The organism is Natrialba sp. SSL1, assembly GCF_001861355.1.
Classification (GTDB): Archaea; Halobacteriota; Halobacteria; order Halobacteriales; family Natrialbaceae; genus Natrialba.
In genome coordinates, this window is sequence record NZ_MASN01000017.1 from 1 (window position 1) to 110,529 (window position 110,529).

At 63.3% G+C, this 110,529-nt stretch carries 111 protein-coding genes and 1 tRNA gene; 58 read left to right on the forward strand and 54 right to left on the reverse strand.

Annotated features, from left to right (window positions below; all coding sequences use genetic code 11):
• Positions 1-956, forward strand: a 956-nt coding sequence (locus BBD46_RS03545) for an aldehyde dehydrogenase family protein (RefSeq protein ID WP_139173487.1), incomplete at its 5' end; no start/stop codon positions are given.
• Between the two features lie 499 nt (positions 957-1,455).
• On the opposite strand, the gene BBD46_RS03550 is transcribed toward BBD46_RS03545, so the two are convergent.
• From BBD46_RS03550 to BBD46_RS03575, 6 genes are all read right to left on the reverse strand, one after another.
• Positions 1,456-1,890: an SRPBCC family protein gene (locus tag BBD46_RS03550; RefSeq protein ID WP_071400389.1), complete on the reverse strand. Its 435-nt coding sequence runs from the start codon at positions 1,888-1,890 to the stop codon at positions 1,456-1,458.
• Positions 1,891-2,062: 172 nt separating this feature from the next.
• A complete protein-coding gene (locus BBD46_RS03555) occupies positions 2,063-2,299 on the reverse strand; it encodes a DUF7123 family protein (protein ID WP_004215543.1) in 237 nt (78 codons plus the stop codon).
• 134 nt (positions 2,300-2,433) lie between these two features.
• Positions 2,434-2,613 (reverse strand): DUF7525 family protein, encoded by a 180-nt coding sequence (locus BBD46_RS03560; protein WP_071400390.1) that lies wholly within the window; start codon positions 2,611-2,613, stop codon positions 2,434-2,436.
• A 107-nt stretch (positions 2,614-2,720) separates the two neighbouring features.
• Complete coding sequence (locus tag BBD46_RS03565) at positions 2,721-3,752, reverse strand: phosphate uptake regulator PhoU (protein ID WP_006654336.1); 1,032 nt, start codon at positions 3,750-3,752, stop codon at positions 2,721-2,723.
• A gap of 120 nt (positions 3,753-3,872) precedes the next feature.
• Complete coding sequence (locus BBD46_RS03570; protein ID WP_071400391.1) at positions 3,873-5,069, reverse strand: ATP-NAD kinase family protein; 1,197 nt, start codon at positions 5,067-5,069, stop codon at positions 3,873-3,875.
• A gap of 370 nt (positions 5,070-5,439) precedes the next feature.
• Complete coding sequence (locus BBD46_RS03575) at positions 5,440-6,126, reverse strand: competence/damage-inducible protein A (RefSeq protein WP_071400392.1); 687 nt, start codon at positions 6,124-6,126, stop codon at positions 5,440-5,442.
• A gap of 140 nt (positions 6,127-6,266) precedes the next feature.
• Here BBD46_RS03575 and BBD46_RS03580 point away from each other — a divergent pair, with 140 nt between their 5' ends.
• The 7 genes from BBD46_RS03580 to BBD46_RS03605 all read left to right on the forward strand — a co-directional run bounded on the left by BBD46_RS03580 (position 6,267) and on the right by BBD46_RS03605 (position 11,262).
• Positions 6,267-6,620: a winged helix-turn-helix domain-containing protein gene (locus tag BBD46_RS03580; protein WP_071400393.1), complete on the forward strand. Its 354-nt coding sequence runs from the start codon at positions 6,267-6,269 to the stop codon at positions 6,618-6,620.
• A gap of 133 nt (positions 6,621-6,753) precedes the next feature.
• On the forward strand, positions 6,754-7,233 hold the full coding sequence (locus BBD46_RS03585; RefSeq protein WP_071400394.1) for a 6-pyruvoyl trahydropterin synthase family protein: 480 nt from the start codon (positions 6,754-6,756) through the stop codon (positions 7,231-7,233).
• Positions 7,234-7,238: 5 nt separating this feature from the next.
• A complete protein-coding gene (locus BBD46_RS03590) occupies positions 7,239-8,081 on the forward strand; it encodes a 7-carboxy-7-deazaguanine synthase QueE (RefSeq protein WP_071400395.1) in 843 nt (280 codons plus the stop codon).
• Positions 8,082-8,103: 22 nt separating this feature from the next.
• Complete coding sequence (gene queC, locus BBD46_RS03595; RefSeq protein WP_071400396.1) at positions 8,104-8,859, forward strand: 7-cyano-7-deazaguanine synthase QueC; 756 nt, start codon at positions 8,104-8,106, stop codon at positions 8,857-8,859.
• Positions 8,860-8,919: 60 nt separating this feature from the next.
• Positions 8,920-9,480: a hypothetical protein gene (locus BBD46_RS03600; protein ID WP_071400397.1), complete on the forward strand. Its 561-nt coding sequence runs from the start codon at positions 8,920-8,922 to the stop codon at positions 9,478-9,480.
• Between the two features lie 106 nt (positions 9,481-9,586).
• Positions 9,587-9,739 (forward strand): twin-arginine translocation signal domain-containing protein, encoded by a 153-nt coding sequence (locus tag BBD46_RS22080; RefSeq protein WP_139173489.1) that lies wholly within the window; start codon positions 9,587-9,589, stop codon positions 9,737-9,739.
• Between the two features lie 14 nt (positions 9,740-9,753).
• Positions 9,754-11,262 (forward strand): glycosyl hydrolase family 28-related protein, encoded by a 1,509-nt coding sequence (locus tag BBD46_RS03605; RefSeq protein ID WP_071400398.1) that lies wholly within the window; start codon positions 9,754-9,756, stop codon positions 11,260-11,262.
• A gap of 31 nt (positions 11,263-11,293) precedes the next feature.
• Here BBD46_RS03605 and BBD46_RS03610 read toward each other — a convergent pair whose 3' ends face one another.
• The 3 genes from BBD46_RS03610 to BBD46_RS03620 form a co-directional block, all read right to left on the reverse strand.
• Positions 11,294-11,752 carry a hypothetical protein gene (locus BBD46_RS03610; RefSeq protein ID WP_071400399.1) on the reverse strand — a complete coding sequence of 153 codons (459 nt, stop codon included), beginning with the start codon at positions 11,750-11,752 and terminating at the stop codon, positions 11,294-11,296.
• Between the two features lie 65 nt (positions 11,753-11,817).
• Positions 11,818-13,101: an iron-containing alcohol dehydrogenase family protein gene (locus BBD46_RS03615; RefSeq protein WP_171908147.1), complete on the reverse strand. Its 1,284-nt coding sequence runs from the start codon at positions 13,099-13,101 to the stop codon at positions 11,818-11,820.
• The gene (locus tag BBD46_RS03620) at positions 13,094-14,095 is read right to left on the reverse strand and encodes a ring-cleaving dioxygenase (RefSeq protein WP_071400400.1); all 1,002 of its coding nucleotides are present in this window, start codon (positions 14,093-14,095) and stop codon (positions 13,094-13,096) included. The genes BBD46_RS03615 and BBD46_RS03620 overlap by 8 nt, the downstream gene beginning before the upstream one ends.
• 145 nt (positions 14,096-14,240) lie before the next feature.
• Here BBD46_RS03620 and BBD46_RS03625 point away from each other — a divergent pair, with 145 nt between their 5' ends.
• On the forward strand, positions 14,241-14,489 hold the full coding sequence (locus BBD46_RS03625) for a hypothetical protein (RefSeq protein WP_071400401.1): 249 nt from the start codon (positions 14,241-14,243) through the stop codon (positions 14,487-14,489).
• Positions 14,486-15,328 (forward strand): 3-keto-5-aminohexanoate cleavage protein, encoded by an 843-nt coding sequence (locus BBD46_RS03630; RefSeq protein WP_071400402.1) that lies wholly within the window; start codon positions 14,486-14,488, stop codon positions 15,326-15,328. Before BBD46_RS03625 ends, BBD46_RS03630 begins: the two co-directional genes overlap by 4 nt.
• Before the next feature lie 10 nt (positions 15,329-15,338).
• Here the strand turns inward: BBD46_RS03630 and BBD46_RS03635 are convergent, their stop codons facing one another.
• Positions 15,339-16,103 carry a molybdenum cofactor guanylyltransferase gene (locus BBD46_RS03635; protein WP_171908148.1) on the reverse strand — a complete coding sequence of 255 codons (765 nt, stop codon included), beginning with the start codon at positions 16,101-16,103 and terminating at the stop codon, positions 15,339-15,341.
• Between the two features lie 140 nt (positions 16,104-16,243).
• On the opposite strand from BBD46_RS03635, the gene BBD46_RS03640 reads away from it, so the two are divergent.
• On the forward strand, positions 16,244-16,675 hold the full coding sequence (locus BBD46_RS03640; protein WP_071400403.1) for a methylated-DNA--[protein]-cysteine S-methyltransferase: 432 nt from the start codon (positions 16,244-16,246) through the stop codon (positions 16,673-16,675).
• Positions 16,676-16,684: 9 nt separating this feature from the next.
• Here the strand turns inward: BBD46_RS03640 and BBD46_RS03645 are convergent, their stop codons facing one another.
• The 4 genes from BBD46_RS03645 to BBD46_RS03660 all read right to left on the reverse strand — a co-directional run bounded on the left by BBD46_RS03645 (position 16,685) and on the right by BBD46_RS03660 (position 20,128).
• Positions 16,685-17,113 carry a VOC family protein gene (locus BBD46_RS03645; protein WP_071400404.1) on the reverse strand — a complete coding sequence of 143 codons (429 nt, stop codon included), beginning with the start codon at positions 17,111-17,113 and terminating at the stop codon, positions 16,685-16,687.
• 8 nt (positions 17,114-17,121) lie between these two features.
• Positions 17,122-18,126: an ABC transporter substrate-binding protein gene (locus tag BBD46_RS03650; protein WP_071400405.1), complete on the reverse strand. Its 1,005-nt coding sequence runs from the start codon at positions 18,124-18,126 to the stop codon at positions 17,122-17,124.
• Entirely contained in the window at positions 18,123-19,157 is a 1,035-nt protein-coding gene (locus tag BBD46_RS03655; protein WP_171908152.1) for an ABC transporter substrate-binding protein, read from the reverse strand. Before BBD46_RS03655 ends, BBD46_RS03650 begins: the two co-directional genes overlap by 4 nt.
• 62 nt (positions 19,158-19,219) lie before the next feature.
• Positions 19,220-20,128, reverse strand: a complete 909-nt coding sequence (locus BBD46_RS03660) for an ABC transporter substrate-binding protein (protein ID WP_071400407.1) — start codon at positions 20,126-20,128, stop codon at positions 19,220-19,222.
• A 142-nt stretch (positions 20,129-20,270) separates the two neighbouring features.
• Between BBD46_RS03660 and BBD46_RS03665 the strand changes: the two genes are divergently transcribed.
• The gene (locus BBD46_RS03665) at positions 20,271-20,612 is read left to right on the forward strand and encodes a cupin domain-containing protein (protein WP_071400408.1); all 342 of its coding nucleotides are present in this window, start codon (positions 20,271-20,273) and stop codon (positions 20,610-20,612) included.
• A 51-nt stretch (positions 20,613-20,663) separates the two neighbouring features.
• Here the strand turns inward: BBD46_RS03665 and BBD46_RS03670 are convergent, their stop codons facing one another.
• From BBD46_RS03670 to BBD46_RS03685, 4 genes are all read right to left on the reverse strand, one after another.
• Entirely contained in the window at positions 20,664-21,572 is a 909-nt protein-coding gene (locus BBD46_RS03670) for a DMT family transporter (RefSeq protein WP_071400409.1), read from the reverse strand.
• 168 nt (positions 21,573-21,740) lie between these two features.
• A complete protein-coding gene (locus tag BBD46_RS03675; RefSeq protein ID WP_071400410.1) occupies positions 21,741-22,358 on the reverse strand; it encodes a nitrous oxide reductase accessory protein NosL in 618 nt (205 codons plus the stop codon).
• Positions 22,359-22,446: 88 nt separating this feature from the next.
• The gene (locus BBD46_RS03680) at positions 22,447-22,977 is read right to left on the reverse strand and encodes an SRPBCC family protein (RefSeq protein ID WP_071400411.1); all 531 of its coding nucleotides are present in this window, start codon (positions 22,975-22,977) and stop codon (positions 22,447-22,449) included.
• A gap of 169 nt (positions 22,978-23,146) precedes the next feature.
• Positions 23,147-24,151, reverse strand: coding sequence for a phosphate uptake regulator PhoU (locus BBD46_RS03685; RefSeq protein WP_071400412.1), 1,005 nt, complete (start codon positions 24,149-24,151; stop codon positions 23,147-23,149).
• 209 nt (positions 24,152-24,360) lie between these two features.
• Between BBD46_RS03685 and BBD46_RS03690 the strand changes: the two genes are divergently transcribed.
• The 8 genes from BBD46_RS03690 to BBD46_RS03725 all read left to right on the forward strand — a co-directional run bounded on the left by BBD46_RS03690 (position 24,361) and on the right by BBD46_RS03725 (position 31,325).
• A complete protein-coding gene (locus tag BBD46_RS03690) occupies positions 24,361-24,714 on the forward strand; it encodes a hypothetical protein (RefSeq protein ID WP_071400413.1) in 354 nt (117 codons plus the stop codon).
• Positions 24,715-24,930: 216 nt separating this feature from the next.
• A complete protein-coding gene (locus tag BBD46_RS03695; RefSeq protein ID WP_071400414.1) occupies positions 24,931-25,959 on the forward strand; it encodes a PstS family phosphate ABC transporter substrate-binding protein in 1,029 nt (342 codons plus the stop codon).
• A gap of 35 nt (positions 25,960-25,994) precedes the next feature.
• The gene (gene pstC / locus BBD46_RS03700; protein WP_071400415.1) at positions 25,995-27,071 is read left to right on the forward strand and encodes a phosphate ABC transporter permease subunit PstC; all 1,077 of its coding nucleotides are present in this window, start codon (positions 25,995-25,997) and stop codon (positions 27,069-27,071) included.
• A complete protein-coding gene (gene pstA, locus BBD46_RS03705) occupies positions 27,068-27,988 on the forward strand; it encodes a phosphate ABC transporter permease PstA (protein ID WP_071400416.1) in 921 nt (306 codons plus the stop codon). The genes pstC and pstA overlap by 4 nt, the downstream gene beginning before the upstream one ends.
• Positions 27,981-28,868 carry a phosphate ABC transporter ATP-binding protein PstB gene (gene pstB / locus BBD46_RS03710; RefSeq protein WP_071400417.1) on the forward strand — a complete coding sequence of 296 codons (888 nt, stop codon included), beginning with the start codon at positions 27,981-27,983 and terminating at the stop codon, positions 28,866-28,868. Before pstA ends, pstB begins: the two co-directional genes overlap by 8 nt.
• Positions 28,869-28,870: 2 nt before the next feature.
• A complete protein-coding gene (gene phoU, locus BBD46_RS03715) occupies positions 28,871-29,530 on the forward strand; it encodes a phosphate signaling complex protein PhoU (protein WP_071400418.1) in 660 nt (219 codons plus the stop codon).
• Positions 29,530-30,540, forward strand: a complete 1,011-nt coding sequence (locus BBD46_RS03720; protein WP_071400419.1) for a PhoU domain-containing protein — start codon at positions 29,530-29,532, stop codon at positions 30,538-30,540. Before phoU ends, BBD46_RS03720 begins: the two co-directional genes overlap by 1 nt.
• Before the next feature lie 353 nt (positions 30,541-30,893).
• Positions 30,894-31,325, forward strand: coding sequence for a DUF7511 domain-containing protein (locus tag BBD46_RS03725; RefSeq protein WP_071400420.1), 432 nt, complete (start codon positions 30,894-30,896; stop codon positions 31,323-31,325).
• A gap of 183 nt (positions 31,326-31,508) precedes the next feature.
• Here BBD46_RS03725 and lrpA1 read toward each other — a convergent pair whose 3' ends face one another.
• Positions 31,509-31,937 (reverse strand): HTH-type transcriptional regulator LrpA1, encoded by a 429-nt coding sequence (gene lrpA1, locus BBD46_RS03730; protein ID WP_071400421.1) that lies wholly within the window; start codon positions 31,935-31,937, stop codon positions 31,509-31,511.
• A gap of 141 nt (positions 31,938-32,078) precedes the next feature.
• Here lrpA1 and BBD46_RS03735 point away from each other — a divergent pair, with 141 nt between their 5' ends.
• Together BBD46_RS03735 and BBD46_RS03740 are read left to right on the forward strand one after the other, a co-directional pair.
• Entirely contained in the window at positions 32,079-32,396 is a 318-nt protein-coding gene (locus BBD46_RS03735; protein ID WP_071400422.1) for a hypothetical protein, read from the forward strand.
• 55 nt (positions 32,397-32,451) lie between these two features.
• Positions 32,452-33,708 (forward strand): LolA family protein, encoded by a 1,257-nt coding sequence (locus tag BBD46_RS03740; RefSeq protein ID WP_071400423.1) that lies wholly within the window; start codon positions 32,452-32,454, stop codon positions 33,706-33,708.
• Positions 33,709-33,901: 193 nt separating this feature from the next.
• On the opposite strand, the gene BBD46_RS03745 is transcribed toward BBD46_RS03740, so the two are convergent.
• The 3 genes from BBD46_RS03745 to BBD46_RS03755 form a co-directional block, all read right to left on the reverse strand.
• Positions 33,902-34,837, reverse strand: a complete 936-nt coding sequence (locus BBD46_RS03745; protein WP_071400424.1) for a thiamine pyrophosphate-dependent enzyme — start codon at positions 34,835-34,837, stop codon at positions 33,902-33,904.
• Between the two features lie 3 nt (positions 34,838-34,840).
• Positions 34,841-36,745, reverse strand: a complete 1,905-nt coding sequence (locus tag BBD46_RS03750; RefSeq protein ID WP_071400425.1) for a 2-oxoacid:acceptor oxidoreductase subunit alpha — start codon at positions 36,743-36,745, stop codon at positions 34,841-34,843.
• 188 nt (positions 36,746-36,933) lie between these two features.
• Positions 36,934-37,176, reverse strand: a complete 243-nt coding sequence (locus BBD46_RS03755; RefSeq protein ID WP_071400426.1) for a hypothetical protein — start codon at positions 37,174-37,176, stop codon at positions 36,934-36,936.
• 112 nt (positions 37,177-37,288) lie between these two features.
• Between BBD46_RS03755 and BBD46_RS03760 the strand changes: the two genes are divergently transcribed.
• Positions 37,289-37,729: a VOC family protein gene (locus BBD46_RS03760; RefSeq protein ID WP_071400427.1), complete on the forward strand. Its 441-nt coding sequence runs from the start codon at positions 37,289-37,291 to the stop codon at positions 37,727-37,729.
• Positions 37,730-37,806: 77 nt separating this feature from the next.
• Here the strand turns inward: BBD46_RS03760 and BBD46_RS03765 are convergent, their stop codons facing one another.
• The 5 genes from BBD46_RS03765 to aroA form a co-directional block, all read right to left on the reverse strand.
• Positions 37,807-38,589, reverse strand: coding sequence for a PHP domain-containing protein (locus BBD46_RS03765; RefSeq protein ID WP_071400428.1), 783 nt, complete (start codon positions 38,587-38,589; stop codon positions 37,807-37,809).
• A 111-nt stretch (positions 38,590-38,700) separates the two neighbouring features.
• A complete protein-coding gene (gene aroC, locus BBD46_RS03770; RefSeq protein WP_071400429.1) occupies positions 38,701-39,852 on the reverse strand; it encodes a chorismate synthase in 1,152 nt (383 codons plus the stop codon).
• A 114-nt stretch (positions 39,853-39,966) separates the two neighbouring features.
• Positions 39,967-41,397 (reverse strand): alkaline phosphatase family protein, encoded by a 1,431-nt coding sequence (locus tag BBD46_RS03775; protein ID WP_071400430.1) that lies wholly within the window; start codon positions 41,395-41,397, stop codon positions 39,967-39,969.
• Positions 41,398-41,554: 157 nt separating this feature from the next.
• Entirely contained in the window at positions 41,555-42,388 is an 834-nt protein-coding gene (locus BBD46_RS03780) for a bile acid:sodium symporter family protein (protein ID WP_071400431.1), read from the reverse strand.
• 56 nt (positions 42,389-42,444) lie between these two features.
• Entirely contained in the window at positions 42,445-43,740 is a 1,296-nt protein-coding gene (aroA, locus tag BBD46_RS03785; protein WP_071400432.1) for a 3-phosphoshikimate 1-carboxyvinyltransferase, read from the reverse strand.
• A 124-nt stretch (positions 43,741-43,864) separates the two neighbouring features.
• Here aroA and BBD46_RS03790 point away from each other — a divergent pair, with 124 nt between their 5' ends.
• The gene (locus BBD46_RS03790) at positions 43,865-44,512 is read left to right on the forward strand and encodes an SAM-dependent methyltransferase (protein ID WP_071400433.1); all 648 of its coding nucleotides are present in this window, start codon (positions 43,865-43,867) and stop codon (positions 44,510-44,512) included.
• 58 nt (positions 44,513-44,570) lie between these two features.
• On the opposite strand, the gene BBD46_RS03795 is transcribed toward BBD46_RS03790, so the two are convergent.
• The gene (locus tag BBD46_RS03795; RefSeq protein WP_071400434.1) at positions 44,571-45,740 is read right to left on the reverse strand and encodes a LolA family protein; all 1,170 of its coding nucleotides are present in this window, start codon (positions 45,738-45,740) and stop codon (positions 44,571-44,573) included.
• 137 nt (positions 45,741-45,877) lie between these two features.
• Between BBD46_RS03795 and BBD46_RS03800 the strand changes: the two genes are divergently transcribed.
• The 6 genes from BBD46_RS03800 (at position 45,878) to BBD46_RS03825 (ending at position 51,751) form a co-directional block, all read left to right on the forward strand.
• Positions 45,878-47,068, forward strand: a complete 1,191-nt coding sequence (locus BBD46_RS03800; RefSeq protein ID WP_071400435.1) for a M24 family metallopeptidase — start codon at positions 45,878-45,880, stop codon at positions 47,066-47,068.
• A gap of 143 nt (positions 47,069-47,211) precedes the next feature.
• A complete protein-coding gene (locus BBD46_RS03805) occupies positions 47,212-48,111 on the forward strand; it encodes a prephenate dehydrogenase/arogenate dehydrogenase family protein (RefSeq protein WP_071400436.1) in 900 nt (299 codons plus the stop codon).
• Positions 48,108-49,703 carry a small ribosomal subunit Rsm22 family protein gene (locus tag BBD46_RS03810; RefSeq protein WP_071400437.1) on the forward strand — a complete coding sequence of 532 codons (1,596 nt, stop codon included), beginning with the start codon at positions 48,108-48,110 and terminating at the stop codon, positions 49,701-49,703. The genes BBD46_RS03805 and BBD46_RS03810 overlap by 4 nt, the downstream gene beginning before the upstream one ends.
• Positions 49,704-49,803: 100 nt before the next feature.
• The gene (gene surE, locus BBD46_RS03815; RefSeq protein ID WP_071400438.1) at positions 49,804-50,628 is read left to right on the forward strand and encodes a 5'/3'-nucleotidase SurE; all 825 of its coding nucleotides are present in this window, start codon (positions 49,804-49,806) and stop codon (positions 50,626-50,628) included.
• A 261-nt stretch (positions 50,629-50,889) separates the two neighbouring features.
• On the forward strand, positions 50,890-51,294 hold the full coding sequence (locus tag BBD46_RS03820; protein ID WP_071400439.1) for a helix-turn-helix transcriptional regulator: 405 nt from the start codon (positions 50,890-50,892) through the stop codon (positions 51,292-51,294).
• A gap of 310 nt (positions 51,295-51,604) precedes the next feature.
• Positions 51,605-51,751 carry a DUF1328 family protein gene (locus tag BBD46_RS03825; protein WP_004215463.1) on the forward strand — a complete coding sequence of 49 codons (147 nt, stop codon included), beginning with the start codon at positions 51,605-51,607 and terminating at the stop codon, positions 51,749-51,751.
• A gap of 318 nt (positions 51,752-52,069) precedes the next feature.
• On the opposite strand, the gene BBD46_RS03830 is transcribed toward BBD46_RS03825, so the two are convergent.
• Both BBD46_RS03830 and BBD46_RS03835 read right to left on the reverse strand, forming a co-directional pair.
• Positions 52,070-52,984: a ribonucleoside-diphosphate reductase gene (locus BBD46_RS03830; RefSeq protein WP_071400440.1), complete on the reverse strand. Its 915-nt coding sequence runs from the start codon at positions 52,982-52,984 to the stop codon at positions 52,070-52,072.
• 204 nt (positions 52,985-53,188) lie between these two features.
• The gene (locus BBD46_RS03835; RefSeq protein WP_071400441.1) at positions 53,189-53,839 is read right to left on the reverse strand and encodes a helix-turn-helix domain-containing protein; all 651 of its coding nucleotides are present in this window, start codon (positions 53,837-53,839) and stop codon (positions 53,189-53,191) included.
• A 421-nt stretch (positions 53,840-54,260) separates the two neighbouring features.
• Here BBD46_RS03835 and BBD46_RS03840 point away from each other — a divergent pair, with 421 nt between their 5' ends.
• From BBD46_RS03840 to BBD46_RS03850, 3 genes are read left to right on the forward strand one after another with little or no spacing between them, the layout of a single operon-like run.
• Positions 54,261-56,798, forward strand: a complete 2,538-nt coding sequence (locus BBD46_RS03840; RefSeq protein ID WP_071400442.1) for a hypothetical protein — start codon at positions 54,261-54,263, stop codon at positions 56,796-56,798.
• A complete protein-coding gene (locus BBD46_RS03845) occupies positions 56,795-57,805 on the forward strand; it encodes a hypothetical protein (protein ID WP_071400443.1) in 1,011 nt (336 codons plus the stop codon). The genes BBD46_RS03840 and BBD46_RS03845 overlap by 4 nt, the downstream gene beginning before the upstream one ends.
• Positions 57,798-61,364, forward strand: a complete 3,567-nt coding sequence (locus tag BBD46_RS03850; protein ID WP_253184501.1) for an ATP-dependent helicase — start codon at positions 57,798-57,800, stop codon at positions 61,362-61,364. Before BBD46_RS03845 ends, BBD46_RS03850 begins: the two co-directional genes overlap by 8 nt.
• Before the next feature lie 83 nt (positions 61,365-61,447).
• Here the strand turns inward: BBD46_RS03850 and BBD46_RS03855 are convergent, their stop codons facing one another.
• Positions 61,448-62,404, reverse strand: a complete 957-nt coding sequence (locus BBD46_RS03855) for a hypothetical protein (RefSeq protein WP_071400444.1) — start codon at positions 62,402-62,404, stop codon at positions 61,448-61,450.
• Between the two features lie 162 nt (positions 62,405-62,566).
• Positions 62,567-62,638: transfer RNA gene (locus BBD46_RS03860), tRNA-Ala, on the reverse strand.
• Between the two features lie 363 nt (positions 62,639-63,001).
• Here BBD46_RS03860 and BBD46_RS03865 point away from each other — a divergent pair.
• From BBD46_RS03865 to BBD46_RS03880, 4 genes are all read left to right on the forward strand, one after another.
• Positions 63,002-63,472: a 30S ribosomal protein S15 gene (locus BBD46_RS03865; protein ID WP_006654282.1), complete on the forward strand. Its 471-nt coding sequence runs from the start codon at positions 63,002-63,004 to the stop codon at positions 63,470-63,472.
• Positions 63,473-63,579: 107 nt separating this feature from the next.
• Positions 63,580-64,986 (forward strand): exonuclease, encoded by a 1,407-nt coding sequence (locus BBD46_RS03870; protein WP_071400445.1) that lies wholly within the window; start codon positions 63,580-63,582, stop codon positions 64,984-64,986.
• Between the two features lie 2 nt (positions 64,987-64,988).
• Positions 64,989-65,429, forward strand: a complete 441-nt coding sequence (locus BBD46_RS03875) for a KEOPS complex subunit Pcc1 (RefSeq protein WP_071400446.1) — start codon at positions 64,989-64,991, stop codon at positions 65,427-65,429.
• Positions 65,422-66,063 carry a 30S ribosomal protein S3ae gene (locus BBD46_RS03880; RefSeq protein WP_071400447.1) on the forward strand — a complete coding sequence of 214 codons (642 nt, stop codon included), beginning with the start codon at positions 65,422-65,424 and terminating at the stop codon, positions 66,061-66,063. Before BBD46_RS03875 ends, BBD46_RS03880 begins: the two co-directional genes overlap by 8 nt.
• 103 nt (positions 66,064-66,166) lie before the next feature.
• Here the strand turns inward: BBD46_RS03880 and truD are convergent, their stop codons facing one another.
• Entirely contained in the window at positions 66,167-67,603 is a 1,437-nt protein-coding gene (gene truD / locus BBD46_RS03885) for a tRNA pseudouridine(13) synthase TruD (protein WP_071400448.1), read from the reverse strand.
• 190 nt (positions 67,604-67,793) lie between these two features.
• On the opposite strand from truD, the gene BBD46_RS03890 reads away from it, so the two are divergent.
• Complete coding sequence (locus tag BBD46_RS03890; protein WP_071400449.1) at positions 67,794-68,012, forward strand: hypothetical protein; 219 nt, start codon at positions 67,794-67,796, stop codon at positions 68,010-68,012.
• A gap of 159 nt (positions 68,013-68,171) precedes the next feature.
• On the forward strand, positions 68,172-68,591 hold the full coding sequence (locus BBD46_RS03895; protein ID WP_071400506.1) for a DUF7344 domain-containing protein: 420 nt from the start codon (positions 68,172-68,174) through the stop codon (positions 68,589-68,591).
• A 133-nt stretch (positions 68,592-68,724) separates the two neighbouring features.
• On the opposite strand, the gene pth2 is transcribed toward BBD46_RS03895, so the two are convergent.
• Positions 68,725-69,063, reverse strand: coding sequence for a peptidyl-tRNA hydrolase Pth2 (pth2, locus tag BBD46_RS03900; protein ID WP_004215447.1), 339 nt, complete (start codon positions 69,061-69,063; stop codon positions 68,725-68,727).
• A 150-nt stretch (positions 69,064-69,213) separates the two neighbouring features.
• Here pth2 and BBD46_RS03905 point away from each other — a divergent pair, with 150 nt between their 5' ends.
• A complete protein-coding gene (locus BBD46_RS03905) occupies positions 69,214-69,834 on the forward strand; it encodes a DsbA family protein (protein WP_071400450.1) in 621 nt (206 codons plus the stop codon).
• Positions 69,835-70,042: 208 nt separating this feature from the next.
• The gene (gene dcd / locus BBD46_RS03910; protein WP_004215445.1) at positions 70,043-70,645 is read left to right on the forward strand and encodes a dCTP deaminase; all 603 of its coding nucleotides are present in this window, start codon (positions 70,043-70,045) and stop codon (positions 70,643-70,645) included.
• 158 nt (positions 70,646-70,803) lie between these two features.
• On the opposite strand, the gene BBD46_RS03915 is transcribed toward dcd, so the two are convergent.
• Positions 70,804-71,175, reverse strand: a complete 372-nt coding sequence (locus BBD46_RS03915) for a hypothetical protein (protein WP_071400451.1) — start codon at positions 71,173-71,175, stop codon at positions 70,804-70,806.
• A gap of 206 nt (positions 71,176-71,381) precedes the next feature.
• On the opposite strand from BBD46_RS03915, the gene BBD46_RS03920 reads away from it, so the two are divergent.
• Both BBD46_RS03920 and BBD46_RS03925 read left to right on the forward strand, forming a co-directional pair.
• On the forward strand, positions 71,382-72,281 hold the full coding sequence (locus BBD46_RS03920; protein WP_071400507.1) for a thiamine-phosphate synthase family protein: 900 nt from the start codon (positions 71,382-71,384) through the stop codon (positions 72,279-72,281).
• 83 nt (positions 72,282-72,364) lie between these two features.
• Positions 72,365-73,261, forward strand: coding sequence for a class I SAM-dependent methyltransferase (locus BBD46_RS03925; protein WP_071400452.1), 897 nt, complete (start codon positions 72,365-72,367; stop codon positions 73,259-73,261).
• A gap of 59 nt (positions 73,262-73,320) precedes the next feature.
• Here BBD46_RS03925 and BBD46_RS03930 read toward each other — a convergent pair whose 3' ends face one another.
• Together BBD46_RS03930 and BBD46_RS03935 are read right to left on the reverse strand one after the other, a co-directional pair.
• Entirely contained in the window at positions 73,321-73,731 is a 411-nt protein-coding gene (locus BBD46_RS03930) for an acyl-CoA thioesterase (RefSeq protein WP_071400453.1), read from the reverse strand.
• A gap of 88 nt (positions 73,732-73,819) precedes the next feature.
• Positions 73,820-74,605 carry a DUF7001 family protein gene (locus BBD46_RS03935; RefSeq protein ID WP_071400454.1) on the reverse strand — a complete coding sequence of 262 codons (786 nt, stop codon included), beginning with the start codon at positions 74,603-74,605 and terminating at the stop codon, positions 73,820-73,822.
• Between the two features lie 97 nt (positions 74,606-74,702).
• On the opposite strand from BBD46_RS03935, the gene BBD46_RS03940 reads away from it, so the two are divergent.
• A complete protein-coding gene (locus BBD46_RS03940) occupies positions 74,703-75,014 on the forward strand; it encodes a hypothetical protein (RefSeq protein ID WP_071400455.1) in 312 nt (103 codons plus the stop codon).
• Positions 75,015-75,040: 26 nt separating this feature from the next.
• Here the strand turns inward: BBD46_RS03940 and BBD46_RS03945 are convergent, their stop codons facing one another.
• Together BBD46_RS03945 and BBD46_RS03950 are read right to left on the reverse strand one after the other, a co-directional pair.
• Positions 75,041-75,931, reverse strand: coding sequence for an NAD-dependent epimerase/dehydratase family protein (locus BBD46_RS03945; protein ID WP_071400456.1), 891 nt, complete (start codon positions 75,929-75,931; stop codon positions 75,041-75,043).
• A 266-nt stretch (positions 75,932-76,197) separates the two neighbouring features.
• Entirely contained in the window at positions 76,198-77,127 is a 930-nt protein-coding gene (locus BBD46_RS03950; RefSeq protein WP_071400457.1) for a sulfide-dependent adenosine diphosphate thiazole synthase, read from the reverse strand.
• A 273-nt stretch (positions 77,128-77,400) separates the two neighbouring features.
• Here BBD46_RS03950 and BBD46_RS03955 point away from each other — a divergent pair, with 273 nt between their 5' ends.
• Positions 77,401-78,846 (forward strand): citrate/2-methylcitrate synthase, encoded by a 1,446-nt coding sequence (locus tag BBD46_RS03955; RefSeq protein WP_071400458.1) that lies wholly within the window; start codon positions 77,401-77,403, stop codon positions 78,844-78,846.
• A gap of 239 nt (positions 78,847-79,085) precedes the next feature.
• Complete coding sequence (locus tag BBD46_RS03960; protein ID WP_071400459.1) at positions 79,086-80,219, forward strand: citrate/2-methylcitrate synthase; 1,134 nt, start codon at positions 79,086-79,088, stop codon at positions 80,217-80,219.
• A gap of 367 nt (positions 80,220-80,586) precedes the next feature.
• On the opposite strand, the gene BBD46_RS03965 is transcribed toward BBD46_RS03960, so the two are convergent.
• Positions 80,587-81,024, reverse strand: a complete 438-nt coding sequence (locus BBD46_RS03965) for a cupredoxin domain-containing protein (protein ID WP_071400460.1) — start codon at positions 81,022-81,024, stop codon at positions 80,587-80,589.
• Positions 81,025-81,213: 189 nt separating this feature from the next.
• Between BBD46_RS03965 and BBD46_RS03970 the strand changes: the two genes are divergently transcribed.
• The 3 genes from BBD46_RS03970 (at position 81,214) to BBD46_RS03980 (ending at position 85,396) form a co-directional block, all read left to right on the forward strand.
• Positions 81,214-81,945, forward strand: coding sequence for a protein sorting system archaetidylserine synthase (locus BBD46_RS03970; protein ID WP_071400461.1), 732 nt, complete (start codon positions 81,214-81,216; stop codon positions 81,943-81,945).
• Between the two features lie 75 nt (positions 81,946-82,020).
• Positions 82,021-83,403 (forward strand): HEAT repeat domain-containing protein, encoded by a 1,383-nt coding sequence (locus BBD46_RS03975; protein ID WP_071400462.1) that lies wholly within the window; start codon positions 82,021-82,023, stop codon positions 83,401-83,403.
• Positions 83,404-83,578: 175 nt separating this feature from the next.
• On the forward strand, positions 83,579-85,396 hold the full coding sequence (locus tag BBD46_RS03980; RefSeq protein ID WP_071400463.1) for a phospholipase D-like domain-containing protein: 1,818 nt from the start codon (positions 83,579-83,581) through the stop codon (positions 85,394-85,396).
• A 76-nt stretch (positions 85,397-85,472) separates the two neighbouring features.
• On the opposite strand, the gene BBD46_RS03985 is transcribed toward BBD46_RS03980, so the two are convergent.
• From BBD46_RS03985 to BBD46_RS04010, 6 genes are all read right to left on the reverse strand, one after another.
• A complete protein-coding gene (locus BBD46_RS03985; RefSeq protein ID WP_071400464.1) occupies positions 85,473-85,916 on the reverse strand; it encodes a metal-dependent transcriptional regulator in 444 nt (147 codons plus the stop codon).
• Positions 85,917-85,986: 70 nt separating this feature from the next.
• Entirely contained in the window at positions 85,987-86,481 is a 495-nt protein-coding gene (locus BBD46_RS03990) for a hypothetical protein (protein ID WP_004215426.1), read from the reverse strand.
• Between the two features lie 175 nt (positions 86,482-86,656).
• Positions 86,657-87,883 carry a Fe-S cluster assembly protein SufD gene (sufD, locus tag BBD46_RS03995; protein ID WP_071400465.1) on the reverse strand — a complete coding sequence of 409 codons (1,227 nt, stop codon included), beginning with the start codon at positions 87,881-87,883 and terminating at the stop codon, positions 86,657-86,659.
• 1 nt (position 87,884) lies between these two features.
• Positions 87,885-89,315, reverse strand: a complete 1,431-nt coding sequence (sufB, locus tag BBD46_RS04000; RefSeq protein WP_071400466.1) for a Fe-S cluster assembly protein SufB — start codon at positions 89,313-89,315, stop codon at positions 87,885-87,887.
• Positions 89,316-89,376: 61 nt separating this feature from the next.
• Positions 89,377-90,285 carry an ABC transporter ATP-binding protein gene (locus tag BBD46_RS04005; RefSeq protein ID WP_071400467.1) on the reverse strand — a complete coding sequence of 303 codons (909 nt, stop codon included), beginning with the start codon at positions 90,283-90,285 and terminating at the stop codon, positions 89,377-89,379.
• Positions 90,286-90,530: 245 nt separating this feature from the next.
• On the reverse strand, positions 90,531-93,254 hold the full coding sequence (locus tag BBD46_RS04010; RefSeq protein WP_071400468.1) for a DNA-directed DNA polymerase: 2,724 nt from the start codon (positions 93,252-93,254) through the stop codon (positions 90,531-90,533).
• A 168-nt stretch (positions 93,255-93,422) separates the two neighbouring features.
• On the opposite strand from BBD46_RS04010, the gene BBD46_RS22530 reads away from it, so the two are divergent.
• The 3 genes from BBD46_RS22530 (at position 93,423) to BBD46_RS04020 (ending at position 95,235) form a co-directional block, all read left to right on the forward strand.
• A complete protein-coding gene (locus tag BBD46_RS22530; protein WP_171908149.1) occupies positions 93,423-93,584 on the forward strand; it encodes a DUF7331 family protein in 162 nt (53 codons plus the stop codon).
• A 196-nt stretch (positions 93,585-93,780) separates the two neighbouring features.
• Complete coding sequence (locus BBD46_RS04015) at positions 93,781-94,581, forward strand: DUF7322 domain-containing protein (RefSeq protein WP_071400469.1); 801 nt, start codon at positions 93,781-93,783, stop codon at positions 94,579-94,581.
• A 63-nt stretch (positions 94,582-94,644) separates the two neighbouring features.
• Positions 94,645-95,235 carry a DUF7346 family protein gene (locus BBD46_RS04020; protein ID WP_071400470.1) on the forward strand — a complete coding sequence of 197 codons (591 nt, stop codon included), beginning with the start codon at positions 94,645-94,647 and terminating at the stop codon, positions 95,233-95,235.
• A gap of 100 nt (positions 95,236-95,335) precedes the next feature.
• Here the strand turns inward: BBD46_RS04020 and rad50 are convergent, their stop codons facing one another.
• From rad50 to BBD46_RS04035, 3 genes are all read right to left on the reverse strand, one after another.
• The gene (rad50, locus tag BBD46_RS04025; RefSeq protein ID WP_071400471.1) at positions 95,336-98,068 is read right to left on the reverse strand and encodes a DNA double-strand break repair ATPase Rad50; all 2,733 of its coding nucleotides are present in this window, start codon (positions 98,066-98,068) and stop codon (positions 95,336-95,338) included.
• Positions 98,065-99,486, reverse strand: coding sequence for a DNA double-strand break repair protein Mre11 (gene mre11, locus BBD46_RS04030; RefSeq protein WP_071400472.1), 1,422 nt, complete (start codon positions 99,484-99,486; stop codon positions 98,065-98,067). Before mre11 ends, rad50 begins: the two co-directional genes overlap by 4 nt.
• 195 nt (positions 99,487-99,681) lie before the next feature.
• Positions 99,682-99,954, reverse strand: coding sequence for a MarR family transcriptional regulator (locus BBD46_RS04035; protein ID WP_006654249.1), 273 nt, complete (start codon positions 99,952-99,954; stop codon positions 99,682-99,684).
• Between the two features lie 250 nt (positions 99,955-100,204).
• Between BBD46_RS04035 and pan1 the strand changes: the two genes are divergently transcribed.
• Both pan1 and BBD46_RS04045 read left to right on the forward strand, forming a co-directional pair.
• Complete coding sequence (gene pan1 / locus BBD46_RS04040; RefSeq protein ID WP_071400473.1) at positions 100,205-101,422, forward strand: proteasome-activating nucleotidase Pan1; 1,218 nt, start codon at positions 100,205-100,207, stop codon at positions 101,420-101,422.
• Between the two features lie 218 nt (positions 101,423-101,640).
• Positions 101,641-102,885, forward strand: a complete 1,245-nt coding sequence (locus BBD46_RS04045) for an RNA-guided endonuclease InsQ/TnpB family protein (protein WP_071400474.1) — start codon at positions 101,641-101,643, stop codon at positions 102,883-102,885.
• A gap of 278 nt (positions 102,886-103,163) precedes the next feature.
• On the opposite strand, the gene BBD46_RS22535 is transcribed toward BBD46_RS04045, so the two are convergent.
• The gene (locus tag BBD46_RS22535) at positions 103,164-103,301 is read right to left on the reverse strand and encodes a hypothetical protein (RefSeq protein WP_171908150.1); all 138 of its coding nucleotides are present in this window, start codon (positions 103,299-103,301) and stop codon (positions 103,164-103,166) included.
• 199 nt (positions 103,302-103,500) lie between these two features.
• Here BBD46_RS22535 and BBD46_RS04050 point away from each other — a divergent pair, with 199 nt between their 5' ends.
• The 3 genes from BBD46_RS04050 (at position 103,501) to BBD46_RS04060 (ending at position 107,343) form a co-directional block, all read left to right on the forward strand.
• A complete protein-coding gene (locus BBD46_RS04050) occupies positions 103,501-104,055 on the forward strand; it encodes a GMP synthase subunit A (protein ID WP_071400475.1) in 555 nt (184 codons plus the stop codon).
• 320 nt (positions 104,056-104,375) lie between these two features.
• Entirely contained in the window at positions 104,376-104,894 is a 519-nt protein-coding gene (locus BBD46_RS04055) for an LUD domain-containing protein (protein WP_071400476.1), read from the forward strand.
• A 1-nt stretch (position 104,895) separates the two neighbouring features.
• Positions 104,896-107,343, forward strand: a complete 2,448-nt coding sequence (locus tag BBD46_RS04060; protein ID WP_071400477.1) for an LUD domain-containing protein — start codon at positions 104,896-104,898, stop codon at positions 107,341-107,343.
• 128 nt (positions 107,344-107,471) lie between these two features.
• Here the strand turns inward: BBD46_RS04060 and BBD46_RS04065 are convergent, their stop codons facing one another.
• Positions 107,472-107,750 (reverse strand): DUF3194 domain-containing protein, encoded by a 279-nt coding sequence (locus BBD46_RS04065; RefSeq protein ID WP_071400478.1) that lies wholly within the window; start codon positions 107,748-107,750, stop codon positions 107,472-107,474.
• 6 nt (positions 107,751-107,756) lie between these two features.
• Positions 107,757-108,158 (reverse strand): prefoldin subunit beta, encoded by a 402-nt coding sequence (locus BBD46_RS04070; RefSeq protein ID WP_071400479.1) that lies wholly within the window; start codon positions 108,156-108,158, stop codon positions 107,757-107,759.
• 112 nt (positions 108,159-108,270) lie between these two features.
• Between BBD46_RS04070 and BBD46_RS04075 the strand changes: the two genes are divergently transcribed.
• Entirely contained in the window at positions 108,271-109,422 is a 1,152-nt protein-coding gene (locus BBD46_RS04075) for an iron transporter (protein WP_071400480.1), read from the forward strand.
• 41 nt (positions 109,423-109,463) lie between these two features.
• Here the strand turns inward: BBD46_RS04075 and BBD46_RS04080 are convergent, their stop codons facing one another.
• The gene (locus BBD46_RS04080) at positions 109,464-109,946 is read right to left on the reverse strand and encodes a DUF2243 domain-containing protein (protein WP_071400481.1); all 483 of its coding nucleotides are present in this window, start codon (positions 109,944-109,946) and stop codon (positions 109,464-109,466) included.
• 165 nt (positions 109,947-110,111) lie between these two features.
• Positions 110,112-110,387, reverse strand: a complete 276-nt coding sequence (locus tag BBD46_RS04085; protein ID WP_071400482.1) for a KEOPS complex subunit Pcc1 — start codon at positions 110,385-110,387, stop codon at positions 110,112-110,114.
• Between the last annotated feature and the right edge of the window lie 142 nt (positions 110,388-110,529).

Here is a 110,529-nt window from a genome sequence, read left to right on the forward strand (position 1 = left end):
TGTTCGAGGACGCCGGTATTCCGGACGGCGTCTTCAACATGGTCCAGGGCTTCGGTGACGCCGGCGCGGCCATTACAGACGACGAGCGCGTCAACACCGTTCTCTTCACCGGCTCCGCAGAAGTCGGCCAGGAGATCGCCAGCAAAGTCGGCGGCGAGCCCGGCAAACTCGCGGCCTGCGAGATGGGCGGCAAGAACGGTATCATCGTCACCGAGGAAGCCGACCTCGACATCGCCGTTCACTCGGCAATTATGTCGAGCTTCAAGACGACCGGCCAGCGCTGTGTCTCGAGTGAACGCCTGATCGTCCATACGGACGTCTACGACGAGTTCAAGGAGCGCTACGTCGACATCGCGAAGGACGTTGCCGTCGGCGATCCGCTGCAGGAAGACACCTTCATGGGCCCGGCGATCGAGCCCGAGCACGTCGAGAAGATCGAGAAGCACAACGAGTTGGCAGAGCAAGAGGGCGCAGACGTCCTCGTCGATCGCTTCGAACTCGAGGACGACGAAATTCCCGAGGGCCACGAGGACGGCAACTGGGTCGGTCCGTTCGTCTACGAAATCGAGTACGATACCGATCTGCGCTGTCTGAAAGAGGAGTGCTTCGGTCCGCATGTCGCCCTCTTGGAGTACGACGGCGACATCGAGGACGCAGTCGAGATCCACAACGACACGCCGTACGGCCTCGCCGGTGCGATCATCTCCGAAGACTACCGCCAGATCAACTACTTCCGCGACCGCGCGGAGATCGGCCTGGCGTACGCGAACCTGCCGTGTATCGGCGCAGAGGTCCAACTGCCATTCGGTGGCGTCAAGAAGTCTGGTAACGGCTACCCATCGGCTCGTGAAGCCATCGAGGCCGTTACCGAGCGAACTGCGTGGACGATGAACAACTCGAAGGAAATCGAGATGGCACAGGGCCTTTCAGCCGACATCGTCACCCGAGACGACTAAACGGATCCGGTCGGTTCGACACGGTCGACTCATCTTTTCGGTCCGGAACTGACCCGACTCGAGTACCATCGTCGTCAGCGGCGAGCGGACGACCGCTCTGGTGTGGTGACAGGCTGGACTGATCGGAGAACGGACTGGGACTGGGAGCGTGGAAGGCAAAGGGGTGAGGGGCGAAGGGGCGAAAGGAAGGATGCGGACGAGGGGGAAGGGTCGAGGAGACGGGAGTGGAGTGCTCGTCCCGGGAACGAGCAGTCCTGTGGTCGGGCCGGAGACGCGCTTGCCGGCGATGACGTGAAAAGCGCCAGTACCGGCATCCGCTGTTTGGCTCGCTAGCACAAAAAGTCAGCGGTCAGCCGCTCGGAATGATGTCTGACTCTCTCTACCACAGGCCTGGAATCGAGGCACGACGCTACGCCGTCCACGCAAAGGGGGACTCGAGTCCCCAATCCGTTTCAGAACTGTCGTCCAGCAGTTCGGTCGCAGACCCGCCGCTCCCTGCTCACTGGGTCGTCTGCAGGTCACGCTCGAGTTCGTACCGGAGGTTCTCAAGTTCGTCGTCGAGGTTGCGTTTGAAGAACTGTTCGACGCCGGGCAGTTTGCCGTCGACGGTGAAGTGATTCTCGAGACGAGAGCCGGTCTCGGTTTCGACGATTTCGTGCTCGCCGGTGACGTGTAGAACGGACGAGTCACCGACGAACTTGACGTACTCGGGGGGATTTCGGGTGACGTCTTCGGTTTCGACGCGAACGGTGCGACGGACAAGTGGAATCGGGAGTTCGACGTGCCAGGTGACGTGTCGCCCGGCGCTGTCGGTTACGGTGTACTCGTCGACGACGCTGATCGACTGAGCGCGATTCGCCGGGTCGGCGATAAAGTCCCAGACGCGCTCGGGGGGTGCCGAGAGTTCGAACGACCGATCGACCCGTACAGTCATGCCACTATCTGCGTGCGTTGTGGGTAAAAAGACCGTGGGCGGGCGCTGTCGGGGGGTGTGTCCCAAGGTACCAAGCACGGTTCCAGAACTGCGAGCGTGGTGTGGGCCGTCGCGTGCCTCGATACAGTGGCCACCACGGAGCTACCACCGGATCGGTCGAGTAGCGTCCAGATCAGGCCGTCGAGGAGCGAACCGTTACTTTCCACGTGGTCGACCGGGCCCGTCCCCACTTCTCGATATCGACGTCGTCGGATTTCTCCGCGAGGTGGGGCAGGCGTGCGCCGACCTGTTTCGACGAAAGTCCGATCGCATCAGCGATGTTTTTCGCCCGGAAGTACCGTTCGCCACGGGCAGCGCTCTCGCGTAGATACGAGATGATCCGCTGTTCTTCGTCGGAGTAATCGGTCATCGTCCGTACGTCCTCTAGGTGGTCGTCGCTCTTAACTCTTGACGGCCGAATCGGCGATTGAGTCCGCTACCGTCCCAGAACAGCACCATCGATCAGGATAAATTAGTGGGTCGATTCGTCCCGACGACTGTCGATCAATCCCAGTAGAGGTGGATTGCGACAACCGCGAGCGAGCTAAAGAGGACGGCACCGGCAAAGCCCCAGGCCGCTTCGATGTCAGTGACCATCAACAGTGCGCCAAGCACCGCAACCGCGCTGAGTGCGAGCGCCAGTCCAACGCCCTTGTCCGTCGTCGACTCCGTGTGCGTAGCCATGCTCGACAGGTTGTCGATGGGGTCTCTTAATTGCACTTATTCCGGCCAGCGAGAACGAGTGACACGGTCCGGAGACACACCCGCTCGGCGCTTCTCGTTCGGTGGGTTCAATTAATGGTCGTATGCTCGGACTCCTCGTTCAGCGCGAGATTCGCTGCAATCTCGGCGTTTCGCATCGCGTACTGGGCCGTCTGCTGGAGGCTGACGAGCACCTCACGGACGCGCAGCAGTTCCTCGTTCGGCATCTCCGGCAACTCGTCGAGGATCTCCTGTTCGCGGTCTGCGATCTCGTGGAACAGCGCTCGAACCTCGTTCGATTTGTCGTAATCGCGTTCGACCGCCGACTCGACGGCAAGCGAGGTGATCTCGTCGACCAGTTCGTTCAGTTCGCGGATATCCCGCATCACCGAGCCGTCGACGTCGAGCGTGTGGCCGTTCGTCTCGATGACGATCTCCGCGATGTCCTCGCCGTTGTCCGCCGTCAGTTCGAGGTTCTTCGCGATGGAGCGGTAGCCGATCAACGGAAAGCCGCTGTTGAGGTCGACCGCACGCGCGAGATTGGGGTTCTGGTACGCTGTAAAGATCAGCCGCAAGAGAAGGACGAAGATCTTGTTCGCCTGTCGCTCTCGGTTGAGCGCCCGCTGGGCGAGATCCGGGTTGCCGTGGGCCAGCGCCTTGATCCCCTCACCGCGCATCGTCTGTCCGGTCCGTTCCAGCCGTTCGAGGAGATTGTCGAGCGTGAAGTCGTCCGGATCGACCGAACACCGAATCGAGATACTCTCCGGCGTCTCCTCGATCACACCGAGTCCCATCAGCTGGGTTTCGGCCTGGTAAACCGCGTTGATGTGAGCCGACTCGAGTGCACCTTCCTCGCGCTCGATGCGGATCACGCGCCGACCGAGAACGTACTGTGCGACGATGGCGCGCTCTACGGCCCCAGCGTCGAGGTTGTCCGCGTGGATGATCGCTTCGGTCTCTTCGGAACTTGCGGACTCGGGCATCACCGTCAGCGTGCCCTTCCCGCTGGTCCGCAGCGACACCTCGTCGCCCTTTTCGACGCCGTGTTCGGAGGCCCACTCGGCGGGGAGCGTCATCGCCAGCGTGGACGGCCCGAGCCGTTGTACTTTCCGCGTTTCCATGCACAGTCCGTAGGACCGAGCCGACCTTAATATTGACTATACACCCATTATGTGTGACAGCCGTCGTTATATGAGTCTGATTTTGGCCCGCTTTGTCGCTCGTCCTTAAACACACCCTCCTCAAACAACCTTCACAAGCCGAGTGGTGAACCGTCCCGTCCGCACGCGCTGCCAGCCCCGCAGTTCCTCGTTGATCGCCTCGTCGTCCGTATCGACGCGTAGAGCAGGAACTTCGGCCAGTTTCTCCTCGTCGGCGACGACGACGATCTCGTCGACCCGCTCGAGTACGGCCGGGGAGATCTGGTGGTTGCCGCGACCGAAGATGACCCCCTGGCCGCCGATCGGCGAGACGACGACGGTGACGGGTGACTCGAGTACGTCGAGGATGTCGGCTTCGGCGGCGTCGGTTGCGAGGAGTTTACCGTCGGTGTCTCCGCCATCGTCGACCTCGCTGTCCACACTCCCTGCCTGCCAGACGTCCACCCCCAGCGGCGACGGTTCGATTCCGAGTTCGGACTCGATTGCCCCGACCGTGCCACCCGGCCCGAAGACGTACGTCCGCCCCGGTTCGACTTCGCGCGCGAATCCCGCTGCCAGCGCGTCGACGGAACCACTCGAGAGTTGCTTGCTCGACTGGATGTCGGGCGCGACGGGGACCGGGACGACGGCCTTCAGTTCCGAGCGCACCTCGCCTGCGCGGTAGGCGTCCTCGTCGATGTCGTTGACCTCCCGGGACTCGACGCGCTCGAACTCGGCCGCGATCCGGCCGGCATCCCGTGGCGTGACCGCGAAGACGGAGGAATAGATCTTGACGCCGGCGGGTACGCCGAGCATCGGTGTTTGTTCCCGTTCCTGCGCCTGCTTTTGCTCCTGCTCCTCGAGTACCCCCGCCACATCGACGGCCGTCCCATCCCCACCGACGAACAGGACGAGATCCACACCGGACTCGAGGAGCGCGCGGACGGCGCGTCGCGTATCGGTCGCGGTAGTCTCGGCGTCGGCTGGGTCGACGGTTGGGTCGGGTGGCGTGCCGGCCGACTCCCCACCGTGTTCAGGCTCGTCACTGGGGTCGTAGACGACTCGTGGCTCGAGACCAGCATCGCGCGCGGCGAACTCGCCCATGATCCCGGCTGCGGTGTAGACCGGGGTGTCCGGTACGTGTCGGGAGAAGGCAGTGAGTGCCTCTCTCGCCCGCTCGGGAGCGCGTGGCTCGGCACCGCGCTCGCGAGCCTCGGTGAGTTTGCCGTCGGTACCTTTGAGTCCGACCCGTCCGCCCATTCCCGCGATGGGGTTGACGACGACGCCGAGTGCGTCCATACGCGGGCTACGGCGGGTTGCTCAAAAAGCCGTCCGATCGTCCGAGGTACCCTGCAAGCAGCCGCTGGTCCGTCACCTCGACCGCTTCGACAGCGATCGTAGCAACCGGCAAAACCGGCGTCGCTGCGTCGTTTCTCAAAAATTAAGAGGGATCGGGATAGAACGCCGTCTATGAACGAACTGACCTACGTCCTCGATGCCGAACCAGCGATGCCGATGAGCGGCTGGGTTGCCCTGATTCTGAGCCTCCTGATCACCGTCGGCTGGATGGTCTACTTCTACAGATAGCTGGCCGCGGCCGACGCAGGCCCGGTTGCACTCACCCGTCTGCGCTCATCCGTTCCAGTACTGCTGCTCGGGAGTTCGCGGCTTACTCTCGGCTTTCGACCCGCTCGCGGAGCCACGCGGCCGCCTCCTGCGCAACTGTCTCATCAGTACTCTCGATCGCAACCCGAACCGACTCGCCCGGATAACTCCCTACGGACACGTCAAAGGCCGCCCGAACCGCCTCGATTCGATCGAGTAACGCGCTCTCCGGTTCGTCCGCCACGACAACCTCGCGATAGGTCGGTGTGCCCGAAAACTCGTCGGCCACCGTCTCGAACATCGCCTTCATCTCCGCGGGCACCCCGGGGAGAACGTAGACGGACTCGAGTACCGCGCCCGGTGCGACGCCGACCTCGTTGTGCAGGGCGCGCGCCCCAGCGGGGAGGTCGGTGGTTCCGTCGGTGAGGTCGTCGCGAGAGTAGCCCGCGTCCGCGAGCCAGGTACGGGCCTGTTCGTGGTCGGTGAGGTCGCGCCCGAGCGCCGCCGCGACGCCGGCCATCGTCACGTCGTCGTGCGTCGGACCGAGGCCGCCCGTGACGATGACCGCGTCGTAGGCCGCTCGGTACTCGTTAACGACGCGGGCGATGTCCGCGATGCGGTCGGGGAGCGTCGTCACGCGCTCGACGGTGACGCCGCGCTCGCCGAGCTGCGTACAGAGCCAGGTAGCGTTCGAGTTGACCGTTCGTCCGGCGAGCAATTCGTCACCGACTGTGACGACCGCGACGTTCATGTCGGGGCGTTAGAGCCGCTGACTCAAATGTATCCCGAGAGCTGTCTCGAAATCGCCATATCGACTCACCGACCAGTCAGTTTTTCGGTCACTCCGGATAACCACAAGATTCAATTCTGATAATTAGCAATGGTGGGACAATGTCTCGTCGGACGGAACGAACGGAAGGCAATTCGACTGCGGTTCTGTCGGCACTCGGGAGCAAGTACAGTGCCGAAATTCTCTGCGCGGCGGGGACCCCGAAGTCGGCACAGGCGTTGAGCGACGATATCGAAATTCCGATTGCGACCTGTTATCGGCGTATCGAGGAACTCGTCGATGCGGGCTTGCTCACCTGCGAGGGTCGACAGCTCTCGGAGGAGGGGCGGCGAACGAACATCTATCGGCGGACGGTCGACGAACTCGAGGTCGACTTTTCCGACGAGCAGCCGTCGTTCTCCCAGAAGCGACGGACTGAGGCGAAAAACAGGTTGCAGGACAAGCTCGGGAACTGACGCTTCTCCGCGGTCGTTTTCCCCGGACCGAGTGGCGACGCTCCGTGTTCTCCCGTTCGACGACGCAGCCGATATCGTGGCGGCCGGACCGTCGTTCGACCAGACTTAAGTATTCTCTCGAGAATACTGGTGTGTGACTGAACGCGCATCGAACCGCGACCGCGACGGGACGGCTGTCGGGACACACGACATCGTCGGCCGCACGCGAACCCTCCACGTCGGTCGTGATCGTCCAATTAGAATCAGTACAGGCCATCGCATTCTGCACCACGATGGCAAATGTGCACGACCCCACGGCCACAACTACGAGGTGTCGGTGACCGTCGAGGGGACCCTCACCGAGGAGGGGTGGGTCGCGGACAAAGGAGATATTACTGCAGTAATAGACGAGTGGGACCACAAGTTCCTGCTCCAGGCGGGCGACCCCCTCGTCGAGGCCTTCAAAACCGCCGGCGACGAAGACGGACTCGTCGTCCTCGACCACCCGCCGACCGCCGAGGTGATGAGCGTCCTTCTCGAGGAGAAGTTGCTCACCGAACTCGGCGAGAACGTCACCGACGTCGCCGTTCGGGTGAACGAAACGCACGAACTCTGTGGCGGGAGCCACCTCTGATCGCGATGCCGGTCTCTAACGCAGTCGATAGAGAGACGCCCGCTGACACGGACGCCGAGTCGGCGGGCGACGGCCTCCCCATCAACGAACTGTTCTACTCGCTGCAGGGCGAGGGCGTCCTCGCTGGCGTCCCGTCGGTCTTCGCCCGCACCAGCGGTTGTAACCTCCGCTGCTGGTTCTGTGACTCCTATCACACCTCCTGGGAGCCCACGCACGCCTGGATGGAACTCGACGCGATTCTCGACGAAATCGAGTCCCACGACGCGGACCATGTCGTCCTCACCGGCGGAGAGCCGTTGCTGCACGAGGACAGCGTCACGCTTCTCGAGGCACTCGACGAACGCGGCTACCACACGACCGTCGAGACGAACGGGACGATCCACCGCGACGCGCCGATCGACCTCGCCTCGATCAGCCCGAAACTCGCGAGCAGTACGCCGACGCCGGAGCGCGATCCGCGAAGCGAGATTCCGGCGGACTCTCGGGACGATGAGCCCCAATCGCGAGGAGCCGCAAATCAGGGCGACGGCGAGTGGGAGGACCGCCACGAGGCAAACCGCATCGACATGGCTGCGCTCGCCACACTCGTCGAGGACTACGAATTCCAGTTGAAGTTCGTCGTCACCGACGCCGACGACATGCCCGAAATCCTCGACCTGCTCGCCGGCCTACGAGCGGCAGCCGACGTACCGATTCGCGACGACGACGTGCTCCTGATGCCGGAGGGCGCGACCCGCGACCGCCTCGCCGAAACTCGGACGTGCGTCGCCGACCTCGCGATGGAACACGGCTTCCGGTACACGCCGCGACTGCACGTCGACCTCTGGAACGACGCCCCCGAGACGTGACTGAGACAAGTAAGAGTGACAGATGACCACTGAAACACCACAGACTGACGCACGCAACAGAGCCGAGACCGAAGCGACAGACACGAACAAACGCGCCGTCGTCCTCCTCTCCGGCGGCATGGACAGCGCTACCGCCGCCGCCGAGGCTCGCGACCGGGGCTACGACATCTACGCCCTCCACACCTCCTACGGACAGCGAACCGAGACCCGGGAACTCGAGTGCGCCCGCCAGTTAGCCGACGAGTTCGAGGCGAACGACTTCCTCCAGATCGAGACCGGCCACCTCTCGACGATCGGGGACTCGAGTCTGACCGACGACGAGATGGCTGTCGCAGATGCGAATATGGACAGCGACGAAATTCCCTCGTCGTACGTTCCCTTCCGAAACGCGAACCTGCTCGCGATGGCGGTCTCCTACGCGGAGGCGAACGACTGCGAGGCGGTCTTCATCGGCGCGCACAGCGAGGATTTCTCGGGGTATCCCGACTGCCGGCCCGAGTTCTTCGAAGCGTTCGAGCGGGTCGCCGACGTCGGGACGAAACCGGAGACCGAGATTTCGATCGAAGCGCCGTTCGTCGAGTGGTCGAAGACGGATATCGCGGCCCACGGCACCGAACTCGAGGTTCCCTACGAACACACCTGGAGTTGTTACCGGGACGACCAGCCGGCTTGTGGAACCTGCGACGCCTGTGCGTACCGGCTGCAGGCGTTCCAGCGAATCGGCGTTCGCGATCCGATCGAGTACGCCGAGCGGCCATCGTACGTCGAGGAAGCCTGAGCGTTCGCTATCAGAACACAAACATTCTTTCTGCGGTCGGCCGTATACTCGGTTCACTGTATGACTTCGGCCCTCCCGGTTATCGAGTGGTTTCGCGATGATGACGCCACTGATAACGGAGACGGCAACGACGACCGGGGCGGAAACGGCAGTTGGAACGGAACCGGCAGCGGGGACAGAAACGGCAACAGTAGCGGGGACGGCAACAACGGCTGGACGCTCCCCGAGGGTCGCCGCCGCGAGTTCGTCGCCCTCGCAATCGGACTCCCGGTGTTCGCCTGGTTCGTCTCGAGTGACGTTGGCTCGCTCGCACCGACGACACACTGGCTCCCCGTGCTGGTCGGTGTCTGCTGTGGCTTTCTCTACGCCGTTCACGTCCGTGATGCGGTGATCGACGCGATTCCCGATGGGCTCAGCGGCTGGACCTCGCTGTCGCTACTCAGCGGTGGTGCTGGCCTCTCACTGCTCGAAGTGTTCCACATCGCGACACCGACGGTCGTATTCATCCTCGTCGCCGGCGGAACGATTCTCGCGATCTACTCGCTGCGACTCGTCTCGCCGCTTCACGACGGATTGCAGCCAGCGCGCCGCGGCGTCGAACCGCCGCCCGCGCTGGAGTGACATGAGGTCGGGGACTCGAGTACGTCCCGTCGACGTCCCCCGAGTGCCGTTCGCCCCACCGACCTGACATAGCCATTCTTATACGAAATCAGACCAGTCAGCGATTATGAACGGTTCTGGGATGGAGCGCCGAGACGTGCTCACCACGGCGGCGGTGTCGGGATGTAGCCTCGTTCTCGCCGGCTGTACCGAGATCGGAGCCTCTCGATCCGGATACGGATCGGCTTACGGACGCGAGTACGGCGCTGGAGGGGCGTAGCGAGTACTGTAACGATGGCTGATCACACACCGCGACTTGCCCTCGGAGTCTTCGAAGACGGCGACGAGTGGGACCACACGGACACCGTCGAGGCGGTCGACAGACGCTCGATCGTTCACGGCCCGATCGCAGACCGGCCGAGTGAGGGCGAGTACGACGACGAACTCTACCACGCGACCGACCAGGGAATCACCTGGCGCTGGGACGGCGACAGTGAGGACTGGACCGCCTTCGGCGGACACGGAAGCGCCACCAAACCGGTCCCCGGGACGAGCCACCTGGAGGCAGCACGGATCGGCCACCTCCGCTCGAAGCGAACCCCCGTCTGGAACGTCGAGGCCCACGGCATCGAGGGCGACGGCGAAACTCTGGTTGGCCAGTCCGTCCACGAGCTACTCGAGTCCGTCGCTCGGGCCGGCGGCGGTGTTGTCTACTTCCCGCCCGGTCGCTACCGCTTCGAACGGACGCCACTGGTCGGCGACGACACGCTCGTCGTCGGCGCGGGTCGTGCAACCACCTTCGAGGGTGTACGGACCGACGGCGAAGAGGGACAGGCGCTCATCTCCAACCAGGGGTACGACGCGACGGGGTACGGCGGCGCGTCGAACTGGGGCATCTGCAACGTTCGCATCGACTCGCCGGACTCGAACGGAATCATGCCCGCACACGCAGACGGCGTCCGCCTCGAGAGTATCTACGGCGACGCGACCTACCATCATCACATCGACGTCGTCTCGTCGCGAAACGTTTCTATCGACGACTACTGGGCGACACGCGGCGGCGAGGGCGACTCGAACGCGCCGATTCAGTTCGATAACCAGACCGCGGGGACGGCATCGAATTACGTATGGGACGGCGAAAAACGTACGGCTGCGAGAGACGACGGAACGCCGACCAGCCGCTGTTCGCTCTCGAATTTCGAGATCGACGCCGCAAACGATCCCGACTACGGTGTCCACATCCACCGCAATGGAACCGAGGCCCTCACCGTCAGCGACGGCACGATCACCGGCTGCCAGCACTCGGCCATCCGCGCCGACACCGGTGCCCGACTCGAGTCCCTGACGGTAGACCGAGTGGACTGTCTCGAGAACGCCCGCGGAATTTCGCTCGGGCAACTCGAACTCGAGTCCGGCCGGCGAGAGCTGACGATCAGCAACGTTACGATCAGAACGGAGAACAACGGTCTCGCGGCGGGATCAGGGCTCTACGCGAGCGGGTTCGACGGCGCTGCGATTTCGAATCTGACCGTCGACGGTGCGTTCACGAACACCGTCCTGTTCGACGATATGGACGACCTGAAACTGACGAACGTCACCGCAACGGGCGCAACTAGCCAGGCCTTCCGATTCCGTGAGAACGTCGACGCGACGTTGACGACCGCCCGCGCCGCAGAGTGTGGAAGCGCAGGCGTCTACGTCGGTCCCGACAGCCAGGTCGCCTACGGCGGCGTCACGTTCGCCAACGTCGACAGCGAGGTCGTCGTCGACGGCGAGTTGCGAGCGTGGGGTACGTCGTCGTAGCCATCGCTTCTCCCGCCCAGGCTCGTTACCGCTAGTTCACCTCGAGCGAAAACTCGACGACAGCGACGAAGTACACGACATCCTCGTAGGTCACGTATTCGGCACCGGACTCGAGTACGGCCGGCAACTCGTCGGGATCGAAGCCGCCGCTGACCGACGCGAGCACCTGAAACCCCGGTTCGCCGAGGTCGTCTTCCATCCCAGCCTCGTACGCGTCGCTCGCCTCCGCAAGCACGGCAGCGACCTGCTCGTGCTCGGTCAAGCCGGCGTCGACTGCGTCGATTGGGTCGATATCGTCCGGCACGTCTGCGTTGATGGATACCTGCAGGATCGGTGTGGACGACTCGGGCCGCGACAGGTCCGACTCCGGTGAGGTGGTCGTCGCTTCCTCGCCGGTAGCTGGATCCTGTGACTCGTCTGCAGCACCCAGACAGCCGGCTAGCAGGATCCCCGCGGTACCGATTGCACCCAGAACACGCCGTCGGTTCATCGTTCTTTGTCTCAGTCGAACCCATAAATACTAGCTGGTGAGAGAGAGTGAGACGACGGATCCGCTCACCACGCCGACTCGAGTACACCCACGATCTCATCAACAGAAGGATCGAGCCCCGGTGGCACGTTCCCCATGAAGCTATCTGCGAGAACCGTCTCTGCGACGGCCTCGAACTCGTCGGATTCGGGGCCGTCCACGTCCCGCAGACGGGTCGGTAGCGAGAGTGCGTCCCGAACCTCGCACACCTGCTCGACCACCGCCGCACCCGGGTCCGCGGCGTCGCCGACGCCGAGCGCGTCCGCCAACTGCCGAGCCCGCGCGTCGACGCCGTCCCGTTCGAAGAGGTACTCGAGTACGTGCGGGACGACGACGGCGTGGGCCGCCCCCTGCTGGACGGGGTAGGTGCGCGTCAGCCCGTGGCCGAAGGCGTGGACAATCGAGAGCGTCGTCCCTTCGGGCCGCGAGATGCCGTACTGTACCAACAGGATGCCCTCGAGAATCCGCTCGAACGTCTCGGTGTCGCGCTCGCCCTGACCGTACGCGCGCAGACCGGACTCGAGTGCGCCGAGGCCGCGGGCGGCCGTCGCGTCGGTGACCGGCGTCGCGTTGGCGGCGTAGATCGTCTCCAGACCCTTGTCGAAGCCGTTCATGGCGGAGCCGGAGAGCACGGAGTCAGGCGTGGTCGCGACGATATCGGGATCGTAGACCGCCGTCGCGGGCATCAGTTCGGGCGCGGAGATGCCGCCACCGATTTCTGCGTCGATCCGTCCGGTGTCGTCGGTGTCCGGCGCTGCGGTCACGCCGGCGACCTGCGAGAGCTCCGCCCCGGCGAGCGTCGTCGGAATCGTGACGACCGGGACCAGCCCCGACTCGGGGACAGTGATCGTTCCTGACTCGGCGAATTTGCCGGCGATCTCCTCGCGCGAGCGGTCGTCCGCCGCGAGCGCCCCAATGACCGTTCCAATGTCGAGACTGCTGCCGCCGCCCAGCGCGACGATTGCATCAGCCTCAGTCTCACGCAGGCACTCGAGTCCGTCGAACGCGGTCGAGAGCCGCTTCTCCGGCGTCGTCTCGTCGAAGATACCGGCGAGCCTGTCTCCGATGCCGTCTTGGACCGGGTCGATCACCTCAGGCGTGCTCCCGACCGTCGAACCGCAGACGACCAGCCCCCGCTCACAGCCGAGGGACTCGAGTTCGTTCGCCAGTTCGCCCACGCTTCCCTGACCAAAGCGGATCGTCGGTGGGGAGTACTCGAAGCGAAACGGGTCGGGTGCTGGCGCGTGCACTCCGTTTGTGCTCGTGCTGGTTGTCGCCGAGTCGTCATCGGTCGACGAACGCTCACTCATCGGTCGACGCCACCTCCGGGCCGTCGAACGCCGGCAGTTGTGATTCGATTCGCTCGCGTTCGTCCTCGAGGTGCTCAGGTAGTACGAGGCTGGAGCCGAGTTCCTCGTACTCCTCGTCGGCTGTGAAACCCGGTCCGGTGGTCGCCATTTCGAAGAGGACGCCGCCAGGTTCGCGGGTGTAGACCGACTGGAAGTACTTGCGGTCGATGACCTCGCTCGGGGAGAGTCCCTGCTCGGCGTAGGCTTCGCGCCACTGTGCCTGTTCGTCGAGATCGGCTGCCTCGAACGCGACGTGGTGGACCGTGCCGACGCCCATCCGACCGCGACCCGCGTCGGTCTCGACCAGATCGACGACCGAGGCGGGGCCGCCCGCTGCGCTGCGGTAGCGTCGTCGCCTGTTTGCGCTGGAGGCAGTGTCAGCACCAGTCTCATCCTCGGCTTCCAGTTCGTAGCCGAGCACGTCGGTCAGAATCGTTGCCGTCGGCCCGAACTCACTCACCGCGAGCGTCACGCTGTGGAACCCGCGAAGCTGGTGTTCGGTGGGTACCGGGCCGTCTTCCCACGGCGTCGCGTCGCTCTCGGCGATTACGTCGTCGCCGGGTGCGACGAGCTCGAGTCGGATGCCATCGGGGTCCGAAAATCCGAGTACCGGCTCGCCGAATCGCTCTGTTCGATCGACTGCGAGGCCCGCGCTCTCGAGTCGGTCCTGCCAGTAGTCGACCGAGTCGGTCGGGATGAGGTACGCCGTTGCTTGCGTCTGCCCGGCGCCGAACTCGCCCTGTCGCCCGCGGTCGCTCCAGGGGAAGAAGGTGATGTTCGTCCCGGGCGTGCCGCCCTCGTCGCCGAAGTAGAAGTGGTACGTACCGGTGTCGTCGTGGTTGACGGTTCGCTTGACGAACCGAAGGCCGAGCGTGCCGACGTAGAAGTCGGCGTTTTCCTGCGGATCGCCGGCGATTGCGGTCACGTGGTGGAGACCGGGTGTAGTCGGTGACATACTGCCCGTAGGACCTCGACCCTTGAGACGTTTGTCCACAGTCACGTCACCTGGTTACGCCGGTGTTACCGCTTCTCGCAGCGTTTTCGTCACTGCGCTGAAAGTAGTGCGAATAGTTAACATCCCGTATCCAAAACAGCGTGGCATGACCTGTCCGTTTCTGGCGTATCGAAGCGAGGCGAACGACCGCCAGTTCGACGAGCCACGCGCCTACTGCGAGGCCGCAGAGCAGTTTGTCCAACCGATGCGCGCCGATATCTGTAACGACCGCTACGACCTGTCCCACGACGAGCACTGCGAAATCTATCTCGAGCACGCGGACGAGGTGCCGGCTGGGACCGAGACCGGGGACGAAACCGAGAACGCAGGGCAGTCCGCCGGTGATGATGCGTGAGCTACGAGAACTACCTCGCCGGTGAGCCGGTCATCATCACCGCCGCACTCACCGGGGGCGTGCAGGGTAAAGAGGCGACACCGCACCTCCCCGAGACGCCCAAGGAAATCGGGAAGGCAGCAGCCGAAGCCGAGGCGGCCGGCGCCTCCGTCGTCCACGTCCACGCGCGAAAAGACAACGGCGAGCGCACGTTCGCGACCGAGCGCTTCCAAGAAATCGACGACGAAATTCGCCGGCAGGCGGACGACGTGATCATCCAGCACTCGACGGGCGGCACCGGCGCGTCGGACGAGGATCGTCACCTCCCGCTTCGGACCGATCCCGCGCCGGAGATGGCCTCGCTCGACATGGGGCCCATGAACCGGTACGACCACCTCACCAGCGAGAACACCCGCGGTCTCGTCGACTCGCTCCACGAAGAGATGGTCGAGCGCGGAATCAAACCCGAACTCGAAATCTTCAACGACGGCCACATGAACGAGACCTACGGGCTACTCGAGCGGCGCGAGCTCGCGGAGCCCGTCTACGGGACGCTCATCTTCGGTCCCGGGACGCTCACGCCTCCAAAACCGCGAAATTTCATCAATGCGATCGATAACCTCCCCGAGGGCGCACAGTTCAACACGCTCGGCTTCGGCCGCCACCAGCTTCCGTTCGTAACGATGGGCATCCTCTTCGGCGGCCACGTTCGGGTCGGTTTGGAGGACAACATCTACTACGAGCGCGGCGAACTCGCGACGAGCAACGCACAGCTCGTCGAGCGCGTGGCTCGCATCGCCGACGAACTCGGCCGCGAGGTCGCGACGCCATCACAGGCACGCGATATTCTGAATCTGTAGCCACTCTGCTCTAGATCCGTTCAAACGGTAATTCGTCGACCCGCTTCTCACCGCTGAGAGCGTCCGCCGCTGCCGCCAACTCCGCCCGCGTATTCACGTTTTCGAACGACTCGAGTACCGTCCGCTCGCGAAGTTCGCGCTCGTCGAGGACGAGGTACTCGAGTTCGGCCAGCGCATCCTGTACACGGGAGTCGCCACGAGCGAGGGCGCGTTCGCAGGCGTCGATCATCGGCTGGGTTCGGTAGACGGCCTGGGTGGGCTGCAGATGGCGGGACTCGAGTTGGGGAACGATGGCGTCCGGCTCTGTGGTGCCGTCGACGGTCGGCAGTTGTGCGAACAACGACGAGACGAAGTTCGGATCGACGAACGGCATATCGCAGGCGACGATGGCGGCGACGTCGGTCTGGGTCGCCCGGAGTCCGGTCAGGATGCCAGCCATCGGTCCGCGGTCCGGGACGGAATCGACGGCGAACGTCGGGTCGACACCGTCTGCGAGCGCCTCGCGGATCGCTGGCTGCTGTTTCGCTCGGCAGTTGATGACCACCGTCTCGACGACGGGTGTTAGCCGGTCGACAACGCGCCGGATCATCGGCGTGCCTGCGAGTTCGGCGACGGCTTTGTCAGCGTCACCGAAGCGACGCGAGTAGCCGCCTGCGAGGATCAGGGCGCTCCGGCCGGTCGGACTGGACGCCCACTCACGCTGTGACTCGAATTCGGATGGGGGCTCGGGTTCGGACTCGGACTTGGACTGACTCTCACCCCTATCGGCAGCCATAATTGGCGGTTGGACGACTGCCGCCAAAAGCACCGACGCGCAATCCAGCCGAGCGAGAACGGAGGTCACGGCTGGCTCCCCGCCGCAGCGACACTTATGCCCCCAGAAAACCCAAGAGACGAAACGAGACGAGAGCACCGATGAACCTAGTACTACTCGACACCGAACTCGAGTTCGACGAGTCGGTTGTCGCCGAATCGCCCGCGGAGATCCGCGACCAGGTCCGAGAGTACGAACGCGGCGACCGGCGCACGTTCGACCTCGACGTGACGTATCTCGACGGACTCACCGGCGACGTGATGGCCGCGATGGCGGCGATCCCCTACGGCGAGACGCGGACGTACGGCGACCTCGCAGCGGATCTCGACACGAGCCCCGTCGCCGTCGGCCAGGCCTGTGGCCGCAATCCCGCCCCAATCGTCATCCCCTGCCACCGCGTCGTCGGCAGCGACGGTGCACTCACCGGCTACTCGGCGGCCGATGGCGTCGCGACGAAACAGCGACTACTCGAGTTCGAGGCGCGCGAGAGCGGGCAGGCGGTGCAGACTGAACTGCCGGTCGAGTTCGAGTGATCCCGCGGACTACTCCACGTCGTCGTGCGTGAGCAGCGGCCGCTCGCGCTCGCCCGCTGGCAACTCGTAGGTGATTACCTCGAGCAAGTTTCCGCTCGGATCGAGGAAGTAGAATCCCTCGAACTCGTCCCAGTCGTAGGGACCCTGCTTCGGGAACTGCTCGTCGAGGGCGGCCAGCAGCCGCTCGTACTCCTCGCGGTCGGTCTCGAAGGCAATGTGCGCCTTGTCGAGCGGGTGGTCCAGTCCGCGCTCGTCCCAGCCGTCGGCGCGGCCGGTTTCGGCCAGCGTGACGACGGTGTCGCCGACCCGGAACATGGCGTGGTCGCCTTTGAAATCCGAGGGCGGACGGCGAACCTCGAGTCCGAGTTCGTCGCGGTAGAACTCGTAGCAGGGGGTGAGATCGTCGACGTCGATGTTGATGTGGTCGACTGCGTGCATGGGTGTAGTCAGGTTCGTGGCTCTGCTTCCGTCTCCGTTGGCTCGCCGACACGCTCCGCGTAGTTTCCGATTATCTCGTCGTCCTCGGTGTCGATGAACTCGTTCGTCCAGACTGCGTCGGGATCGATCTCACCCTCGAGAAGGTCCGTCTCCGTGAGCGTCTGCCCAAGCGTCTGCCAGCGCTCGCCGTCGTGCAGTCCCCAGCCCTGTTCTCGAGTACGGTCGGTGAACTGGAGGTCGGTCGCCGCCGTCTCGAACTTGCGCTGTTCGACCGGGCGATTTCGCTCGAGTGTCGCGTTTCGTTCGACCAGCACGTCGATCGCCGCGTCGGGATCCGTCGTCGCAGCCGCCCAGCCGCGGGCCGTCGCTCGCAGGAACGAGCGGACCGTCTCGGGCTCCTCGCTGGCGAATTCGGGACTCGTGACGAGCATCATGCCGTAGACGCCGAGGTGGTCCCCGATCGGGAGTTCGTCGGCCTGTCGGTCGTGTTCGGCCTCGAGTTCGTAGCCGTTCGTCACGACGCCGACGGCGGCGTCGACGCGCCCGTCGAGCAGTTTGTGCTGGACGCGGTGGTGGGTGTGGTCGTCGACGCCGAGTAAGTCGACCTTGTCGCTGATGCCCTCGTCCTCGAGTAGCTGTGCGGTCAGAATTCTCGTTTTGGTCGCAGACGGCGCGACGGTGCAGCCCCGAAGCTGGTCGGGGTCGGTCAGCGGCTCGCCGAACTCGTCCCGGAAGGTGTAGATTGCGGCGGGCGTCTTCCCGGTGACGGCGGCGACGGCGAGCGGGTCGAGGCCGCGGCTCTGGATCGAGAGCACGGCGCTCGCGCCCGCGAGGGCGAACTCGGCGCGTCCCTTTGCGGCCTGTTCGGCGGCGAAGGGCGAGCCGTGGCCTTCGACGAACCGCACGTCGAGGCCTTCGTCCTCGTAGAAGCCGCGGTCGCGCGCGAGGAAGTAGGGGGCCTGGAAGCCGTTCGGTTCCCAGTTAAGCTGGAAGTCCACAGTCGCGTTCGTCATCGCGAGGACACCTCCAGTCGGAACAGGTCGTCCGGAATGTGATCGACTCCGAGCGCCTCGGGGCCGGCGACGTCGAGCAGATGGTCGAACAGCCGCTCCATCGCGTCGACAGTCTCCGCGTCCCAGTCGGTGACGACCATCTCTCTCCAGTGGTCGCGGATACCGTGGACGACGGTCGGATCGTTCTCGTACATCAGTTGTTCGCCGAGTTCGTCCCAGAGGTCGTCGTCCGTCTGTAACTGCTCGACGGCGTCCGCGTAGGCGCGTTTGAACCCACTGACGGCGTCGGGATTGTCGGCGAGGTAGTCCTCGCTCGTGAGGAACGTGGAGATCGGCAGCGTCTGCTCGACGCCCGAGAGCTGCTGGACGAGGTCGGCCATCGGCACCGCCTCGCGGTAGGGACCGGTCTCGACGATTTCGGGGATGATCTGCCAGAACTGGAGGGCCGCGTCGACGTCGCCGTCGCGCAGCATCCGGGTCAGTCCCACCTTCGAGCCCGCCTCGACCGACGTGGCCTCGTCCTCGGGATCGAAGCCGTGGAACTCGCGGCAGGCGGCCCGGGTGAGAATCCAGTTCTTGTCGAGGCGGCGGACGACGCCGATGCGGTGGCCGGGAAGGTCCGAAATATCCTCGATCGGCGACTTCTCGGGCACGACGAGCCCGCCGACGGTCCGCCCGTAGGGGTGGAACGCGACGATCGGTGCGCCGTTCGCCCGCTCGCGTGCCGTCGAGATGTAGTCGATGTCGATCAGGTCCGCGTCGCCACCGTGCAGTTTGGCCTCGACCGTCTCGAGTCCGTCCTCGAGTTCGTCCGAGACGAGTTCGACGTCGAGGTGGAAGCCGTGGTCGTGGTCGAAGCCGAACCGCTTGATGGTGTAGAGCATGTAGCGGGGGCTCCCGTTGTGTTCGAAGCGGGCGCGGAGGACGGGGCGGTCGTCGCCGTCACGGTCACCGTCGGTGTCGGCGCGGTCCGTGCGCTCCGGACTATCGTGCAACTCGTCCAGTGCCGCTTGCTGGGTCTCGATGTCCATCGCTGTGCCTGCGTCGGTGCCTGTCTCAGTCTCGGTGTCGGTGTCGGTATCGATATCAGAACTCATTGTTTCGACGGTGCCACGATCGTCCCAATCTCCGCCTCGCTGTCGATCAACTCCCGATCCTTCATCCACTCGAGTTCCCCGTCCAGTTCGGACGGCTCCGCGAACTCGGGCACCTCGTACTCGGGTACCCGTACCGACTCGCGAATCGCCTCGAGGTCGACGTCCGCGAAGAGGTCCGGCGCAACCTCGGCGTCGGACTCGAGCATCGCGAGGTACTCGTCTCGAAACGCCTGCGGATCGTCGTTGATCGCATCCACGGCGCGCTCGTAGGCGCGCATGAACGCGTCGAGGTCGTCTTCGGAGAGGTCGTCGCCCGCCACGACGCCGATGTGATTGTCGAACTCGAGTACCCGCTGGAAGCCGAGGTGCTCGGCGAGCGTGCTGTGGGGGTCGAGCAGCGTCACGGCGTCGACCTCGCCGTCCCGAAGTGCCTGCAGGCGATCGGTTGGCATCCCGTGGTGGGCGAGTTCGATTTCTTCTGGATCGAGGTGTTCCTCGAGTGCTTTGACGGCGGTGTACTCCTGGCCGGTGCGGCGGTTGACGCCGACGGGGACGCCGGCGAGGTCGATCGGCGACTCGATGTCGGTTTCTGGTCGCGTATAGAGCGTATAGGGCAGGTCGGCAAACGCCCCGTGGGCGACGATCGTTCCGTCGTCGAGCGACCAGGTTCGGCGCAGGCTCTCCCATTTACAGACCGGGTAGAGGTCGACGTCGTCGTCACCAGTTAGCGTCCAGTCCGCGGGCACGTACTTCCAGTCTACCTGCCGCCGGTCTCGTTCGAAGAGGTCGACCGTGAGCCCTTCCGCCTCGAAGTAGTCCCGTTCGGCTGCCACCCGCTGTGGCAGCATGAACGAAAAGGGAAGGTGAAAGACTCGGATCCCGTCACGTGTGTCACTCTGTGCCATGCAGTACACTGCACGATAACGGTCGGCATAAAACGTTTCTAGGAATCCTTTATACGCCCGTTGGCGGCGGATACAGTCATCAGATCCTGAACCAAGATTCACGTATCGGACCGGTGGAGAGATAATAACGGTGACTGGTGACATGGATCACAGACAGACAGACGATGTCGTCACCGAGGAGGTCGCAAATGGCGTCTTTCTCGGGACGCTCTCGATGGGCGAGCGCGCGAGCATGAAGTACTGGCAAATCGATCCGGGCGCGTCGCTGCCGACGCACGAACACGAGCACGAACAGATCGGCTACGTCCTCTCGGGAACACTGACGGCGATTCTCGAGGACGAGGAGGTCTTGCTCGAGGAAGGCGACGCCTACAGGTTCCCGAGCAACGAGTATCACGGGGCTGAAAATCGAAGTGACGAACCAGCGGTGGGGTTGGGGGTACTCGCACCGCCGCGGAATCGGCCGGAGTGGCGAGACCGGTAGGGGCGGATGGTTCTGCGGGGGGCGAACGCCAACGGACCGTATCAGTCCATATCAGTCCGTCTCCGGCCGTCGCCGGCGCTCGCGCTCGATCGTCGTCACGTAGATCCCCGCGAGCACGATCAGACCGCCGAGGACCGTAATCGCGTCCGGAACCTCCTTCAGCAACCCCAGCGCGAGCAGCGTCGCCCCGACGGGTTCGCCGAGCCAGGCCACGCTGACGACGACCGACTCGAGATGCTTGAGCACCCAGTTGACGATCGTATGGCCGAAGATGCCGGGACCGATCGCCATCCCGAGGAAGAGCAGCCACTCCCGCGGCGGGTAGGCGACGACATCGTGACCCTGCGCACCGACGAGGAGCAAGAGCGTCACCGCACAGGCGGTGTAGACCACGGTGACGTAGGGAAACAGCGAGACGCGCTGGCGGATCGACCGGCCGGCGAGCACGTAGCCCGCGACGGTGATCGCGCCCAGGATAGCGAGTGCGTTGCCGTACATCGTCGCATCCGAAATCGGGGCCTCGCCCGCATCGCCGAGCGACATCGCGGTTGCGCCGATCATCGCGATGCCGATGCCGATCACCGTCTCCCGATTGACTCGCTCGCCGAGGACGAGCGCCGCGCCGATGGCGACGAAGATCGGCTGGGTCTGGACGAGGGTCACGCTCGCGGCCACGCTCGTGTGATTCAGGCTCTCGAACCAGGCTGCGAAGTGGATTGCAAGCGCGATGCCGGCGACGACTGCGAATCCGAGGTCGTTCCGCGAGAGGCGGCCGAACTCGTCGCGGTACCAGTAGAGGGCGATGGGGGCGACGATCACGGTGGTAAAGAGCACGCGGTAGAAGGCCGCGACCGAACTCGGGGCGTGGCTCCAGCGGACCAGAATGGCGCTGGTACTCGCGGCGAAGATAGCGAACGCGAGCGCGGCGTACGGCGTCACCTCGAGGTCCGACCTGTTCACGTCGTCCTGACTCGACTCTGAGAGTAAACCTGTTCCGAAAGCCGAAGGTCGAGGGCTGAGAGTTACGGGAGAGGATAGAGGGTTGAGCGTCGAGAAGCGGGAACGAGAGCCAAGAGTCGGGAGTCGAGAGACAAGAGGGAAAATCGAGAGCTAAACGTTACAGGTGATCTATTCGTCCGGTACGCGGCCACCGCGATAGGTCTCTGCAATCTCGCGATCGACATCCGACAGTCCGATAATGTCGTCTTCAGTCAACTCCTCGCCATCCCACTCGTCGAGGTAGGCGACGGCATCCTCGCGGTCCGCAAACGGGCGCGGATTGATCCCCATCGTTTCGCCGCTCACCGCATCCTCGTTGGTGACGATGACGAAGTACGCCTCGGTCGCATCGATGAGTTCACCGGTCTCGAAGTCCGTAACCCAGGCATCCGCGATAGGGTCGTCGACCGGCGGCACCGCGTAGTAAGCGAACAGACATCCTGGCGTGTCGAACACCGCTCCCTCGCCGTTCTCGTGTGCAAGCTGACTCTGCCAGGTCGGGTAATCCGCCGGCGTCATGTTACACACCGCACAGCTCTGGTCGTCCGTGAACTCGAGTGGCTCGCCGCCGTCGTGGTCGATCATCCGATCTTCGTAGGGGTGGCTGTCGTCGCCGTTCTCGTCCGGATCGTCGTCACCGTCCCCGCCGAAATCGCCGAGACAGCCGGCAAGTCCGATGGCTGCGCCCGTACCCAGGGAACCGAGTACCGTCCGGCGTGCGAACGGGCCGTCCGCGCGATCAGTCATGCGTGGACGTACTCGGCGGGCGCTCAAAACGGCCGTGGTTCGATTCTCGATTTTGCTTCCCCGCGTCACCAGTACACCGACACCGGCCTCAGACCTGCGTTCGTTCCCGCGCTCCGCTCGCTTGCTCCGTCTCGAGTACCCGCCTCATCTCACGATGTCGCTCTCGGAACATCCCCTCGAAGCCGACGACCGAAAACGGTGTTGTGAGCGTACCGAGCGGGCCGAACGGGAGCCGGTAGTCCACGCGGTCGATGACCGTCGTCTCCTCGTCATTGCCGGCGAACGTGTGACTGTGCTCCCAGTGCTCGAACGGGCCGTCGTCCATCGTGTCCCGGAATCGTGCAATGCCGTCCCCACGTGTTCGCTCGATGATCCGCGAGGTCCAGTGCTGGCGCGGCCCGTGTCCGAACGGCTGGAGCGACAGCGCAATCTCGGTGCCGGCCTCCAGCGTGACCGACTGTGGATCGTCCCGCCGCTTGCCGTCGGGACCGATCACCGCCTCGACGCGCAGTCCGAGCCAGTCGGGTGTCAGCGACTCGAGTCCCGCGACGGTGCTGTGAAATTCCCAGACGGACTCGAGCGGTGCCTGGACGGTCGTTCGCCGTTCGTAGGTGGCCATGGTTGTCGCTACGTCGCCCAGCACGAAACCGCTGTGGGCGACCGGTGGTCCTGAGTGAGGAACCGTACAGTCACGAACACACCCACACCTACGAACGTCCGACAGTCACGAACACACCCACACCCACGAACATTCGACAGTCACGAACACACCTACAGCCACGAACACCCTACACCCGCGACGGCCGCGGCGCCGCCTTCTGCAACGCCGTCTCCGCAATATTCCCACCGTAATCCGCACTCCGCGAAAGCGAATCCAGAATCAATCCCAGCGACTGCGCCTGTACCGGCTCGAGTTCCCGCAACATCGCGTCGATCTGGCGCGTATGCTCGTCGATCGCCAGCACCGACTCGAGTGCAGCGTGGCCCAGTTCGGTCGCCGTCTCACTCTCGTCGGCGAACAGCCCGTCCAACGCCTGCTCCAGAATCGTCGCCGCATCCTCGTGGAGCGCACACAGGGCATCTGCCACGTCCGCCGGAATCTCCTCGAGCTTGCGCGCAAGCTGCGCAATCTTCACCGCGTGGTCGGCCACCCGCTCGAGCTGGCGGGCACTCGAGTGGAAGTCGAAGCAGTCCTCGCGCGAGACGCCGAGGCCTTCGGCGGCGCGAGGAGAGCGAAGCGTCGCTCGGAAGATTCGCGAGACGACGAGGAAGAGCCGGTCGACGTCGTCGTCGCGTTCGATCACGTCGGTGGCCATGTCGTCGTCGTTCTCGACGAGGGCGGTGACCGAATCCTCGAGCATTGACGTGGCGATCAGGCGCATGCGCGTGACAGCGTTGACAATCGAGAGCTCCGCGGAGTCGAGCAAGTCCTGTACTACGACGTGGTCGGTTCCCTCCTCGACGACTTCGACACCGACGAGCCCCTGAACGGCGCTGCGGATCGCTCGCCGTTGGTCGGTCGCGATGCGGTTCGCCTCGAGGCGAATAACATCGAATCCCCTGACGTACATCGTGAAGACCGCTCGGACGAGCTCTGTGCCCTCGAGGGTCGCCACGTCCAGCGCCCCTTCCTGGTGGTCGACGTCGGTTTGGGGTGTCACGAGGAGTGTCTCGTTGTCGGCGTACAGTTCGACTGTATCGCCGTTGCTGACATCGTTTTCGGTCGCCCACGTCTTCGGAAGCGAGACAGTGTACGTCGAGCCGCCGGTCACCTGGACCTTTCGCGTCTCCATGAGAGGAGTTGCCGACAGGACGACCATAAATCTGTCCTTGTCTATATAGATAGACAACATCTGGCTTTAGAGTGCCCAGTTATAGAACATAGTGGTGAGTACCGGATTCTATTATATCCTATTTCTACTGAACTCTATTGTGTACTCTACATATCTATATATGGTGGAAAGATAGGAACCGTTTTACTCAGTCGACCGGATGCTGACGTATGGCCGACGAGTCTTCGACCGGGCCGATGCGGCTACGAATGTCGGGTGTTGGAGTTGTCGGTGGCGGTGTTCTCCTGGCTGGGGCGGCCACGATCGTCCCGTTCTGGTTCGCTGCATCCATCGTGGTCATCACTGGCGTCATCTGGATGGCAGTCGGTGATGGAACCGATGCGTTCCAGGGCTCAGTCGGTATCCTCGCCGTCGGCGGTATCGGGCTCTTGGAGGCGCTTCCCGGAATCGGTCTGGGACTCGACCCTGTGGCGCTCTCAGGACTCGCGATCGCTTTCGGGTGTTTCGACGTGATTGCGGGACTCGTGCTCGGCCGCTTCTCGAGTGCCAGCGACCCCTCGTGAGCCGTCCCTTGCAGGTGACTTCCGACGTAATCTCGAGATGGCGACAGGGTTCTCCACGCTGGATCCACGCTGAATAGCCCTTGTACTCTTGGTCTACGTTCGGCTATGGAGGCGTTCATACCGTTCCGAACGACTCGTGAGGTGGCTATATAATTTACTTCCTAGATATATAGTTATTAGCATACTTTTTATATCCACCGTTGGAACCACCGGTCGATGGCACCAAGCCAGAACTTGCGTGGACGCGGACTGAGTCGACGATCGGCAATCGCGACGATCGGAAGTATCGGTGCACTGGCGCTAGCTGGCTGTCTCGGTGGAGACGAGGACGGACTCTCCGGGACGATCCAAGCCTCTGGCTCCAACACGGTAGCACCGATTACGCAGATTGCCGCCGAGGACTTCGAGGCGGAGTTTTCCGGCGTCGGTGTCAATGTCGAACCAGAGGGGACCGGGGCTGGATTCCAGGAGTTCTGCCGCGCGAACTCCGTGTTCCAGAGCGCGAGCCGAGAGATCACCGAGGAGGAGATCTACCTCTGTGGCGAGAACGACGTCGAGTACACTCACTACACCGTCGGCCAGGACACACTCGCAGTCGGCGTCCACGAGGACAACGACTGGTGCGAACAGATCACGCTCGACGAACTCAACCAGATCTGGGAGTTCGAATCCGACGTCCAGCAGTGGAGCGACGTTCGCGACGAGTGGCCGGACGAAGACATCGCCCTGCACGCGCGAGACTCCGCATCCGGGACGTTCGACTATTTCACCGAAAATATCAACGGCGAGATGGGGAACATTCGTGACGACTACTCCGCGACGAGCCAGACCGACGAGATCTGGAACGCTGTCGCCGACAATGAGTACGCCCTCGGCTGGGGTGGCGTCGGCCACCTTCGAAGCCTCCAGGAACAGGACGGCACCCTGAAACCCGTCGCGGTAGAGAGCGAGTTGGATGGGGACTTCTACCCACCCGAAGAGCAGTACATCGAAGGCGGAGAATACTCGCCGCTCGCCCGTCCGCTCTTCTTCTACTTCAATCACGCCGAACTCGAGGAGAATACCGATCTGATCGCCTCGTTCGCGCGGTTCTACATCAACAACCAGCACGAGTTCGCGACGACAGTCGACTTTTACCGAGCAACCGACCAGGATATCGTCGACAACCACGATCAGCTCGATTCGGTGATCGAATCGATCGGCGAAGATCCCGACGAGATCACGGTCGAACGCCAGGACCCCTGAGCTGACTGTTTGACGATCGCCTTTTCACTGCACTCATGAGTACAGAAACACAATCCGGATCAGGAATTTCGGGCGACGATAGCCTCGAGGCTGCCCACGAGAAGAACAGGCGCGTTCGACGAGTGCTGTTCGGCTGTGCGGCGGTTACCGTCGTGACCACGGCCGCCATATTTCTGGTCCTGTTCGACAACGCGGCCAGTTACTTCTTCGGCGCACGAATCAGCGAGGTGCTGTTCGGCGGCGACTCGATCGTCCGAACGGTCACGTTCACCGAATTCGGTACCGGAACCCGGTGGGCGCCCGATCACGCGACGCCCGCACACGGTGTCTTGCCCATCGTCTGGGGGACCCTCGCGATCACGATCGGCGCCGGGTTGGTCTCGATTCCGATCGGGACGGCGACGGCACTGTACCTCTCGGAGTACGCCTCGAGTGGCACTCGAAACAGACTGAAACCCATCCTCGAGATACTCGCCGGAATTCCGACGATCGTCTACGGGTACTTCGCGGTCTCGTTTCTCACGCCGGTGCTTGTCGACGGCATCGCGACCTTCCTCGTCAATCCCGCAGGGCGAGGACTCGACTCGGTGAGCCACATCGCGCCGGGACTCCTCGAACCGCTTGCGTCCGGCATGATGGATGCCAGTGTCGGCCGATACAGCATGCTCGCGGGGATTCTGGTCGTCGGCACGATGACGATACCGATGGTCTCCTCGATCAGTGAGGACGCCATGCAGGCGGTTCCTGACGACCTCAGGAACGGTGCGTACGCGCTCGGGGCGACGAAGTACCAGGTCTCGACGCGGATCGTCCTTCCTGCGGCGGTGTCGGGGATCTTCGCCTCGTACATCCTCGCGCTCTCGCGGGCGATCGGCGAGACGATGGCCGTCACCATGGCGGCGGGATTCAACGCGAATCTCACGGCGAACCCCTTCGACGAGATCATGACGATGACCGCCTATCTGGTCTCGATGGCTCGTGGCACGTCCGCAGTCGGCACCGTCGAGTACCAGAGTCTGTTCGCAGTCGGCCTGCTGTTGTTCCTGATGACCCTATCGATGAACCTGCTCAACGACCGCTTGAAACGCCGATTCCAGGAGGAGTACCGATGAGCACGAAACGAGAGACCGACTTTCTCGAGGACGTCGACCGTAGCCGGGAGAAACTGCTGAACCGCGTCTTCTACGGCACGCTCGTCGTTGCCTCGCTGTTCGGACTCGTGATGCTAATCCTGCTGATCGCCGACGTGGTCTGGGAGGCCTATCAGGCGTTCGTGACCTTCGATATCGACCTCGGCAACTTCCTCACCGCCACTTCTTCATCGCGCGCCGAGCGTGCCGGTTTCGGGGCGTCGATACTCGCCTCACTCTGGTTGATGGCGCTGACGGCCGTCCTGGCCTTTTTCATCGCTGTCGGCTGTGCGATCTACCTGGTCGAGTACGCCCCGGAGAACCGCGTCACCCGGCTGATCGAGGCGAACCTCGCGAACCTCGCGGGCGTCCCCTCGATCGTCTACGGGTTGCTTGTTCTGGCGCTGATCGTCAACGACGCCGGACTCGGATCGGTTATCCTGGCAGGCGCTATCGCCCTGGCGTTGCTCATCGTACCGATCATCATCGTCGCCTCGATCGAGTCAATTCGTGCGGTGCCGAGTAGCGTCCGCGACGGCTCATACGCCATGGGCGCGACGAAGTGGCAGACGATCCGACAGGTGGTACTTCCGCAAGCGATGCCCGGCATCCTCACTGGAACCATTTTGGCGCTCGCCCGCGCCATCGGCGAGACGGCGCCGTTGATCATGGTCGGCACGATGCTGCACGCGACGCGCTACCCGTCGGGACCACTCTCGTCGTTCAGCGCGATGCCGACGCAGATCTACAACTGGACGTACCAGGCCGACCGGATGTTTAACGGGCTGGCGGCACTCGGAATCGTCGCCTTGCTGGTGTTCTTGGTCGGGATGTACGCCCTCGCAGGCTACCTGCGGAAACGATACGAAACCGACGGCGGCTCGATTAGCAATGTCTAGCAACACGTCAAACGAACGGCTGGCTGACGAATCGACGACCGAAACGGATGGGACGCCAAACGACGCGATCATCGAAACCGCCATCAGCGTTGATCGCGGCGCGAGTCGAGCCACCGGACGCACAGAGACGATCGTCCGAGCGGAGGGGCTTGACGTCTACTACGGTGACGATCAGGCGCTCGACGACGTTACGATCGAGATTCCCGAACACCGCGTGACGGCCATGATCGGTCCCTCGGGCTGTGGCAAATCGACGTTCCTGCGGTCGATCAACCGGATGAACGATCGAATTTCGGCCGCACGCGTCGATGGAGACCTCTACTTCCGCGAGAAGAACGTCTACGACGACGATGTCGATCCCGTTGCCCTCCGCCGAACGATCGGCCAGGTGTTCCAGTCACCGAATCCGTTCCCGAAGTCGATCTACGACAACGTCGCCTACGGCCTGCGCGTCCAGGGAAAAGCCGACGAGGTGGACCTCGATGCGGCAGTCGAACGCGCACTTCGTGGGGCTGCGCTGTGGGACGAAGTCGAGGACCAACTCGACGAGTCGGGCCTCGACCTCTCGGGCGGCCAGCAACAACGGCTCTGCATCGCTCGGGCGATCGCAACCGATCCCGAGGTCATCCTGATGGACGAGCCGACATCGGCGCTCGACCCTGTCGCTGCCTCGAAGATCGAGGACCTCATCGACGAACTCGTCGACGACTACACAGTCATCATCGTCACCCACAACATGCAGCAAGCGGCACGCATCTCCGACAAGACGGCCGTCTTCCTCACCGGCGGTGAACTCGTCGAGTTCGACGACACTGCGACGATTTTCGAGGACCCCGACGACGATCGTGTCGAGGACTACATCACCGGTAAGTTCGGATAACTATGTCACGAAACGCCTACCAGCAGCAACTGTACGAACTGCGTGAGAAGATTCTCGAGATGAGTGATGTCGTCTGTCAACGGGTTCGGCGCGCGCTCGAAGCCTACGAGACAGGTGACGACGCGCTCGCCGAGCGAGTGATCGAGGGTGACCACGAGATCAATCAGCTGTATCTCGACCTCGAGAGCGACTGCGTCGAATTGCTCGCCCTCCAGCAGCCGGTCGCGGGCGACCTGCGTTTCATCGCCTCGTCGTTCAAGATTATCACCGACCTCGAACGAGTCGGCGATCTCGCCGTAAACTTAGCGGAGTACGCGACTCAGTCCACCCACGAGCGCTACCCGAACGTCGACGTCAGCCATATCGGCACCGAGACGGTTCTGTTGCTCGAGGATGCGATGCAGGCGTACGCAACAGACGATTCGGCAGCGACTCACGAGATCGCTGCGACAGACGACGAGATCGATGCGCTTTGCGAACGAGCTAGCCGGACTATCATTCAGGAGTTACTGACGGCTGAGTCGTCGGACGAGCAGCTCCTCGAGGATGTCTCGCGGATACTGCTTACGATCCGCGATCTGGAACGAGTCGGCGACCACGCGGTCAACGTTGCCGCCCGAACGCTGTACATGGTCGACAACGACGAGACGCTCCTCTACTGATGAGACACGACGAGCTGCCGATCGATTTGGCCGATCCCGTCGAACGGAAGATCCAGATGGCCGGCAACTCGACGTTCGTCGTCTCACTGCCGAAGTCGTGGGCAGTCGAACAGGACCTCGAGCCCGGCATGTCGATGTACCTCTATCCCCACGCAGATCGACTGGTCGCTGCACCCGAGACTGCCTCCGTTCAGGATCGGACCGTGACGATCGACGCGGACACCGCCGCTGGTGACATCGCGTTGCGCCGCGTCGAGGTTGCGTACAAGACCGGCTTCGACCGGATCACGGTCACCAATCTCGAGGAGACTGACTCGCGGGTCCGGCGGATGATCGAACGTGCCACAAGTCAGCTTATCGGCCTCACCATCCAGGAGGATACCGGTGACAGCCTGACGATCACGAACGTGCTCGATGCCAGCGACGTCTCTCTCCCCCAGACGATCACCCAGGCACAGCAACTCGTCACCGAACTGTATTCCGACGCGATCACAGCACTCGTAACCGGCGACGAAGACCTCGCTCACCGTGTGCTCACCCGTGACGACGATATCGGTCGCCTGTTTGCGTTCGTCTACCGGGGGTTTCACCGTGCCCTCGAGGACGTCCACGAGGTAGCACAACTCGGCACCGACCGCGTCGCGGCGTTCCGCGAGTATCGCGTTGCTCGCAGTCTGGAGCGTATCGCTGCCCACGCGGAACGTATCGCGGCGGTTGCAACACAGCAAGCAGCACCGCCCGAGGAGTCGTTCGCTGAGCAACTCGAGTTGGTCGGCGCTGACGTCCGTGCTGTACTCGAGTTGGCACTCGAGGGAGATGCCGAGTCAGCGTACGAAACGGCAACTGCCGTCGAACCGAAGCTAGAGGACCTCGATCAGTCGCTCTACAGCGGAATTGTCCCAAACGCGTACCTGTACGGTGCGGTTATCGGGCAACTCCGGCAAACGACGACGAATGGCCGTTTCATCGCCGACACGATGACTGAGTCCAGACTAACCGACGCGATCTGACCGTTGAGGACCTGAAGCCGGCGATTGAACCGATCGAACGCGCGTGTAATGAACGACACAGTTGGCACACGGTGACACCTCCGCTGAACCGTGTCGTGACGACGCCGTCGGCAGTCACGATGTAGCTCCGTTCTGCTCACGAAGACGCGTCGGCGACAGACTGGGACTACGCAGCGCTTGTCGACGGATTGCTGCAACGGGTACTGCTATTCGCGCCACGGTCGGTGAGCGCGTAGTGCTCAATAGCCGTCAGGACCTCACAATACACCAACTAGAAGCGTCTTTGGGCCGTCTCGACGTCCACTGATTTGTCCGCACGGACACGAACTCGATACGAGAGAGAGAAGCCACCTATGACAGACAGTTACGGCGAACGAAACGGCGAGCGTACTATCGACACCGGTACTGAAGCTGAAACTGAAACTGATGCTGAAACTGGTACTGGTGCTGAAACCAATACCGACTCACCCTCCAACCCCACACCCAGTCCCAGACCCAGCCCCAACCCCACTCCCGAACACGACACGGACGCCAATCGGCGGCGACCCAACGCCCGCGTCCTCACCGGCTCCCCAGCAGCACCAGCATCCAACGTTCACACATCCTCGAGCGACGATGCACTCGAGTCCGACCTCGGCGCAACACTGGAGCGAATCGTCGTCCAGTACGAAGACGAACCGAACCGGTGGACGCTCGTGCCACAGGAGCGGACGGCTGACGAGCGACTGACGGCGTGGCTCTCGGCGGACGAGGACGTCTTCGTCGATCGATCGGCAATGCGGTAGTCCTTGATTGTCCCGCTCCACAGGGGTCGTACCGCGCAGCAACTCGGCGATCTGAGAACGGGCGCAGGTCGAGGCCAAAACGAGGGCCGAGATCGAGGCCGAGTCCGAGGTCAACGTCGAGACCGAGTACCCTGCGGTCGGTATCGTCCGCTCGTCGCGTTCGGGGTAACCCAGACGTGAGACTTACTTGAGTCGCTCTTGCAGGAACGATGGGTGTGCTGCCGTCACACCGTCGATTTCGAGCATCTCCTCCGAGATGAACTCGCCGAGTTCGTCGCCGTCCGCGGCGCGCACCTCCGCCATCAGCATGTGGTCGCCACTCGAGCTGTACAGCGCTTCGATCTCCGGCAGCTCCTTGAGTGCCTTCGTGGCCTCGACGTAGCGTTCGCTCGCCACGTCGAGTCCGACCAGCGCGATGGTCTTACTCGAGAGCTTCTTCGGATCGATGTCGGCCGAGTAGCCGACGATGACGCCGTCGTCCTCGAGTTGGTTGATGTACTTTCTGACCGTTGGTTTCGAGACATCGGCCCGGTTGGCGATCTCGGCGTAGGACGCCTGGGCGTCCTGCTCGAGAACCTCCAGGATCCGATCTTCCGTCGCCTGGGTACTCATGTACGATACTTTTGCTCGGATGGGAAAATATCTTTTGTATACGAAAAAGGTCGGATAGGCTAGCGGTAGGGATCCGAAGAACAGCGGGAAGACGGCGTATCGTCGGGTTTATTCGGGTGCTGTTCGGACCCTCACCAACGAATGGTCGACCCGAACGTCATCGCCGCCGCGGTCTGGTACGTCTGCGGGGGGTTGATCCTGTATCTCGGCTACCTCATCGCGGTTCGCGGCCGTGCGGACCTCCACGCGGAGTACGACGAGTCGGTCGACCCGGCGTACGTCTCTCGCTGGGCTGGCGGCACTGCGCTGATGATGGGCGGTCTCGTCGTCGCCTACGCGACCCACCAGTTGCTGTACGGCTTCGACCCGTTCATGCTCGGGGCCCTCATCGTTGCGCTGCTCGTGTTGAGTTACGTCACGAAGCTGTTCGCACGCGGGTACGGGTATCGCGGTGAGTAAGTGCGTGCGGTGATCCATCGGTGCGCTAATAGGTGACGCGGTTCAACGACCGTGTATGTCCCCTCCAGCAGACGGTCGGGTCCGCACTCGCCACTATCTGGTGGTCGTTCTCGTTCCGCTTCTGGTTCTTCTCGCAGGCTGTACGGGGCCGCTCGCCAGTGACCTCTCAGCAAGTGATCTCGAGGCCGAGTTCGAGGAAACGGCTCCGCCTGCCGAGGTGAGCGCGACCGTCGAAATCCGCGAAGAAATCGACGGCGACGTTCGCGAACGCACAGAGGAGGTCTGGCTGCGCGACGATGGTGCCGTCCGAATCGATCCGGTCAGCGATTCGACCGACGATCCGGGCGCGCTCACCGTCAGCGACGGCGAAACCCGCTGGTACTACGACAACGCGACCGGTTCGACGACGGCGATCGAGGTCGATCCCGACGCATCGTCGTGGCTCGAGGGCCTCTACGATCAACAGGAGCGCTACCTCGCAGCGTACGACCTCACCGACGCAACGGAGACAACTGTCGAGGACCGCGATAGCTACCACCTCACGTTCGAGCCACCGGCGAACGAAACCGTCGACCAATCCGTCTCTATCCTCGTCGGCGAAACCGCGTACGAACTTCCGGTCTCGACCACTGAAGAGCCGTCGGAACTTGGGGTTGACCGCGTCGAGGTCTGGCTCGACCAGGAAACGCTGTTCCCGATCAAACACCAGATCGCAGGCGACGACTTGCTTCTCGAGACGACCTACACGGATCTCACAGTCGACGATGAGTTCGACGACGACCTGTTCGAGTTTACACCGCCCGCTGAAAACGGCGATGTGGTCGGAACCGAGGGTGAGGACGAGGGTGGAGATGGAGAAGGAGGCGAAACCGAACCGTCACCGACAGACGACGAGAACGAGACCGATTACCTCCCACTGCCGACGATCGAGGACCACGACTCGGTCGCCGACGCCGAGGAGGCCGTTCCGTTTGCAGTCGCAGAACCCCGTCCGAGTACACTCCCCGACGACGTCATCTTCGACGGCGCCACGAGCTACGAGTTCCCCGACGAGGACCGCACGCAGGTCACAGTGTTCTACCGAAGCGAGAGCGCCGGCTCACTAATGATCACGACGAGTGACGGCCCGCGAGAGTTCGCGACGAACGGGCACGAAGTCTCGGTTGGCGAGGCCACCGGCTCGCTCGAACAGACCTCACAGAGCACGGAGCTACAGTGGTCCTGTGACGAGCAGTACTATTCGATCTACGCCGACAACGAACTTGGCGACGACACGGCACTCGAGATCGCTCAGCAACTCGGCTGTCGCTGACTCGCGGCTCGATCCGCTTCACTCCATTGTCGCCTGTCGTTCTGCTTCACGGGGAGCGGTGATCACAGATGTGCGGGACAGGTGTTCGAAGAAACGGAGCAACGGCTACTCGAGTAGACGACTCGCAAAAAATCGAACGTGAACTCGAGTTCCACGCTGGTCGGAACTGCAACCCGACTGGGGCAGCCTGCCGTTACTTGTGGCGGTCGAGCAGGTCGTAGCTGCGTTCCCACTCGGCGTCGTCGTCGAAGTATCGCTCTGCGAGTGGCTGGTCGGGCATCTCGCCGACGGCCTGTTTCTCCTGGGTGTAGGACGGCCGGTCCTCTTCGACGTAGTAGCGGCCGGTGAGGACGGTGCCCTCGTTGAGGACGTCTTCGGTCTCGCGCATCATCTCGGCGGCTTCGGTCCGGTCGTGGACGTCGAAGTCGTAGTCGTCGGACTCCTGGACGTCGACGTAGGGCACGTACTGGCGTGCGTCCTTGTTCCAGGTTGGACACTGGGTCAGGAAGTCGATGTGGGCGAAGCCGTCGTGTTCGATCGCTTCCTTGATGATCTCCTTGGCCTGGTTCGGGTTGACCGCGGCCGTGCGGGCGACGTAGCTCGCGCCGGCGTTGAGCGACATCGACAGCGGGCGAAGCGGCGTCTTCGCGCTGCCGGATGGTTGGGTCTTCGACTTGTGGCCCTTGGGGCTGGTCGGGGAGGTCTGGCCCTTCGTCAGCCCGAAGATCTCGTTGTTGAACACGATGTAGGTCATGTCGTGGTTCTCGCGGGCCGAGTGGATGAAGTGGTTGCCACCGATCCCGTAGCCGTCGCCGTCACCGCCGGCGGCGACGACCTCGAGGTCGGGGTTGGCCAGTTTGGCGGCGCGAGCCACGGGCAGTGCGCGACCGTGGATCGTGTGGAAGCCGTACGTGTCGAGGTAGCTGTTCAGTTTGCCCGAACAGCCGATCCCGGTGACGGTCAGCACTTCCTCGGGGGTCTTGCCGACCTCCGGGAGGGCCTGCTTCAGCGCCTTCAGGACGCCGAAGTCGCCACAGCCCGGACACCAGGTCGGCTGCGGTTCGACACCGGGCGTGTACTCGTCCCGGTCGATCTCTCGTTCGTCTCCGATTGCGTTGAAAGCACTCATAGGTTAGTCACCTGCAGCGGGTTCGATTCGGACCTGTGCGGTCGGTTCGCGCTCTTCCTCGGCGACGTTGACCTCGTAGCCCTCGACGATCTCGGCGGGCTCGAACGGGTTGCCGTTGTACTTGAGGAGGCTGGTGAGCTTCTCGCCGAAGCGGCCCAGTTCCTTCTGCAGCAGGCCGCGGAACTGCGCGCTGGCGTTCATCTCGACGACCATCGCCTCGTCGACGCTCTCCAGGAACTCGGTCACTTCCTGCTCCGGGAACGGCATCATGTCCGAGACGCTGAGGCCGCGGACGGAGTGACCGTCCGCGTTCAGGCGATCGATTGCCTCTTCGACGGCACCCTGGCTCGAGCCCCACGTGATGATACCGTACTCGGCATCTTCCTCGCCGAAGTAGGTCTGCGTGGAGTCGCGTTCCTCGTTGAGCTCGGTCCGGATCGCCTCGAGCTTCTCGAGACGCCGGTCCATCTGGGCGACGCGGTTGTCGGGGTCCTCGCTGATGTGGCCGACCGGGCTGTGTTCGTTACCCGTCGCGAGGTAGCGGCCGTTCTTCTGTCCGGGCAGCGAGCGCGGTGCGACGCCGTCCTCGGCGGTCTCGTAGTTGAAGCGCTTGAACTTCCCGGAGTTGTCGTGTGCGGCCTCCTTCAGCTCTTCTTCGGTCAGCGTCGAGCCGAGGTCAGGCGACGGCTCGCGGTCGAAGAACTCGACGTCGACGTTCTTGTTCTCGCCGGAGAGCTTCTGGTCGTAGATGAGCATGACCGGGATCTGGTAGTCCCACGCGATGTCGAACGCGAGGCGGGTCTGCTCGTAGGCCTCCTCGATGTTCCCGGGCGCGAAGACGACGCGCTGGGAGTCGCCCTGGCTGGTGTAGAGAACGTGTTCGAGGTCGGCCTGCTCTGGCTTCGTCGGCATCCCGGTCGACGGACCGGCACGCATCGACTCGACGAGCACGAGCGGCGTCTCGGTCATCTCGGCGAGGCCGAGCGGTTCGCTCATCAGCGCGAAGCCACCGCCCGAGGAACCGGACATAGCCTTCACGCCGGCGTGGCTGGCACCGACGGCCAGCGCAGCGGCAGCGATCTCGTCTTCGACCTGCTCGGAGATCCCGCCCATGTCTGGGAAGTTCTGGCTGAGGATGGTGAAGACGTCCGTCCACGGCGTCATCGGGTAGCCGGCGATGAAGCGACAGCCGGCGTCGATTGCACCGTAGGCGATCGCGTTCGAACCCGACAGCAGCGCCTGCTCGGTGTCGTGGTCGCCCGTTGGCACGCGAAGGTCGTGTTCGAACTCGTACTCCTCGTTGACGTCCTCGTAGGCCTCGTGGAGAATATCCAGGTTCGCCTCGAGTACGTCGCCGCCCATGGCGTCCGACATGAGATCCTCGATGTGTTCGAGGTCCATGTCGAGCAGCGCGGCGGTCGCGCCGACGCCGGCGGTGTTGCGCATGACTTCGCGGCCGTGTTCCTTGGCGAGGCCGCGCAGGTCGAGCGGGAAGACGTGCCAGTCGTTCTCCTCGGCGCGTTCGTCCAGGTTGAGTGCCTCGACGTCGTCCTCGCTCACGAGACCCTCGTCGTAGATGATGACGCCGCCTTCGCGGAGTTCGTCCAGGTTCTCCGAGAGGGGCTTGATCTCCTCGTTGCCGTAGTAGGCCTCTTCCTGCGGGTTGCGGGCGAAGGAGTCACCCAGCGCGAGCAGGAAGTTGTAGCCATCCCCACGTGACTGTACCTCGTGTTCTGCGGCTCGGATCTCGACGTACGTGTGGCCGCCCCGGATCCGCGATGGATAGTGGCGGTGTGTAAATACGTTGAGCCCCGAACGCATCAGCGCTTTTGCGAAGTTCTGACTCGTCGAGTCGATCCCGTCACCGGAACCTCCTGCGATTCGCCAGATAAGTTCGTCGTCGCTCATAGTAAATCAGTGGCCGGTGGGCCAACCGTAGCTGAGATTTGCCCCACTTGCCCTAAAGCCTTTGCTATAGATTACCAAGGATCTATCGTGAAGAATCCATACTCGGCCGGCTAACCCCTACGAACAATCATTACTAAGTGGGCGTAACTGTGCAGAATTGTCCACATTTTCACCCCCGATCAAGTCCGCTACGTGACACTACTTGCGCTGTTGAACGAGCATGCGTCCACCCATAATCGGAGCAGCCTGTACACACCGTACCCAAGGCCCGCGGCAACCACGAGCCCAGCAAGCGACCCAAGACGGACCCCACCGTCCTGCCCGACTATCCGTACGACTCCGATGAGGGTCCACGCGTATCCGACCGCCGCAGTCCCAAGTATCAGTCTGAACTGCAGGTCGGTCACGGCGATTCGCTCGAAGAGACCCATTAGTCGTAGTGTCTCACCACCAACAGAAATACATTAGTACGTTCTTTGATGCGTCTCCTCCAATCTCGCACCGAGGAGTTCATTGGCCGATAGTTCGACGCGGTGAACACGCATGGAAACCGGCCACGATACATCTGACCACGCCGCACCGGACCACGCCGCACCCGAACACGCCGGCCAACTCCACCACGTCGAACTCTGCACCACAAACCTCGAGTCGTCGGTCGACTTCTGGAACTGGCTGCTCGGTGCACTCGAGTACGAACCAAAAAACGAGTGGGTGGGTGGCCGTTCCTGGATCAACGGGCCGACCTACATTGTCGTCAAAGAGACCGACACCGACGACCCGTTCGACCGACGCGCGCCGGGACTGGACCACCTCGCGTTCCACGCCGCATCCCGAGCAACGGTCGACGAACTCACCGCAGGCATCCGCGAACGGACTGATTCGACCGTTCTCTACGACGACCAGCATCCCTACGCTGGCGGTTACTATGCACTCTACTGCGAGGATCCGATGGGGATCACGATCGAAGTCGTCGGTCCAGAGTGACGGCAGAGCCAGCGAGCGATCTCCCTCTGGCGCTCACTGACGAGAGCCCGTTCTCCAGAGTTCGTTCAGAATCGAGGCTACGACTCGAGTACCGTCGACGGCGAAACCGGCTCCAGACCCAACTCGGCGGCGTACTCCTCGAGGAACGTCGCCCGCTCACCGATCTCTCCGGGACGGTGGGAGTCAGAGCCGACCGTCACCGGCACGTCGTACTCGCGTAAGGTCGACAGAAACGTCGACGACGGGTGGACGATCTCGGCATCCGTGAGCGCCCGGCCGGCGTTGAGTTCCGGGATGGTACTCGAGTCCGCGAACGCCTGGGCGACCCGGCGGTAGTGGTTCGTGGTTGCGCGGCCGCGAAGCGGCGGGGTGCGTTCGATCAGGTCGACGTGGGCGGCGATGTCGAACAGTTCTGACTCGATGAGCGAGACGAGGGTGTCGAAGTAGTCGTCGACGACGGCGTTGCGTTCCTCGTCGGTCCGCGCTGCGAACGCCGAGGGTATCTGGACGTTCTCGCCGCCGACGGTGTGGACGCTGCCGATGCTGTAGTCGAAGCCGGCGTCGTCGAGAAAGGCCTCGATTTCGGCCTCGTCGCGCGGATTGTAGTCCATTTCGACGGCGTCGTAGACCGGAATCGACGTTTCTTCGCGGACGCGCTCGATGCCCTCGCGGCGGCGTTCATAGGTGAGATCGAGGTTGAAGCCGTACAGTGTGCGCATGCTGTCAGCACCGGTGCGGTCGGCGACGTTGCAGTGGTCTGCGAAGCCGATGCCGTCGAGTCCGGCGGATTCGGCGGCGCGGACCATCCCTCTGAGAAAGCTCCCGTCCGAGTAGTTCGAGTGGACGTGGAAGTCGTGCATACCGGAGACACGGCGAACGATGGGTTAGGTGTTGTGACCAACGCAAGTGCACTTGCCGTGCACCTTGTGTGCCGCCCCACCGACTAGAAACGGACCAAAAACAGGGCGTAGCTACTCGTTCTGCGGGTTGCTCGGGTGGTAGTCGGTATCGTACTCGCCGGACTGGCCGTCGACGCGGTCGGGATTGAGGCGGCCCGAGAGCAGCATGAAGTCGACCAGCGTCAGCGCGAGCATCGCCTCGACGACCGGCACGCCGCGGGGCGGGAGAACGGGGTCGTGGCGGCCGATGACCTTCTCCTCTTTCAGTTCGCCGGTCTCCCAGTCGGCGGTCTGCTGGCTCTTCGGAATCGAGGTCGGCGCGTGGAGGGTGACCTCGCCGTAGATCGGTTCGCCCGAACTAATGCCGCCCTGGATGCCGCCGTGGTCGTTCTCGACGGGCGTCGGATTCCCGTCCGAATCGAACTCCCAATCGTCGTTTCGCTCCTTCCCGGTCCACTCCGCGGCCTCCGTTCCGAGGCCGAACTCGAACGCCGTCGTCGCTGGCACCGCCATCATCGCCTGTCCGAGTCGCGCCGAAAGGGAGTCAAAGCGCGGCGCGCCGAGACCGACAGGAACGCCCTGCGCTTCGAAGTAGATCGAACCGCCGATCGAGTCGCCCTCTTCCTGGTACTCCTCGATCAGTTCCTGCATCTCGGCGGCCGTCTCGGGGTGTGCACAGCGCACGTCGTTCTCCTCGGAGTGGGCCAGCATCTCCTCGAAGCTGACCTCGGGGGCCTCGATATCGCCGATCTGGTTGACGTGGGCCTTGAGTTCGATCCCTTCGCGGGCGAGCAACTTCTCCGCGATTGCGCCCGCTGCGACCCAGTTGACCGTCTCCCGGGCCGAGGAGCGGCCGCCGCCGCCCCAGTTTCGCGTCCCGAACTTCGCCGAGTACGTGAAGTCACCGTGAGACGGCCGTGGCGCGGTGATAAAGGGCTCGTACTTGCCCGAGCGCGCGTCCTTGTTCTGGATCACGAGCCCGATCGGCGTACCGGTGGTGTAGCCGTCCTGAATCCCGGACTTGATCGAGACGTCGTCGGGTTCGCCGCGGCTGGTCGTGATCATCGACTGACCCGGCTTGCGCCGGTCCAGGTCGGCCTGAATATCTTCCTCGGAGAGTTCGAGGCCGGCGGGACAGCCGGAAATGGTACACCCCATCGCCTCGCCGTGGCTCTCGCCGAACGTGGTCACCTGAAAGAGGCGACCGAACCGATTGCCGTTCATTGCCACCCCCTCGGAGACGCGGACACTTAGCCCTGCAGGATCCCTGCGAATTTTCGCCGCTGCCGGTGGTCGGTGGTACTCGAGTCGAGTCGCCCACAGGAGCCTACGACCACCCTACCCGCGAAGCGAATCCAGTCGCACCGCCGCGAGCGGGACGAGCATCTCCTCGCGCGTGAGCCCGCCGTGCAGGCCGATCTGGTCCCCAACCGCACTCTCGTCGGTGCCCGGTAGCGGCCACGACAGCCCGCGATTGCGGTGGATGACGAGCAGGTCACCGCAGCGCGAGTCGAACAGCGACGACGGCGTGCCGGGACCGAACAGGTCGCGCTCCAGTGCCTCCTCACGAGTAACGATCATCGCCTCGTCCCCGAGGTGGGTCTCGAGTTGCTCCCGAACGTCAGCGACTCGATCGGGCTGCACGTGGAAGTGGACGTTTCGCGGGCTCCCGGTCGGCAGCCGCGGCTCGCCGTGTTCATCACGCCGGAACGACTCGCGAATGGTCGGCCAGTCGTCCCAGGTTGCCATCTCGATATTCTCCGACGGCACGGTGTCGACGAGTCCGTGATCCGCCGTCACCAGCAGGAGCGTTCGCTCGGCGACCGAAGACTCGAGTGCCGCCACGAATTCCCGCTGGAGCTGCGTCGTGATCGTGTCGAGCTCGTCCTGGTACCGGTCGGCTGTCGTCCCTTCGACGTGAGACACCGCGTCGATGGTCGGTTCGTAGGCGTAGACGTACGTCGGCGTCCGCGTCGATGCCGACGGTGCGGTTGACGACGGTCTCGACCCAGACGACTCACACACTTCCCGGATAGTCGCCGCGAGGTCGGCCGGATCTCCGTAGCCGATCCGTTCCGCGCCAGCCGTGCTCGCGCGGCTGTACCCCGAGTCTGCGTACGCCTCGGGCTGAATCGCGTAGCTCTCGATTCCCTCGTCGACCGCTCGCGTGTACACCGGCTCGGCGTCGAACAGATCGTCTGGGTCCGCGTCAGGTGCGACCGACTCGAGTGGCTCGCCGCTCGTCGTCAGGAACGGGAGCGTCGTGATTACCTGGTCGGCGGATGCGAGGTACTGGAACCAGCCGAGAAGGCCGTGTTCGACGGGCAGCGCACCGGTCTGGAGGGTCGTTATCGCTGCGGCGGTTTCGGAGGGATAGATCGAGGTGAGCGGCGTGACGGTTCCCTGGTCAGTAATCCGAGCGAGCAGGTCGTGGTCGCGATAGTCGCGCGTCCAGTGTTCGTAGCCGAAGCCGTCGAGGAGGAACAGGACGACGGTGTCGATGCCGTCGAGGTCCACACCGTCGAAGACTGAGTCTGGGAGCCGATGGTCGAAGGCGTCCGCACTCGAGTGCGAAAGCAGCGAGAGCGCGGTTTCGGGGACGTTGGCGACGCAGTAGTCGTCGTATGCGGGGAACCAGTACGCTGCAGCGTCGTCGTCTCCCAGCTCTGGGTCGCTCGCGTCTCCGGTAGCGCCGTCGGTAGCCTCGACACTACCTACGTGCTCGCGTTGTGTCGCACGCAGTCGCCGTTCGACGGACTCCTGAAGCATGATCCGTTCTTCGCCACCGCTCCAATAAGTGCTATCGGTGGTTTGACACGGGGAAACACGACACGACACGAGACGGGTGTAGCCAGCGAGTCCAGTCAGGCGCGCCGTATCGCGACTACTGGACGCGAGAGACAGGGATGGCCAGTCGGTGTGTCGACTATCGCCACTCGCCCGCCAATAGCACCGACATGACGAGACTGATGAGGCTGAACGCGACGATCATCGTGAGCACGCTCGGATTCGAAAAGCTCGCCGTCGCGATCAGGAGTGCGATAGCCGCGTTTCGCGCCGCAGTCGTCGTCGCGAGCACCTCCCGCGTGGTGCGCGCTGGGCCGCCGAACGCGTACCCGAGCAGCAATGAACTCCCCACGACGACGATGGAGACGAACAGCGTTCCGGTCCCGACCAGCCCCAGGAGTTCCTCGCCGTTGATGACCACTAGCAACGCGATCAAGAGTAGCAGGGAAAGGGTCGAGAGGCGCTGGACCGGTGGATACAGCCGCGTCGCGAGACCTGCCGAGCGCGCGTTGACACCCAGCCCAAGCAGGAGCGGTACGAGCTGGGCCACGATCACCATTTCCGCGATGGCGACCGGGTCGACGGCGACGCCTGCGGGCATGAGCACGCTCACGGAGAGCGGAATAGAAATGACCGACACAATCCCCAGAATGGCCATTAGACCACTTGCGAAGGCGAGATCACTCCGCGAGAGTTCGGCGAGCTTCGGCCCGAACGGTGCACCCGGCGCAATCGCGATCAACAGCAGCCCAATCGCGTACTCGGTCCGCATCGGCACGGCGAGAACGAGCCCGAACGCGAGCAGCGGCACGAGCACCAGATTCGCGACGAGTGCCCGCGCGAGCAGCCGCCGCTGCTCAAGCGACGCCCGAATCTCCTCGAGCGTCAACTCGAGTCCCATCGACAGCATCGTCGTGAGCACGAAGAAGATCGTCAGAGAATCGATGACGGCTCCGATCGGAACAGTCTCCATTCGGTCGTCGAGTACTCGGTCGCTCGATGTGAAAGAGCTCTCGATTTACAGGCGGTTCACGCCCGGTTGATGCTCGTACCGAGCTCCGCCAGCATCTCGAAGAAACCAGGGAACGAGACATCGACGTGATCTGCGCCGCGAATCGTCGTCTCGCCCTCCGCAACCAGCCCCGCCAGCGCGAGCGACATGATGATCCGGTGGTCGCCCCGGCCCTCGACGGTCGCGCCCTCGAGTACCGACGCGTCGCCGTGGACCGTCAGCGAGTCCTGTCCTTCGGTCGTCTCGACACCCATCTTCCCGAGCTCTTCGGCCATCGCGCTCACGCGATCGGTCTCCTTGTAGCGGACGTGTTCGGCGTTCGTGATGTGCGTGTCTCCGTCGGCGACGGCACCGAGCGTCGCGATGGTCGGCAGCAGATCCGGCGTGTCCTCGACCGAGACTTCGACGCCCTCGAGTGCACCCGCTTGCACGTCGATCGTCCCGCCCTCCTGATCCCAGTCGACGGTTGCGCCCATTCGGTCGACGATGTCGACGATGGCGGTGTCGCCCTGTGCGCTCGGGTGTGCGCCCTCGATGCGGACGCCGTCGTCGCCCGCGATAGCGCCCGCCGCGAGCGGGTAGGAGATCGACGAGAAGTCGCCCGGGACGGCGTACTCGCCGTCAGTTGCGTCGTAGGTCTGGCCGCCCTCGACGGCAAACCCGGTGTCCGTTTTGCGCGCCTCGACGCCGAACGCCTCCAGCACCTCGAGCGTAATGTCGACGTAGGGCGCGGATTTGAGTGCCGTCTCGAGTTCGATTGCGAGTCCCTCCTCGGTTACCGCGCCGGCCAGCAGCAAGGCCGTGATGTACTGCGAGGAAACGTCGCCCGGAATCGAAACCTGCCCGCCCGAGAGTGGACCGGTGACGACGAGCGGTGCCTGACCGTTCCCGCGGGTACTCAGTGCCTCGCCGCCGAGATCGGCGACGGCCTCGAGCAGCGGTCCCTGCGGACGCGAGCGAAGCGACTCGTCGCCGGTGAGCACCGACGTCCCGTCTGCGAGTGCGGCCGCGGCGGTGACGAGGCGCATCGTCGTCCCGCTGTTATCACAGTCGATGACGTCCGCGGGGACGCCGGGGCGGCCGCCGAAGCCCTCGATCTCGAGTGTGCCGTCCTGGCGCTCGACACTGCCGCCGAACAGATCGACGGCGCGGGCGGTCGCCTGCGTGTCGGCGCTCCAGAGGGCGTCCCGGACGGTCGTCTGCTCGGCGTAGCCGGCGGCGAGAATGGCCCGGTGGGTGTAGCTCTTCGAGGGGGGCGCTCGCGCGGTTCCCGCGACGCGCGAGGGCGTGATCGTGACGTTCGTCCCGTTCATGCTCGGGGTGTGGGCCGGCCGGCCTATACCGGTACCGGTCGCGCCAGTATCTGTGCCCCAGTGATCGCCGCCGTGGCGCACATTCACCGGTACTTCTATGCTCGCTTCTCGAGTACACCCACCGATGAGAGACGAGGAACGCGAGCGTGTCTACGGGCGGGCGGACTACTACTGGGGGACCGAGCCGAACGAGCTGGCGCACGAGGCCCTCGAACACGCGCCGGAGCGCGCGGACGCGCCGACGGTGATCGATATCGGCGCCGGCGAGGGCAGAGACGCCGTGTTCTTTGCCGAACAGGGATGGACCGTGTACGCGATGGATATCTCTCCGAACGGCCTGGAAAAGGCGGCGCGTCTCGCCGAAGACAGGGGTGTGACGATCCAGCCGATCGAAGCGGACGCGAACGAGGCGTCGCTCCCGGAGCCGGTCGACGTGGTCTACTCCGCCGGGACGATCCAGTACGTTCGACCAGCGAACCGCGAGCGCCAGCTCGAGCACTTCAAGGCGAAGACGACTCTCGGCGGCCTTCACGTCCTGTTCGCCTTCGTCAATCACCCCGACGTTCCGACGCCACCGGACTGGACGGCCAACGAGTACTTCTACGAGCCGGGCGAGCTAGCCGGCTACTACGAGGACTGGAACGTGCTTCGGGTGGACGACCTCGTCTTCGACGACGATTCTGGTGGCGAACCGCATCAACACGCGGCCGAGATTCTGTTCGCACGAAATCCCGACGAAACGTCGAACCGTCGGGAGGCAGAACGTAGGTAATACCTACCCCGAACAGCACATCTACTGGCCGCGATTGACCGCCGTTCCCCCGACGACGCTACGAACAGCCGATCGACGCCGCAACTTCGGCGATCGATTCCTCATCGGTCGCACTCGAGACCTCGTAACTCAGCTCCGAACAGGTCCAGAACAGGCTGTCGATCCGACCTTCTCGACGGTAGGCCGTGTGGCCGTTCACCGCAGTCTCCTCGAGTGCGTCCGGATTGAACCGAGGATCGGTTCGGACGGCGACGTAGAGTTCGCGCTCCGGCCGTTCGGGGTCGATGTACCACAGCATCGTCGTCGGGCCGGTCTGTCGCTCCTTCTCGACGAGGGTGACCCGATCGAGTTCGTACGGTGCTGGCACGTCGGGTTCGGGGAGGTCGTACGGCGCGTCCGCCGCGGCCGCCTCGAGCGAATCGTAGATCCGGCTGGGCTCGAGTCCGATCGTGACGACTTCGGCGTCCGCTGGCGGTTCGTAGACGAACGTTTCGGGATCGAGACCAGCGTCGATCTCGAGATTTTCGTAGGTCACCGTCAGCCGGTGGAGCAACTCGCCATCGCCGCTTCGGACGTCATCGCGCTCCTTGATCGGATACCGGCGCTCGTCGTCGATCCAGATCGTTCGCGAGACGGTGGCCTCGTCCAGCTCCGACTCGGAGACCGTCTCGAGTGGGATCCGATACACCGTTTCGCCGACCAGCAGGTCGATGGAGCGCCCGGCATCGTCGCCCGCAGGGTCGATCGGACTCGCGTCGATCCGATGCGCGTCGCGGTCGTCGACGGTATCCAGACCGTCGTAGCTGAGGTCGTAGTCGTCACGGAGGCTCTCGAGTGCGAGTCGCGGCCCGTCGGCGACGACTCGGTTCGGGTGGTGGCGTTTCATCACGAGATCTTCTTCGGGATAGTAGTCCCAGGTGATCTCGCGGTTCGTGACTGAGACGGTTCCTGCGGCCGGGTCATCGTCGTCAGACCGACGAACTGCGCGTCGCTTCTCGGCCGGCGGCTTCCGGTAGATCTCCTCGACCTGTGTCGTCGTCTCGTCGGGTGTTTCCGCGGTCACCCGTCGTCGTGCCTGGAGATCGGTGAGTGCGATGCGGGTCTCGATCGCGTCCTCGATGTACTCCTCGCCGGTCTTCTCGTCGGTTTCGTCTTCGTCCGCAGGGACTGCGACACAGCCTGCGAGCGCGACAACAACACCCGTCGAAAGGAGCCGGCGGCGGCGCATACACGTGGGTTGGAACCATCGGGTATAAGTCTATGGTTCCGTGAATGTCGACAGTGAATATATTGGGGGACCGCCAGGCAGCGGCGACCCCGGCCGAGACCCTCGCCATTATGTACGGGCCGGTCACACGAGAACGTATGAACGACCCCGTCGACCTCACCCCGCTGCGGACGGCACTCGAGACCGACGACCTGGACGGCTACCTCATCGACGCCGACGCGTCCGATTCGGACCAGCGCTACGTCTCCGGCTTCACCGCGCCGGATCCCTACCAGACGCTGGTCACCCAGGACGGCGTCCACCTGCTGGTATCGGGACTCGAGTACGGCCGCGCGGAGTCGGAAGCCGCTGCGGACTCGGTGTCCCGGCTGTCGGCGTACGACTACCACGAGCACCGCGCCGAGCACGGCCCGTACGGCGGAAAACTGCACACACTCGCGGCGTTTCTGGCGGACCACGACGTCGAGTCCGTCGCGGTTCCGCGCTCGTTCCCGACCGGGACCGCGGACGGCCTGCGCGAGCAGGGACTGACCGTGACGGTCGAGAGCGAGGGCATCGTCGAGGAGATTCGTGCGACGAAGACGCCCTGGGAGGTCAACCAGATTCGGGCGACCCAGCAGGCGAACGAGGCCGCGATGGAAACCGCGGAGCGACTTATCGCGAGCGCGGAGATCGACGACGAGGGCGGACTCGTTCTGGACGGCACGCCGCTCACTAGCGAACGCGTCACAGAGGAGATCGAGGTGACACTGCTGCGCCACGGCTGCGGGCTCGACGAGACCATCGTCGCCTGCGCCGCGGATGGTGCGGATCCCCACGACCGCGGTAGCGGCCAGCTCACGGCAAACGATCTCATCGTGATCGACATCTTCCCGCGGGACAAGGAGACGGGCTACTTCGGCGACATGACCCGTACGTTCGTTCGCGGCGAGCCGAGCGAGGAAATGGTGCGACGCTACGAGGTTACCCAAGAAGCCTACGAGGCCGGACTCGAGGCGGTCGAGCCAGGTGTTACCGGCGAGGCTGTCCACGATGTGGTCTGTGACGTGATCGAGGACGCGGGCTACGAGACGCTTCGCAGTGATCCGAACGCCGAAACCGGATTCATTCACAGCACCGGCCATGGCGTCGGGCTGGACATCCACGAGGAACCGCGCGTCTCCCCGAGCGGCGGGGAACTCGAGCCGGGGCACGTCATTTCGATCGAGCCGGGCATCTACGACCCTGCCGTCGGTGGCGTCCGTATCGAGGACCTCGTCGTCGTTACCGAGGACGGCTACGAGAACCTGACGGAGTATCGGGTTGGACTCGAGCCGGTCGCCGAGTAGTCGCTGGCGGACGGCGAACGGCGGTGACGGTGGCGGTGGGTAGGGCGGGGGCGGCGGTTAGAGCAGATTTGCCGGCGCACGTGACGCTCACGCGAACTGATCGATCGAACGGCTTTTGCAACGGCAGACGGTAGGAGCCACCGATGAACGTCTTGATCGTCGGCGCTGGCTCGATGGGGATCTGGTTTGGGACCGCCATCGGGAGCGACGCGACGATCACCTACGCCGATGTCGACCGGGAGGCGGCGGCCGCAGCGGCGGAGACGACCGGCGGTTCCGTAACGACGCTCGACGGTAACAGCGGCCGCGATGGCGACAACGGTGACGGCAACGTCGAGGACGGGGTCGGGGACAAGCACACACAGGATGAACAGGACACCTACGACGCCGTCTGCCTCGCGGTCCCGATGGCCCACGTCACCGAGGCAATCGCCGAGCAGGCCTCGCGGGCCGATCACGCCGTCATCGACGTCTCCGGGGTCATGGCCCCGCCACTCGCAGCGATGCGCGAACACGCACCCGACCGCGAGCGCGTGAGCCTCCACCCGCTGTTCGCCCCCGAGCGCGCCCCGGGCTCGATCGCCGTCGTTCGCGACGTCGGAGGACCGGTCACCGACGACCTGCTCGCGGCGCTCGCCGCCCGCGGGAACGACCTCGTCGACACGACGGCGGCGGAGCACGACGACGCCATGGAAACCGTCCAGGCGATGACCCACGCAACCGTGCTCTCGTTCGCCCTCGCGGCAGACTCCGTTCCCGACGGCTTTGAAACTCCGATCTACGAGCAACTACAAACGCTCGCCGAACAGATGACCGGCGGCACACCCCGTGTCTACGCCGATATTCAGTCCACCTTCGACGGCGCCGAGGCGATCGCCGACGCCGCACGCACGATTGCCGACGCCGACCCGGCCGAACTCGAGTCCCTCTACCAGGAAGCGGGGGCACGGTGGCACGACGACAGCGAGACCGAAACCGAAACCGAGACCGCGACCAGCAGCCCGACGACTGCCGACCAGCCCGCAGAGGGAGCAGACCAATGACCGACCAACGAGAAGCCATCCGATCGAACGCGAAGTACCTACGCAACGTCCGGCCGATCGATCCCGACGAGATTTCCGAGTACGTCACCGGCACACCACATCCGGCCGTCGTTCGCCAGCATCTCCGCGAGGAGGCGCTGGATCTCGGACTGATCGAGCGCGACGACGGCACGTTTGTCCCCGTCTCTGACGAGCCGGTTCCCCCGAATCGGGGACCAGTCCAGACGTTCCCCGACCGCTACGCGCAGGCACTCGAGGACCTCCTCGTCGAGCGCTACGGCGTGAACTGGCACACCGACAGCGTCGGCGACCTCCTCCGGTCGACGATCCGCCGGTTCAAAGCCCAGTACCTCGAGCGTCGGGTGGTGACGTACGACGAGGACGTGGCGTCGGGCTACGCGATCTACCACCTGCCGGGCTACTACGCCGCGATCCAGTACGCGCTCGACGACCTGGCCGAGCGCAGGCTGCTCGACCGGACGATCCGCGTCCTCGATGTCGGCGCAGGCGTCGGGGGCCCCGCGCTCGGGCTCTGCGACTACCTGCCCGACGACGCGCTCGTCGAGTACCACGCCGTCGAACCGAGCGCCGCCGCCGATGTACTCGAGTCCCTGCTCGCGGAGACGGGGCAGAACATCCATGCGACGATTCACCGCGAAGCGATCGAGGACGTGGAACCGGCAGCGCTCAGCACTACTGCGCAGGGTGACGATGAACCGTTCGACCTCATCCTCGCTTGCAACGTCCTCAACGAACTCGCAAATCCCACGGCCGTCGCTCGCTCGCTGCTCGACGCGCTCGCCGACGATGGGACTCTCCTCGCGATGGAGCCCGCCGATAAGAACACGAGCGTCGGTCTGCGCGAACTCGAGCGAACACTCGAGGACGAGCGGATTCGAGACGCGAGCGAGTTCCCGGGAGGGTCGGCTGGGGGTGACGGCGACGGCGACGTTGACGGTGGCGATAACGGTGATGACGACGATACCAGTGCAACCGCCAGCGACAGAGACGACCGTCGCGGGCTCGTCACCGTCTACGGCCCGACCGTCCGCCTCTGGCCCGACGAGCGACCCACGGATCGCGGCTGGTCGTTCGACGTTCGTCCCGATCTCGACGTCCCCGAGTTCCAGCGCCAACTCGACGAGGCGACGCCCGAAGACGACGAGGAGCACGCGCCCGGCGAGTTCGTCAACGTCGACGTGCAGTTCTCACACTCGCTGTTGCGTCTGGACGGCACTCGGCGGATCGACCTCGAACTCGACGACGGTGACTGGGCGAAGATGGCCGATATGGAGCGCCACGTTCCGAACCGGATCGACCTCGTCGCGGCGAAGCTGAGCCACTCGCTGAGTTCGGACGACGACGCCGAGTACGGCGACTCGTCGAACCCGCTGTTCAAGATCAGCGACGGCAGCGAGGCGATCGACCACTACGCCGTCCTCACGAAGGAGACCTCGCTCAACCGACCCCTACTCGAGGCCGAGTACGGCGAGGTCTGTTCGTTCGAGCAGATTCTTGCGCTCTGGAACGACGACGAGGAGGCGTACAATCTGGTGGTCGACGAGGAAACGATCGTCGACCGAATCGGCTGAGTTCTCCCCGTACGCAGGCGGTTTGGGGGTTGTCTCCAGATCGATCGAGTAGATCTCCGAAACCAGAGTGCTTTTCGCGTCGGACCCCAAGCCAACCGATATGAGCGACTCCCTCGAGATCCTGCTGACCAACGACGACGGGATCGACAGCGTCGGAATCCGCGCGATTCACGACGCGCTCGTCGACCACGTGAACGCAAACGTCACCGTCGTCGCCCCCGCGAGCGACCAGAGCGCCTGTGGCCGCTCACTCTCTCACAACGGCGAGATCGGACTCGTCGACCACGAACTCGGCTATGCCGTCGAGGGAACTCCTGCGGACTGCGTCGTCGCCGGTCTCGCAGAACTCGGCCCCGACCCGGACCTCGTCGTTGCGGGTTGCAACCGCGGTGCGAATCTCGGCGAGTACGTCCTCGGCCGCTCGGGAACGATCAGCGCCGCCGTCGAGGCCGCGTTCTTCGACGTTCCGGCGATCGCGACCTCGATGTACGTCCCAGTCGACGACGTGCCGCTCGGCGAAATCGAACTCACGGTCGACGACTTCCGCGAAGCCCAGCGCGTGACGACCTATCTCGCCGAACACGCTCTCGACGCCGGCGCATTCGAGCACGCGGCGTATCTCAACGTCAACGTCCCGATGGCGGACACAAACGACGGCCCCGCGCCGATCGAGATCACACACCCCTCGAAGCGCTACGAGATGGACGCCAAATCGGACGGTGACCAGGTCACCCTCTACGACCGCGTCTGGGAGTCCATGGACCCAGAGACGATTCCGGACCCTGACGGAACCGACCGTCGAACGGTTGCCGAAGGCCGTATCAGCATCTCGCCACTCACTGCGCCCCACTCGACGAACCACCACGAGGTGCTCACCGACCTCGCCGAAACCTATCACGACCGCGTTGCGACGGCTGGTGACTAACGGGGTTTGCCCGACGACTTCCGTCTGAACGCGACTCTCACGGTCGTCGTACACAATTGTATCAGGTATCGTACTTATCGTGGGGGTGGCGTCGGTGTTCGACCACCGCGGCGGCGAAAACCACCGGACGCTACACGCGGCCGACAGACAGCCGCGTTGCTCGGGCAGAGCACAGATATATAACCGATAGGACAGAAGAAGAGAGTACCGACAACGGTGCGCGACACGCAGCTCCGAAACCTACGAAATGGGTGATCGACAATGGTATTCAGTACACTCTGGGCTCGCTTCTCGTCTCTCTGGCAGGGGGACTCGACAGACGAGAGCGACGCACGCGAGTCCACATCGACATCGACTGCGACCGACGAATCGGCGGACGAACGCGACAACGAGACACTCAGTTACGCCGAAGAGATCGAGTACGGCGTCGACGAACACGATCTGCCTGACGAGGACAAAGTGCTTCGACTCCTCGTCAAACGCGGCGGGCGCGTCGACGAGTCGACCGTCCGCGAGGAAACCGGCTGGTCCGCCGACCGACTCGAGTCGGTGATCGATCGCATGGAGGACGACGACCAGATCAGCGCGATCACGGTCGGCCGAAAGCGCGTCATCTGCCGGCGCGGCTTCGAGCCGAAGGGGTATCGATCGCACCTCGGAGAGTAGGTCGGCAGCAACCACCGTGCTGAACGCTCTGAATCACGCAACGGGCGAACGATACACGCGGCGCAGTGTTACTCGTTTGCAAACGATTGCTTCTATCTTCTGAATGTTGGCTGATGCCGCCCGGTACCATCTCGAGTAGACCTGTGCCGCTCTGGTTTCCTCTTTAGAGAGTCAGCCACTCGGGAGAGTTCCTCTCGAGTACCCCTCAGTACGCAAGAGAACGTGGTTCGGAGCCTGAGTAGGGGTGTTATGCAGGAATTCGGCGTATGCATGCCGAATTCATATCCACGTCTCGGGCATGTTTCTATCCATGCTAGAACTTGCACTCCTGTTCTTCGTGATCGCAATCATCGCCGGCGCACTCGGCGCAGGTGGTGTCGCCGGACTGACGATGTCGATCGCGAAGTGGCTCGTGTTGCTGTTTCTGGTGCTGGCCGTCGTGTCGTTGCTGCTCTGACCGGCACCACCCGCGCTACCGTGTCCGCACAGCCCCATCGCAACTGCTATCGTCAAGTTCCGCAAGAGACTTGCGAGACCAGTGAGGAGCAGTGGTAAATCGATAGCCGCGATATTAAACGCTCCATCCAGTAGTTGAGACTGGTCGTTTCAGTGCTACGCTGTGATCTGCAAGCGGCTACTTGCATGGGTGTCGTTGAAACCTGGCTGCACGGGCACGGTTCCCTCGTGGACATGCCGCCGTGGCAGTCGCCAGTGGTGAGGGTGATGGAGACGTCCTGTGCGGTTGCCGGCAACGTCATCTGGATGTAGGGATCGCTTAGTGGCCAGCGGCGCTCTCACCACCTTCGACTCGAGTGAGTTCCTCTATCGTGGGAAGTGTGGCGTCCTGGTCGGTGATAATCTCGACGCGCCGCGTCAGTTTATCTCTGGAGAACTCGGCGATCGGCTCGGTACGAGAGATTTCCGAGTCGGTCGCGCTAGCGCCTACGACGCGGGGCATCAGCCCCTGCAGGGTGTCCCGGACGACCTGGGGTTCGACGCCAGCGTCTTGAATAAGCGAGCGCACCTTCTGCATTCCCCAGCCAACGTGGCGGCCCTCGTCGCTGCGGACGTAGTTGATACCGTCGATGAGACCAGGCAGTTCCGGCCACTCGCGGCGGGCCACGTCGTCGCGGCCGCTGTCACTGAAGATACTCTGGAACGCGAAGTACCCTGTTTGGGCGACCACGCTCTCGATGGTGAGGTGGTAGTGGCTGATGGCGCGCGCCATTTGCTCCGGGGAGTCGTCGGTCAGCAGCTGCTCCATCGCTTCCTCGGTCGCATCGAAGATGGCGACGTAGTCCTCGTTGAAGTAACGCTGGTCGGTCGGAGCCGTCACTTCGTGGCCGAGCGTCTCGGCAGCGGGATTGACCACCTCGCGCCAGTACCGGTCAAAGAACTGGGTGTGTTTGGCTTCCTCGTAGATCTGGCTCGAGACGAACATCTGGTCGTTGATGTCGTCCAGCGCAATCATGAGGGGCGCGAGATCCTCGGTCACGGCCTCCTCGCCCGCTCCGAACTGGGCGATGAACTCACGGAACTCGTCGAACTCCGCCGCAGTCGGTTCGTCCGCGACGAGCCGTTCCCGGTCGGCTTCGAGGTCGTCCTGGGGGACATCCTCGTAGGGGTCCCAGTGGCGATACACTGCGTTTTCAAAGTACCCGCCTGCAAACGAGTCAGGGTCGATGCGCATCTCGCGGCTCGTGTCTCTGATTTGCGTCACGGTCACTACTTGAGACGCTCAGAGCTCACCACTGTCGGCGAACATCTTGTGTGGGTTTATATAGCGGTCGTATCTTCGGTAGGCATCATTGCCTTCTGAGACCTACAGAGATCAGTAGGTCTTCAGGAGGTTTTCGCTGCGAACGAATACGTACGCAGGGTCGTCCTGTTGGATTCACAATTGAGGGACGAAATGGGTGAGTATCTTGGCCTCTATCCGCTGGATATGCTCGGCGACTGTAGACTGATTCACACCCAACTCTTCCGCGACCTCCTCATAGTTCGTCTCACGAGGGAACTCAAAATACCCCATCGTGACAGCGAGTTCTAGAACCTCTTGCTGCCGTCTGGTTAGCGTCTCCTGGAGTTGTTCGATAGTGGGTCGGAACTCCCCTCGGTTCACTAGTTCGGTGCGAACACTATCAGATACCTCCGACGCCGCCTCCTGAATCGCCTCGCTAGTCCCGGCAATTTTGACTTCTACTCCCTGTTTCGTATATACTATTGGATACTCTATCAGTATCTCCTTCTGGTCGAGGATCTTGGTTAGCACCAGGTCCGGTTCTGCAGCCTCTAGATGGGCAAAAATGAAACCGTCTCTATCTCCCGCGAGGTCTACATTGAATACGTCCGACCTGTCCTCGAGTATCTCGATAGCCCTCTCAAGGTCTCCTTGTACCTCGTAAAGCGTAACGAGCGTATCGCCGTCGAGGACGTTGAGGTAGTGTATCTGTTTGCGAGTAACGGATGGTTCCTCACGGAGGGCAATATCCGCTGGATGGAACCCCTGTTCACCAGCATCGAGCAGCAGCGTGATTTGTCTCATTATCGGTATTAGTACACACGTTTGTTGTACGGGTTGTAACCGTCCCATCTAACTGTACGCGAGCGGAGCGACATGCAATACCTAAGTTTTGTATCTTTAAATGATCCCTCCTGGTTTAGTTGCCATTGCTGCGAATGTCGACTAAGTGTCGCCTTCACCCCTGGTGGTCGGTGGATGAGGGGCGTATGGCTTGTCGCATGTTCCGGATGTACGGTCGACACAGTTTACAAGTGCCCCCAAGATGGTCGGCGGTTGCGTACTGAATCATCCCCCTAACGGCTGCTTCGGATCCACAGACGTCATAGCCTGTATTAGCCGCAACTCCGATAGACGAACACGAGTTTCAGTCCGCCGCAACGCTCTCCCGAATCAATAAGTACCCGCCAGCCGACCGTCCGGACGAATACGATTTCGTCCCCACATGTCTCAGTCTCAACCACCCGCTTCAGACACAGCAGCCCCTCCCCTCACCGGCACGCTTCACATCCTTCCCTTCGGCGGCGGCTCGCTCGCCGCGCGTGTCGCAGAAATCTACTCGAGTACCCTCAAGCACGAACCAGTAGATGGCGACCCGCGGAACGTCCTGGTGCTCAAGCGGTTGCCGACGGCGATCGACGAGTTTGCGGCGTCGTTGCGCGAGGAAGTCGGACTCGAAGGGCGACCGAACGTGAAGTCCTTGCCTCGGCACGCGACGGCGGTCGTAGAGGAAGCAGAGCCGGAGTTGACGCGGTTGTCCTACGAGGAGCGGATCGAATTTCTCGCGCGGGTGCTCGACGGCTACGACTGGTCGTCGTACTTCGAGCGGGCGAGCGAGCACGATTCGTTCGGTCGGGACGTGGGGCAGTTGTTGTTGGATGCGACGTGGAACGGTGGGTTCGGTGTGGATGTGGATGTAGATGCAGATGCAGATGCAAATGCGAATCTGGATGTCGATGGATCTGTGGACACCGAGAGTGCTGGAAGCAGCAAGAGTGACGGCGCCGACACGACGGGCACGGACGACGCCGGTCACGACTACGACGACTACCTCCGGGAACTGGCCGACGTCAACGCTTCCTTCCACGACCACCTCGCCGAGCGCGATCTGGCGGAGCAGGCCCAGACGATCGAACGCGCGATCGCGGCACTCGAGCGAGAGGCGATTCGCGAACGGATCGAGCGCGAGTTCGACGCCGTGCTCGTCGTCGAGTACGAGGAGTGTGGCGACCTCGACCGAGAATATCTGCGCGCACTCACGCGGAACGTCGACCTGATCTGCGTCGCCGAGGAGCACGCGAGTATCGAGCGGACGAAGACCGAGGCGGGATCGGTTCGGCGATTTGCGGACGAACTCGAGATCGTCGATCACACCGCTGACGGCGCGAAGAAGGGAGAAACCGACGCGATACCCGGTGTTGCCTCGGATGGCGGAACGGCAGTAGCACAGCCGACCACGGTGTCCGAACCGGGACGAGTCGGTCAACCGTTCGGCGCGTTTCTCGCGACCGGACGGCCGACTCGCCGGGGAGAGAACGGCGAGTCTGCAGAAACGGAGAGTCACGATTCGACCACCGCTGCGCGCGTAATCAGCGAACCCACGCTCGATCAGCAAGTCGAGACCGTCGCGAACGAGATCGAGTATCTTCGACAGGAGCAGGGCCTCGAATACGAGGACGTGGCCGTCCTGCTCCGCTCTATCGGGAACCCTGCGCCGCGCGTTCGAAGGGTGCTCCAGCACGCCGGGGTGCCGACGGCCTCCGCCAGCGTCAATGGCCTCGAGCAGGATCTCGCCGTCCGGGAACTACACGCACTCGCCCAGTACCACATCGACGACCGCGAGCGGGCCTACGACCTGCTCGCGGCGCGGGTGCCGGACCTCACCGAGGATCTCGTGCAGCGCTGTGTCGTCAGGAACTCGGTTTCGAAGAGTCTGAAGCGCTGGATCGTCACGACGGACCTCAAGCGTCGAATCGCCGAGGACGCCGACCCGATCGATGCCAGAGAACAGTTTCGAAATGTCTCCCGGCTCCTCTCGATCGCCGAATTCGTCGACGAGCAGGACATCCTCGCGGGCGACTGGATCCAGTTCGTCACCATGCTCGAGCGGGCGATCACCTACGACGCGCCATACGCTCATACGGCCGAGGTCGCCGTCCCCGAAGGCGGCGTCACCGTTGGCGATGTGGGGCTCGTAAAACACGATAGCCGGCGCGCCGTCTTCCTGCTTAACGTCGTCGATGGCGAATATCCGGGGAGCGAACCCCTCTCCCCGCTCTTTCCGACCGCCTGGATCAAACGGATGGACGGCTACCCGGCCGTCACGAATCCGAGTCCGGAGGCCGTCGCGGAGACGTACGCCACCGTCAACGTCGACGAGATCACCGACAACGCGTTCGAACGCTATCACGCCGAACGGACGCGCCGCCAGCTCGCGATCGGTACCCGCGCCGCCGAGGAGCACCTCTATTTCTGTACCTACCGCCAGACGGACGGCTCGGTTGGCCGCCTGCAACACCGATCACGGTATCTGCACGCGATCGACGAACACCCACATCCCGCGCTCTCGCTCGCTGACCTCGACGGAGCGGACGTTCCTGATCGCGACCTCTACACCCTCGGCAGCGCCTCCGCCGAAATCCTGTCTCAGCCCTGGAACGCCCTCGAAACGGTCCAGGCCGAAGCCAGCACCGGCGGCGAGGTCGCACTCGAGTCCACCGAAGAAACGCTGGCTGCGATCCAGCGGGTACTCGAGGACAGCGATAATGTGGACTCGCGGTTCGAGCGGGCGGTCGAGACGCAGTTCGACCTGGCGAGAGGGGCGATTCGACCGGAGAGTGGTGAGAGCGGTGGTAGTGGCGGTAGTAGTGAGAGCGGTAAGTGTGGTGAGAACGGTGAGAGTGACGGTAGGAGGCGAGTAGATGACGATGGACGGGAAGATGACGACAGACTGGGCGGAAACGGCGGAGGTGAGACGCGATGACGCCATCATCGTCTGTTGAAAGTGAGGCAGACGACGAGTCGGCTGCGCAAGCGGATCAAACCGTCGTCACCGCCGACGCGCTCGCGACACACCTCGTCTGCCCGCGCCAGTACGAGTTCGCGTTCGAACGCCCGCTCTCGGCGCGCGAGACGAGCACTGACCGGGTTCGCGACCGCCGTCGGCAACTGCTCCGGCGGTCGATTATCGCCGGACTCCGCTCGGAGGCGAATGCAGACGAGGAGCGTGTCGAGGCTGCACTCGAGTGGCTCGATCACGAGTGGCGACAGGCCAGCGCTGGTGACCGGCAGCCCTACATCGCAGACGCACAGGAGCAGTACGATGCGGACGCGTTGGCGGCTGCGGTGGAGGCGTACTTCGAGAACGGCGGGCACGAGCATGCCGAGCGGCTGGTCGAGGCGGACACCGTGGTCAGCTACGAGCGCGACGACGTCCGATACGAGGCGACCGTCGACGCCGTGGTCGAGCGCGACAGGGGCTATCTCGGCATCAGGTACGTCCCGACGCTACACGGCGTCTTGCAGGTAAGCTGGTCTGACACGCACGTCCGGGAGTTCGTGGACGGCCAGTCGTACTATCCGCGCCAGATCGGCAGTTTCGTCAGGGCGGGTGTTGCGATTCGGGGGCTGAAGGCCGAGTACGGCTTCGATCTGCCCTGTGACTTCGCCTACGTCGCGCCGCTGGCTGAGAGTCGGCCGGCCTACGAGTCCGAGTCGGGCGTGCGCGTCGACGTGGAGCAACGGCACTTCGAGGACGCATTCGAGGAGGAGACGCGGGACCTCGTGGACCTGATCGAGGAGCGAGCCGCAGCGATTGTCGACGGGAAAACCGACCCGCGGGCGTGGCGGTTCGAGAAGATCATCGACTCAGCCTGCCAGTACTGCGCCTATCGGGACGCCTGTCCCGATCGGATGGGTGCCGAACTCGCGTTTATCGACCGGGAACCGACTCGCGGTGAGCGTGGTGGGCGAGGTGAGATCGATGACTGAGCGTGAGACAATGAGTGAGCGTGAGACAACGACTGATACCGCGGACGCTGTCGCACCGACCAGTGAGACGGACGCCGAACCCGACGCCGCAGCTCTCGAGCCGAAGGGCAACCAGCCGGCCGTCATCGACGCGACCGGCGGCGCACACACCGTCGAGGCCGTCGCCGGCTCCGGCAAGACGACGACGATGGTCAAGCGCCTGCAGGCCGAAATCGAGGAGCGCGACGTTGCGCCCAACCGGCTGCTGGTGCTCACCTTCGCGAACGAAGCCGCCCACACGATTCAGGAGAAACTCCGCGAGGCGCTCGGTCCGCAGGTCGCCTTCGATATCGACGTCTACACCTACCACTCGTTCAGCTCGAAGCTTCTGACCGAGTACGCCTACCACGTCGGCGTCTCGCCCGAGTTTGACCTCGTCACCGAGGAAGACCGTCCGCAACTGATCGAGTCCGTCTACGAGGAGGTCGACTTCTCGTTCGTCGCAGCCGGCTCGCCCTCCGCCGGCGGCACGAGCGACCAGACGCTCTCCGCGCTCACCTCGTTCATCGAGGCGATGCGCCGCGAAGCCGTCTCTCCCGCCGATATCCGCTCGTATCTCCCCAGCGACGAGGACCTGCGAGACCTGCTCGGCCTCGTTACCGACCTCGAGGAGATGGCCCATCAGGTCATCAACGTCGACGCGAACGACCTCTTCGGGAACGCGGACGACCTCGCCGACCGCTGTGACCGCCTGCCGCGAGTCTACCGCGCGAAAGCCAGCCAGTTCGACGGCGGCGGTCGGGTTCACTCGGCCGTTAGCGCCCACCTCGAGGCGATGGCCGAAACAGCCGAGAACATGGCCGACCACCTCCGAACTGAATCCGAACTCGAGTGGCAGGCGTTTCGGCTCCCCGAGGCGATGTTCGAGGGCGAGCGGGGGCCACTGACCTCGATCACGCAGACGCCGATGGGGCGGCTGTCGAACTACGTTCACATGCTCCGGCGGGCACGAGCGTTCGTCGGCGCGTACGAGGCCTATCTCGAGGCGCTCGAGGAGCGCAACGCCTTCGACTACGACGAACTGATCCACCGGACCGTCGACTTGCTTCGCGACGAGCGCGTCCGTGACGATATCCTCGCCGAGTGGGACGCCGTCTACTGCGACGAGTTTCAGGACACGGACGAGTCTCAACTCGAGTTGGTCGAGGAACTGCGCGACGGCCTCGATATCATGGTCGTCGGCGACAGCGATCAGGCCATCCACGAGTGGCGCGGGCAGGATCCCGAGAACATGTCGAAACTGCCCGAGTCGTTCGAGGAGATCGGCCTGGACCTGAACTTCCGGTCGCGCCAGCCGATTCTCGATCTGGCGACGAATCTCGATCCCGACAAGGACGAGATCGAGGCGTACAAGGAGCCGAACCCGCCCAGCGTCGTCACAGTCGACAGCGAGGGCGAGCGCACGCCGGCGCAGGTGAGCACGACAATTTCACACCTCCTCACGGGTCGGTTCGAGGACGTTCCAGAGCGCAAACTCGAGGACATCGCGGTACTCGTCCGCCAGAACCAGAACGCCCGCGATATCGCGGCTCAGCTGGATCGCGACAGCATTCCCTACACCCTCTCGAGTGACGCCTCTGGCGAACTCGGCCACGGCGTGCGGACGGTGCTGTCGTACTTCCGGGTCCTCGTGGAACCCGGCGACGATGTGAGCTGGCAGCGCGTCCTCTTGCATCTCTATCGCGTCCCCGAGGTCGATGTGGATACGTTGCTGCGAGCCGGCGAGACCGTTCCGGCGGGGTACGACGCGCTCGCAGAGCCGGCCGCCGAACTTCGCTGTCCCGACCGCGTTCGCGAGGCGCTCACGGACTACGACACGCTTCAGTCGGTCTCGGACACCCACTCGATCTCCGAGCTCTACCGGCATTTCAAGCGCGAGACGCGCATCGACTGGTTCCTCCGGGAACACGACCGGGACGCCCTCGCCAACGTCGAGCGGCTGATCGAGGCGTTCAACGACAGTCCCGTCCAGTCCGAACTAACACCGGCGTTCGTCGACTACCTGGAGCGCCAGGCCCACCTGCTCTCGGCCGACGACGAGACGGCGACCAGCCCCGGTTCGCAGTCCGAAAATGCCGTCGACGTCATGACGATCCACCAGGCGAAGGGCCTCGACTTCGATACCGTTCTGCTCCCCTTCCTCACCGAATCCGAGTTCGGCCACATCACCCTCGCGAACTACCAGCGAGACCTCTACCGCTACGACGTGCTCGTCGACGACGTGCAGGGCGAGCTGGCCGATCCGCTGCGGGCCGACTGCAGCGACGACCAGATCGCAGAGGAGTGGCGCGTCCTCCACGTCGCGCTCACCCGTGCGAAAGAGCACCTGTTCCTCTTCGGCAACGACGTCGAGGAGCAAGGGCCCGGTGCCGACATGCTGGACGAGCACCTGCCCGGCGAGCGCAGCGAGACGCCGATCCACTGGTCCGCCGAGGGGCCACGCTTCCCCGTCTGGAACGCACTCATGGACAGCTACGACGAGATCTCGGCCGACACACCCGACGCCGTCAGGGACTACACGGACGCCGTCAACCGCGGCGTCGACGAGGACCCGGGGACGATCACGTACTACCAGACCGAGGTCTCGACCGACGAAGCGCTCGAGACGGTACTCGAGTTCGCCGACAGGGTCGTCGCCGGGACGCTCGCTGATGGCGACAGCGCTTCAAATCCGAACACCGCCCGCTTCGCCGACGCCCCCCTCGGTACCAGCGTCGACGTCGAACTTGCCCGCCAGCACAGCCACACCGCACTCGAGTCCGTCCGCAACTGCGAGCGAAAGCACGTCCTCGATCACGTGGTGGATGCGTTCCCCGACCCGATTCCAGCTACCGGCGGGGAAGCAGAAGTGACGCAAGCCGACGTGGGTTCGCTCTTCCACGACGTCGCCGAACTCGCCTACTGGCGCGGCTACGACAGCAAAGCCGAGTGGCGCGACGCCTGTGAATGGGTCGCCCGCAGCCGCGACCTGACGACCGCACTGGAGCCGGCACTCGAGTGCATCGATCGCTACTTCGAGACCGATGTGCCGGAGTGGCCGGCGGTCGGGGCTGAGGTGCCGATCGCCGTCGAGGGCGACGATATTGAAGATCTGGACGGCGATGCCATCGCGGATATTGAGGGCGACGTGACCGGCTACGTCGACAGCGTTCGCCGCCACCCAGACGGCGGCCTCGTCGTGCTCGACTACAAGACGAGCCAGGCACAGAAGGACCTGGAGACGAGCCACCAACTCGAGCTCTACGTCCGTGCCTGTCGGGACCGCTTCGACGAGCCGATCGGCCACGCGGGCTACGTCTACGTCGGCGACGCCGGACCAGCAGTCCAGCTGTTCACGGTCGACGAACTGGCCACGCTGTGGGAGTCGGTACTCGAGGACCTGTCGGCAGCGGACGGTTCGTCGTTCGCGAACGCGACGCCGGGACCACACTGTCAGTTCTGTCCGCACCGATCGCTCGGCTGTTCCGAGGGCGAAGACGAGTCACCGTCTCTGGATGCGTTTCAGATCGATGGCCAGTGAGTTTCGGACCGAGTGCATTCGTTCGTGCGGACTCCCCCGTCCGTGTTCGGTCGGGTTTCTCGCGGCTCTGGCCGTGTCAACTACTACGGCGTCGTATCAGACCCTCCGATTCGACTAGTCTCGGGTCGACGCGGTCGGTCCGGAGCGACCGCGTGCGCAAGCACCTCGAGTCCTGTCCCGAGCGGGTACTCGAGAACTGCCGCCGGCTCCTCGAGCACGCGTCCGAAAACTAGCTCTGACGCTCGTGCAACCGGGTTCCAGGTATCATAGTAGGCGTCGTAGACGCCCGCCATCTCCGCAGTTTCCATGTACCCACAGAGCACGTACCCCTCGGGTCGTCGCTCGAGCACCACCGACTCAGTGTACATGGACTCGGCTTCGAGCATCGCCGCGCTCCACCGCTCGACGGGGCCGAGCTCGATCTCACCCGCCGCAACACGCCGCGAGAGTCCGGCGAATCGGTCCGCGAGCCGCTCAGCCAGCCCCGGTTTCAGGTGCAACTGGACGAGGGCGATATCGACGCTGTTCTCGAGTGCTGCACCGCTGACGGCGAGGGGGCCATCGTCGGTCCCCGTCGCGGTCCGAGGTCGGTTCGGGTTGACCGCGTGGACGAGCAGCTCGCGGTCGACGCGGGCTTCCTCGGCGACAAGCGCGTCGTCCTCGAGTGGGAACGCCGCCTCGATTCGCGATTCTGGATTCTCCCAGTCGGCCATCGCGGCGTGTGGCACCTCGACGTACCAGATCAGCTCCGGGTCGTCGCCAGCGTCGAGAAACAGCGTCGCCGTGGCCGCGCCCTCGAGCCCGAGCAGCGGTCGCGGGTCGTCAGGGTCGACACAGCGATCGGCGACTGCCTCGCGAACGGACTCGAGGCGGTCCTCGTCGATGGATCGACGGACGAGAAATGCGCTCGCGTGTCGCTCAGTGATGTTCTGGGATTCGTGCGCTGTCGACGCAACCCGCTGGCGATACCGCGCGTAGCTGACGGTGGCGGCGAGTACTCCGAGAACGATGCTCCGGCGTATCCACGGTCGAAGGTCCATACTAGATGGTCGACGCGAGCGGCGTTCGCACTGTTCCCGAAACCTATCGCCTCTTTAAGTACTCTGTGAGAGAGTCGTTGCCTGCTCATGGGTGTCGAATCCGTTCTCGTCACAGCCCGTACCTCGCGGTGTCGACCCCTGATCACAACGGAGAAATTGGAGTGGACTCGCCGGGATTTGAACCCGGGGCCTCTCCCATGCCAAGGGAGTGATCTACCTCTGATCTACGAGCCCGCTTCGCAATACGCACTTTCCCACGGGAATAGATAAACCCCTCGAAATCGTCGGGTCGGCCCTGTCGTTGTCACACAGGGGTACTCGAGTACACCACCGTTTCCCACATCCCAACCACGCCCACGACGGTGGCCGGTTCACGACGTGCACCGACTGTGACCGCTGTCTAGAAACCCTTTAGTCCGTGCCGCGGGAAGCGACGGTGGGAAGCGCACGGCCGCAAATCTGACAGTGCCACTCGCTTGGGTGGCTTGGGATTGCGGAAGTGCATCTTGCACGGAGCCGGATTGCGGTCGACTGGGTCATGCGATCCAGTGCGAGCGCTATCCATCCGAGCGGTCAGTGCGGTTCCTATCCTCACCAATGGCACGAATGCATACCCGCCGTCGTGGCTCGTCCGGTTCGGACAAGCCATCGGCAGACGAACCACCGGAGTGGAGCGACGTCGACCCAGCAGATGTCGAAGAACGGGTCGTCGAACTGGCAGCACAGGGGCACGACCCGAGTCAGATCGGCATCAAGCTGCGTGACGAAGGCGTCACCGGCACCCCCGTCCCTGACGTGAAGCTGGTAACCGACAAGAAGATCACCGAGATTCTCGAGGAGAACGACGCCAAGGCGGACGTTCCCGAGGACCTTCGGAACCTGATGGAGCGTGCGGTCCGACTGCGCGAGCACGTCCAGGAGAACCCACAGGACTACCAGAACAAGCGCGCGCTGCAGAACACGGAGTCGAAAGTTCGTCGCCTCGTCGACTACTACCGAGGCAACGAGCTCGAGCCGGACTTCACGTACTCCTACGAGGTTGCGGTCGACCTCCTCGAGGAGCACTGAGTTCTGAGCTGGGAACGAAGACAGACGGGAGGAGCTGGAACCTAGAACCCGGACGCTGCGTCCGTAGCGTCCGCAGGTGACCCGCGACCGCGAACACGACACCCACAATGTCCACGAACGGCCACCCGGATCAGGAATCGGACACCGAGTTCGGTTCCGACGCCGACATCGCTGTGACAGCCGCCACCGCCATCGAGAGCGCCGGCTTCGTCCGCGTCATCACGCGGGCCGACGGCGACGCCCTCGCGGCCAGCGGCCTGCTTACGGCAGCACTCTCGGTGACTAACACGCCGTTCCAGGTGACCGTCGGTCGGACGATCGCCGACCGAACCGAGCGCGCAACGCGCCGGACCAACACCGACGCCGACGCCGACGCTGACACTGGCGACGACAGTGACGAACTGACCGTCGTCTTCGGCACGGTCGACGAACCGGCGCGCAAGCACGCCATCCGCCTCGATTCCGACGAGCGGCCGGCCACGCTCGCAGCAGCCGATACGGTTCGCGAACTCGGTTCGACGGGATCGGACGACTCGAGCGACTCGAGTAGCCCGGCCGGGACACCGACCGACGACCCAACCGGACCCGAGCCCACGCTCGATCCGGTGCTCGCACTCGCAGGCCTCGTCGCCGCCGGCGTCGATCCCGGTGCCGGCGAGAGCGAGTGGGTACTCGAGTCCGCACGCGAGCGCGGGCTCGTCGAACGCCGGCCGGGCGTCGCGGTGCCGACCGCGGATCCGGTCGACGGGCTGGCACACTCGACCCGACTGCGCGCGCCGTGGTCGGGCGACCTCGAGGCAACACGGGAGGCACTCTCGCCGACCGGACTCGCCCTCGACCAGCCCGAGACGTTCGACGGGGACGATCACCGGACGCTCGGTTCGCTCGTCGCGCTCGATGTCGTCGGCGCGGACGACGCGACGGAGACGGCGGCGACGTCGATCCAGCGCGTGCTCCGGCCGTACGCGATCACGAGCGACGAGTACGCGTTCGCAACTGTTGGCGGCTACGCCGCCGTCCTCGAGGCGACCGCCCGCGCGGAGCCCGGTACGGGAGCCGCGCTGGCGATGGGCCTCGACGCTCGAGAGCCAGCGCTCGCCGCGTGGCGGGCATACGGCTCGCGCGCACACGCCGCACTCGAGTCGGCCTCGATGGGACGCTACGATGGGCTGTTCGTCGTCGGCATCGACGACGGGCCGGTCGAAGCGGTCGCACAGATCGCACTCGCGTACCGCTCGCCGGAGCCGACGGTGCTCGCCGTGGGTTCGGGCGAAGCGGCGCTTGCGACTCGCGAGACCGGGCCGGGTTCGGGCTCGATCGCAGCCACCGTGGAAGCGATTGTGCGTGACCTCGCCGACGATGGCGTCCAGGCGACGTACGATGTGGGTCACCGACGCGGCTATCTGCGCTTCGGTGCAGCCGAGTCGGCGTCGGATGCCGATCCGGACTCGCAGGACGCAGTGACAGTGGCGGACGACTCGACGATCATCGCGGCAGTGAGAGGACACTACTGACCATGCCGGCACACACGACCACGAACACGGACGACTCGCTCGAACGCGCGACGGCGACGATCCGCACGTCCCACGACGATCCCGATCTCGTTGCACGGGCGCTACGCCCGGACAACACCGACGAGATGGAGACCGTCACGGACGGCGACAGCGTCGTCACGCGGATCGAGCGCGAGTCGACGAGCGGACTGCACTCGACGGTCGACGACTACGTCGTCAATCTCGAGGTTGCAGTCGACGTTGCTCGCACGGCACGCGAGGCCGGCGTGGCTACTGACGCGACTGCGCAGTCTCCAGCACCACCTGCTTCATCCAGTTCATCTGCTCCATCTACTCCATCCACTTCGAACGCAGACGCAGCCGACGAACAGCGCGACAACCCGACGGACACGGGTACTGTGTCCGACACAGACACCGACAACACACACGATACCAATGAGTGAACGTTCAGTCTCACGTGCGAAACAGGAAAAGCGGTGGTACACCGTGCTCGCTCCGGAGCAGTTCGACCGGACGGAGCTCGGCGAGACCCCCGCTGACGAACCGGAAAAGGTCTACGACCGAACCATCGAAACGACGCTTGGCGAACTCAACAACAACGCCAGCGAGAACAACACGAAGCTGACCTTCAAGATCACCGACGTGGGCAGCGACGCCGCATACACGGAGTTCATGGAACACTCCCTGACCCGTGACTACCTGCGCTCGCTCGTCCGCCGCGGTGCCTCGAAGATCGAGGCCTACGTCACCGTCCTCACGACGGACGACTACCGCGTCCAGATCCAGCCCGTCGCCTTCACGACGAAGAAGGCTGACGCGAGCCAGGAAAAGGCCATCCGCAACCAGATGGTGCAGATGATCGAAGAGGCAGCCGAAGAGCGCACCTTCGAGGAACTGATCGACAGCGTCGTCGAAGGCCGCCTCTCCTCGGCAATTTACGGCGAAGCCAAGACGATCTACCCGCTTCGCCGCGTCGAAATTCAGAAGGCAACGCTCGAGGCTCGCCCCGAGGAAGTCGCCGAAGAGGAAGCGACCTCCGTCGACGTCGACGACGAAGACGTCGCAGCCGACGACTAACTACTCGAGTCCCGTTTCGAGACAATTTCGTTTTTTCGGGCACTCGCGGGAAGGAGCAGCGGCTGGACTGCGTGTCCGTCGAACAATCCGACCGTAGCGGCCCCTACCCGAGGTGGATCGGGTCGACCTTCATGAACTCCCGAAGAACGACAGTCGCGTACGACCCCTTCGGTAGCGCGAACGAGAGAGTGAGCGAATCTGCTGCAGCCTCGGACCGCTCATCGCCGGCCGTCTCGACACCGAGTTCAGTCTGCACGAGGACCGCCCGCCGCGTGCCAGTCGAGTGGAACTCACCGGGCAGGTCGAAGTCCTCGGGGGCAAGCTCGAGGTCGTCGAGCACGGCGCGCTCGATCTCACCCTGTTCGCCGTCGGCGAGTTCTGTTTCGGTGCCGACCAGCGGCGCGGTGACGAACGCTCGGCCGCGCTCGCAGTGACGCGTCACGGACCGGACACGGCGCTCGTCGACGCGCTGGAGGCGGTCCGTATCCGGAAGCACGAGTTCCGCTGGCACGTCGTCGCCGGTATCGGCGAAACACACGACATCGCCCGCTACCGGGCGGTCGAACGGCAGCCCGCGCTCGAGTCGCTCCGAGAGCATCAGGTTGAACGCGTACGACTGCGCGGCGTGGACGAACAGCCGCTGGAGGTTCGAGGGCAGGCGCTCGAGTGCAGCACGGAAATCGGCGGGGTCGGGCTCGTCGGTACCGTCGCTGCTGGCGGTGCACTCCGCGAGTTCGTGGAGCATCGAGCGTTCGTAGCGCAGTCGGTTCGGGAACCGATCGAGGGCTTCCTGCCAGTCTCGCGTCTCCTCGATAAATCGGCGGGCCTCCTGGGTGCTCTCGGGTTCGGCGTCGCTCGGCGCGCCGAGGTAGGCCATCACTGCACCCTCCCAGTCGCCGCGGACGATTTCGAGGCCGACCTCGTGGGTGACCGGCCGGCGGCTGCCGAAGCGCTGCTGGCCGAAGAAGTTGGGGACGCCGACGGGCGTTGTTTCCGTTGCTGATTCACTATTGCCGGCCATAGAGGTGTCGAGGCCACCAAACTCGGACAGCTCGTCCGCGATCTGCGAGGCCGTTTCCGGCTGGTCGGCGTCGCTCACCACGATCTCGAACTGGTTCCCTGCGAGGTCGCCGAACTCGAGTGCCCGGCCGGCGCGCCCGAGGACCTCGAGGTCGGCGCCGTCGATGTCGGGGAGCTCGGTGGCGTCGGCGCCGCTGGTGGTATCGTAGACGGAGAAGAGCTGGGTCGTGACGGCGTACTTGTCCTTGGTGCCGGCCCAGTTGACGCGCTCGCGAGAGATGCCGAGTGCGTCCGAGAGACGGGTTGCGAAGTCGTTGGTGTCCCAGCCGCGCAGGGTTGCGCGAAAGACGAGGTGTGGGTAGGCGTCGGTCGGGGCGTCGATTGGTTCGGTCGTGAAGCGCTCGCGTTCGCGAACGCGAAAGTGGTCGTCGGCTGCGCGGAGGCGGCCGCCGACGCCGTCGGTGTCGGTGACGTAGGCCTGCATTCCGACGGCCTGTTCTGTGGGGTGTGCCGGGCGCATGCTGATAGCGGGGCTTCGGGTGCCGGCGGTAAATCGGTTCGTTCTCGGCGGTCGTGCGACCGGTTCGCCCCGTCTCCCGCTACGGGGATAGAATCGCCGACACGGTTATTGCTGGTGGTACCCTCACAGCGACAGGCGATCGACTACCGACGACCGGTACGGACTGCCGATCTGTCTTGGAAACCCCATCATGGATACAAACCACTCTCCGGAAGACCAGGCTGACGCAACTGATGCGTTCGAGTCCGAACTAAAGACGCTCGTCACGACTGGGTTCGCGCGCGGAGCGACGATCGAGGCGACGTGGGTGATCACAACGCCGATCGAGGACGCACCCGACTGGGTCGTCACGATCGAACGCGAGGATTTAACCGCTGATTCACCGCACGACAGCTTTTCCGTCGAGTAATGAGCGAACTCTTCACTCGCCGTGACTATTTCTTTCTGTTGTAGATAGGGACAATAAAGGTTATATCGCTCCTCGTCTATGGGCACATGTACTCTGCTGAAGTCGGACGGAGAGAGTTGTCGGCGACCGGGAGCAGTGTAGGTGAAGTACGGAGCGAGTATGAAGACCCAGACACGCAATCCTACTGATGACGCAACAGAGACGCGATTGATCGACACGACCGACCTGTTCGATGCATTTGCCGCTCGCCGGCGACAGTACGCGCTCGCATATCTCACACAACACCGGGTCCCGGTTTCGATTACAGACCTCGCCGCGTATATCACCCGACAAGAGCGGGAGACCCCAACCCGACCGTACTCGACGGAGGACCAGTACGAGCGGGTGCTGGTCGACCTCTGTCACGTTCACCTCCCGAAACTGGCCGATATCGGCCTGCTCCAGTACGATACGGACACCGAACTCGTCGAGTTGCTCGTCGATTCGCACGTCCTCGTCCCGTATCTCGAACTCGCTGATATCGACCACCTCACTCTCGATGCCGGCGCCGACGACGATGCTGCCACCGGCACCGACTGAGATCAATACCGGTACTCCTATCGACGCAGGTACTCACCCGTATCAGTGCTGACGCTGACTCCACTACCGGTGCCAGAACCGACACACTCCTCATCCTACCGCACACAGCCTCTCAACCGTCCCGACGCGACCGCTAGAACAGCGAGAGTTCGCCCGTGATGCTATCGACCCGATCGTCACCCGCCGGTCCGACTGCGAGCGCCGTCACCGTCCCGGGCTCGAGTTGGGTGTGCCCAGCGTCGCGGACGACCGCCTTCGGCACGCCGTCGCGCTCGGCGATCTCGGCGAGTTCGTGCAACTGCCGCTCGCTCTCACCCTTGAGTACGACCTTCTTCTGCCCGTTTCGCTTCCACTGGTCGCGCAGTTGTGAATCCGCCTTCTCGTAGGCCGACAGCGACGCGTGTGCGACCTGCGCGGCGAGCTTTCCCTGTCCCATGCCGATATCCGTGCGGGCGACGATGGCCTGCTTCATGTCTCCGTACTCGAGTGCGACAGATAAAGCAGCGACGATCGGTCGATAGCCAGTGCAACCGATACCGACGCCAGTGGTAGTTGCCGCGCCAGTACTGCTACCGTCGTGCGAGACGATACACATTTGGGGGCAGCATCGCTAGTCGCGAGCATGAATCAGACGCGCCGTGCCTTCCTCGGGACGACGACCGCCGTCGGTCTCGGGGTCGTTGCCGGCTGTCTCGGCAGCGAGGATCCGCCCGAGCCACCGGTCGCCGGCAATCCGGACGCAGACGTCACCGTAACGGTGTACGAAGACTTCTCCTGTCCGTTCTGCCGGGACTTCAAACTCGGTGTCTTTCCCGACCTCGAGGAGCAGTACCTCGAACCGGGCGACGTTCGATACGAGCATCGGGACTTCCCCGTCATCGACAGTCCGTGGTCCTGGGAGATTCCGAGCGCGGCCCGGGAGGTCTTCGAGAGTACGGGCAACGACGCGTTCTGGGAGTTCACGACCGAGATCTACGCCTACCAGGGATCGTACAACTACGGTGCCATCGAGGGCGTCGCCGACGAGGTCGGAGCCGACGGCGCGGCGATCCGCGACGCTGCCGAAGACGAGAGCCACCGATCGACGATCGAGGACGACAAGTCCTACGGCGAATCCAACGGCGTCGGCGGAACCCCCACCATTCTCGTCAACGGCGACGCCGTCGAACTCTACGAATCCGAGGACTTCGAAGCGATGGCACTCGAGGAGACGTCCGCGGCGATCGACGCGGCACTCGAGTAACTATCTGCGCTCGTCTGTTGCTTGCAGCCACACTCTGTGACTGGAGTCCTTACTGCAAGCTGTTCCTCGTCAGTCGCACCCAGCCAGCCGTACGCTGCCACTGGCACCTGCTCTCGCCTCGAAGCAGCTACTCGAGTGCCGCCAACTCCCATCCCTATCCAAACGCTGGATCGAACAGTTTACACGCCCACCGTTCGACACCTCGGATATGATCCTCTCCGATGCGGACATCCTTCGACGACTGGAGGAGGGCGACCTCGTCGTCGACCCGCTCGACGACCCCGAACTGCAGATTCAACCGGCAAGTGTCGACCTCCGACTGGGACGGGAGTTCCTCGAGTTCCAGCGGACGAACATTCCGTGTATCCACCCGACCTCGGAGCGAGAGGTCGACGAGTACGTCACCGAGACGGTCGTCGAGGACGGCGACGACTTCATTCTCCACCCGGGTGACTTCGTGCTCGGAACGACCTACGAGCGCGTCGAGATTCCGGCGGACCTGATCGCACACGTCGAGGGCCGATCCTCGCTCGGCCGCCTTGCAGTCGTCGTCCACGCCACTGCAGGGCTCTGTGACCCCGGCTACCGCGGACAGATCACGCTCGAACTCTCGAACCTCGGCAGTGCGCCGGTCGCGCTCACGCCGGGAATGCGGATCTCACAGCTCACGTTTACGGAACTCAAGACGGAGGCAGAGCGACCCTACGGCAGCGAGCGCGGCTCGAAGTATCAGGATCAGGACGGACCGCAGGCCTCCCGAATCCAGAGCGATCACGAATTCGGCGGCGACCAACTGGATCGCGACGACTGAGACGATCGTTGGACTGTTTTACCGGTGATCGACGCCTCCGTCAGACCGATCACTAGTAACGAACTCTACCGGGCCGATACGTTCGAACACCGGAGTAAAACGAAACGCAACTGGATTCCGACCGAACGTACCCGATATCGGTGAGACACGACTACGACTTACAGTTGCGATGAGACCAACGTCGCAAGGATGATGCCAATCCCGATGCCGATCAGGGCGGCGGCGGTCAGTTCGAGGTTCAGCAGTTCGGCGCCGGCGACGACACCGATCAGGAAGCCGATACTAAAACCGGCGTAGCTACCAGCACCGCGGCGTTGGCTTTGTGAGACTTCGCCCGTAAGTCCGGCGACGACACCGGCGACCGCAATCGCACCCGCGAGCGTTCCGATCGGCAGCGCGAGCAACATCGAGAACTGAATCATGTGCGTGATGAGCCCCTCGACGGCAGCGCTAACGACGATGAACGTTGCGAAGCCGGACGCGATCGCGAGTGCGGGCGCGGGGACAGGCGCCGAAGTAGTGTTGGTCATCCGTTTTTCGTAGATTCCGGCGACGGCCGTATAAATGATCCGTCGTGTCGCTGCGGGTCGACAATCGCCTACTCGCCTGTAAGTGCCCGAAAGATCGCCAGTACGCACACGAGGTCGACGAGACGCATCCCGAGACCGACGAGACCGACGTGCACACAACGAGACCCACAAGTTATTCCCCACGCGCTCGTACGCACAGCCAACAGATGCAATTCGTCGAAGAGATCGTCGTCGACGAGTTCCTGCCGACGATCCGGTCACTGTTGGCAGGCGAACTCCGCGAGCGCGGCCTCACCCAGAGCGACGTCGCAGATGTCCTCGGAATCAGCCAAAGCGCCGTCTCGAAGTACGCCCACGGCGATGTCACGATCAACGAACGCATCGCCGACGACGAGCGCGTCAGCGCCACCATCGAAGAACTCGCTGATGGCCTCTCGACCGGCGATGTGACGCCTGTCCAGGCGCTCATCGAACTCGAGGTCCTCGTGCGCGAACTCGAGACGGGCGGCGATCTGCTCGCCCAACTCCACGAGGAGGCGGTGCCCGAACTCGCGGACCACGGCGCGAGTTTCCGGGTGCACGACCCCGAGAGCGACCTGCGGACCAGCGAACGCGTCGTCTCGTCGCTGCGCCGCGGGTTGCGCATCCTCGAGAACGCGAGCGGTTTCGCGAACCTCATTCCAGCGGTCGGATCGAACCTCGTCGCCTGCACGCCGGATGCGGAAGGTATCGACGACGTGGCCGGCGTCCCCGGCCGCATCTTCGACGTCAAGGGTCGAACGACGGTCCCCGCTGCTCCCGAGTTCGGTGTCTCCGAACACGTCGCGACCGTGTTGCTCGCCGCACGTCGCCACGGCGCGGACGCCTCGGCGGCGATCAACATCGCCTACGATGACGACCTGCTCGCCGATCTCACCGAGCGCGGCCACGTTGCCGCCGAGTTCGACGAAGTCGACGACATCGCCTCGAGCGTTGGCGCGGCGATCGACGACGAACCCGAAGCAACCGTGCTGTACCAGACCGGCGGCACCGGTATCGAACCGCTGATTTACGTCCTCGGTGCCGATGCAGAATCCGTCGCAGACGACGTGCGGTCGTTGCTCTAGCGTTCGCGGTTTCGCAGAGCCACGGTAGCAGACGACGATTTATCTGTCCGGTCGTGGAACCCCGTGAGCAGAGCACCGATAGCATGTCGATGGGTTCTGATTCCGATTCTAATACTGGTTCTGACTCCGACCCCGGCTCCGACGCCACCTCGGACTCCGACTCCGCATCCACATCCCAGTCCAGACCCGGACTCGAGTCCGAGTCCGCACAGGAGTTCTACGGCCGCTGGGCGCGACTGTACGACCTGATCGCCCGCGGAACACCTGGCATCGCACGCCTCAGACGACGAGCAGCCGCCGCCTGCCGACTCGAGCGCGGCGATACCGTCGTCGAAATGGGCTGTGGAACCGGGGCGAACCTGCCGTACCTCCGAGAGCAGGTCGGCCCCGAGGGAACCGTCATCGGGGTCGACTTCACGCGGCCGGTACTCGAGCGGGCGCGTGCGATGGTCGCCGACCGCGGGTACGAAAACGTTCACGTCGTCCGTGGCGATGCGACAGAGCCGCCGTTCGCGGCCGCCGCTGATGTTGAGGTGGGTTCCAGTATTAGTGCCGGTTCCGGTACCGATACCAATACTGATACCGGCCCCAGTGGCGACGAAAACGGCGATGGGACCGACATCGACGCGCTCCTCGCGACCTTCGTCGTTGGGATGCTCGACGATCCTGTCGGCGCGGTCGACGACTGGTGTGACCTCGTCGGTCCCGGCGGCCACGTCGTTCTCGCGAACGCCGCTCGCTGCGACGACGATCGCTGGTACTCGCTCCCGGTCAACGCCGTCTTCCGTGCGATCGTCGTCCTCTCGACGCCACCGACGACCAAGCTGCGCTACGAAAGTGAACCGCACCTGCGACTCGACGACCGAATCGACGCGGCACACACCCGACTCAGAGAGAACTCGCAGGCCGTTGCCGACGAGACGCACGTCTTCGGCGTGGTCCGACTGACTGGCGGTGAACTTCCAACCGACACAAAATAGCTGCGTTCACGAGTTCGGCGGCGACTATCGTGGCTCTCGCCTCGTGCTCGTTCCTCTCGCTACGCCGGCACGCCGAGCCCCTCGAACTCCCGTACCTGCTCGCGAATCGCGTCCGGAATCGGCGCTGGGCGACCGGTCTCCGGATCGATCTGGACCATCGTCGTCTCCGCCGTCGTCGCCACCTCCTCACCCGTCCGGATTTCGTACGCCATCGTACAACTGCTTTCACCGAGATCGGTCACCTCGAGTGCGACGACTGGCTCGTCGTCGATCGTGATCGGCCGCTTGTAGGTGAGTTCGAGATTTGCGATAACGAAGGAGACCTCGTCCTGGGGAATGTCGAGCACCGTCTCCAGGTATTCCGTTCGCGCCGTCTCGATGTAGGTCGCGTGCACCGCATTGTTCACGTGATCGAGCGGGTCGAGATCGCGAAATCGCACGGGTACCTCGGTCGTAAACTTCTCACTCATTGTGTGTTTGAAGGAGTGCCCGACAAAAGTACACGTCGATTCCGGCGATGACTGTCGCCCGTTCGCATGTCCCGTCAGTGCCAGACGGTCAGTGAGACGCTGCCGCGTCGTACAATGGTGCGTGTTGTTCACAAAACGCCGGTTCCCTGAGCTGGGCCTCAACCAGATCCTCGTGATAGTGAGCGTTGAAGAGCCGACACCCCTCCCGATCGCAGAAGGCGTCCCCGGTCTGCAAGTAGTGCACCGCCTGCAACACGTACCCCTTCAGCGCGTCCGTCGTCCGTGGATCGTCCTCGATCAGAAAGTCGCCCTCAACCTGGTTCTCGAGTACCTCCCGCGGCGGCGAGTCTCCCGACAGGAGCGCATGCCGTTGCTTCTCCTTGTAGTACGCCTCCGGCTTCGCCGGCGCTTCGTAGAGCCCCGGCACCGACACGAGCGCGGGCTGGCCGAGAACGTTCACGCGCTTGTGCCACCGGCCGTCGTGCTCACCCCAGGTCCCGAGAACGCGGTCGAGCACCGGCACGTGAAGCGTCTCGAGGTCGCGTTCGGCCGGCGGAAGCGCACCATTCAGCGCCCGCTGGACGCCCACCCCGTCGTAGAGCACCCCGCCCGCGCGCTCGGGGGACTCGAGTGCCCGCTCCTCGTAGCGAATCGTACCGAGCATCGTATTGCCCGTGTCTCGGTCGTAGGGTGATTTCACGCGCGCCGCGGCGAACTGTTCGGCGAGGTCATTGTCGTCGCCGCTGTGGTGTACATCGAGGAATCGGTCCCGGACTGTGACCGCTGCGTCGACGCGAGGAGCGAGCCAGTCGCCGATGGCGTCGACGTCGGCGACGGTCGTCGGCGCGCGGTAGAGAACGATCTGATCGACCATATATTCACTAGTTGTACCACACCGTGAATCAGTTACGGTCGCCGCGCTGACCGAGATCCGTACGTTTATTCTGCCTCGCAGTCACAGTTCAGATGACATGTTCCCACCGCCCGTCTCGCGCGAGTCGGTGGTTCCCGACGGCGCGAACCCTCTCACCCGCGCGTATCAGGACGTTATCGTCTACGAGAGCGCCGATCCGGACGACGTGCTCTACGAGGGCCCGATCGTCGTCCACGCGAACGGCTGGCTCGAACTCGAGGGCGACCGACTGCTCTCACCGAGTGCGGTCCACCACATCGATATCTACGACGACGAGCCCGATCCCGCGGCTCGCACGGACGAGCGGACTGACCGAGAGGACGGCGGCACTGGCAACGGTGCCGATGGAACCGACGAGTACGGCTTCTAACGCGTCCCCCACTCACCGTCCACCCGCTACCCGTCGACGAACGACGGCCCATCCGCCGGTTCGTCTTCAGCATCTCGCCAGGAGTGAGCAGGCTCCCACCCCAACTCTGCTCGCGCCTTCGCCGTCGAGAACGCAGACTCGTCGCCCTCGAGTGCACACTCTTCAGGCAGGTCGCCGAAGACAGCCTCGATCGTCTCAGCAGTGGGCCGATCCAGAAAGTTCTCCGCGGCGACGGCGAGGTACGTTTCGTGGCCAGCGTGTGCGTTCTCGAGCGCTGCGTCCACGATCGAGACCACGTCGCGCACGTCGACGTAGGTCCAGAAGTTGCCGTTCGGCTCGGCGGTTTCGGGGTCAAACTGATCGCGCGCGGCCGCCATTTGCTGCTCTCCCGGGAAGGTAACCCAGGACGGCCGGATCGATGTCACCGAGACGCCGTGCTTGCGCGCGGTCATGGCTGCGATATCCTCGCCGACGAGCTTCGAGGTCGCGTAGGGGTCCTCGGGCCGACGCGGATGGGACTCGTCGATCGGGAAGTACTCGGGTAGCCACGGTTCCGCCGCGAATACGGACCCGTAGATGCTCTCACTCGACGCCCAGACTACGTTCGCACCCGCCTGGCCGGCCGCCTCGAGGACGTGGTACGTGCTCGTGACGTTCGTCAGGAACGTCTTCGCGTCGGGTTCGATGCCCACGCGCGGAATCGCCGCGAAGTGGACCACGGCGTCCGGGTCGAACGACAGCATTGCATCCCACGCCTGTCCCTGATCGGTGAGGTCAGCAGCCAGGAACGTGACGTTCTCGCGCTCTCTGGGTGGTCGGTCGAGATCGAGGCCGAGTACCTCGTGGCCTGCAGCCGCGAAATGGTCCACGAGCCAGCTTCCGACACCGCCGGTCGCACCGGTGACGACAATCTTCATATCGCCACCCTGTGGCCCACTGTCGAAAACAGTGTGGATTCGTCGCCCCTGTCGCTGTTTTTCGGTGTGGCTGCCTCGTGAAGATAGCTGTGGCTATGTTGATCGAGGGGATCTGTACTGTACGTGGTTGTACTCGAGTCTACCCGAACTCACATCGCGGTGCGTTGCTCGTCGAGCGAACAGCGCAACTGCTCCGGGGATTCGAAAACCGGTGGGCGAACCCACCGAAAACATGACTGAGAGTGACTGTGGGGAGTCGCTAGTGATTAGTCGTCTGCTGGCGCAGCGCGGGAGGTGAGCTCGACAGGCTCGGCGTCGACCTCGAGTTCGTCGAGTGCGACCTGGGCGGCGCGCTTGCCGGAGACGAGCATAGCACCGAACGTCGGGCCCATGCGCGGGAGGCCGTAGGTCGTCGCGGTCGCCATACCGGTCGCGATCAGGCCCTCGTGGACGAGGCCGGTGTGCTCGACGATGGCATCTTCGGACTTACCGACCCACATCGAGTCGTGGCCGGGCGAGTCGTGGCCGGGAGCGCCGTACGTGTCGTCGTCGGTCTGGTCCATGACCGTTCCGCGCTCTCTGGCGTCCTGAACGCCAGGTGCGTCGAGGACGCCGCGCTCGTCGAGTTTGGTGATCGCCATCGCGTCGTGACCCGTCGCGTCGATGACGAGGTCCGCTTCGACCGCGATCGGGTCGACACAGGTGATCTCACGCGGGAGCGCGTGGACCGGCGTCCAGTTCATGACGATCCCGGAGACCTTGTGGTCTTCGCGGATGACGATGTCCGTGAACTCGGTCATGTTCTGCATCTTCGCGCCGGCGTCGCAGGCGGCCTTGATGAGCCCGGAACACGCCTCGGGTCCGTTCGCGACGTAGAGTCCCTCGCTGTCCTGGGACTGCTTGTAGGAGACCTCGAGTTCGTCGAGAACCTGCTGTGCAGGGTCCCGGACGGTGATCTTGTTCATCAGGAAGCCACCGAGCCAGAAGCCGCCGCCGAGGTAGTTGTTCTTCTCGACGACCATCGTCTTGACGCCGCGCTCGGAGAGTTCCTTCGCGGCGGTCAGTCCCGAGGGACCGCCCCCGACGATGATGACATCTGAATCCGAGAAGTCCATGAACTCCTCGGTCCACTCCTGCCCGATTGCGCGTGTTACGTCCGCTTCGCCGACGTCGCTGAACTGTTCGAACTCGCTCATACAACTAGGTGGTATCATCCGGTAGTGAAAAGTCTGTCGCGATGATTTGCAAGCAGTCACCCACCGCGAGCGAAACGGACGGGCGCTGGAGGCAACCCTAACGGAGAAAATAAAATGGTTCCCAATAGTAACAACTGAAACTGTTCACACACCAATCGCGCAGCCTCCGTTCGATTGGGTGTGCACTGACTTTCAGTGGCTACTATAGTTGCTGTACCGCGAGAACGTCCCCCGTAACACTGTTGATAGCATGCGTACAATAGTCGAGACACTGTGACCCCTTCCGTCTTCGATCCTGGCCTCTCTTTCACCGCAGTCGCTGAAACTGGCCTCAGCGAAATCGATGGCGACACCGGCGAATTTCGAATTCAGGGGTTCGAAATCGAAGACCTCGCCGAGAACGCGGCGTACGAAGAGGTTGTGTGGCTGTTGTTTAACGGGCGACTCCCAACCGATAACGAGTTAGCCACGTTCACGAACGAGCTCTCGTCCGCTCGAAGCCTCACAGATACCATCTACAGTCTGATTCAGGAGGGTGCAGAAGAAGGTGTACCGGCAATAGACACACTCCGTATGGGGTTGGGAGCGGGAAGCCTCTCTTTCGACAGCGAGGATACCCTCATGGCTACCCGACGCGTCGTCGCAATCTGTCCACCGATCATCGCAGCTTACTGGCGATATCGCCAAGGGAGAGAGCCCATCCAGCCACGTGACGACCTAACTCACACGGAGAATTTCTTGTACATGCTCTCTGGGGTAGAGCCGGCCGCATCCACTGTGAAGGGGTTAGAGACGTATCTAATTACGATCATTGAGCACGGTCTCAATGCGTCAACGTTTGCCGCTCGAATTATTGGCTCAACTGGGTCTGATCCCTTTTCGGCGGCCACCGGTGCCGTCGGGGCACTCAAGGGACCACGGCACGGTGGCGCACTCAAACGAGTTAGTGAGATGCTCACTGGCCTTGACAACGGGACGGACCCAGCAACGTTTGTTCAAGAGCGACTGGAAGGCGACGGGTCGTTTCCCGGATTTGGTCATATCGTCTATAACACCCGAGACCCGCGAGCGGAAATCGTCGAACAAGCTGCAGAACGCGTGGGCGGGAAACAAGATTCGACACCGTTTCTTCGGAACGCACGCCAGCTCGAGGCTGTGGCTGCGGAGTATTTCACCGAACAGTATCCCAAGCGACAACTGCACGTGACTGTCGATTACTACGCAGCAGTCCTCCTTTCCGAACTCGACATTCCACCAGAACTGTTCACCGCGATCTTTGCGATCGGACGTTCCGCCGGTTGGATGGCCCACTACCTTGAACAGCTCGAAAGCGAGACACTCCTTCGTCCTCGAACACGATATGTCGGTCCAGACGAACGGTCGTGGATTTCGCGCTCGGACAGATTCGTCGCTGGCGATTCGAGCCCTCCTTCATCCACCGACCTGAAGGGAATCTCCTCAATCCTTGGCACGCTTTCAGAACCCGCTCGGTTGGAAATCTCATTGATTCTGTATGAGTCGGCGGAACCACTTTCGTACTCGTCGATTCGAGCACAGAGTTCGATTGAGGATAAGGGGCGGTTCAACTATCATCTCCGGAAACTTCGTCGCATCTACATCACGAATACAGCGGCTGGCTATTCGTTGACTGACACGGGTCGGAAAGTCGTCGAGATGCTCGTCGATGACGAGCAATTGCTCGCACAAACAATCGAATAGACGGATCACGATAGGGAAGCAGATTTACCCCGTCGTATTGTGTCTCTTTCATAGATCGAGCACTCCTTGAAAACCTCTAATGGAGTGTACCCACTCGTTTCTGAACGAATAGCCACACACGAGAACAATCCATTCACTGCCTGATCTGTTCCTGTGGTCGATGATGAGTTGTGGTCGTGGAGAAATGGTCTTCTCCAAAGCCCTATCCCCAATTCTTCCGTCTCTCTATATGAACTAACATGGGCAACCAAGAGCTCCACCGAGGGTTAGAAGGTATCGCCGTCGCGGAAACACGGCTCAGCACGATCGATGGCGAGGCTGGTGAACTCAGTATCGGGGGATACCCTGTTGCAGAACTCGCCAAGAATGCAATCTACGAGGAAAGTGTATTCCTGTTGTTCAACAACCGACTTCCGACGAAATCGGAACTCGAGTCGTTCTGCACAGAACTCGCTGGCTATCGGAACATTTCCACGGAGGTCAAACAGGTGCTTCGACGAGCGGCACGAGAGAACGCGGACCCGATGGATGCGCTTCGAATGGGAGTGGCCGCAGCCAATCTCGGCTGCGACGTAACAGAATCGACGGAGCTCGCCAAGCGGCTGGTGAGCGTAATTCCAACTATCGTCACGACGTATTGGCGATATCGCTCGGGCAAAGAGCCGGTAGATCCACGCGAAGACCTCGGCCATACCGCGAACTACCTCTACATGCTGTCCGGCGAAGAGCCCGACCCCGAAGCCGTGAGAGGGCTCGAAACCTACCTCAATACGGTTGTTGACCACGGACTGAACGCATCCACCTTCGTCGCTCGGTCTATCGCGTCGTCCGATTCAGATCTCGTTTCAGCAGTAACGGGTGCAGTAGGATCACTCAAGGGATCGCTTCACGGTGGAGCGCCTGGGCCGGTTTTGGAGATGCTCCTCACAGCAGACGACTCTGGCGACCCGGAGGGGTATGTACAGGAGAAACTCGATTCCGGTGAGCGGCTTATGGGCTTTGGACACCGAGTGTATCAGACGCGCGATCCACGTGCCGAGGTCCTCTCCCACGCCGCTGAGCGATTCTATTCTGGATCGGACGACAGAGCGTTCTTCGGATTTGTCGAAGAATTCGAAGAGACCGTGGTTAGTCGACTGGCTGATCACAGGCCTGACCGAAACCTCGACACAAACGTGGAGTTCTACACGGCTGTGCTCCTGCATGGAGTTGACATTCCACGGGAATTGTTTACGACCACCTTCGCTATGTCACGAGTCGGTGGTTGGACAGCCCACTGCCTCGAGCAGTTAGCAGATAACAAAATAATTCGCCCCCTGTCCATCTATACTGGTGACCGTGGCCGATCGTGGACTCCAGTCGACAGCCGCTAGCGATAGTAGCCACCGCAAATCACTGCACAGCAGATCGAACGACGCCTGTGCGATCAGTGTACAATTAGCTCTACCCAGTTCTACAATTCCATCTCGATCGATAGGAAACGACGCGCTTCCGAAGATAGGCGATTGCTCTCGTCTCTTATGCTGCTGAAACTCAGAACCAGTGTATACTTCGAAATTCTGATCTGACGATCCCAGATTTTGTATATCAATATATAGTTCATCACATCGGCGCGACGAACCGGTGACAGAGCGGAGTGGCTTCAGACGGCAACAGACAGACACCACCTGATGCGAAAACAACAGGGCAAAACTAGCAGACCGTCACACGAAAACTCGAGAAACCGATTGAATCCGAAGTCTACTCGCGGACGACAACTGTCCCGATCATGTTGCCATCGACGTGTGGCTCGCAAATGTAGGTGTACTCACCGGGAACCTCGAACGTGTGCTCGTACGTCTCCCGCGTGCCGAGCCGCCCACCGCGGTACTCGTGCCAGGCGTCACGAGCAGTTCGCTCGTCTTCGTAGTCGCCGGTGGCGAAGTACGCTGCGTCCTCTGGAATGCTGTTCTCGAGGGCCGTCACGGTGTGGTCTGCACCGCTCGTGTTCTTCCAGACGACCGTCTCGCCGACGGTTGTCTCGTACTCGACCGGAACGAACGCGTTGCGAGTCATCCCGATATCGCACTCGTCGCCGCTGCACGGGGGGTCATCGAAGACGCCCATGACCGAGGTGCAACCGGCAAGGCTGGCCGAAAGGGAGGTGCCGACGGCGGCAAGGTAGACGCGCCGGTTCATATCCCACCTTGGGAGAGTCGCGGTATAACCGCCCCGGTTCGGCGGTCCGGTTCGACGCCCGAACCACCGAAAACGGGCACCAGAAGGCCGAACATCATCGCCCCTGAAATTCGGCCAGTCACCATCGGAAAAAACGAGGGCCGCCGAGAAACGAAAACACGTAAGGTACGCGCCCGCCGACTCGGCGATATGCTTCCCCGGTTCGTCGGGCGACTCGGCATCGCCGACGCGGTGACGATCGCCAATGCCGCCCTGGGGTTCGTCGCCGTCGTCGTCGCCTTCGTCGACATCGACCTCGCCGCCCGACTCATCTTGCTCGCCGCCGTCGCGGACGGACTCGACGGACTCCTGGCCCGACGGTACGGCGGCACCGACGCTGGCCCCTATCTCGACTCGCTCGCAGACGTCGCTTCCTTCGCCGTCGCCCCCGCAGCCCTCGCGTTCGTCGTCGTCACCGACGGCCTCGGCATCTCACTCGAGTCCGTCTCCGCTGAACTGCTCCTCGTGTCGACGATCTGTGCGCTGTTCGTCGCGATGGCCGTCGCTCGTCTCGGCATGTACACGGCCTACGACACCGCGGATAACTACACGGAGGGCGTTCAGACGACGCTCGCCGCGACCGTCCTCGGTGCAGCCATCCTCGCAGGGGTCGCCGATCCCGTGCTCGTCCTCGCGATTACGGGCGCGTTCTGTTACCTGATGGTCTCGCGCATTCCCTACCCGGACCTCCTCGCACGCGACGCCGGCATTATGGGCGTCGTCCACGTCCTGGCGATCCTGATCCCGAACTTCGCCGGCCGCACGTTCCCGTACGCGCTCCTGACACTCGGCATTGCCTACATGACACTCAGCCCGTGGCTCTACTGGCGCGACCGCGAGGACGCGGCCTCCCAGACGACGACCACGCATGGAAACGCTTAGGACGATCCTGACACGACCGTAGCGTATGAACAGTGGTACGTCTCGGCGTCGTCCCGCCACAGGGACGGTGGGAGTATGAGCGACGACGAACCGCAGGACGAAGAAGCCGAACAGGAGCCAGAGCAAACAGCCGACTTAGACGCCATCGAATCCGATCTCGAGACATTCGCAACAGACATCGAGGCACTCGAGAACGACCTCGAGGAAGCGGAGACCGAAGACGACCTTGACGTCGTCGAAGCCGACCTCGACGAATTCCGGACCGAACTCGAGTCCGTCGAGATTCCGGACCCGCCTGAGACGGAGGACGAGGACGAAGACGACGAGGATGACGAACCCGCGCGCGAGGAAGAGCTCCAGGACACCTACGACGACATCGAGAGCGATCTCTCGGATCTCGAGTCCGACCTGGAAGACCAGCGCGGTCCCTACGGCGAGGACGTCGTCAGCGAGATCGACGGCGTCAGCGGGACGATTACGGGAACCCGCTGGACGTTCGAGGGCGACGAAGAGCTGATCGAGGCAACCGGCGCCTTCCTCGCGGACGTGAACGACCTGCTCGGTACCAGTCTCGAACTCCCCGCCGGCCTCGAACCCGCAAGCGGTGCCGAACTGGGCGAGAAGGGCGAGGAAGAGGGCAACGTCCCCGAAAAGCTGGACGAAGCCCTCGACGAGGCGACTGCAGCCGTCGAGGACGCTGACCTCGATGCTGACGACGACGCGGAGACGATCGCCGGCCTCCTCGAGGCGACCGACGACTTCGAGAGCGAGGTCGACGACGCCACCGAGTGGACCGATCTCGAGGTCCGCGAACAGCTCCGCCGCGAGGGCTTTTACGACGTGCTCGAGCACATCAAGGACTTCCCGCCGGAGTGGCACGCCCTCAAGGTCCACGAGAAGCGGGGCAACGTCGAGCAGATCCTGCTCGCCTACGACAGCCTCGACTCCGACTTCATGGAGAAACACTGCCTCGAGGCGCTCGAACGCATGGGTCCCGAGGAGGCAATCGACACGATGGTCCAGAAGGCCGGTCGACGTGACGAACACGCCATCAGCATCCTCGGCAAGATCGGCGTCGCGAGCGACGAGGTCGTCGACGCGCTGGTCGACTACGTCGATTCCAATCCGGCACTTCAGAAGCCATCCTTCCGCGCCCTCGGCGAACTCGGTGCCGAGGACGCAGTCGAGCCCCTTGCCCAACAGCTCGCCGCCGACGATGCAGATGTCCGAAGCTGGGCGGCCCGCGCGCTCGGGATGATCGGCGACACGCGCACAATCGACCCGCTCGCAGACGTGCTCGCAGATGACGAGGAAGACCGCGTTCGTGCGAGCGCCGCCTGGGCGCTCAACCAGATCGGCACGGCGGATGCACTCGAGATCGTCGCCGAGTACGACGACGACCGGGCGTATCTCGTGCAGGCCGAAGCCGAGAACGCGAACCTCGAGCCCGTCGCCTGAGCCGGCTGCGTTCTCCCGACCACACCACCCCCACTTCGTTGCGCCGCTGCGTCTGAGCGTCTGATTTCTCGATTACGATTGGGTTTGCGTTTCGCACCTACTTCGCTCGACACTCGCCACTGCCCGCTTCCCTTCGTCCCGTAGTTTAAGTACGAATACGCATCCAGACTCCCTGATGTCCGGCAGTTCGGGACGGGCGGTCGCGCTCTGTGCACTCCTCGCGTGTAGCCTCCTCAGTGGACTCACTGTGGGATTCTGGGGTGTTGCTGCCGCAACACCGCCATCTGTGAGTTCGGCTGGCCCGTCCGGCTCTCCACCCATGTCCACGCCGGCTGACAGCGTTACCTGCCCCGTTGACCGCCTTTCGCCGACCACGCAGGACGCGGCACAACCCCGACTCGTCGAAGTCGCACCCAACCCGACCACCGACCAGAACGTCGGCGACTTCGTCGTCCTCGAGACGCCGCCCAAAACCCGGGTCGACAACTGGACGCTCACCGACGGCCACACGACTGCAACGCTGCCCAACGAGACCGTTTCGGGGCGTACCGCACTGAGTACCGCCCCGAACGCGACCGATCAACTGACCGACGACCCCGTCCTCGAACTCGAGGGGTCGATTCGGTTCGCTGCTGACGGCGACGTACTCGAGTTACGGAACGGCTCGACCACGGTCGACACGGTCGAGTACGACCGCGCGCCGCTCGCACAACGGTGGTATCGGGGGTCGGCGGCGGATAGCAACCCCGAAATCACCGCCGACGGCCAGTGGTGGCCCCACGACGCAACCTGCGTCCCACCAACACAGAGCGACGTCTCGACCGCCACCGCGTTCGTCCTCCCCGACGAGCCCGCCGTCCCACTCGAGACGATCCGATCCGCCGAGGACCGACTCCTGCTCGCCGGCTACACGATCACGTCCAGTGAAATCGCAGACGAACTCGTCGCCGCAGCCGACCGCGGTGTCGAGGTGACCGTCCTGCTCGAAGCCAGCCCCGTCGGCGGCACGCCGGCCGCGAGCGAGCCGGTACTCGAGTCCCTCGTCGAAAGCGATGTCGACGTTGGCGCGACGGGTGGCGAGGGTGCGCGCTACCGGTTCCACCACCCGAAGTACGCCGTTGCGGACGATACAGTGCTCGTGACGACCGAGAACTGGGGGCCGTCGGGCGTCGGTGGCGAATCGAGTCGCGGCTGGGGTGTCCGACTCGAGGACCGCACGCTCGCAGCCGAACTGACGGACATTTTCGAGGCGGATTTCGACGGTTGGGACACCGTCTCAGGCGAGGCGTATCTGGCCGACACCTCGTTCGTCGAAGACGACGACAGCATCGCTGCGGATGTCTCGCCATCGTATCCGACAGAACACGATGCGGAAGATGTCTCGACGACGAGTGCTGAGTTACTGGTCGCGCCGGACAACGCCGAGCCCCGACTCCGGACGCTCATCGCCGACGCCGACGACGAGATTCTGGTCAAACAGGCCAGCATCGATCCAAGCCTGTCCCTACTCGAGGAGACGGTCGACGCGGCCCGCCGCGGTGTCGACGTTCGGATCCTGCTCGACTCGACGTGGTATCACGAGGATGACAACGAGGCACTGGCAGCGGATCTCGAGCAACTGGCAGAGACGGAGGAGTTAGCGATCGACGTGCAACTGGTCGACGACACTGACCGATTCGAGAAAATTCACGCCAAGGGCGTCGTCATCGACCGCGAGGTTGCCGTGGTCGGCAGCGCCAACTGGAACGAGAACGCCTTCGAGAACAATCGCGAGGTCATGCTCGCACTGCACGGCTCGGAGGCAGCAGCGTACTACGCGGCTGTCTTCGAGGACGACTGGGAGGGAGACTCCTGGTCGCTCTCGCTGGGAACGGTCGTCATCGTACTGCTCGCGCTCGCGTTCGCAGCGCTCGTCGGTCGGCGATACATTCGGTTCGGTGACGAAAGAGAAATTGTGAAACCGGCGGAGAACTCACGGGAGCGACAGCAGTAAGGCACGGCGACCGACGACGATGGTGATTGCCATGGAGATGGTGATCTGGCTCTGAGAAACAGCAGTGTCTCGACCCTCAGTCACACTGCGTCCCGGTTCCGGCACCCGGACTCTCGAGTCGCTCGCAGTGATCCAGTTCGGGATCGAAACAGTCCGGACACTCGCCCGGCCGGTCGATGATCGTATCGAGACGGTCGGCGACCGTATCGTCGATGACGCTCTCTAGGGCGCGTGCCTCGTCGCGGAACTCCTCGACCTCGAGGACGTTGGTAAGAAACCGTTCGATGATGCAGTAGGTCTGGAGCGCGTCGTGGGCGCGCTCGAGTCCCTCGTCGGTGAGCGTCGCGCCCTTGTACTTCTCGTGTTCGACGAGGCCCTGATCCTCGAGTTTGCCGATCATTTCGTTGACGCTCGCCGGACTGACCTCAAGCAGGTCCGCGAGTGTGCCGGTCGAGGCGGGGCCCTCTTCGATTCGCTGTGCGAGATAGATCGCCTTGAGATATTGGTCTGCCGTGTTCATTGCGTCCCTCCGTCACCGCTGGTGTCGGTCTGCTCACCGGTACTGCCGGCTGCGGCCGTCCGTACCCCGCTCATGCTCTGCGCTCCATGATTTCGGTTACCTCCTCGGCACCTTCCTTTTCCTCCTCGCGAAGTGTTCTGAGCGTCTCGAGGAGCCGTTCGCGATCGACGGCGAACTCGCTGTCCGAGGCCTCGATCGCCTCGATCAGATCGTCGTAGAACTTGTAGGCCGTCTCCTCGTTTGCGAGCTGGTCGTAGAGCACGCCATCCGTGTCCTCCGGCGGTCCGTACTGGGCGTCGACCAGCGCGTTGATCTCCTCGTAGGGGACCGTCTCCGCATCGAGGTCTGCGATCAGGTCCTCGAGGCGGTCACGGTGGTCGGCTGACTCCTCGGCGGCATCGACGAGTAACGCACGTACCTCCTCGTCGACGGCATCCCGCTCTTCCGGCGGGAGCGTCTCGAGGTGGTGGGCGGCACGCGACTCGACGACCTCCTCTAGCACGACCCCGATCTGGAGGAGTCGCGTGAGCTGACGGTCAGTCGAGACACGCTGTCCCAGGCTCATGCTACGGCGTCAGAGCCGCGGCTACTTAATCGTCCCTACTCCTCTCTACCTTCTCCTTTCTTCCCCGAACAACCCGCTACTGCCACCGCTGGCACTGGTTGCTGGTGACACGAGAGACAGCCCGTACAAATACAGAGACAGTACGAGCGAAAAACCGAACCGTCGCCCGCAGTCGTTAGTCGCGCTTGCGGAGCCGCGCTGCGATCAGCTCTTCTAAGTCGTCGCGCAGTTCGTCGACGGCGATCTCCTCGAGTACCGGCACGAAGAAGCCTTCGACGAGCATGTTGCGCGCGTCACGCGGCTGGACGCCGCGCGAGGTCATGTACAGGAGGTCTTCCTGGTCGATCTGACCCACCGTGGCGCTGTGAGAGGCCTCGGTGTCGTGGTTGTTGATGATCAGCTTCGGCGAGGCGTCGGCCTCGGACTCGTCGGACAGCATGAGCGTGTTCTCACGCTGGTAGGAGCTGGTGTCCCACGCGCCGCGGCCGACGTCCTGGACGCCCTCGTAGACCGAGCGGGCGACGTCGTCGGTGACGCCGCGAGTGACGAGGTCTGCCGTCGTGTGCTCGGCGCGGTGCCAGACTCGCGCATCGATGTCGAAGTGCTGGTCGTTGTGGCCGTAGAACGCGCCGACGATCTGGCTCTCGGAGCCGTCGCCGTTGAGTTCGGTCTCGACGCCGGACTTCGTCAACTGCGTACCGAGGTTGGCCTCGATCCAGTCGATCGTCGCGTACGTATCGGCGTCGCCACGCTTGAGCGTGAAGTTGTAGGCCTCCTCCGAGAGATTCTGGAGGCTGCCGTACTGGACGTTGCTGTTTTCGCCGGCGACGATCTCGACGATGCCGCTGTAGTACTGCTCGTCTTGCTCTTCGCCGGTCGACTGGCGTTCGAGGATCGTCACCGAACTCGATTCCTCGGTGACGACGAGCGTATAGTTGAACAGCGAGCGGGAGTTCTGCTCAGTTCGGATCGTCACGCCCTCGGCGTCGACGCCCTCTGGGACGTAGATGACCGTTCCGGTGCTAAACAGCGCCGTCGAGAGCGCCGTCAGGTAGTTCTCCTGGGGGTCGACGACGCTGCCGAAGTGCTCCTTCAAGAGCTCCTCGTGCTCGTCGACGGCCTCGCTCCAGGCGAGGACCTCGGCTTCGTCCGGGCCGACCTGGTCCTTGTTCTCCGCCGCGTTCAGCGGATCCACGAGCGACTCGTAGTCGAGTTCGTGGAGGTTCGTCCAGTCGCGACCCGGCGTCCGGATGACGTCCGGCATGTCGAGTTCGGAGAGCGCGTCGAGCGCGTCGAGACGGGTCTCGAGCAGCCACTCGGGCTCGTCCAGCTCGTCGGAGATCTGGCGTACCTGTTCGTTCGTCAGATTGGCGTGTACTTCTGTGTGCGTTGCTGCGCTCATATTATCCGAGGCTTCCCTCCATCTCGAGTTCGATGAGGCGGTTGAGTTCGACCGCGTACTCGATCGGCAGTTCTTCCGTGATCGGCTCGATGAAGCCGGCGACGATCATCTTCTTGGCGTCGTCGTCGTCCAGACCGCGGCTCTGGAGGTAGAAGATGTCCTCGTCGCCGATCTTGCCGACGGTCGCCTCGTGGGCAACGTCGACCTTCGACTCCTCGATTTCCATGTACGGCATGGTGTCCGAGGTGGACTCGTTGTCGAACATCAGCGCGTCACACTCGACGGCGGTGCTCGAATTCTCGGCACCGTCTGCGATGTGGACGAGGCCACGGTAGTTGGTGCGACCCCCGTCCTTGGAAATCGACTTGGACTCGATGGTAGAGGACGTCTCGGGCGCGTTGTGGTAGACCTTCGCGCCGGTGTCGATGTCCTGACCCTCGCCCGCGAAGGCGATGGTGATGTGGGTGTCCGTCGCGCCGCGACCCTTGAGGATCGAGCACGGGTAGAGCATGGTGGCCTTCGAGCCCATGCTGCCCGAAATCCACTCCATCGTCCCGTTCTCCTCGACGATGGCGCGCTTGGTGTTCAGGTTGAACGTGTTCTTCGACCAGTTCTGGACGGTCGAGTACTGGACGTGAGCGTCTTCCTCGACGAAGACTTCCACGCCGCCGCTGTGGAGGTTGTGAGCGCCGTACTTCGGTGCGGAACAGCCCTCGATGTAGTGGACTTCCGAGCCCTCCTCGGCGATGATGAGCGTGTGCTCGAACTGGCCCATCCCCTCGGAGTTCATGCGGAAGTACGCCTGCACCGGCATCTCGACGGTGACGCCCTCTGGGACGTAGACGAACGAGCCGCCGGACCAGACGGCACCGTGGAGTGCAGCGAACTTGTTGTCGCTCGCCGGGACGCAGGTCGTCATGAAGTGCTCTTTGACGAGCTCAGGGTGTTCCTGGACCGCGCGGTCCATGTTCATGAAGATGACACCCTTCTCTTCCCACTGCTCCTGCATGTTCTGATAGACGACCTCTGACTCGTACTGGGCACCGACGCCCGAGAGGGCGTTCTTCTCGGCCTCTGGAATACCCAGCTTGTCGAAGGTGTCCTTGATCTCGTCTGGCAGCTCCGTCCAGTCGTCGACGCCTTCGCGCTTGTCGACGTCCGGGCGGATGTAGGGGACGATTTCCTCGACGTCCAGCTCGGTCAGATCCGGCTGCCCGGGCCAGTCCGTCGGCATCGGCATGTTCTGGTACTGCTTGAGCGCGCGCAGACGCCGCTCGAGCATCCAGTCGGGCTCATCCTTGTCCTCGGAGATCATGCGGATGACCTCCTCGGTCAGGCCCTTGTCGGACTTGACGGCGGCGTTTTGCTCCTTCTTGAACTCGAAGCGCGCCTCGGTGTCGGTTTCTTTGAGGTGATCTTGTTCGGAACTCATGATTTGTATGTAGTCGTGTTTACGGCTCTGGCGTTATTACGGTTGTTCTAGCTGAATCCGGTTACGCGGTGCCGTAGACCTCTTCGCGAACCCAGTCGTACCCCTTGTCCTCGAGCTCCTCCGCGAGCGAGGCGTCGCCGCTCTTTGCGATCTGACCGTCGAGCATGACGTGGACGTGGTCCGGCTCGACGTAGTCGAGGATGCGCTGGTAGTGGGTGATCTGGAGAATACCGGTTCCCTGCTCGTCGCGAAGCGAGTTGATCCCGTTCGAGACGTCCTGGAGACGGTCGATGTCGAGCCCGGAGTCGATCTCGTCGAGGACGGCGATCGATGGCTCGAGAATTGCGGCCTGAAGGACCTCGTTCTGCTTCTTCTCACCGCCGGAGAAACCGGCGTTGAGGTAGCGCTGTGCGAAGCGCTCGTCCATGTCGAGTTCCTCCATCTTCTCCTGGAGGATCTGCTGGAACTCGGCGACGCCGACTTCGCCCTCGTCCGCTGGGCCTTCCATCGGCGAGGTCTCGAAGCCTTCGTCCTCCTCGTCGTCCTCCTCGGCGTCCTCGTCCTCGAAGAGCTCTTCGCGCTCGTCGATCTTGGCGTTGAGTGCCGTGCGGAGGAAGTTCGTCATCGTGACGCCCTCGATCTCGGCTGGGTACTGGAAGCCGAGGAAAATGCCGAGCGCAGCGCGCTCGTTCGGTTCGAGATCGAGGATGTTCCAGCTGCGCTGGTCGTCGTCGATCTCGATCTCGTCACCGAACTCACCCTCCTCTACGTGGAGCAGGACCTCACCCTCGGTAACCTCGTAGGCCGGGTGGCCGGCGATGACCTTCGCGGTCGTCGACTTCCCGGAGCCGTTCGGTCCCATCAGGGCGTGAATTTCGCCCGACTTAACCTCGAGGTTGACGCCCTCGAGGATCTTCTCGTCGCCATCTGCTACTTCTGCGTGCAGGTTGGATAGTTCGAGGCGTGCCATAGTATTCTGTCGTCTGAATCGTGGGTCGTCTGACTGATAACGGTTTCGTATTCTGGCCCTATTCGGTTTCAAACACGAAAGATAATTTTTCGGAATCGGAACTCTGCGTTCAGGGCGATTCTGCCCGTGACCACACACAAGTCCCGTTCTCACGGCCTCCAAAACACAGGTAGAACGTGTGTTGACTCTGTCTCTAGAACGGGGACCGAGGCAGAAAGGGATGGTGGCTGGTAGCAGAAGGCTGTTCACATGAAATTGCTTAGCCCGGTCTGCTCCTGCCCGCTTTTGACCTCTTCCCAGGAAACGCCAAGTGCCTCGAGAATCCGCTCGATCGGTCCCTTCAACGTCTTCTCTAACATCGTGTCGTAGTCGACCTCGAACTCCTCGGGGATCTGATCGTCATACTCGAAACAGATCACGTCCGGGTCGCGCTTGAACGCGCCGTAGATCGGATCCGTGCGGGCGTCGAGTCCCTCCTCCGCCTCGAGTCGCTCGAAGAACGAGGGGCCGACGCGGTCGAGGTAAAGCCGCTTTGGCTTGCTGCCACGCTGGAAGTTGGTGCCGAGCAGCCGGTTCGCGTACTTCGCGCCACGTACTTGTGCCGTATCGGTGTCGTAGTTGTCGAGTCGCTTGCCGATGCCGCCCGGAATGGCGATCTCCTCGAGTGAAATGTCGCCCTCCTGGACGTCCTCGATGACGCCGTTGACGTACTCCTTTGCGCCCTCGACGTCACCCTCTTTGACGATCATCTCGATGACCTTGTGCTGGACCTCCTTGGTGATCGGCGCGATGTCCGAGCGCTGGTACTCGAAGCCGACGATGTCGATGGTGTCGACGTCCTTGCCCTCCTTCCAGGTGATGTGGCCGGCGTAGCGTTTCTTCTTGCCTGCCTGGAAGAAGCGCCGGTAGAGTTTCTCGAACTCGATCTGGAACCGGTGTTCCTCGGCGTTCAGGTCCTCGCGCGCGAAGTCGTCGTACCGGTCGTTGATGTACTCCTCAATTTCGAAGGACTGCTCGAGTGCGTCCTCCTTCGGCACGTCGGGGCCGAGTTCGAGCATGACGGAGTCCGTGTCGCCGTAGGCCACTGTGTAGTCCAGTTCGTTCGCAGCGGTCTCGGTGAACTCGATCACTTCACGGCCAGTGGCGGTGATTGCGGATGCTGCCTCCTTGTCGTAGAGGCGGAACTGTTCCCAGCCCGAGACGCCGTACAGGGAGTTCATGATCACCTTCACTGCACCCTGCTGGCGGTCGTACTGCTCGTACTCGGGCGTGCCGGGTTCGTGCTCGTTTCGCAGTGCCTTCTTCTCCTCGCGCTCGGCGAGGAGTTCGGTAATCATCGTCCGGTTGACGCCGTCGGGTTCCTTCCGGAAGTGCGTCCCCGTGGGTGCCTCGTAGGTCTCCCCGTCGTAGGAGTCGGGGTCGACCCTCGTCTCCGGCGACGCGTTGATCGTCGTCATACACATCGGGTACAGCGACTTCAGGTCGAGCACGGTGACGTTCTCCTTGACGCCCGTAATCGGCTCGAAGACGGCCCCGCCCTCGTACTCCTCGCCGGCCTCCTGCTGGCCCTTCGAGGGGAGCGCGAACTCGCCGTAGGCCTGGTGGAGAACGTACATGTCCACTGCGTCCCCGGGCGTGGGAGCGTCCTCTAGCTTGCAGCCGACGAACGAGCGCACCTCGTCCCAGAACGGGATGATCGACTGCTGGCGATCGAGTTCCACACAGAGTTCCACGTCCCGGAGGTTGTACGCCAGTAGCTGGTAGGGGTCGTCCTCCCAGAGGTCGCCGATGTCGCCGGCGTAGCGCTCCTTGCCGACACCGAGTTCGGACTCGCCGACGGCGTCCAACCGATAGGAGTCGAGTTCCGAGAAGACCATCCGCTGGTAGCCATAGAGCAGGTCAAAGACGACCCGTCCCTTGATATCCGGACCGCCCCAGCCGCTGCGCCAGACTTCGTCGACCCGGGAGAGCTGGTCGATCTCGAGGTCATAGTCGTGGTGTGGGCCCTGAAGCTCCTCGAGTCGGTCGAGGAAATACGGCGCGTCGAAATCCTCAAAATTCCACCCCGTCATGACGTCTGCGTCGGTTTCACGGACGTACTCGATGAACGCCTCGAGCATCGCTTCCTCCGCGTCGAAGGCGCGAATCTCGTGGTCGATCTCGCCCTCGATCGGTTCGTAATCGGTTATTTCGTCGGGAATCTCGCCGTCGCCCTCGTCGGCCGCACAGACCCACATGATGTACTCGTCGCGGTAGGAGTCGTGGCTCGTCAGACAGACGATCGGCTCCTCGCCGTCCTCCGGGAAGCCGTGGCGGTCCTCGACCTCGATGTCGAACGTCAGGACGCGCGGGTCGGCGTCGACATCGACGGCCTCCACTTCGGTGTGGGGGACGACGAGCGAGCCGTCCTCGGCGCGGCGCTGGGGGACGCGAATACCGCTCTGAACGTCTTTGTCGATGAGAAACCGATTCGGGAACAGGATGTCGGCCTCGTAGTGTTCGAAATCGTCACGGATCTGGCCTACGTCCCGCGGCGTCTGCCCGAAGATTTTCGTCAACTTCTCGCCGCGAATACTCTCGTAGGGCTCGCCGTTCTCGTCTTCCGTCTCGCTGCCAGTGAGCCGGTCGTACTGCTCTTCGGGCGGGCGCTCGAGTGTCTCCGTCGGTGCGTAGAAGTACGGTCGAAAACCGACGACCTGCACGTGCTCGAGTTCGTTCTCCGGCGTACGCCCAAAGACGTGCATGATCGGTCGTTCCTCGTCGCCGTAGCCAGCGACGGTGTAGTCGACTTGCATCACAGCGATGTCGACCGCCTCACCCTCGGGTTCCGGCAGCGTTTCCTCGACGACGTCGATCACCTCGGCCGTGGTTGTCCCGCCGTTGCCCGCGACGGCGACAGCCTCTTCGTCCGGCCGCTGTGCGGACTCGTCTGAAAACTCCGTGAGTCCGGTTTGGCCCGCCTCAGTCATGGTATCGGGCTTTGTAGCCGGTGAATAAAAACCCCTGCAATCCGCTCCGGGAATCGGAGACGCCATCGCTGTGAGCCGGGCTCTCTCGATTCCGTCTCCCGATCTGATATTGCAGGAGCAAAAAGACATTTAATGTGGTAACACATAACATATGAACAGGTGAACGATATGTCCACCACTCCTGACGACGCGACGGATCGTAGTGAGTCTGTAGATGCCCCCACGATCGAGTCCTACGAGACGGACGACGGCGTCGTCTTCTATGACGCCCAGAACCCGCTCGCGTGGGTCGAAACCACTCAGACACTGGTCCTCAAAGACGTTGTCTGAGCGACGACCGGCGTACTCTCGCGACACCACTGTGCACTCTTTGTCCGGACTACACTGCTACCTTTCACTCTCTCGGCACGTTGTCCTGCAGCGTTCGCGCCCGAAACCCACACCCAAAACCTGCACCTGAAACCTGTACCCGAAACCCGCACCCGAAACGCGAATCCTTTTGCGTCTGGTTGCGCTCTGCTCACCTGTGACGACTGATCGGACCGGTACCGACGACGCGGACGGCGACCGCGAATCCGTCGGTGCGTCGGCCACTGATACTGACCAGGGCCCCGGGCACGGGTCCGTCTCTCCGTCCGATTCAGATTCAAAGACGCAGTCCGAGTCTACTTCTACTACCACTGACGACGAGACAGCACCCGGCGAGTGGGACCCCGAAGAATCGTACCGGGACTCGAGTACCGACTCGTTGACGATCCCGCGAGTGGAGACTGAGGATGCGGGGTCGACGTTCATGGAGGATGTCAGATCCGAACACGAGTCTGAGAGTGGCGCTGGCTCGGTGTCCGTCCCGGAGGTCTCCACGGCAGAGTCGGACGTGCCGACCGAACTCCTGAAGGCGTTTTGGGGGATCGTGATCGTTCTCAACGCCGCCATACTCGCCGTCGCACTCGGGCTCATGTTCATGTTCTTCGAGGGCGTCTCACAGACGGCTAGTGCGCTGGTCGTCGGTGGCATCGTTCTGTTTGGATTTGCGTACTACCGATACTGGTCGTTTCAGAACCGAACTGACGAATTTTCCGTTGAAGACGTAGACGAGGCGGACGGTTCGGATGACGGAGCAGAAGATGATGTGATGGCGGATGACCGAGCGGAAGATGACGGAACGAAGGATGACCGAGCGGGTGCCGACGAAGACGAGCGCATCGATACCGCCAATACCGCCGAACGCGACGACGACGTTTCGGCCCGAACCGACGGAGAGTCCAGTACCGAGGCCGAACACAGCGGATCAGACGACGACACCGACACCGACCGGCAATACTGACGCCGGCAAAAGTACTTCAGGGGCTGACGCCGAAGGACCGATACCGGACGACTCTGACCGACTATGACAACCGTCCAAGACGACACTGGGAAACGATACCTGCTTCTCAAGCGCTCCGAGCACGCGAGCCTCGTTCGTGACCCACAGACCGGCGACGAATGCTACGTCCAGAACGACCGACTCAACGCCGTCGACGCCGCCGACGAACTCGATCCGGTCGCACAGGCGGTCAGCAGTCCCGTTCGGACACTGCTTACGACCGTCCACGACGAAGCCACCCTCAGTCTGCTTATCAGCCTCGCAGACGAGGGTCCACTCGACATCCGCACAATCCTCGACAGAACGACGCTCTGTGAGAGCGACCTCCACGGCCGACTGACCATCCTCACCGGTGCCGATCTGCTCACCGAAACCGACATCGGCGGCGAGCGCGGCTACCGACTCACCGACACCTGCGACGCCGCACTCGAGACGATCCGGTTCGATCTGGACGAGTCGGCTGCGGCTTCTGATCCTGATACAGATACTAATACTGACACAAATACAAATACGGACGAGCGCCCGGACTCGAGTTCCTCATCCTCTGCGGGTTCTACCTCCGCTTCGGCCACTACGTCAGCCTCCGGACCGACGGGGACACTCGAGTCGAACTGATTGTGATCGCTGGGGTGGCAAAATACCAGCACCGTCACCCCCGAACAGAAACCCGACGACGGGCGAATCGGCGAGCTGTTTTGAAGACCGTCCGCGGCTCCTACTCGGACGCCAGCAGCGCCGCCTCCGGCGGCTCACCGCGCTCGAGCCGAGAGCGGTTCGAGGTCGCGTCCTTTTCGACACGAACCAGCGAGTCCGCCGCGCCGACGAGTTCCTGATCGTGGCTGACGACGACGATCTGCTCGACACCCAGATCGCGCATCGACTCGACCAGCGAGACGAGTTGGGTGACGTGGCCGGAGTCGAGAAACACCGTCGGCTCGTCGAGGATCAGCGGCGGCATCGGCGCGGCACCGTCGACGCCCTCCGCGAGCAGCCGGTAGATCGCACACCGCAGACTGAGATTGAACAGGGCTCGCTCACCACCGGATAGCTGCTCGGGATCGAGGCTCTCGCCGTCCTTCTGGTACACCGTCAGCTGGTAGTCGCCGTCCAGATCGATCGCCGCGTAGGAGTCGTTCTGGTAGACCAGTTCGAACGTCTCGTTCAACAGTCGCTCCAGGGTCTCGACGTTCTGCTGGCGCAGGTCCGAGCGCAACTCACCGTAGGTCGTCTGCAGCGTCTCGGCCTCGTCGTACAGCGACTCGAGTGTCTCGCACTTCTCCTCGACTGCGTCGAGCCGCTCGCGCAGGCGCTCGAGTTCGTCGAGTTTCTCCTCGACGCCGCCGATTTTCCCCTGCACGTCGTCGCGCTGTTCCTCGAGTTCGTCGAGTTTCTCCTCGACCTGCTCGATGTAGGTGTCAGCGTTCTGGCGGTCCTCGCGGGCAGCCTCGACGCGGGAGTCGTCGAATTCCTCCTCGAGTTCGCGTTTACGATCGCGCTTTGCCGACAGCGTCTCGCGGCGCTCCTCGTTCATCTCCTGCCAGTCGGTGCGGCGCTCGCGGCGGGTCTCGATCTGCCGGTCAAGTTCAGCACGCTCGTCGGCGATTTCGCGGACTCGTCGAAGCGCCTGCAACGTCTCCTTGATCGCGCTGCGCTCGCCGTTGATCTGGCCGAGTTCGACGCGTACCTCCTCAACTTCGGACTCGAGTTCCGTCGCCTTCTCCCGTTTCGATTCGGCTTCGGACTCGAGTTCGTCGGCTTCCTCGCGCAGGTCGCCACACTGTTCGCGCCGGTCGGCGATCGTCTCGCGCTTCTGACTGAGGAGTTGCTCGACGTTGTCACGGTTGTCCGCGAGCCGTTCGACGCGGCGTTCGGCCTCCCGCAGGTCCTCGACTTGCTCGATTCGGTCGTCGATCGTCTCGATCTCGGCTGCGAGTGTCTCTCGCTCGGCCTCGAGTTCCTCGGCTTCCTCGCGTTTTTCGGCGAGGACGTCGACATGTGGTGAGTCCTCGACAGACTGGCCACATTCGGGGCACTTGCCTTCCTCGAGCAACGCTTCGCCTTCCTCGATGGTGTTTTCGACGGTTCTGAGATCGGCGGTGAGATCGTTGCGCTCGGCGACGACGTCCTCGCGGTCGGACTCGAGTGCCGCGAGCCGTGTTTCGGCCTCGCCGAACGCGACGGTCAGGTCGTCCGCTGTGTCTTCGTCTTGGTCTTTGTCTCCGTCAGCGAACCGCCCTCGAAGCTCGTCGATCTCGTCTTCGAGCTCCGAGAGCTTCTCCTCGCGGTCGCCGATTTCTGACTCGGTCGTCTCGAGTTCGGCCTCGATTTCGTCGGCGTCCGTGCGCGCCTCGTCGGCCCGTGTTTCGAGGTCGTCGGCCTCCTCTCGGAGCCGGTCGGTGGTCTCCGTTTTCGTCTGGATCGAAACGCGAACGTCTGCGAGGTCGTCCTGGAGTTCCTCGTCTCGTTCTTCGAGGTCGTCGATGTGATACTCGACGCTCGTCTCGGCTCCGTCCTCCGCGGCGGGGTCGACCTCGCGCTCGATATCTGCGAGCAGTTCGTCGCGTTCGTCGGCGAGTTCCTCGCGCTTTGCTTTCCGCTCGCGAATCTCGTCTTTGGCATCCTCGCGGTCGCGCTCGGTCTCGGAGATCTTCGACTGGAGGTCGTCAATTTCCTCGTCGAGCGTCTCGATCTCCTCGCGGGTCTCCTCGTGGCGCTCGAGTACCTCCTGGGCCGTTTCGAGCGTCTCTACGGCCTGGTCTCGTTGGGCCTCGTAGTGGTCGATCTGTTCGGTGAGCTCGTCGCGGTCGGACTCGAGTGCGTTCAGCGTCTCGTGGAGATCCTGCTCCTCTTTCTGTTCGACCTGCGAGCGGACGTCATCGAGGACCTCCCGCTGGCCGTCGAGGACGGACTTGACCCCGAGTCGTGCATGGCTCGCGCGCTCGCGGTACTCCTCGAGTGCACCCAGCTGGAGCAGGTCGTCGATCATGTCCTGGCGCTCGCCCGGCGAGGCGTGGATGAGCTTGTTGACCTCGCCTTGGCGGACGTAGGCGCAGTTGACGAACGCCTCGGCGTCCATCCGCAGGAGTTCGGTAACCGTCTTGCGCACGTCGCGTGCGCCTTCGATGGCGTCCTCTGGTGTTTCGAGGACGCACTTGGTCGTCGTTGCGCGGTCGCCGCGCAGTTTGAGGTGGCGTTCGATGTGGTAGTCGCGATTGTCGTGGGTGAACCAGAGTTCGACCTCCGATTCGTCCTCGCCGGTCGTGATCACGTCGTCGAGCGTGCGGTCGTCGAGCGCCTTCGAGCCGTAGAGGGCGAAGAAGACGGCCTCGAGCAGCGTCGATTTCCCGCTGCCGTTGACGCCGTGGACGACGGTGACGCCGCGCTCTAAGGTGAGGTCGGCGTCGCCGTAGCACTTGAAGTTCAGCATGCGGACGCGGTCGACTCTCATGCGAAATCACCCAGTGAGGCGTGGTCGGCGTCCCGGCCCGGTTCCGTCTCGGACTCCGCCTCTCCCGTTGTGTCACGCTCGGCTGTGTTACCCTCGGCTGTGTCACCCTGCGAATCTGTCGGGGGCTCATTGTCGGCTGTGGCAGCTGCTGACGTTTCGGTGTCTTCGGTGTCTTCGGTACCCGAGCCAGCGGCCGCCGAGAGCTGATCCGCAACCGTCGTCACATCCTCGTCCGCCGGCGCGCGCTCCGGTGCCGGCTCGAACGCAGACCGGTCGTCCTCGAGGAGGTCCCGGACGCGGCGCTCGACCGACTCCCGGACGTTCGAATCCGGCAGCTCGTCGTTACGGACCGTCTCGTCGATACTGCGCGCGGCGTCGCTGAGTCCGAGGTCGCGGATTCGGTCCCGGACCGCCGCGTCCGGGTCGGCGAAGCTTACCGAGACTTCTTCGGCCTCGTCGGGGATGTCGCGCCGGTCGTTCATCCGGGCGACGAGGGCACCGCGGTCGAGTGCGAGTTCCTCGACGGCGGCGGGGGTGACCGGACGGCCCTCGCCCTCGACGGTGACGATGACGACGGCGTCCTCGACGTCGTGCTGGCGGACGCGCTCCTGAACGCGGTCGATTCCCTCCCCTTCCTCGAGTTCGACGTCGACGAAGACGAAGTCGCGGGTGTCGGTGAGCGAGCGGCGGGTGATGGCGACCCCATCACCGCTGGCTTCCTCGCTCGCGGCCTCACTATCGTCGGCCGCGGACTCGAACGCAACCAGATTGTAGCCTCGCGCCTCGCGTTCGCTCGCGCTCGCGCGCTCGGTCGACCCACAGTACGTTACCCAGGTGTCGCACACCTCGGCGGTATCCGGCTTGTGGTTGTCTCCGAGGAGGACGGCGTCGAACTCGACCGTGGCCTCCTCGAGCATGCGTTCCGTATCCCAGTCGGCGTGGGCGAACGGCTCGAACAGGCCGTGGCTCACCAGCGCCGCGTGACTCGCGGCGTCGGGGACTTGTTCGAACTCGTACTCGAGTCCCTCGCGTCGCGAGCGGGGGACGAAGTCCTGTCCGTAGAAGGCGACGTCACCGACGACCTCGGGATCGGGACCGAGTCGCGTTGCGAGGCCGATGTCGGCGAAGAGGTCGAGCCACTGGGCGTCGCGTTTGCCCTCGTGGTTGCCGACGACGGCGAGGAAGGGGATGTTAGCGTCTGCGAGCGTTCGGAGGACGTCGATGGTTCCCTGGAGGTCGACCAGTCCGGGCCGGCGATCGTGAAAGAGGTCGCCGGCGTGGATGACGGCGTCGACGTCCGCTGAAACCGCGTCCTCGGCGACGTTGCGAAACGCCTCGAGGAAGTCTCGTCGGCGGGCGGGCGAGTTGTACTGCTGGTACCCGAGGTGGGTGTCGCCCGTGTGTATCACCCGTGTCATTGTCCCGTCGTTAGACAGGCGGCCCTAAAGTGGTTCCGCGACCGGAGTGAAAGTAGTCTCCGTTGAGAGATCCGCAGTGACCGTCCGCAGATGTAACTCCTCTATAACGTCATCGCAGCGAGAGAGTCGACGCCCCAATTCCCGTGCCCGATTTTCCGCACGATCGCTGTCGAGTGTGAAGCCGAACCCGCGAACCTAGGCGTCGATATCGAGACTGTAGAGGCGCTTACGAGCGTCCGAGAACGAAAACCGCGAGTCGACGACGTTCTCCTCGTCGAGGCGGTTCAGCGCGTACCGAACCGTCCGCGCCGGCAGCAACGTCTCGTCTGCAATCTGTTGCTGCGTCATCGTATCGTTGTACTCGAGTACCTTCGCGACTAGCTTCGCGCTTGGTGGGAGCTCTCGGACGTCATCCCAACTACCTCGTTCCTGTTCGGACTCCTGTCGAAACGTTTCTGACGCGCTCATCGTATACCCCTTAGTAAATACGAGGTGATAATATTTTCTGTTTCGTATAATGCTTAGTAGTTATATCACAGTACGTTACGGGTTTCGTGACAGTCTGTCAGAACGGACTATCGAGTATCGAGCGGCTGATTTAGACGTCAGTCGAATCGCGTCGAGTCGGGTGTAGACGGGTGAATCTGTCGGTTCCGGCGGTTGCAGGCTGGGTGGTTGACCCGAAGCCTCTTATGAGCCAACACCCAAAGGTCGGGTGATGACTGACACTGTGGACGACGTCGACCTCCCATATGACGAGGACGAGGCGTCCCAACAGGAGAAAATTCAGGCGCTCGAGGACAAGCTGGAGATCCTCGAGTCGCAAAACGAGGAGATGCGAGACAAGCTCCTCGATGCGAACGCCGAGAACAACAAGTACCAGCAGAAGCTCGAGCGGCTCACGCACGAGAACAAGAAGCTAAAGCAGTCCCCGCTGTTCGTCGCCACCGTCCAGGAGATGACCGACGAGGGCGTCATCATCAAACAGCACGGGAACAACCAGGAAGCGCTGACCGAAGTCACCGACGAGATGCGCGAGGAGATCGAACCTGACGCCCGGGTTGCCGTCAACAACTCCCTCTCTATCGTCAAGACGCTCTCTAGCGAGACGGACGTCCGGGCCCGCGTGATGGAAGTCACCGAGAGTCCCGAGGTCAGCTACGAGGATATCGGCGGCCTCGAAGAGCAGATGCAGGAAGTTCGCGAGACCGTCGAGATGCCACTCGAGAAGCCGGAGATGTTCGACGATGTCGGCATCGACCCGCCGAGTGGGGTTCTGCTGTACGGTCCGCCGGGCACGGGGAAGACGATGCTCGCGAAGGCCGTCGCCAACCAGACCAACGCCACCTTCATCAAGATGGCCGGCTCCGAACTGGTCCACAAGTTCATCGGCGAGGGTGCGAAACTGGTCCGTGACTTGTTCAAGGTCGCCCGCGAGCACGAACCAGCCGTCATCTTCATCGACGAAATCGACGCTATCGCGGCCAAGCGGACGGAGTCGAAGACCTCCGGCGACGCCGAGGTCCAGCGGACGATGATGCAACTCCTGAGCGAGATGGACGGCTTCGAAGACCGCGGCGAGATCCGCATTATCGCCGCCACCAACCGCTTCGACATGCTCGACCGCGCCATCCTCCGCCCGGGCCGGTTCGACCGTCTCATCGAGGTTCCAAAGCCGAACCAGGAGGGTCGCGAGATCATCTTCGAGATCCACACCCGCGGCATGAACGTTGCCGACGATGTCGACTTCGCCGAACTGGCCGCCGAGGCCGAGGAGGCCTCCGGTGCTGACGTCAAGGCGATCTGTACCGAAGCCGGGATGTTCGCCATCCGCGACGAGCGCACCGAGATCCAGATGGAAGACTTCCTCGGCGCGTGGGAGAAAGTGCAGGCCGAATCCGACGAGACCGACGAGGTCTCGAAGACGTTCGCCTGATCGGCGTCTCTCGTTCGGTCGGTCGTCCCAGTCATTCGGTTCGATGCGATCGACGTTCGGCTATTTTCAGCATAATTCGAGGTGGAGCCTCCGACCTCAAGGAGCGAGTGTAGCGAGCGAGTAGGTCGGAGAGGAAACCGACTAAGGACGACGCAACCGCACGACGGTAGCTACCCGACTCCCGAGATTATAAGAACCGTTAAGTAGTAATCTGAAATATGGAGGTGCGTCGAACTGCGCCGGTCAAACTTGTCGTTCCCGATGAGCGGCGCGACGACCTCCACGAATCCGCGCGACAGTTCCTTCACTGCGCGAACCGTGCTGCCGAGTTCTGTTGGGACGACCGCTCCTACGCGAACTGCGTTACGGCGAACACGACCGCACGGGACGCACTCTACGCGGAGCTGCGGGAGGAAACTGACCTCACCGCGAACCTCGTTCAAGAGGCCATCCGACGTGCCGTCCAAGCGACGAAAGGGTGCGTCGAACGGTGGAAACAGGGCAAGCGCGTGACCCAACCGGAGTTCACTTCGTGGAGCATGGTCTACGACAAGCGAAGCGCAACGTTCTACCGCGACCGCGTATCCCTCTCGACCGTCAACGGGCGCATTGAGTGCGAGTTTGAACTCCCCGCGGACAGCCCGACGCCATACGAGCAGTACGTTCTCTCGGAGGACTACGAGTTCCGAGCAAGCACACTCCAATACGACAAGGCGACCGACGAGTTCTACTTCCACATCACGACGCGGAAGTACGATTCGGACGATGACGAGGTTTCGGAAGATACTGAGCACCAAACAGTCCTCGGTATCGACCTCGGCGTCAACAGCCTCGCAGTAGCTTCAACCGGCACGTTCTGGCAGGGGAACGATTACGATCATTGGTGCCGCGAGTTCGAGAAGCGGCGTGGTGAGATGCAACAGCGCGGCACGCAAGCCGCGCACAACGCCCTGCTTCGCCTTGGCAAGCGCGAAGAAGCATGGCGGAAACAGTACATCCACACGATCGCCAACGAGATCGTTTCGGAAGCCGTCGAGAACAGATGCGACGTGATCGTGTTCGAGGACCTAACGGACATCCGCAAGCGGCTTCCGCAGGCGAAGTGGCACCACATCTGGGCGTTTCGACGCCTTGCCGAGTACGTCGGGTACAAAGCTCCCGAACAGGGCGTCTCCGTGGAGCAAGTCGCGCCGAACCACACGTCCCAACGCTGTTCTCGGACGGACTGTGGGTTCACGCATGAGGACAACCGCCACGGAGAACACTTCGAGTGCCAGAAGTGTGGCTACGAGGTGAACGCAGACTACAATGCAGCGAAGAATATCGGGCTACGCTACGCCCGGAAGCGGAAACACAGACTCCGTTCCTCGCCCACGTCGGGGAGCGGAGACGCACCAGTAGACGTGCGTGTGAATGGTGGGATGTTGAACGGCGAGAGTTACCAGCCTATTGCTGGTGACTGATTGCCGGGAGTCCACATCAAAGCCCCATCTGCGCACGGGCGCTACGCGCCCGTTCGCATGGTCCGTGGGACCTTCGGTCCCACGCTACCCTCAAGGACTGAGGCGCGTATGCGCCGAAGGAGTAGGGTGGGGTAGTTTACACTGCGTGGCGTTACTCGAGTAATCCGACTCGAGCCCATCGCTCTCGCGACAGGAGTCTGTGCGTGAGAGAACGCTGTAGCGTTGCGAAAACGGATGCCGACTCGAAAGAACTGAAGCGGGAGAACGTAGTGTGGCGATTACAGTGCGGCGAAGATGAGCCACGGCACGATGAACAAGGCTACGGTCAACACCGCGAGGATCAGCAGATAGCCGATGCCGGTACCGACCGCAGTGAGCCAGGACGGATGATTGAACTCGGAGAGATCGACTGCCATATTCCTACCGTTCGGTGATGAGAGTATAAACGTACCGGAGACGAGTGTCGGGCGAGACTGGAGTTCTGTACCGTGCGATACTGGAGACGCGCGTCGGGCGAGAGCAGCGACGGATGGCGGGCAACGGGGTGAACGACGAGCGGCCCACCCAGAATCGCTTCCGGTCAGTTTTTACCGGTTCGTTGGCTAGACACCGTCAATGACGAAAATCGTCGTGGTGGACAACCACGGACAGTTCACGCACTTAGAACACCGGGCGCTTCGCGACCTCGGCGTGGAGGCCGAGTTGATCGACAACGACACGCCGCCCGAGGAAATCAACGCAGACGGCGTCGTCCTCTCAGGTGGCCCCGACATGGACCGGATCGGGCAGTCCCCAGCGTACCTCAAGGCTGACGTTCCCGTTCTCGGGATCTGTCTCGGCATGCAACTCATCGCCGAGGAACTCGGCGGCCGCGTCGAGGGCGGCGAGTACGGTGGCTACGCGGACGTGACGGTCGAACTGACCGACGAAGACGACCCCCTCACCGGTAGTCTCCACCCCGAAACGCGCGTTTGGGCAAGCCACGCCGACGAAGTCGTCGAGCTCCCCGACGGCTTCGAGCGAACCGCGACGAGTGAGGTCTGCGGGATCGAAGCCATGAGCGACACCGACCGCGACCTCTACGGCGTCCAGTGGCACCCCGAGGTCGCCCACACCGAGGAGGGCGATGTCGTCTTCGAGAACTTTCGGGATATCTGCGAAGCAAACTGAACCGGACTGCACTGCGTTGGCGTTCTCTGTCACCGCACTCTGCCACCACACCCTGTCATCATACTCTGCCGCCGCATTCTGCGGCCGCACTCTGGCGCTGCACTCGAGTCGGCACTGTCTCACCCGCGCCCGTCTCGAGTGATTCCACTCTGTGGCCCCATCGACGCTGATTCTCGGCTCTATACACTCTGCAATTGGTCCCCCATTGTGCCGTTCGACACATCGTACGACCGGTGAAGTTGTTGAACCCGATCCAACGTTCGTCCCTTCGATTGGCACGACCGCCACGCTATTGGGCGCGCGCCCGAATGTGAGTGCTAATGTCAACCGACACCGACACAGACGCTGTCGGCCAGTTGGAACACGCACTCGAGGAACTCGAGGTCAGTCTGGAGCGTGTGTCCGCGGCCGACGCGAGCGAGCGACTCGCGGCGCTGCTCACGGAGCCGGCTATCGGGGTCGACCTCCCGTTCGAGAGCGTCTCCCTTCCGGAATCCGTCACGACCGAGCCAACGGCCGCCGCTCTTGCCGACGCACAGACCGGGATCACGCCGGCGACGTTCGCGATTGCGGAGTACGGCACCGTTGCACTCGAGTCCCGAGCGGCTGGCGACGAGCCGATCAGCGTCTATCCGGAACACCACATCGCCGTCGTCGCGGCGAGCGACGTCGTCCCCGACCTCGCGGGCGGGTTCGACCGCCTCGCGGATCAGTTCGACGCAGGCGGCGACAGCATCGTCTTCGCCACGGGTCGGAGCGCGACTGCCGACATGGGCGACCTCGTTCACGGCGTCCACGGCCCCGGCGAAGTGACCGTCGTCGTGCTGGAGGACCGGTAAGATGGCCGAACGAAGCCACGCACCCGGTCAGACGGAAAGCGGAGGGGGTGGGAGTACCGCCAGCCATACACCATCCAACTCGCGCGCCGAGACCGCCGCCCATCTTCGACAGCTACTCGAGACGGAGGGCGACGCGATCCACGCCCACACGAGCGTCTCCAACCTCCAGCGTCACGAGGTGTTCGACGAAACCGAGAATCTCGACGCGCTTCGATCGGAGGCGCGCGCGATCAAGGAGGACGCCATCGACCGCCTTCCGGAGCTCATCGAGACCGTTCGCGAGGCGGTCGAGGCCAACGGCGGAACGGTCTACGTCGCGGAGAACGCGGCCGACGCGAACGCCTACGTGGCCGACATCGTCGACGATCGGGCCGCGACCAGCACCGCAGCCGAGAGCGCCAGCGGCCGCCCATCCGTCGTCAAGTCCAAGTCTATGACCACCGAGGAACTCGACCTCAACGACGCACTCGAGTCCGAGGGGATCGAGGTCACTGAAACGGACCTCGGTGAGTGGGTCCTCCAGGTTGCAGACGACACGCCCTCGCACATCGTCGGCCCGGCGATGCACCTGACGCGTGAGGAGATTGCCGAACTCTTCACGGAACAGTTCGACCCCGACGAGGAGTTCGAGACCGCAGAAGAACTCACTCGGTTCGCTCGCGACCACCTCGGTGAGCGCATCCGCGAAGCCGACGTGGGAATCACTGGTGCGAACTTCGTCGTCGCCGAGAGCGGGACGATCACGCTCGTCACGAACGAGGGCAACGCCCGCAAGTGCGCCGTCACGCCAGACACGCACGTTGCCATCGCCGGCGTCGAGAAGCTCATCCCATCGATTCGGGACCTCGAGCCGTTCGTCGACCTGATCGCGAAGAGCGCGACGGGACAGGAAATTTCCCAGTACGTGACGATGCTCTCGCCGCCGACGGAGTCGCCGACGCTCACCTTCGACGAGCCGGACGAACCGATCGGTGCGAACACGGACGCCGAGACAAACGGCTCCACTGACCGCGAGTTCCACCTCGTGTTGCTCGACAACGGCCGCACCGAGATGCGCGCGGACGACCAGCTTCGGGAGACGCTGTACTGTATCCGCTGTGGCGCGTGTTCGAACTCGTGTGCGAACTTTCAGGCCGTCGGCGGCCACGGCTTCGGCGGCGAGACCTACTCCGGCGGCATCGCGACGGGTTGGGAGGCCGGCGTCCACGGCCAGGACTCGGCCGCCGAGTTCAACGACCTCTGTACCGGCTGTACGCGCTGCGTCGACGCCTGCCCGGTGAAGATCGACATTCCGTGGATCAACACCGTCGTCAGGGACCGCGTCAACCGCGATGCGGAGCCCGAGGCCTACGACTTCCTCGTCGACGGACTCACACCCGACGAGGAATCCGGCGGACTCGATCTCGGCAAACGCTTTTTCGGTAACATCGCCACTGCCGCAAAGCTCGGTAGCGCGACGGCACCGGTCTCGAACTGGCTCGGCGAGACGGCACCGGTACGCGCACTGCTCGAGCGGACGCTCGGCATCGACCAGCGCCGAGCGTTGCCCTCGTTCGAACGGCAGTCGCTGGTCGACTGGTTCGACGCCCGCGGTGGTGAAGGCGAGTCGAAACGACGGGCAGCGGCCGGTCGTAAAGAGACGCACGACGAACCCACAGACGCGCTCGACCGCGAGGTCGTCCTCTACCCCGACGTCTACACCAATTACGTCGACACCGACCGCGGGAAGGCGGCCGTGCGGACGCTCGAAGCCCTCGGCGTTCCCGTCTCGGTTCCCGACCTGCCTGAGAGCGGCCGCGCACCGCTCTCGCAGGGGATGGTCGCCACGGCAGATGCGCAGGCGAGCAAGGTTTACGCCGCCCTCGCCGAGGACCTGGACGCCGGCCGCGATGTCGTCGTCATCGAACCCTCCGACCTCGCGGCGTTCCAGCGCGAATACGAGCGGTTCCTCCCCGAGCGGTCGTTCGAACGACTGCGGGACAACAGCTACGAGATTTGCGAGTTCATCTTCGGGCTATTCGAAAACGGTGCGGACCCGGCGGCACTGTCGACGGCTGGTGGTGACGGAGAGAGAATCGGGGTCGGGAACGGGAACGAGAGGGGGAACGAGAACGGGAACAGGGACAACGGCCATCCGATCGCCTACCACTCTCACTGCCAGCAACGCACGCTCAATCTCGAGGCACCGACGGTCGCGGTCCTCGAACGCTGTGGCTACGCACCGCGGACCTCGACGGTCGAGTGCTGTGGCATGGCTGGCTCCTTCGGCTACAAGCGCGAGTACTACGAGGTCAGCATGGACGTCGGCGACCGACTGGCGTCAGAAATCGAGCAAGCCAGCACTGACCTGGTCGTCGCGTCGGGGACATCGTGTGGCGACCAACTCGAGACGCTGCTGGATCGAACGGTGCCGCACCCGGTGGAAGTGATCGCGCCGGACCACGGCTAGTAGATTCGGTTGGACTGGGACCCCACCCCTCGCTACTCTTCGGCTGGCGGTGTCACTGCTCACTCACTACTGGCTACTGTCGGCACTGATGGGAGAGCGTGTGGGTGCGGAGAAAACGAGCGCTGGAGTTACTCGCCGAACAGGTCGTCGACCGCCTCGCGAGCCGTTCGCGCGGCTTCGTCGGCGACCTCGTCCGGGTCCGTGCCGTCGTCCTGCTCCGGTGCGTTGAGATAAACGTCGACCTCGAGGACGCCGTCCTCGAACGACACCATGACGTCCATATCACGCACGACGGACTGCTTGTATCGCGAGAAGATCAGTCCCTCGGCGGCCTCGGCGGCCGTCTGGACGACCTCCTCGTCAGTTGGCTCATCCGCCCGCTCGTCGGTCGAGTCGCTGGTCGACATCGCCGATTACGCGCCGCCGGCACCTGGGCCGCCTGGGCCGGCCGGACCGCCCATGCCGCCACCTGCGCCACCGAGCAGTTCCTCGAGTTCCTCCTGCAGTCCCTCGAACTGGTCCTGGACGCGCTCTTCTTGCTTCTCGAGGGTCTCGAGGCGGATTTCGAGCGAGTCGACCTGCTCGTCGAGGTCGTCCTCGGCCGTGTCGTAGTCGGTCTCGACAAGAAGGTCGCCGACCTGTCGGTACATGGTCGTCTCCTCGTCGATGTCCTCGAGTTCCTTCTGGGCCGTCTGGGCCTCGGTGAGGCTCGACTCGGTCTCCTGTTTCTGGACGGCGACCTGCTGTGCGGTCTCCTGAAGGTCCTGAAGCTGTTCGATTTTCTCCTGTGCTTCCGGCGGCAGATTTCCTTGCATGTCTCGACCGTCGCCCTCCGCACTGATAAAGCCAAGCTTTGCGTTCGGCCGCGGTGTGTGGGTTGCTGGTGCAGCCTGCAGAACTACCGGGTTCCGCGGTGAGAACCCGCCAATGCGACGGCGTGACGCGCTCGCCGCGGGTGGAACGATCGTCGGGACGCTCTCGGTACTCCCGACCGTGCTCACCGGCGGCTGTCTCGATTTCGAGACGCTCCGCCGCGAGGATGCCTGGCGCGAACTGGTCGTCGACCCGCCGGCGGGCATCTACGTCCCACCGAAAATCGACGCCATGCTCGAGTACGGCTCCAAAACCGAGTCGGGACTCGACATCACACTCTCGGCGATGCGCCCGCACTCGTTCTGGACCGTCGCGGGTACGGAGCGTGCCCGAGCGGACCTTCGGTCACACCATACGCTACACCTGATGGCAGCGGTGCGAGACGCCGAGTCGGGGGTGGCAGTGCCGACGGCGGTGACGACGCGAATCGAGCACGCCGACAGCGGCGACGGCACGGACAGTTCCGACGCCACAGACACCGCCAACACCGCCGCTGACACGGTCGACCAGCGAACCCTCTGGCCGATGCTCTCCCAGCGGATGGGCGTTCACTACGGCGACAACGTCTCACTCCCCGGCGAGGGCACGTACGAAGCCACAGTCCGCGTCGACCCGCCGACAGCATACCTCGCGGACGAGTTCGCGGACCGACTCGACCAGCCGGTGACGACCACGATCGAGTTCGAGTACGACCCTACGGCCATCGACGCACTCGAGCGCACCCTCCTCGACGACGGCGAGGGCCGCGGCGAACGCGGGGCACTCGAGTCCATGGGGCACGCACCGGAGCCCGTGTCACCGACTTCGTCTGCAGTCGCCCACTCAGCAACTGGCGACGACATCGTCGTGACGCTCGGTCGTGTCGACGGCTCAGATGGGGCGCAGGGTGATTCGGCGGCAGCCGCGGACACGCAACTCACGATCGGCGTGCGAACACGATACAACCGGTACCCCGTCCCGTTCGCCGGCCTCAGCGTCGAGTCGGTTTCTGACGGCGACGGACAGCACACTGCGGAGGCGTACGAAGCAATCGATCCCGACCGCGGACACCACTACAGGGCAGAGTTTGAGGCGGGGGTACTCGAGTCCGCAGACGAACTCGCGGTCACCCTCGACGTGCCGCCGCAGGTGGCACTTCACGAGGGGTACGAGACGGCGTTTGGGGCGGAGCGCGTGGTGCTGCCGGCGTCGCTCCCGGAGTTGTGAGAACGGTTGCGAACACAATCAGTGACTGGTTGTGAACACAGTCAGTGCCCGGACGGAGCGCGGTACCCGCCCGCGCTCCGGAGGATGAGCAGCCCGACAGCGAGCAGGACGACGCTGACGACGAGCCAGGGGAGGTTCCACGCTTCGGTGCCGTGGACGACGTTGTGCAGATCGAGCACGTAGTGGCTGAAAACACCGTCGAGGACGTTGAAAACGCCCATGCCGACGATGATCGATCCGAGGAAGCACCTGGCCGAGAACCGCTGGTCGACGCCGTTGACGGTTCGCCAGAAGAAGGCGAACCCGAGCGCCATCACACCGAGCATCGCGGCCAGGAACAGCCCGTCGAACATGACGTTCGTCCGCAGGCCGTCGTAGCTGTAGGGGTCGTAGAAGCCGGAAAACAGGTGATGCGTCTGAAACACGAGGTGAAAGATTACGACGTCGACGACAGCTCCAAACCCGAACCCGATCGTGGCACCCGAAAGCAGTACCTGCTGGCCGCGATCGGTGTCGGTGCTCATACTGCTACTGATCGACGACCGCCGGTAAAACACTGGACCCTGAACAACGAATGGCGAACGTCGACCCACCGGACATCGCCAAGCGGATCGGCCGTTATATAGTGCTAACTGCAACTATTACACACTGATCGCCGTTCAGTCTGGCGAGCAGGTGTGCACTGACTTTCAGTGGCTACGATAGCCCTCGACAGCGGCCGCACCGATCGCCGCCGTCTGCTCTGCAACTCCGAGTAGCGAGAGCCAGGTGTTCACCGCCGCGCGAAGCGCGATCACGTCGGCCGCCTCGATCCGAACTATGACGACCGCTCCCTCATGCTCGATCGTCGTCTGCGAGCGTTCGTCGTCGATTTCACCGATCTCGCGGGCAACGCTTTCGGCAACGATCCGCGCTCGCGACGGCTGGTCGTACTCGAACTCGAGTGTGGTTTCGTGGGTGTCCATACAGCTGTCTGTGTTTGCGGTAGTGGTGGAACAGTCGCGCCACGGTCTCGAACGGCGAGACGCTGGCGGCGAGACGCTGGCACAGAAGTGAAACAGGCTGGTCTCGTCCTCACGTCTCGTCGGTTCAGTGTTGACCGCGAGT

Excerpts from the sequence above, each read along its gene's own strand:
- BBD46_RS03820 (WP_071400439.1), top strand. The coding sequence starts at position 50,890 with ATGGTATTCAGTACACTCTGGGCTCGCTTCTCGTCTCTCTGGCAGGGG.
- BBD46_RS03725 (WP_071400420.1), top strand. The coding sequence starts at position 30,894 with ATGACAGACAGTTACGGCGAACGAAACGGCGAGCGTACTATCGACACC.
- lrpA1 (WP_071400421.1), bottom strand. The coding sequence starts at position 31,937 with ATGAGTACCCAGGCGACGGAAGATCGGATCCTGGAGGTTCTCGAGCAG.
- BBD46_RS03940 (WP_071400455.1), top strand. The coding sequence starts at position 74,703 with ATGTTCCCACCGCCCGTCTCGCGCGAGTCGGTGGTTCCCGACGGCGCG.
- BBD46_RS03645 (WP_071400404.1), bottom strand. The coding sequence starts at position 17,113 with ATGCACGCAGTCGACCACATCAACATCGACGTCGACGATCTCACCCCC.
- BBD46_RS03835 (WP_071400441.1), bottom strand. The coding sequence starts at position 53,839 with ATGAGACAAATCACGCTGCTGCTCGATGCTGGTGAACAGGGGTTCCAT.
- surE (WP_071400438.1), top strand. The coding sequence starts at position 49,804 with ATGAGCGACTCCCTCGAGATCCTGCTGACCAACGACGACGGGATCGAC.
- BBD46_RS03935 (WP_071400454.1), bottom strand. The coding sequence starts at position 74,605 with ATGGTCGATCAGATCGTTCTCTACCGCGCGCCGACGACCGTCGCCGAC.
- BBD46_RS03915 (WP_071400451.1), bottom strand. The coding sequence starts at position 71,175 with ATGACCAACACTACTTCGGCGCCTGTCCCCGCGCCCGCACTCGCGATC.
- BBD46_RS03755 (WP_071400426.1), bottom strand. The coding sequence starts at position 37,176 with ATGGGTCTCTTCGAGCGAATCGCCGTGACCGACCTGCAGTTCAGACTG.
- BBD46_RS03760 (WP_071400427.1), top strand. The coding sequence starts at position 37,289 with ATGGAAACCGGCCACGATACATCTGACCACGCCGCACCGGACCACGCC.
- BBD46_RS03580 (WP_071400393.1), top strand. The coding sequence starts at position 6,267 with ATGTCTCGTCGGACGGAACGAACGGAAGGCAATTCGACTGCGGTTCTG.
- BBD46_RS03925 (WP_071400452.1), top strand. The coding sequence starts at position 72,365 with ATGTCGATGGGTTCTGATTCCGATTCTAATACTGGTTCTGACTCCGAC.
- BBD46_RS04010 (WP_071400468.1), bottom strand. The coding sequence starts at position 93,254 with ATGACTGAGGCGGGCCAAACCGGACTCACGGAGTTTTCAGACGAGTCC.
- pth2 (WP_004215447.1), bottom strand. The coding sequence starts at position 69,063 with ATGAAGCAGGCCATCGTCGCCCGCACGGATATCGGCATGGGACAGGGA.
- rad50 (WP_071400471.1), bottom strand. The coding sequence starts at position 98,068 with ATGAGAGTCGACCGCGTCCGCATGCTGAACTTCAAGTGCTACGGCGAC.
- BBD46_RS03665 (WP_071400408.1), top strand. The coding sequence starts at position 20,271 with ATGGATCACAGACAGACAGACGATGTCGTCACCGAGGAGGTCGCAAAT.
- BBD46_RS04085 (WP_071400482.1), bottom strand. The coding sequence starts at position 110,387 with ATGGACACCCACGAAACCACACTCGAGTTCGAGTACGACCAGCCGTCG.
- BBD46_RS04045 (WP_071400474.1), top strand. The coding sequence starts at position 101,641 with ATGGAGGTGCGTCGAACTGCGCCGGTCAAACTTGTCGTTCCCGATGAG.
- BBD46_RS03945 (WP_071400456.1), bottom strand. The coding sequence starts at position 75,931 with ATGAAGATTGTCGTCACCGGTGCGACCGGCGGTGTCGGAAGCTGGCTC.
- BBD46_RS03875 (WP_071400446.1), top strand. The coding sequence starts at position 64,989 with ATGCCGGCACACACGACCACGAACACGGACGACTCGCTCGAACGCGCG.
- BBD46_RS03775 (WP_071400430.1), bottom strand. The coding sequence starts at position 41,397 with ATGCTTCAGGAGTCCGTCGAACGGCGACTGCGTGCGACACAACGCGAG.
- pstC (WP_071400415.1), top strand. The coding sequence starts at position 25,995 with ATGAGTACAGAAACACAATCCGGATCAGGAATTTCGGGCGACGATAGC.
- BBD46_RS03765 (WP_071400428.1), bottom strand. The coding sequence starts at position 38,589 with ATGCACGACTTCCACGTCCACTCGAACTACTCGGACGGGAGCTTTCTC.
- BBD46_RS04020 (WP_071400470.1), top strand. The coding sequence starts at position 94,645 with ATGACAACCGTCCAAGACGACACTGGGAAACGATACCTGCTTCTCAAG.
- BBD46_RS03840 (WP_071400442.1), top strand. The coding sequence starts at position 54,261 with ATGTCTCAGTCTCAACCACCCGCTTCAGACACAGCAGCCCCTCCCCTC.
- BBD46_RS03655 (WP_171908152.1), bottom strand. The coding sequence starts at position 19,157 with ATGGACATCGAGACCCAGCAAGCGGCACTGGACGAGTTGCACGATAGT.
- BBD46_RS03880 (WP_071400447.1), top strand. The coding sequence starts at position 65,422 with ATGAGTGAACGTTCAGTCTCACGTGCGAAACAGGAAAAGCGGTGGTAC.
- sufB (WP_071400466.1), bottom strand. The coding sequence starts at position 89,315 with ATGAGTTCCGAACAAGATCACCTCAAAGAAACCGACACCGAGGCGCGC.
- BBD46_RS03570 (WP_071400391.1), bottom strand. The coding sequence starts at position 5,069 with ATGGACGCACTCGGCGTCGTCGTCAACCCCATCGCGGGAATGGGCGGA.
- BBD46_RS03980 (WP_071400463.1), top strand. The coding sequence starts at position 83,579 with ATGTCCGGCAGTTCGGGACGGGCGGTCGCGCTCTGTGCACTCCTCGCG.
- BBD46_RS03870 (WP_071400445.1), top strand. The coding sequence starts at position 63,580 with ATGTCCACGAACGGCCACCCGGATCAGGAATCGGACACCGAGTTCGGT.
- BBD46_RS03905 (WP_071400450.1), top strand. The coding sequence starts at position 69,214 with ATGAATCAGACGCGCCGTGCCTTCCTCGGGACGACGACCGCCGTCGGT.
- BBD46_RS22080 (WP_139173489.1), top strand. The coding sequence starts at position 9,587 with ATGAACGGTTCTGGGATGGAGCGCCGAGACGTGCTCACCACGGCGGCG.
- BBD46_RS03695 (WP_071400414.1), top strand. The coding sequence starts at position 24,931 with ATGGCACCAAGCCAGAACTTGCGTGGACGCGGACTGAGTCGACGATCG.
- BBD46_RS03845 (WP_071400443.1), top strand. The coding sequence starts at position 56,795 with ATGACGCCATCATCGTCTGTTGAAAGTGAGGCAGACGACGAGTCGGCT.
- BBD46_RS04005 (WP_071400467.1), bottom strand. The coding sequence starts at position 90,285 with ATGGCACGCCTCGAACTATCCAACCTGCACGCAGAAGTAGCAGATGGC.
- BBD46_RS03865 (WP_006654282.1), top strand. The coding sequence starts at position 63,002 with ATGGCACGAATGCATACCCGCCGTCGTGGCTCGTCCGGTTCGGACAAG.
- BBD46_RS03810 (WP_071400437.1), top strand. The coding sequence starts at position 48,108 with ATGACCGACCAACGAGAAGCCATCCGATCGAACGCGAAGTACCTACGC.
- BBD46_RS03550 (WP_071400389.1), bottom strand. The coding sequence starts at position 1,890 with ATGACTGTACGGGTCGATCGGTCGTTCGAACTCTCGGCACCCCCCGAG.
- BBD46_RS03795 (WP_071400434.1), bottom strand. The coding sequence starts at position 45,740 with ATGCGCCGCCGCCGGCTCCTTTCGACGGGTGTTGTTGTCGCGCTCGCA.
- BBD46_RS03950 (WP_071400457.1), bottom strand. The coding sequence starts at position 77,127 with ATGAGCGAGTTCGAACAGTTCAGCGACGTCGGCGAAGCGGACGTAACA.
- BBD46_RS03560 (WP_071400390.1), bottom strand. The coding sequence starts at position 2,613 with ATGGCTACGCACACGGAGTCGACGACGGACAAGGGCGTTGGACTGGCG.
- BBD46_RS04055 (WP_071400476.1), top strand. The coding sequence starts at position 104,376 with ATGTCAACCGACACCGACACAGACGCTGTCGGCCAGTTGGAACACGCA.
- BBD46_RS03790 (WP_071400433.1), top strand. The coding sequence starts at position 43,865 with ATGAGAGACGAGGAACGCGAGCGTGTCTACGGGCGGGCGGACTACTAC.
- aroA (WP_071400432.1), bottom strand. The coding sequence starts at position 43,740 with ATGAACGGGACGAACGTCACGATCACGCCCTCGCGCGTCGCGGGAACC.
- BBD46_RS03805 (WP_071400436.1), top strand. The coding sequence starts at position 47,212 with ATGAACGTCTTGATCGTCGGCGCTGGCTCGATGGGGATCTGGTTTGGG.
- BBD46_RS03750 (WP_071400425.1), bottom strand. The coding sequence starts at position 36,745 with ATGAGCGACGACGAACTTATCTGGCGAATCGCAGGAGGTTCCGGTGAC.
- BBD46_RS03690 (WP_071400413.1), top strand. The coding sequence starts at position 24,361 with ATGGCCGACGAGTCTTCGACCGGGCCGATGCGGCTACGAATGTCGGGT.
- BBD46_RS03590 (WP_071400395.1), top strand. The coding sequence starts at position 7,239 with ATGCCGGTCTCTAACGCAGTCGATAGAGAGACGCCCGCTGACACGGAC.
- BBD46_RS03565 (WP_006654336.1), bottom strand. The coding sequence starts at position 3,752 with ATGGAAACGCGGAAAGTACAACGGCTCGGGCCGTCCACGCTGGCGATG.
- BBD46_RS04065 (WP_071400478.1), bottom strand. The coding sequence starts at position 107,750 with ATGTCGACCAGCGACTCGACCGACGAGCGGGCGGATGAGCCAACTGAC.
- BBD46_RS03635 (WP_171908148.1), bottom strand. The coding sequence starts at position 16,103 with ATGGCTGCCGATAGGGGTGAGAGTCAGTCCAAGTCCGAGTCCGAACCC.
- truD (WP_071400448.1), bottom strand. The coding sequence starts at position 67,603 with ATGCGCCCGGCACACCCCACAGAACAGGCCGTCGGAATGCAGGCCTAC.
- BBD46_RS04075 (WP_071400480.1), top strand. The coding sequence starts at position 108,271 with ATGCGACGGCGTGACGCGCTCGCCGCGGGTGGAACGATCGTCGGGACG.
- BBD46_RS03825 (WP_004215463.1), top strand. The coding sequence starts at position 51,605 with ATGCTAGAACTTGCACTCCTGTTCTTCGTGATCGCAATCATCGCCGGC.
- sufD (WP_071400465.1), bottom strand. The coding sequence starts at position 87,883 with ATGAGCGCAGCAACGCACACAGAAGTACACGCCAATCTGACGAACGAA.
- BBD46_RS03625 (WP_071400401.1), top strand. The coding sequence starts at position 14,241 with ATGACCTGTCCGTTTCTGGCGTATCGAAGCGAGGCGAACGACCGCCAG.
- BBD46_RS03650 (WP_071400405.1), bottom strand. The coding sequence starts at position 18,126 with ATGACGAACGCGACTGTGGACTTCCAGCTTAACTGGGAACCGAACGGC.
- BBD46_RS03745 (WP_071400424.1), bottom strand. The coding sequence starts at position 34,837 with ATGAGTGCTTTCAACGCAATCGGAGACGAACGAGAGATCGACCGGGAC.
- BBD46_RS04070 (WP_071400479.1), bottom strand. The coding sequence starts at position 108,158 with ATGCAAGGAAATCTGCCGCCGGAAGCACAGGAGAAAATCGAACAGCTT.
- pan1 (WP_071400473.1), top strand. The coding sequence starts at position 100,205 with ATGACTGACACTGTGGACGACGTCGACCTCCCATATGACGAGGACGAG.
- BBD46_RS03855 (WP_071400444.1), bottom strand. The coding sequence starts at position 62,404 with ATGGACCTTCGACCGTGGATACGCCGGAGCATCGTTCTCGGAGTACTC.
- BBD46_RS03605 (WP_071400398.1), top strand. The coding sequence starts at position 9,754 with ATGGCTGATCACACACCGCGACTTGCCCTCGGAGTCTTCGAAGACGGC.
- BBD46_RS04035 (WP_006654249.1), bottom strand. The coding sequence starts at position 99,954 with ATGAGCGCGTCAGAAACGTTTCGACAGGAGTCCGAACAGGAACGAGGT.
- BBD46_RS04050 (WP_071400475.1), top strand. The coding sequence starts at position 103,501 with ATGACGAAAATCGTCGTGGTGGACAACCACGGACAGTTCACGCACTTA.
- dcd (WP_004215445.1), top strand. The coding sequence starts at position 70,043 with ATGATCCTCTCCGATGCGGACATCCTTCGACGACTGGAGGAGGGCGAC.
- pstA (WP_071400416.1), top strand. The coding sequence starts at position 27,068 with ATGAGCACGAAACGAGAGACCGACTTTCTCGAGGACGTCGACCGTAGC.
- BBD46_RS03970 (WP_071400461.1), top strand. The coding sequence starts at position 81,214 with ATGCTTCCCCGGTTCGTCGGGCGACTCGGCATCGCCGACGCGGTGACG.
- BBD46_RS22535 (WP_171908150.1), bottom strand. The coding sequence starts at position 103,301 with ATGGCAGTCGATCTCTCCGAGTTCAATCATCCGTCCTGGCTCACTGCG.
- BBD46_RS03975 (WP_071400462.1), top strand. The coding sequence starts at position 82,021 with ATGAGCGACGACGAACCGCAGGACGAAGAAGCCGAACAGGAGCCAGAG.
- BBD46_RS03890 (WP_071400449.1), top strand. The coding sequence starts at position 67,794 with ATGGATACAAACCACTCTCCGGAAGACCAGGCTGACGCAACTGATGCG.
- BBD46_RS03620 (WP_071400400.1), bottom strand. The coding sequence starts at position 14,095 with ATGTCACCGACTACACCCGGTCTCCACCACGTGACCGCAATCGCCGGC.
- BBD46_RS03800 (WP_071400435.1), top strand. The coding sequence starts at position 45,878 with ATGAACGACCCCGTCGACCTCACCCCGCTGCGGACGGCACTCGAGACC.
- queC (WP_071400396.1), top strand. The coding sequence starts at position 8,104 with ATGACCACTGAAACACCACAGACTGACGCACGCAACAGAGCCGAGACC.
- BBD46_RS03960 (WP_071400459.1), top strand. The coding sequence starts at position 79,086 with ATGGGCAACCAAGAGCTCCACCGAGGGTTAGAAGGTATCGCCGTCGCG.
- BBD46_RS22530 (WP_171908149.1), top strand. The coding sequence starts at position 93,423 with ATGTCCACCACTCCTGACGACGCGACGGATCGTAGTGAGTCTGTAGAT.
- BBD46_RS03675 (WP_071400410.1), bottom strand. The coding sequence starts at position 22,358 with ATGACTGATCGCGCGGACGGCCCGTTCGCACGCCGGACGGTACTCGGT.
- BBD46_RS03930 (WP_071400453.1), bottom strand. The coding sequence starts at position 73,731 with ATGAGTGAGAAGTTTACGACCGAGGTACCCGTGCGATTTCGCGATCTC.
- BBD46_RS03575 (WP_071400392.1), bottom strand. The coding sequence starts at position 6,126 with ATGAACGTCGCGGTCGTCACAGTCGGTGACGAATTGCTCGCCGGACGA.
- aroC (WP_071400429.1), bottom strand. The coding sequence starts at position 39,852 with ATGAACGGCAATCGGTTCGGTCGCCTCTTTCAGGTGACCACGTTCGGC.
- BBD46_RS03615 (WP_171908147.1), bottom strand. The coding sequence starts at position 13,101 with ATGAGTGAGCGTTCGTCGACCGATGACGACTCGGCGACAACCAGCACG.
- BBD46_RS03610 (WP_071400399.1), bottom strand. The coding sequence starts at position 11,752 with ATGAACCGACGGCGTGTTCTGGGTGCAATCGGTACCGCGGGGATCCTG.
- BBD46_RS03920 (WP_071400507.1), top strand. The coding sequence starts at position 71,382 with ATGCAATTCGTCGAAGAGATCGTCGTCGACGAGTTCCTGCCGACGATC.
- mre11 (WP_071400472.1), bottom strand. The coding sequence starts at position 99,486 with ATGACACGGGTGATACACACGGGCGACACCCACCTCGGGTACCAGCAG.
- BBD46_RS03640 (WP_071400403.1), top strand. The coding sequence starts at position 16,244 with ATGAACCTAGTACTACTCGACACCGAACTCGAGTTCGACGAGTCGGTT.
- BBD46_RS03990 (WP_004215426.1), bottom strand. The coding sequence starts at position 86,481 with ATGAGCCTGGGACAGCGTGTCTCGACTGACCGTCAGCTCACGCGACTC.
- BBD46_RS03720 (WP_071400419.1), top strand. The coding sequence starts at position 29,530 with ATGAGACACGACGAGCTGCCGATCGATTTGGCCGATCCCGTCGAACGG.
- BBD46_RS03740 (WP_071400423.1), top strand. The coding sequence starts at position 32,452 with ATGTCCCCTCCAGCAGACGGTCGGGTCCGCACTCGCCACTATCTGGTG.
- BBD46_RS03985 (WP_071400464.1), bottom strand. The coding sequence starts at position 85,916 with ATGAACACGGCAGACCAATATCTCAAGGCGATCTATCTCGCACAGCGA.
- BBD46_RS03895 (WP_071400506.1), top strand. The coding sequence starts at position 68,172 with ATGAAGACCCAGACACGCAATCCTACTGATGACGCAACAGAGACGCGA.
- BBD46_RS03780 (WP_071400431.1), bottom strand. The coding sequence starts at position 42,388 with ATGGAGACTGTTCCGATCGGAGCCGTCATCGATTCTCTGACGATCTTC.
- pstB (WP_071400417.1), top strand. The coding sequence starts at position 27,981 with ATGTCTAGCAACACGTCAAACGAACGGCTGGCTGACGAATCGACGACC.
- BBD46_RS03680 (WP_071400411.1), bottom strand. The coding sequence starts at position 22,977 with ATGGCCACCTACGAACGGCGAACGACCGTCCAGGCACCGCTCGAGTCC.
- BBD46_RS03660 (WP_071400407.1), bottom strand. The coding sequence starts at position 20,128 with ATGGCACAGAGTGACACACGTGACGGGATCCGAGTCTTTCACCTTCCC.
- BBD46_RS03685 (WP_071400412.1), bottom strand. The coding sequence starts at position 24,151 with ATGGAGACGCGAAAGGTCCAGGTGACCGGCGGCTCGACGTACACTGTC.
- BBD46_RS03600 (WP_071400397.1), top strand. The coding sequence starts at position 8,920 with ATGACTTCGGCCCTCCCGGTTATCGAGTGGTTTCGCGATGATGACGCC.
- phoU (WP_071400418.1), top strand. The coding sequence starts at position 28,871 with ATGTCACGAAACGCCTACCAGCAGCAACTGTACGAACTGCGTGAGAAG.
- BBD46_RS04060 (WP_071400477.1), top strand. The coding sequence starts at position 104,896 with ATGGCCGAACGAAGCCACGCACCCGGTCAGACGGAAAGCGGAGGGGGT.
- BBD46_RS03965 (WP_071400460.1), bottom strand. The coding sequence starts at position 81,024 with ATGAACCGGCGCGTCTACCTTGCCGCCGTCGGCACCTCCCTTTCGGCC.
- BBD46_RS03735 (WP_071400422.1), top strand. The coding sequence starts at position 32,079 with ATGGTCGACCCGAACGTCATCGCCGCCGCGGTCTGGTACGTCTGCGGG.
- BBD46_RS04080 (WP_071400481.1), bottom strand. The coding sequence starts at position 109,946 with ATGAGCACCGACACCGATCGCGGCCAGCAGGTACTGCTTTCGGGTGCC.
- BBD46_RS03830 (WP_071400440.1), bottom strand. The coding sequence starts at position 52,984 with ATGCGCATCGACCCTGACTCGTTTGCAGGCGGGTACTTTGAAAACGCA.
- BBD46_RS03555 (WP_004215543.1), bottom strand. The coding sequence starts at position 2,299 with ATGACCGATTACTCCGACGAAGAACAGCGGATCATCTCGTATCTACGC.
- BBD46_RS03850 (WP_253184501.1), top strand. The coding sequence starts at position 57,798 with ATGACTGAGCGTGAGACAATGAGTGAGCGTGAGACAACGACTGATACC.